General features: G+C 65.9%; 89 protein-coding genes and 4 pseudogenes (1 of these 93 cut by a window edge). 53 read left to right on the top strand and 40 right to left on the bottom strand.

Annotation, left to right across the window (positions count from 1 at the left end; genetic code table 11):
- A protein-coding gene (locus LE197_RS25380) for a formimidoylglutamate deiminase (RefSeq protein ID WP_003114467.1) crosses the window boundary here: on the bottom strand, nucleotides 1–941 show its 5' portion. The gene continues 421 nt to the left of window position 1, outside the view; only the first 941 of its 1,362 coding nucleotides appear in the window; the start codon lies at nucleotides 939–941; its stop codon lies off the left edge, out of view.
- Nucleotides 942–1,041: 100 nt separating this feature from the next.
- On the opposite strand from LE197_RS25380, the gene hutC reads away from it, so the two are divergent.
- The 21 genes and pseudogenes from hutC to LE197_RS25275 all read left to right on the top strand — a co-directional run bounded on the left by hutC (nucleotide 1,042) and on the right by LE197_RS25275 (nucleotide 26,668).
- The gene (hutC, locus tag LE197_RS25375; protein ID WP_003095970.1) at nucleotides 1,042–1,794 is read left to right on the top strand and encodes a histidine utilization repressor; all 753 of its coding nucleotides are present in this window, start codon (nucleotides 1,042–1,044) and stop codon (nucleotides 1,792–1,794) included.
- A complete protein-coding gene (locus LE197_RS25370) occupies nucleotides 1,791–2,381 on the top strand; it encodes a HutD family protein (RefSeq protein ID WP_003121232.1) in 591 nt (196 codons plus the stop codon). Before hutC ends, LE197_RS25370 begins: the two co-directional genes overlap by 4 nt.
- Nucleotides 2,382–2,522: 141 nt before the next feature.
- Nucleotides 2,523–3,545 (top strand): ABC transporter substrate-binding protein, encoded by a 1,023-nt coding sequence (locus tag LE197_RS25365; protein WP_003101766.1) that lies wholly within the window; start codon nucleotides 2,523–2,525, stop codon nucleotides 3,543–3,545.
- A gap of 15 nt (nucleotides 3,546–3,560) precedes the next feature.
- Nucleotides 3,561–4,499, top strand: a pseudogene (locus tag LE197_RS25360) (fatty acid desaturase).
- A gap of 18 nt (nucleotides 4,500–4,517) precedes the next feature.
- Nucleotides 4,518–5,315, top strand: coding sequence for a phosphate/phosphite/phosphonate ABC transporter substrate-binding protein (locus tag LE197_RS25355; protein ID WP_023108846.1), 798 nt, complete (start codon nucleotides 4,518–4,520; stop codon nucleotides 5,313–5,315).
- Nucleotides 5,316–5,640: 325 nt separating this feature from the next.
- Entirely contained in the window at nucleotides 5,641–7,320 is a 1,680-nt protein-coding gene (gene hutU / locus LE197_RS25350) for a urocanate hydratase (protein ID WP_003095958.1), read from the top strand.
- 107 nt (nucleotides 7,321–7,427) lie between these two features.
- Nucleotides 7,428–8,869 (top strand): annotated as a pseudogene (locus tag LE197_RS25345) (purine-cytosine permease family protein).
- A 96-nt stretch (nucleotides 8,870–8,965) separates the two neighbouring features.
- The gene (gene hutH / locus LE197_RS25340) at nucleotides 8,966–10,495 is read left to right on the top strand and encodes a histidine ammonia-lyase (RefSeq protein WP_003114461.1); all 1,530 of its coding nucleotides are present in this window, start codon (nucleotides 8,966–8,968) and stop codon (nucleotides 10,493–10,495) included.
- Between the two features lie 62 nt (nucleotides 10,496–10,557).
- The gene (locus LE197_RS25335) at nucleotides 10,558–11,961 is read left to right on the top strand and encodes an amino acid permease (protein WP_023108845.1); all 1,404 of its coding nucleotides are present in this window, start codon (nucleotides 10,558–10,560) and stop codon (nucleotides 11,959–11,961) included.
- Between the two features lie 117 nt (nucleotides 11,962–12,078).
- Nucleotides 12,079–13,047, top strand: a complete 969-nt coding sequence (locus LE197_RS25330) for an ABC transporter substrate-binding protein (RefSeq protein WP_019682108.1) — start codon at nucleotides 12,079–12,081, stop codon at nucleotides 13,045–13,047.
- A gap of 24 nt (nucleotides 13,048–13,071) precedes the next feature.
- Nucleotides 13,072–13,923 carry an ABC transporter permease gene (locus tag LE197_RS25325; protein ID WP_003095946.1) on the top strand — a complete coding sequence of 284 codons (852 nt, stop codon included), beginning with the start codon at nucleotides 13,072–13,074 and terminating at the stop codon, nucleotides 13,921–13,923.
- The gene (locus tag LE197_RS25320) at nucleotides 13,920–14,750 is read left to right on the top strand and encodes a quaternary amine ABC transporter ATP-binding protein (RefSeq protein WP_003101756.1); all 831 of its coding nucleotides are present in this window, start codon (nucleotides 13,920–13,922) and stop codon (nucleotides 14,748–14,750) included. The genes LE197_RS25325 and LE197_RS25320 overlap by 4 nt, the downstream gene beginning before the upstream one ends.
- A complete protein-coding gene (locus LE197_RS25315) occupies nucleotides 14,747–16,279 on the top strand; it encodes an HAL/PAL/TAL family ammonia-lyase (RefSeq protein WP_003101754.1) in 1,533 nt (510 codons plus the stop codon). The genes LE197_RS25320 and LE197_RS25315 overlap by 4 nt, the downstream gene beginning before the upstream one ends.
- Nucleotides 16,276–17,484 carry an imidazolonepropionase gene (hutI, locus tag LE197_RS25310; RefSeq protein ID WP_003114456.1) on the top strand — a complete coding sequence of 403 codons (1,209 nt, stop codon included), beginning with the start codon at nucleotides 16,276–16,278 and terminating at the stop codon, nucleotides 17,482–17,484. Before LE197_RS25315 ends, hutI begins: the two co-directional genes overlap by 4 nt.
- Nucleotides 17,477–18,277: an N-formylglutamate deformylase gene (gene hutG, locus LE197_RS25305; RefSeq protein WP_003095940.1), complete on the top strand. Its 801-nt coding sequence runs from the start codon at nucleotides 17,477–17,479 to the stop codon at nucleotides 18,275–18,277. The genes hutI and hutG overlap by 8 nt, the downstream gene beginning before the upstream one ends.
- A gap of 270 nt (nucleotides 18,278–18,547) precedes the next feature.
- A complete protein-coding gene (locus LE197_RS25300) occupies nucleotides 18,548–20,920 on the top strand; it encodes a type VI secretion system tip protein VgrG (protein ID WP_023108844.1) in 2,373 nt (790 codons plus the stop codon).
- Nucleotides 20,917–23,154, top strand: coding sequence for a type VI secrection system-dependent phospholipase D effector PldB (gene pldB, locus LE197_RS25295; RefSeq protein ID WP_023108843.1), 2,238 nt, complete (start codon nucleotides 20,917–20,919; stop codon nucleotides 23,152–23,154). The genes LE197_RS25300 and pldB overlap by 4 nt, the downstream gene beginning before the upstream one ends.
- 3 nt (nucleotides 23,155–23,157) lie before the next feature.
- Nucleotides 23,158–24,033, top strand: coding sequence for a tetratricopeptide repeat protein (locus tag LE197_RS25290; RefSeq protein WP_023518169.1), 876 nt, complete (start codon nucleotides 23,158–23,160; stop codon nucleotides 24,031–24,033).
- An 8-nt stretch (nucleotides 24,034–24,041) separates the two neighbouring features.
- Nucleotides 24,042–24,912, top strand: a pseudogene (locus LE197_RS25285) (tetratricopeptide repeat protein).
- Between the two features lie 8 nt (nucleotides 24,913–24,920).
- Nucleotides 24,921–25,790, top strand: a complete 870-nt coding sequence (locus LE197_RS25280; RefSeq protein ID WP_078451383.1) for a tetratricopeptide repeat protein — start codon at nucleotides 24,921–24,923, stop codon at nucleotides 25,788–25,790.
- An 8-nt stretch (nucleotides 25,791–25,798) separates the two neighbouring features.
- A complete protein-coding gene (locus tag LE197_RS25275; RefSeq protein ID WP_073666426.1) occupies nucleotides 25,799–26,668 on the top strand; it encodes a tetratricopeptide repeat protein in 870 nt (289 codons plus the stop codon).
- A 67-nt stretch (nucleotides 26,669–26,735) separates the two neighbouring features.
- Here LE197_RS25275 and LE197_RS25270 read toward each other — a convergent pair whose 3' ends face one another.
- A complete protein-coding gene (locus LE197_RS25270) occupies nucleotides 26,736–27,692 on the bottom strand; it encodes a LysR family transcriptional regulator (RefSeq protein WP_073660767.1) in 957 nt (318 codons plus the stop codon).
- Between the two features lie 64 nt (nucleotides 27,693–27,756).
- Between LE197_RS25270 and LE197_RS25265 the strand changes: the two genes are divergently transcribed.
- From LE197_RS25265 to LE197_RS25255, 3 genes are read left to right on the top strand one after another with little or no spacing between them, the layout of a single operon-like run.
- Entirely contained in the window at nucleotides 27,757–29,007 is a 1,251-nt protein-coding gene (locus tag LE197_RS25265) for a D-amino acid dehydrogenase (RefSeq protein WP_023108838.1), read from the top strand.
- 24 nt (nucleotides 29,008–29,031) lie between these two features.
- On the top strand, nucleotides 29,032–29,382 hold the full coding sequence (locus LE197_RS25260) for a RidA family protein (RefSeq protein ID WP_003095925.1): 351 nt from the start codon (nucleotides 29,032–29,034) through the stop codon (nucleotides 29,380–29,382).
- Between the two features lie 42 nt (nucleotides 29,383–29,424).
- Nucleotides 29,425–30,324, top strand: a complete 900-nt coding sequence (locus LE197_RS25255) for a transporter substrate-binding domain-containing protein (RefSeq protein WP_003095923.1) — start codon at nucleotides 29,425–29,427, stop codon at nucleotides 30,322–30,324.
- Between the two features lie 4 nt (nucleotides 30,325–30,328).
- Here LE197_RS25255 and LE197_RS25250 read toward each other — a convergent pair whose 3' ends face one another.
- Nucleotides 30,329–30,805, bottom strand: coding sequence for an NUDIX domain-containing protein (locus LE197_RS25250; RefSeq protein ID WP_003095920.1), 477 nt, complete (start codon nucleotides 30,803–30,805; stop codon nucleotides 30,329–30,331).
- Nucleotides 30,806–30,986: 181 nt separating this feature from the next.
- Here LE197_RS25250 and pip point away from each other — a divergent pair, with 181 nt between their 5' ends.
- From pip to LE197_RS25215, 7 genes and pseudogenes are all read left to right on the top strand, one after another.
- Entirely contained in the window at nucleotides 30,987–31,958 is a 972-nt protein-coding gene (gene pip, locus LE197_RS25245) for a prolyl aminopeptidase (RefSeq protein ID WP_003095918.1), read from the top strand.
- Nucleotides 31,955–32,392, top strand: a complete 438-nt coding sequence (dtd, locus tag LE197_RS25240; protein ID WP_003103447.1) for a D-aminoacyl-tRNA deacylase — start codon at nucleotides 31,955–31,957, stop codon at nucleotides 32,390–32,392. Before pip ends, dtd begins: the two co-directional genes overlap by 4 nt.
- A gap of 456 nt (nucleotides 32,393–32,848) precedes the next feature.
- Nucleotides 32,849–34,426: a glucan biosynthesis protein G gene (locus LE197_RS25235; protein WP_003095915.1), complete on the top strand. Its 1,578-nt coding sequence runs from the start codon at nucleotides 32,849–32,851 to the stop codon at nucleotides 34,424–34,426.
- Nucleotides 34,419–37,003, top strand: a pseudogene (gene mdoH / locus LE197_RS25230) (glucans biosynthesis glucosyltransferase MdoH). The gene LE197_RS25235 and the pseudogene mdoH overlap by 8 nt, the downstream one beginning before the upstream one ends.
- A gap of 237 nt (nucleotides 37,004–37,240) precedes the next feature.
- Nucleotides 37,241–38,041 (top strand): transporter substrate-binding domain-containing protein, encoded by an 801-nt coding sequence (locus tag LE197_RS25225; RefSeq protein ID WP_003095910.1) that lies wholly within the window; start codon nucleotides 37,241–37,243, stop codon nucleotides 38,039–38,041.
- Nucleotides 38,042–38,106: 65 nt separating this feature from the next.
- The gene (locus tag LE197_RS25220) at nucleotides 38,107–39,069 is read left to right on the top strand and encodes an amino acid ABC transporter permease (protein ID WP_196752245.1); all 963 of its coding nucleotides are present in this window, start codon (nucleotides 38,107–38,109) and stop codon (nucleotides 39,067–39,069) included.
- Nucleotides 39,062–39,796, top strand: coding sequence for an amino acid ABC transporter ATP-binding protein (locus LE197_RS25215; protein ID WP_003095906.1), 735 nt, complete (start codon nucleotides 39,062–39,064; stop codon nucleotides 39,794–39,796). Before LE197_RS25220 ends, LE197_RS25215 begins: the two co-directional genes overlap by 8 nt.
- A gap of 7 nt (nucleotides 39,797–39,803) precedes the next feature.
- Here LE197_RS25215 and LE197_RS25210 read toward each other — a convergent pair whose 3' ends face one another.
- The 11 genes from LE197_RS25210 to ubiE form a co-directional block, all read right to left on the bottom strand.
- Nucleotides 39,804–40,265, bottom strand: a complete 462-nt coding sequence (locus LE197_RS25210; protein ID WP_003095904.1) for a UPF0158 family protein — start codon at nucleotides 40,263–40,265, stop codon at nucleotides 39,804–39,806.
- Between the two features lie 109 nt (nucleotides 40,266–40,374).
- Nucleotides 40,375–42,318 (bottom strand): methyl-accepting chemotaxis protein, encoded by a 1,944-nt coding sequence (locus LE197_RS25205; protein WP_023108837.1) that lies wholly within the window; start codon nucleotides 42,316–42,318, stop codon nucleotides 40,375–40,377.
- Between the two features lie 211 nt (nucleotides 42,319–42,529).
- Nucleotides 42,530–43,237, bottom strand: coding sequence for a 16S rRNA (uracil(1498)-N(3))-methyltransferase (locus LE197_RS25200; RefSeq protein ID WP_003095898.1), 708 nt, complete (start codon nucleotides 43,235–43,237; stop codon nucleotides 42,530–42,532).
- Complete coding sequence (gene tatC, locus LE197_RS25195) at nucleotides 43,234–44,037, bottom strand: twin-arginine translocase subunit TatC (RefSeq protein WP_003095896.1); 804 nt, start codon at nucleotides 44,035–44,037, stop codon at nucleotides 43,234–43,236. Before tatC ends, LE197_RS25200 begins: the two co-directional genes overlap by 4 nt.
- Entirely contained in the window at nucleotides 44,034–44,459 is a 426-nt protein-coding gene (gene tatB, locus LE197_RS25190) for a Sec-independent protein translocase protein TatB (protein ID WP_003116127.1), read from the bottom strand. The genes tatC and tatB overlap by 4 nt, the downstream gene beginning before the upstream one ends.
- Nucleotides 44,460–44,472: 13 nt before the next feature.
- The gene (locus LE197_RS25185) at nucleotides 44,473–44,721 is read right to left on the bottom strand and encodes a twin-arginine translocase TatA/TatE family subunit (RefSeq protein ID WP_003095893.1); all 249 of its coding nucleotides are present in this window, start codon (nucleotides 44,719–44,721) and stop codon (nucleotides 44,473–44,475) included.
- A 25-nt stretch (nucleotides 44,722–44,746) separates the two neighbouring features.
- Nucleotides 44,747–45,082 carry a phosphoribosyl-ATP diphosphatase gene (locus LE197_RS25180; RefSeq protein ID WP_003103458.1) on the bottom strand — a complete coding sequence of 112 codons (336 nt, stop codon included), beginning with the start codon at nucleotides 45,080–45,082 and terminating at the stop codon, nucleotides 44,747–44,749.
- Entirely contained in the window at nucleotides 45,075–45,479 is a 405-nt protein-coding gene (hisI, locus tag LE197_RS25175) for a phosphoribosyl-AMP cyclohydrolase (RefSeq protein WP_003095888.1), read from the bottom strand. The genes LE197_RS25180 and hisI overlap by 8 nt, the downstream gene beginning before the upstream one ends.
- Before the next feature lie 115 nt (nucleotides 45,480–45,594).
- The gene (gene ubiB / locus LE197_RS25170; protein ID WP_003095885.1) at nucleotides 45,595–47,196 is read right to left on the bottom strand and encodes a ubiquinone biosynthesis regulatory protein kinase UbiB; all 1,602 of its coding nucleotides are present in this window, start codon (nucleotides 47,194–47,196) and stop codon (nucleotides 45,595–45,597) included.
- On the bottom strand, nucleotides 47,193–47,819 hold the full coding sequence (locus LE197_RS25165) for an SCP2 domain-containing protein (RefSeq protein WP_003103460.1): 627 nt from the start codon (nucleotides 47,817–47,819) through the stop codon (nucleotides 47,193–47,195). Before LE197_RS25165 ends, ubiB begins: the two co-directional genes overlap by 4 nt.
- A gap of 14 nt (nucleotides 47,820–47,833) precedes the next feature.
- Nucleotides 47,834–48,604: a bifunctional demethylmenaquinone methyltransferase/2-methoxy-6-polyprenyl-1,4-benzoquinol methylase UbiE gene (ubiE, locus tag LE197_RS25160; RefSeq protein WP_003103462.1), complete on the bottom strand. Its 771-nt coding sequence runs from the start codon at nucleotides 48,602–48,604 to the stop codon at nucleotides 47,834–47,836.
- Nucleotides 48,605–48,739: 135 nt separating this feature from the next.
- On the opposite strand from ubiE, the gene LE197_RS25155 reads away from it, so the two are divergent.
- The 3 genes from LE197_RS25155 to LE197_RS25145 all read left to right on the top strand — a co-directional run bounded on the left by LE197_RS25155 (nucleotide 48,740) and on the right by LE197_RS25145 (nucleotide 50,515).
- Nucleotides 48,740–49,015 (top strand): polyhydroxyalkanoic acid system family protein, encoded by a 276-nt coding sequence (locus tag LE197_RS25155; protein ID WP_003095874.1) that lies wholly within the window; start codon nucleotides 48,740–48,742, stop codon nucleotides 49,013–49,015.
- A 143-nt stretch (nucleotides 49,016–49,158) separates the two neighbouring features.
- Nucleotides 49,159–49,575 (top strand): phasin family protein, encoded by a 417-nt coding sequence (locus tag LE197_RS25150; RefSeq protein ID WP_003103463.1) that lies wholly within the window; start codon nucleotides 49,159–49,161, stop codon nucleotides 49,573–49,575.
- 10 nt (nucleotides 49,576–49,585) lie between these two features.
- Nucleotides 49,586–50,515, top strand: coding sequence for a phasin family protein (locus LE197_RS25145; protein WP_003146415.1), 930 nt, complete (start codon nucleotides 49,586–49,588; stop codon nucleotides 50,513–50,515).
- Between the two features lie 43 nt (nucleotides 50,516–50,558).
- Here LE197_RS25145 and LE197_RS25140 read toward each other — a convergent pair whose 3' ends face one another.
- The 10 genes from LE197_RS25140 to LE197_RS25095 all read right to left on the bottom strand — a co-directional run bounded on the left by LE197_RS25140 (nucleotide 50,559) and on the right by LE197_RS25095 (nucleotide 63,777).
- The gene (locus tag LE197_RS25140; RefSeq protein WP_003103292.1) at nucleotides 50,559–51,176 is read right to left on the bottom strand and encodes a TetR/AcrR family transcriptional regulator; all 618 of its coding nucleotides are present in this window, start codon (nucleotides 51,174–51,176) and stop codon (nucleotides 50,559–50,561) included.
- Nucleotides 51,177–51,231: 55 nt separating this feature from the next.
- On the bottom strand, nucleotides 51,232–52,914 hold the full coding sequence (phaC, locus tag LE197_RS25135; RefSeq protein ID WP_003103289.1) for a class II poly(R)-hydroxyalkanoic acid synthase: 1,683 nt from the start codon (nucleotides 52,912–52,914) through the stop codon (nucleotides 51,232–51,234).
- A 303-nt stretch (nucleotides 52,915–53,217) separates the two neighbouring features.
- Nucleotides 53,218–54,075 (bottom strand): poly(3-hydroxyalkanoate) depolymerase, encoded by an 858-nt coding sequence (gene phaZ / locus LE197_RS25130; RefSeq protein WP_003095866.1) that lies wholly within the window; start codon nucleotides 54,073–54,075, stop codon nucleotides 53,218–53,220.
- A 152-nt stretch (nucleotides 54,076–54,227) separates the two neighbouring features.
- On the bottom strand, nucleotides 54,228–55,907 hold the full coding sequence (gene phaC / locus LE197_RS25125; protein ID WP_023108836.1) for a class II poly(R)-hydroxyalkanoic acid synthase: 1,680 nt from the start codon (nucleotides 55,905–55,907) through the stop codon (nucleotides 54,228–54,230).
- Between the two features lie 418 nt (nucleotides 55,908–56,325).
- Nucleotides 56,326–56,697, bottom strand: coding sequence for a gamma-butyrobetaine hydroxylase-like domain-containing protein (locus tag LE197_RS25120; protein WP_003095857.1), 372 nt, complete (start codon nucleotides 56,695–56,697; stop codon nucleotides 56,326–56,328).
- 94 nt (nucleotides 56,698–56,791) lie between these two features.
- The gene (hslU, locus tag LE197_RS25115) at nucleotides 56,792–58,135 is read right to left on the bottom strand and encodes an ATP-dependent protease ATPase subunit HslU (RefSeq protein WP_003095854.1); all 1,344 of its coding nucleotides are present in this window, start codon (nucleotides 58,133–58,135) and stop codon (nucleotides 56,792–56,794) included.
- A 28-nt stretch (nucleotides 58,136–58,163) separates the two neighbouring features.
- The gene (gene hslV / locus LE197_RS25110; protein ID WP_003095852.1) at nucleotides 58,164–58,697 is read right to left on the bottom strand and encodes an ATP-dependent protease subunit HslV; all 534 of its coding nucleotides are present in this window, start codon (nucleotides 58,695–58,697) and stop codon (nucleotides 58,164–58,166) included.
- Between the two features lie 118 nt (nucleotides 58,698–58,815).
- Nucleotides 58,816–59,511, bottom strand: coding sequence for an SPOR domain-containing protein (locus LE197_RS25105; RefSeq protein WP_003095850.1), 696 nt, complete (start codon nucleotides 59,509–59,511; stop codon nucleotides 58,816–58,818).
- Between the two features lie 34 nt (nucleotides 59,512–59,545).
- A complete protein-coding gene (gene argS / locus LE197_RS25100; protein ID WP_003110892.1) occupies nucleotides 59,546–61,309 on the bottom strand; it encodes an arginine--tRNA ligase in 1,764 nt (587 codons plus the stop codon).
- Nucleotides 61,310–61,557: 248 nt separating this feature from the next.
- Nucleotides 61,558–63,777 (bottom strand): primosomal protein N', encoded by a 2,220-nt coding sequence (locus LE197_RS25095; protein ID WP_023108835.1) that lies wholly within the window; start codon nucleotides 63,775–63,777, stop codon nucleotides 61,558–61,560.
- Between the two features lie 175 nt (nucleotides 63,778–63,952).
- Between LE197_RS25095 and rpmE the strand changes: the two genes are divergently transcribed.
- From rpmE to LE197_RS25075, 4 genes are all read left to right on the top strand, one after another.
- Nucleotides 63,953–64,168, top strand: coding sequence for a 50S ribosomal protein L31 (gene rpmE / locus LE197_RS25090; protein ID WP_003095846.1), 216 nt, complete (start codon nucleotides 63,953–63,955; stop codon nucleotides 64,166–64,168).
- 59 nt (nucleotides 64,169–64,227) lie between these two features.
- Complete coding sequence (locus tag LE197_RS25085; RefSeq protein ID WP_003110890.1) at nucleotides 64,228–64,995, top strand: thermonuclease family protein; 768 nt, start codon at nucleotides 64,228–64,230, stop codon at nucleotides 64,993–64,995.
- A complete protein-coding gene (locus tag LE197_RS25080) occupies nucleotides 64,992–66,431 on the top strand; it encodes a M48 family metalloprotease (protein WP_003095844.1) in 1,440 nt (479 codons plus the stop codon). The genes LE197_RS25085 and LE197_RS25080 overlap by 4 nt, the downstream gene beginning before the upstream one ends.
- A gap of 102 nt (nucleotides 66,432–66,533) precedes the next feature.
- Nucleotides 66,534–67,802 carry a malic enzyme gene (locus LE197_RS25075; RefSeq protein WP_003103278.1) on the top strand — a complete coding sequence of 423 codons (1,269 nt, stop codon included), beginning with the start codon at nucleotides 66,534–66,536 and terminating at the stop codon, nucleotides 67,800–67,802.
- Between the two features lie 104 nt (nucleotides 67,803–67,906).
- Here the strand turns inward: LE197_RS25075 and LE197_RS25070 are convergent, their stop codons facing one another.
- A complete protein-coding gene (locus LE197_RS25070; RefSeq protein WP_003095841.1) occupies nucleotides 67,907–70,378 on the bottom strand; it encodes a penicillin-binding protein 1A in 2,472 nt (823 codons plus the stop codon).
- A gap of 184 nt (nucleotides 70,379–70,562) precedes the next feature.
- Here LE197_RS25070 and pilM point away from each other — a divergent pair, with 184 nt between their 5' ends.
- The 11 genes from pilM (at nucleotide 70,563) to hemE (ending at nucleotide 86,280) form a co-directional block, all read left to right on the top strand.
- Nucleotides 70,563–71,627 (top strand): type IV pilus assembly protein PilM, encoded by a 1,065-nt coding sequence (pilM, locus tag LE197_RS25065; RefSeq protein WP_003110888.1) that lies wholly within the window; start codon nucleotides 70,563–70,565, stop codon nucleotides 71,625–71,627.
- On the top strand, nucleotides 71,627–72,223 hold the full coding sequence (gene pilN, locus LE197_RS25060; protein ID WP_003095839.1) for a type 4a pilus biogenesis protein PilN: 597 nt from the start codon (nucleotides 71,627–71,629) through the stop codon (nucleotides 72,221–72,223). The genes pilM and pilN overlap by 1 nt, the downstream gene beginning before the upstream one ends.
- Nucleotides 72,220–72,843 carry a type 4a pilus biogenesis protein PilO gene (gene pilO / locus LE197_RS25055; protein ID WP_003103268.1) on the top strand — a complete coding sequence of 208 codons (624 nt, stop codon included), beginning with the start codon at nucleotides 72,220–72,222 and terminating at the stop codon, nucleotides 72,841–72,843. The genes pilN and pilO overlap by 4 nt, the downstream gene beginning before the upstream one ends.
- Nucleotides 72,840–73,364 (top strand): type 4a pilus biogenesis lipoprotein PilP, encoded by a 525-nt coding sequence (gene pilP / locus LE197_RS25050; protein WP_003095836.1) that lies wholly within the window; start codon nucleotides 72,840–72,842, stop codon nucleotides 73,362–73,364. Before pilO ends, pilP begins: the two co-directional genes overlap by 4 nt.
- Before the next feature lie 53 nt (nucleotides 73,365–73,417).
- On the top strand, nucleotides 73,418–75,562 hold the full coding sequence (gene pilQ, locus LE197_RS25045) for a type 4a pilus secretin PilQ (protein WP_012614629.1): 2,145 nt from the start codon (nucleotides 73,418–73,420) through the stop codon (nucleotides 75,560–75,562).
- A gap of 11 nt (nucleotides 75,563–75,573) precedes the next feature.
- Entirely contained in the window at nucleotides 75,574–76,092 is a 519-nt protein-coding gene (gene aroK, locus LE197_RS25040) for a shikimate kinase AroK (RefSeq protein WP_003095833.1), read from the top strand.
- Nucleotides 76,093–76,141: 49 nt separating this feature from the next.
- Nucleotides 76,142–77,248: a 3-dehydroquinate synthase gene (gene aroB, locus LE197_RS25035; protein WP_019726985.1), complete on the top strand. Its 1,107-nt coding sequence runs from the start codon at nucleotides 76,142–76,144 to the stop codon at nucleotides 77,246–77,248.
- A 6-nt stretch (nucleotides 77,249–77,254) separates the two neighbouring features.
- Entirely contained in the window at nucleotides 77,255–78,904 is a 1,650-nt protein-coding gene (locus LE197_RS25030) for an AAA family ATPase (protein ID WP_003116139.1), read from the top strand.
- A 224-nt stretch (nucleotides 78,905–79,128) separates the two neighbouring features.
- A complete protein-coding gene (gltB, locus tag LE197_RS25025) occupies nucleotides 79,129–83,574 on the top strand; it encodes a glutamate synthase large subunit (protein ID WP_023084644.1) in 4,446 nt (1,481 codons plus the stop codon).
- 28 nt (nucleotides 83,575–83,602) lie between these two features.
- The gene (locus LE197_RS25020; RefSeq protein WP_003095829.1) at nucleotides 83,603–85,036 is read left to right on the top strand and encodes an FAD-dependent oxidoreductase; all 1,434 of its coding nucleotides are present in this window, start codon (nucleotides 83,603–83,605) and stop codon (nucleotides 85,034–85,036) included.
- 176 nt (nucleotides 85,037–85,212) lie between these two features.
- Nucleotides 85,213–86,280 carry a uroporphyrinogen decarboxylase gene (gene hemE / locus LE197_RS25015; protein ID WP_003103698.1) on the top strand — a complete coding sequence of 356 codons (1,068 nt, stop codon included), beginning with the start codon at nucleotides 85,213–85,215 and terminating at the stop codon, nucleotides 86,278–86,280.
- Between the two features lie 121 nt (nucleotides 86,281–86,401).
- Here the strand turns inward: hemE and LE197_RS25010 are convergent, their stop codons facing one another.
- Nucleotides 86,402–87,382, bottom strand: a complete 981-nt coding sequence (locus LE197_RS25010) for a hypothetical protein (protein ID WP_003103696.1) — start codon at nucleotides 87,380–87,382, stop codon at nucleotides 86,402–86,404.
- Nucleotides 87,383–87,455: 73 nt separating this feature from the next.
- Complete coding sequence (locus LE197_RS25005; RefSeq protein WP_003103694.1) at nucleotides 87,456–88,529, bottom strand: AraC family transcriptional regulator; 1,074 nt, start codon at nucleotides 88,527–88,529, stop codon at nucleotides 87,456–87,458.
- A 111-nt stretch (nucleotides 88,530–88,640) separates the two neighbouring features.
- Here LE197_RS25005 and LE197_RS25000 point away from each other — a divergent pair, with 111 nt between their 5' ends.
- Entirely contained in the window at nucleotides 88,641–89,570 is a 930-nt protein-coding gene (locus LE197_RS25000) for an oxidoreductase (protein WP_023108834.1), read from the top strand.
- Nucleotides 89,571–89,597: 27 nt separating this feature from the next.
- Here LE197_RS25000 and LE197_RS24995 read toward each other — a convergent pair whose 3' ends face one another.
- Nucleotides 89,598–90,914, bottom strand: a complete 1,317-nt coding sequence (locus tag LE197_RS24995; protein ID WP_003103690.1) for an MFS transporter — start codon at nucleotides 90,912–90,914, stop codon at nucleotides 89,598–89,600.
- Between the two features lie 175 nt (nucleotides 90,915–91,089).
- On the opposite strand from LE197_RS24995, the gene LE197_RS24990 reads away from it, so the two are divergent.
- Both LE197_RS24990 and LE197_RS24985 read left to right on the top strand, forming a co-directional pair.
- Nucleotides 91,090–91,995, top strand: a complete 906-nt coding sequence (locus LE197_RS24990; RefSeq protein ID WP_003095817.1) for a LysR family transcriptional regulator — start codon at nucleotides 91,090–91,092, stop codon at nucleotides 91,993–91,995.
- 90 nt (nucleotides 91,996–92,085) lie between these two features.
- Complete coding sequence (locus tag LE197_RS24985; RefSeq protein ID WP_023108833.1) at nucleotides 92,086–92,853, top strand: ParA family protein; 768 nt, start codon at nucleotides 92,086–92,088, stop codon at nucleotides 92,851–92,853.
- Between the two features lie 21 nt (nucleotides 92,854–92,874).
- Here the strand turns inward: LE197_RS24985 and LE197_RS24980 are convergent, their stop codons facing one another.
- From LE197_RS24980 to LE197_RS24945, 8 genes are all read right to left on the bottom strand, one after another.
- Entirely contained in the window at nucleotides 92,875–93,690 is an 816-nt protein-coding gene (locus LE197_RS24980) for a universal stress protein (RefSeq protein ID WP_003095811.1), read from the bottom strand.
- A 112-nt stretch (nucleotides 93,691–93,802) separates the two neighbouring features.
- Complete coding sequence (locus LE197_RS24975; protein WP_003116142.1) at nucleotides 93,803–94,255, bottom strand: YiiD C-terminal domain-containing protein; 453 nt, start codon at nucleotides 94,253–94,255, stop codon at nucleotides 93,803–93,805.
- A gap of 90 nt (nucleotides 94,256–94,345) precedes the next feature.
- Complete coding sequence (locus tag LE197_RS24970) at nucleotides 94,346–95,623, bottom strand: bifunctional O-acetylhomoserine aminocarboxypropyltransferase/cysteine synthase (protein WP_016562437.1); 1,278 nt, start codon at nucleotides 95,621–95,623, stop codon at nucleotides 94,346–94,348.
- A 120-nt stretch (nucleotides 95,624–95,743) separates the two neighbouring features.
- Nucleotides 95,744–96,718, bottom strand: coding sequence for a sulfite exporter TauE/SafE family protein (locus LE197_RS24965; protein ID WP_226033716.1), 975 nt, complete (start codon nucleotides 96,716–96,718; stop codon nucleotides 95,744–95,746).
- A gap of 150 nt (nucleotides 96,719–96,868) precedes the next feature.
- Complete coding sequence (selO, locus tag LE197_RS24960; protein ID WP_003116144.1) at nucleotides 96,869–98,329, bottom strand: protein adenylyltransferase SelO; 1,461 nt, start codon at nucleotides 98,327–98,329, stop codon at nucleotides 96,869–96,871.
- A 66-nt stretch (nucleotides 98,330–98,395) separates the two neighbouring features.
- Nucleotides 98,396–101,752 carry a mechanosensitive channel MscK gene (mscK, locus tag LE197_RS24955; protein ID WP_003103675.1) on the bottom strand — a complete coding sequence of 1,119 codons (3,357 nt, stop codon included), beginning with the start codon at nucleotides 101,750–101,752 and terminating at the stop codon, nucleotides 98,396–98,398.
- Between the two features lie 91 nt (nucleotides 101,753–101,843).
- Complete coding sequence (locus tag LE197_RS24950) at nucleotides 101,844–103,586, bottom strand: potassium/proton antiporter (RefSeq protein ID WP_003114562.1); 1,743 nt, start codon at nucleotides 103,584–103,586, stop codon at nucleotides 101,844–101,846.
- A 292-nt stretch (nucleotides 103,587–103,878) separates the two neighbouring features.
- On the bottom strand, nucleotides 103,879–105,681 hold the full coding sequence (locus LE197_RS24945) for an acyl-CoA dehydrogenase (protein ID WP_003114561.1): 1,803 nt from the start codon (nucleotides 105,679–105,681) through the stop codon (nucleotides 103,879–103,881).
- Nucleotides 105,682–105,982: 301 nt separating this feature from the next.
- On the opposite strand from LE197_RS24945, the gene LE197_RS24940 reads away from it, so the two are divergent.
- Nucleotides 105,983–106,819, top strand: coding sequence for a 23S rRNA (adenine(2030)-N(6))-methyltransferase RlmJ (locus tag LE197_RS24940; protein ID WP_003095790.1), 837 nt, complete (start codon nucleotides 105,983–105,985; stop codon nucleotides 106,817–106,819).
- 3 nt (nucleotides 106,820–106,822) lie between these two features.
- On the opposite strand, the gene msrA is transcribed toward LE197_RS24940, so the two are convergent.
- From msrA to aceE, 4 genes are all read right to left on the bottom strand, one after another.
- Nucleotides 106,823–107,470: a peptide-methionine (S)-S-oxide reductase MsrA gene (gene msrA, locus LE197_RS24935; RefSeq protein WP_003095789.1), complete on the bottom strand. Its 648-nt coding sequence runs from the start codon at nucleotides 107,468–107,470 to the stop codon at nucleotides 106,823–106,825.
- 93 nt (nucleotides 107,471–107,563) lie between these two features.
- A complete protein-coding gene (dipA, locus tag LE197_RS24930) occupies nucleotides 107,564–110,263 on the bottom strand; it encodes a phosphodiesterase DipA (RefSeq protein ID WP_023100009.1) in 2,700 nt (899 codons plus the stop codon).
- Nucleotides 110,264–110,680: 417 nt separating this feature from the next.
- Nucleotides 110,681–112,324: a dihydrolipoyllysine-residue acetyltransferase gene (gene aceF, locus LE197_RS24925; protein ID WP_015503765.1), complete on the bottom strand. Its 1,644-nt coding sequence runs from the start codon at nucleotides 112,322–112,324 to the stop codon at nucleotides 110,681–110,683.
- Nucleotides 112,325–112,468: 144 nt separating this feature from the next.
- Nucleotides 112,469–115,117 carry a pyruvate dehydrogenase (acetyl-transferring), homodimeric type gene (gene aceE, locus LE197_RS24920; RefSeq protein WP_023108831.1) on the bottom strand — a complete coding sequence of 883 codons (2,649 nt, stop codon included), beginning with the start codon at nucleotides 115,115–115,117 and terminating at the stop codon, nucleotides 112,469–112,471.
- Between the last annotated feature and the right edge of the window lie 226 nt (nucleotides 115,118–115,343).

The raw sequence follows: 115,343 nt of genomic DNA, 5'->3' as shown, positions 1-115,343 counted from the left end.
CGCCCGCCCTGGGCGAGGAAGTCCGTCGCCGGGAAGATGCCGTCGCCGAGGTTGGCCTCGGTGCTCAGGCACAGGCCGGCCACCGCGCCGCTACGCGCCATCGCCGCCACCTCGGCGGGGTCGGCGTGGGTCGCATGGACCAGGCACCAGCGCTGGTCGACCGCGACGTTCTCGTACAGCCATTGCAACGGCCGGCGTCCGCTCCAGGCCTGGCAGTCGTCGACTTCCTTCTGCTGTTCGGCGATATGGATGTGGACCGGCAGGTCGTCGTGGCCGGCGGCGAGGACCGTGGCGATCTGCTGCGGAGTCACCGCGCGCAGGGAGTGGAAGCACAGGCCCAGGGAGTGGCCTGCCGCCTCCAGCGGCGCGCGCAGGCGCTGGAGCAGTTCCAGGTAGGCCTCGCTGCCATTGATGAAGCGCCGCTGGCCCTCGCTGGCCGGCTGGCCGCCGAAGCCTGCGTGACTGTAAAGCACGGGCAGCAGGGTCAGGCCGATACCTGCGGCGCTGGCGGCGCGGGAGATGCGCAGGGAAAGTTCGGCGGGGTCGGCGTAGGAGCGGCCGTCGAGGTCGTGATGGACGTAGTGGAATTCCGCCACCGCGGTGTAGCCGGCCTTGAGCATCTCGATGTAGAGCTGGCAGGCGATGACCTCGATCTGTTCCGGCGACAGTCGAGCGACCATCCGGTACATCAGCTCGCGCCAGGTCCAGAAACTGTCGTTGGGATTGCCGGCGACTTCGGCGAGCCCGGCCATGGCGCGCTGGAACGCGTGCGAATGGAGGTTGGGCATCCCCGGCAGCACGGCGCCGCCGAGGCGTTCGGCGCCGTCGGCGTTGGCGTCGGGACGAATCTCGGCGAGGACTCCGTCCGCGGAAATCTCGAAACGGACATTTCGCGCCCAGCCTTCCGGCAGCAACGCACGTTCAGCGAAAATTGCGGACATAATCAGCTCACACGCAGTCTGTTTTATTTGTATATACATATACAGACGATTAAGCGGTGCGTAAACTCACTTCATCGACGCCTCGACAAGGAGTCTCTCCGTGACGTCCTCTTCCTCCGATCGTTCCCCGCTGGCCTCGCAACTCGGCGAGGTACCGGCGCCGCTCTACGCGCGGGTCAAGCAGATGATCGTCAGCCAGATCCAGTCGGGCGCCTGGCCGCCGCACCACCGGGTGCCGTCCGAGAGCGAACTGGTCAGCCAGCTCGGCTTCAGTCGCATGACCATCAATCGCGCCCTGCGCGAACTGACCAGCGACGGCCTGCTGGTGCGCATGCAGGGGGTAGGAACCTTCGTCGCCGAGCCCAAGGGCCAGTCGGCGCTGTTCGAGGTGCACAACATCGCCGACGAGATCGCGGCCCGCGGGCATCGCCATCGTTGCCAGGTGATCACCCTCGGCGAGGAGGTCGCCGGCCCCGAGCGCGCCCTGGCACTGGATGTGCGCGAAGGCCAGCGGGTGTTCCACTCGCTGATCGTGCACTACGAGAACGATATCCCGGTGCAGATCGAGGACCGCTACGTGAACGCCGCGGTGGCGCCGGACTACCTCAAGCAGGATTTCACCCGGCAAACGCCCTATGCCTACCTGACCCAGGTGGCGCCGCTCACCGAGGGCGAGCATGTGGTCGAGGCGATCCTCGCCGAGCCGGCCGAGTGCAAGCTGTTGCAGATCGAACGCGGCGAGCCGTGCCTGCTGATCCGCCGCCGCACGTGGTCCGGGCGTGTCGCGGTGACCGCCGCGCGGCTGCTGCACCCGGGTTCCCGCCACCGTCTGGAAGGACGTTTCAGCTCATGAGCGAACTCCGCATCCTGCGCGCCGTCGACTACCCGAGAATGCCGTGGAAGAACGGCGCCGGCTCCACCGAGGAGATCGCCCGCGACGGCGGCGACGGCCTGGACGGCTTCGGCTGGCGCCTGTCGATCGCCGATGTCGGCGAGTCCGGCGGCTTCTCCCGCTTCGCCGGTTACCAGCGGATCATCAGCGTGCTGGAGGGCGGCGGCATGCGCCTGCGGGTGGATGGCGCGGAATCCGCGCCGCTACGCGCCCGGCAGGCCTTCGCTTTTTCCGGCGACAGCGAGGTGCACTGCACCCTGCTCGATGGAGCTATCCGCGACTTCAACCTGATCTATGCGCCCCAGCGCCATCGCGCGCGCCTGCAATGGCTGCGGGTCGAGGGCGAGCTGGACTGGCACGGCACGGCGAGCACGCTGCTGCTGTTCGCCCAGCAGGACGGGGTAGCGATTTCCTTGCAAGGGCAACCTCGCGGGCAACTGGCTGCCCACGACTGCCTGTGCGCCGAGGGGCTGCAGGGCTTGCAGCATTGGCGCCTGACGGCCCACGAGCCGGCGTGGGTCTGTGCGGTGGAACTCGATTCGCTGTGATTCGCCGGCGCCGCCAGGAAAAAGCGTCTACACCGAAAGGGTAGGCGCTTTTGTCTATCCAAAGAATCAAACGTTATTAATCCAATATTTTTAATGCCTATATAGTTCCGCATGCCGTCCGACTCCAACCGGGAGACCCGCATGCCCCCGCTTCGCCAGATCCTCGCCGTCCTCGCCCTGGGCGCCAGCCTCGCCAGCCAGACCGCCGTCGCGGCGGAATGCCCGTACCCGGGCAAAGTGGTGTTCGCCGGGCTGAACTGGGAAAGCGGCATGTTCACCACCGACCTGTTGCGCTACGTACTGGAAAAAGGCTACGGCTGCGAGACCGACGCGCTGCCGGGCAATACCGTGACCATGGAAAACGCCCTGCGCCAGAACGATATCCAGGTCACCGGGGAGCAATGGGCCGGGCGTAGCCCGGTGTGGCGCGCGGCGGAGGAGGCGGGCGAGGTGTTCTCCGTCGGCGAGACGGTGAAGGGCGCCACCGAGGGCTGGTGGGTGCCGGAGTACCTGGTCAAGGGCGACCCGCAACGAGGCATCGAGGCGAAGGCGCCGGAGTTGAGGTCGGTCGCCGACCTGCCGCGCTACAAGGCGCTGTTCCGCGATCCCGAGGAGCCCGCCAAGGGGCGTTTCTACAACTGCCCGACCGGCTGGACCTGCGAGATCGTCAACAGCCAGAAGCTCAAGGCCTACAGGTTGCAGGACAGCTACACGAACTTCCGCACCGGCACCGGCCCGGCGCTGGATGCGGCGATCAGTGCGGCCTTCCGGCGCGGCGAGCCGGTGCTTTTCTACTATTGGTCGCCGACTCCGTTGATGGGCCGTTTCAAGCTGGTGCAACTGGAAGAGCCGCCGTTCAGCGAGAAGGCCTGGGCCACCCTGTCCGATCCGAAGAACCCCGACCCCATCGGTTCCCGCTCGTTGCCGGCGAAGATCACCATTGGTGTTTCCCGCGATTTCCATGACAAGGCGCCGGCGTTGGTCGAGCTGTTCCGCAAGGTCGAGATCCCCTTGCCGCTGTTCAACGAGCTGCTCGCCGACATGGCGCAGAATCATCGCGAGGTCGGCGAGGTGCGTGCGCAGTTTCTTCGCCAGCATCGCGAAATCTGGAGCCACTGGGTGCCGGCCGAAGTCGCCGCGCGCCTCGATACCTCCCTGAAGTAAGCCTCGCCAGCCTTCATGGCGCACTACCTGAGCGGGCGTCAGCGCACCCTGGTGCGGCGGCTCCAGGATACCTTCCAGGCGCGCAGCGAATGGCCGACCTGGCTGCTGATCGCCTGCCTGTACGGCGGTTGGGCACTGCTCGCCAGCCAGTATGAGCGCTGGGGTTGGCCGGTGCTGGCGGGACTGGTGCCGTTCGCCTCCCTCTACATGTCGTTGCAGCATGAGCTGATCCATGGCCACCCGACCCGCTGGCCGAGGTTCAACGCCATGCTCGGCTACCTGCCACTGGCCGTCTGGTATCCCTATCCGCTGTACCGTGACAGCCACTTGCGGCACCACCTCGACGAGCAACTGACCTACCCGGGGCTGGACCCCGAGAGTCGCTACGTCAGTCTGTCCGAGTGGCCGCGCCTGGGCTCCTGGCGGCGGCGCTGGCTCTGCCTGGACAAGACCCTGCTCGGTCGCGCCACCCTCGGCCCGCTGCTGGCCCTGGCGGCGATGGCGCGCCTGGAAGGTTCGCGGTTGCGCCGGGGAGAGGGTGCCGCCTGGCGCCTGTGGGGCCTGCATGCCGTGCTGCTGGGCGGGTTGCTGGCCGGGCTTTGGCGCTGGGCGGGCATCCCGCCCTAGCTGTACCTGCCGGCGGTGGCCTATCCGGCCCTCGGCCTGAGCATGCTGCGCTCTTTCTACGAGCACCGTCCGGCCCGCGAGCCGGCGCAGCGCAGCGTGCTGGTCGAGGCGGGGTGGCCGTGGCGGCTGCTGTTCCTCAACAACAACTTGCATCTGGTCCACCACGATCTGCCGGGCCTGCCCTGGTACCTGCTGCCGCGCGTGTATAGCGCAAGCCGCCGTGCCTACCGGCGACGTAGTGGCGATTTCCACCTGCCCGGCTATGGTCGTCTATGGCGGCGCCACGGTTGGCGGCCAGTGGATGCGCCGGTGCATCCCGAGCATTGAAGGCAGGCGGACGAGAGCATGATCGATACCCTGGTGGTGGCGGCGCTGGACATGTATGTCGAGCCGGACTGCGTCAGGCAGGCCGGCGCAACCTTCATCGGCGAGGTCTGCCGGCGCCTGGGCGTGCGCCGTTACGCGTCGGCCGCCACCGATCTGGCGGTGCAGTGGCGACAGCCTAACCTGTTGTTCGCGCAGACCTGCGGCTATCCGCTGATGACCCAGTTGCGCGGCCAGGTGGCGGTGCTCGCGGTGCCCAGCTACGACTTGCCCGATTGTGCTCCCGGCGAGCATTGCAGCCTGCTCGTCGCCGCCGAAGGACAGGCGCGCCAGCGCCTCGGCGACTTCCGCAATACCCGCCTGGCGCTCAACGACCACGACTCCAACAGCGGCATGAACCTGCTGCGCCATGCGCTGGCGCCGCTGGGGCGAGACTCGGCGTTCTTCGCCGAGGTGCACATCAGCGGCGGCCACCTGCGCAGCCTGGCGATGGTGGCCGCGGGTGAGGTCGAGCTGACCTCGGTGGATGCAGTGACCTTCGGCTACCTGCAACGCCACGCACCGGAGCGCCTGGACGGCCTGCGCGTGCTCGGGCGCAGCGCGCCGAGCCCGGCCTTGCCGCTGATCACCTCGCTGCACTGGAGTGCGGCGCAACGCCGCGAGCTGTTCGAAGCGCTGAACCTGACGCTGATCGAGTGCCCGCACCTGGCCGCGACACTGGCGCTGAAAAGCTTCCTCCCGGCCGGCGAGGAGCATTACCGGATTCTCCTCGACTACGAGCGTCAGGCGCAGGGCTGGGGTTACCCGCAATTGCGCTGAACGGTGTTACCGAAGGCCCCAAACCGGTGCGCGCACGCTTCGATCACGTGCACCCAGGGCCGTTCCGGCAGGCTCCTTCTCCCGGGGGAGAGGCTACCTTCGCTAATTCTTAACTACAGAAAAATCAACGGGTTGAATGAAATTCACGGGAATGTGGAGATATCGCCGGAGGGCGTGGCGGCAGAATTGGCCCTTCCTTTGCTTATACTTGTATGTACAAGCATAGATGTGTTCGGTAGACCCAGCCCGACCTCTGCTTCGTCCCCGAATTCAGGCGCACCCTCGCCGGTCGCCGCCCGTTGAACGCCACGCCCAGGAGCCTGCCGTGACCACCCCGAGCAAATTCCGCGATATTGAAATCCGCGCCCCGCGCGGCACTACGCTGACCGCCAAGAGCTGGCTGACCGAAGCGCCGCTGCGCATGCTGATGAACAACCTCGACCCGGAGGTCGCGGAGAACCCCAGGGAACTGGTGGTTTACGGCGGCATCGGCCGTGCCGCGCGCAACTGGGAGTGCTACGACAGGATCGTCGAGACCCTCAAGCAACTGAACGACGACGAGACCCTGCTGGTACAGTCCGGCAAGCCGGTCGGCGTGTTCAAGACCCACGCCAACGCGCCGCGGGTGCTGATCGCCAACTCCAACCTGGTGCCGCACTGGGCGACCTGGGAACACTTCAACGAACTGGACGCCAAGGGCCTGGCGATGTACGGCCAGATGACCGCCGGTTCGTGGATCTACATCGGCAGCCAGGGCATCGTCCAGGGCACCTACGAAACCTTCGTCGAGGCTGGCCGCCAGCATTACGACGGCAATCTCAAGGGCCGCTGGGTGCTTACCGCCGGCCTTGGCGGCATGGGCGGCGCCCAGCCGCTGGCGGCGACCCTGGCCGGCGCCTGTTCGCTGAACATCGAGTGCCAGCAGAGCCGCATCGACTTCCGCCTGCGCAGTCGCTACGTCGACGAGCAGGCCAAGGACCTGGACGACGCCCTGGCGCGGATCCAGCGCTACACCGCCGAAGGCAAGGCCATCTCCATCGCCCTGCTGGGCAATGCCGCCGAGATCCTTCCGGAACTGGTTCGCCGCGGCGTACGCCCGGACATGGTCACCGACCAGACCAGCGCCCACGATCCACTCAACGGCTACCTGCCGGCCGGCTGGAGCTGGGAAGAGTACCGCGACCGCGCGCAGACCGACCCGGCCGCCGTGGTCAAGGCCGCCAAGCAGTCCATGGCGGTACACGTGCGGGCCATGCTGGCGTTCCAGCAGCAGGGCGTGCCGACCTTCGACTATGGCAACAACATCCGCCAGATGGCCAAGGAAGAGGGGGTGGCCAATGCCTTCGATTTCCCCGGCTTCGTCCCGGCCTACATCCGCCCGCTGTTCTGTCGCGGCATCGGTCCGTTCCGCTGGGCCGCGCTGTCGGGCGACCCGCAGGACATCTACAAGACCGACGCCAAGGTCAAGCAACTGATCCCCGACGATGCCCACCTGCACCGTTGGCTGGACATGGCCCGCGAGCGCATCAGCTTCCAGGGCCTGCCGGCGCGCATCTGCTGGGTTGGCCTGGGGCTGCGCGCCAAGCTCGGCCTGGCCTTCAACGAGATGGTGCGCAGCGGCGAGCTGTCCGCGCCGATCGTCATCGGCCGCGACCACCTCGACTCCGGCTCGGTGGCCAGCCCCAACCGCGAGACCGAGGCCATGCAGGACGGCTCCGACGCGGTGTCCGACTGGCCGCTGCTGAATGCCCTGCTGAATACCGCCAGCGGCGCCACCTGGGTCTCGCTGCACCACGGCGGCGGCGTGGGCATGGGCTTCTCCCAGCACTCCGGGATGGTGATCGTCTGCGACGGCAGCGACGAGGCCGCCGAACGCATCGCCCGCGTGCTGACCAACGACCCGGGGACCGGGGTGATGCGGCACGCCGACGCCGGCTACCAGGTCGCCATCGATTGCGCGAAGGAGCAGGGCCTGAACCTGCCGATGATCACCGCCCAGCGCTGACCTCGGAAACCGCCTCCACGCCGGCGGGGCGTGGGGGCGGTCGCCCACTGTCCCGACCAGGCCACAACAAGAATGGCGGCGCGCGAGCCGCAGCGGAGTACAGCAGCATGACCCAGGGCAGCGACAGCAAGCCACTGATCGAACGGCGCTCGATCGACTACATCCCGGCGAACGAGCGCCACGGCCGCCTCTACAGCCAGTTCACCCTCTGGCTGGGGCTAACCTACAAATCACCGCCATCGTCACCGGCGCCCTCGCCGTGGTCCTCGGCGGCGACGTGTTCTGGTCGCTGGTCGGCCTGCTCATCGGCCAGCTCCTCGGCGGCGCGGTGATGGCCCTGCACGCCGCGCAGGGGCCGCGCCTGGGGCTGCCGCAGATGATTTCCAGCCGGGTGCAGTTCGGCGTCTACGGCGCCTGCATCCCGATCGCCCTGGTGTGCCTGATGTACCTGGGCTTCACCGCCACCGGCACGGTGCTTTCCGGCCAGGCCATCGGCCAGCTCACCGGGCTCAGCGACAGCGCCGGGATCTTCATCTTCGCCGCCTTCATCGTCCTGGTGACGGTGCTCGGCTATCGCGTCATCCACATCATCGGGCGGATCGCCAGCGTCCTCGGCATCATCGCCTTCGCCTACCTGTTCAGCCGCCTGATGCTGCTCAGCGACATCGGCGACCTGCTCGCCATCCGCCATTTCAGCTGGGCCTCGTTCCTCCTCGCGGTGTCGCTGGCGGCGTCCTGGCAGATCGCCTTCGGCCCCTACGTGGCCGACTATTCACGCTACCTGCCGGCGTCCACCTCGTCGTGGAAGACCTTCCTCGCCGTCGGCCTCGGCTCGGTGCTCGGCGCCCAGGCCTCGATGGTCCTCGGGGTGTTCTCCGCAGCCCTGGCCAACGGCCAGTTCGCCGGCCGCGAGGTGGCCTACATCGTCGGCCTGGGCAGCAGCGGGACCGTCGCCGCGCTGCTCTACTTCAGCATCGCCTTCGGCAAGGTGACCATTTCCACGCTGAACTCCTACGGCAGCTTCATGTGCATCGCGACCATCATCAGCAGCGTACGCGGCCAACTGGAGATCACCCGCGTGCAACGCCTGTTTTTCGTCCTCGCGATCGTCGGCGCCTCGACGCTCATCGCGCTGCTCGGCCAGCACTCGTTCCTCGCTGCGTTCAAGTCCTTCATCCTGTTCCTGCTGACCTTCTTCACCCCGTGGAGCGCGGTGAACCTGGTCGACTACTACTTCATCACCCGCGAGCGCTATGACGTGCCCGCGCTGGCCGACCCCGACGGCCGCTACGGTCGCTGGAACCTGCCGGGAATCGCCGTCTATACCCTCGGCGTGCTGGTGCAGATGCCGTTCCTGGCGACCACGCTGTACACCGGACCGATGGTCGAGCACCTCGGCGGCGTGGATATCTCCTGGATCATCGGCTTGCTGGTGCCGGCGGTCCTCTACTACCTGGTGGCGCGGCGCAAGGCCACGCGCCAGGCCCCGGCGCGAATGATCCTGCCGGCCGATCCCGGCGCCTTCGAACGTCCCGCGCACGGGGCCTGAGACGAATTTCCAGGGCGGCGCGGCCGCCTTCAATCCCATGAAACGCCGCCGGCGGACGGCGCTGCCGAGCCCGCCGAACCGAACAAGGAGCCTTCGATGAGCCTGCATCTGAAACCCGGCCAGTTGACCCTGGCCGACCTGCGCCAAGCCTACCTGGCCCCCGTGCGCCTGAGCCTGGATCCCAGCGCCGACGCGCCGATCGCCGCCAGCGTCGCCTGTGTCGAGAACATCATCGCCGAGGGCCGCACCGCCTACGGCATCAACACCGGCTTCGGCCTGCTGGCCTCGACGCGGATTTCCCCGGCCGACCTGGAGAAGCTCCAGCGTTCCATCGTCCTGTCCCATGCCGCCGGCGTCGGCGAGGCGCTGGACGACGCCATGGTGCGGCTGGTCATGCTGCTCAAGGTGAACAGCCTGGCGCGCGGGTTCTCCGGCATCCGCCGCAAGGTGATCGACGCGCTGATCGCGCTGATCAACGCCGAGGTCTATCCGCACATCCCGCTGAAAGGCTCGGTGGGTGCGTCCGGCGACCTGGCGCCGCTGGCGCACATGTCGCTGGTGCTGATCGGCGAAAGCCGGGCGCGCCATCGCGGTGAGTGGCTGCCGGCCGCCGAAGCGCTGGCGGTGGCCGGGCTGGAGCCGCTGACCCTGGCGGCGAAGGAAGGCCTGGCCCTGCTCAATGGCACCCAGGTGTCCACCGCCTACGCGCTGCGCGGGTTGTTCGAGGCCGAGGACCTGTTCGCCGCCGCCACCGTCTGCGGCGGGCTCAGCGTCGAGGCCATGCTCGGTTCGCGGGCGCCGTTCGATGCGCGCATCCATGCCGCGCGTGGCCAGCGTGGGCAGATCGACGTGGCCGCGGCCTATCGCGACCTGCTCACCGCCAGCAGCGAGGTGGCGCGCTCCCATGAGAAGTGCGACAAGGTCCAGGACCCCTATTCGCTGCGTTGCCAGCCGCAGGTGATGGGCGCCTGCCTGACCCAGATGCGCCAGGCCGCCGAGGTGCTGGAGATCGAAGCCAACGCGGTGTCCGACAACCCGCTGGTATTCGCCGCCGAGGGCGACGTGATCTCCGGCGGCAACTTCCACGCCGAACCGGTGGCGATGGCCGCCGACAACCTGGCCCTGGCGTTGGCCGAGATCGGTTCGCTGTCGGAACGGCGCATCTCGCTGATGATGGACATGCACATGTCGCAGTTGCCGCCGTTCCTGGTGGCCAACGGCGGGGTCAACTCCGGCTTCATGATCGCCCAGGTCACCGCCGCCGCGCTGGCCAGCGACAACAAGGCCCTGGCCCACCCGGCCAGCGTCGACAGCCTGCCGACCTCGGCCAACCAGGAAGACCATGTGTCGATGGCGCCGAACGCCGGCAAACGGCTCTGGGCGATGGCCGAGAACGTCCGCGGGATTCTCGCCGTGGAGTGGCTGGGTGCCTGCCAGGGCCTGGACTTCCGCGAGGGCCTGAAGAGTTCGCCGAAGCTGGAGCAGGCTCGCCGCCTGCTGCGCGACAAGGTGCCGTACTACCAGGAGGATCGCTTCTTCGCCCCTGACATCGAGGCAGCCAGCCAGTTGCTCGCCAGCGGTTGCCTGAACGCGCTGCTGCCGGCCCGGCTGTTGCCGAGTCTTTGATACCCGCCCCCGGCCGCTCGGCCGGGGCGCTCCAGCAAGAACAACAACAGGAGAGCCGAGGGATGACGCACGACACGGGGCTTCGGCGCGGACTGAACGCCCGTCATATTCGTTTCATGGCACTGGGGTCGGCGATCGGCACCGGCCTGTTCTACGGTTCCGCATCGGCCATCCAGATGGCCGGGCCGGCGGTGCTGCTGGCCTACCTGATCGCCGGCGCGGCGGTGTACATGGTGATGCGCGCGCTCGGCGAGATGGCGGTGCACGAGCCGGTGTCCGGCTCGTTCGGCCATTACGCCAGCAGCTATCTCGGCCCCCTGGCCGGGTTCGTCACCGGCTGGACCTACGCTTTCGAGATGATCATCGTCTGCCTCGCCGATGTCACCGCGTTCGGTATCTACATGGGGTTCTGGTTTCCCGACGTGCCGCGCTGGATCTGGGTACTGTCCATCGTGCTGTTCATCGGCGGGCTGAACCTCTGCCATGTCAAGGTCTTCGGCGAGCTGGAGTTCTGGCTGTCGCTGGTCAAGGTCGGCGCCATCGTCGCGATGATCCTCGCCGGGCTCGGCATCATGTTCTTCGGCTTCAGCCTGGACGGCGCGGCGACGTCCGCCACCGGCGTGCACAACCTGTGGCAGCACGGCGGCTTCCTGCCCAACGGCTGGGCCGGGCTGGTCGCCTCGCTGTCGGTGGTGGTATTCGCCTTCGGCGGCATCGAGATCATCGGCATCACCGCCGGCGAGGCGCAGGACCCGCAGCGGGTGATCCCGCGGGCGATCAATGCGGTGCCGCTGCGCATCCTGCTGTTCTACGTGCTGACCCTGTTCGTGCTGATGGCGATCTTCCCCTGGCAGCAGATCGGCAGCAACGGCAGTCCCTTCGTGCAGATCTTCGACGGCCTGGGGATCGAGTCGGCCGCGGCGATCCTCAATGTCGTGGTGATCACCGCGGCGATTTCGGCGATCAACAGCGACATCTTCGGCGCCGGTCGCATGCTCTACGGCATGGCCCGCCAGGGCCAGGCGCCGGTCGGCTTCTCGCGGGTGTCGCGGCACGGCGTGCCGTGGATGACCGTGCTGCTGATGGCGGTGGCCCTGCTGCTCGGCGTGGCGCTGAACTACCTGATCCCGCAGAGCGTATTCCTGTTGATCGCTTCCATCGCCACCTTCGCCACCGTGTGGGTCTGGCTGATGATCCTCCTGGCCCAGGTCGGCATGCGCCGGCGCATGGGGCCGCGCCAGGTCGCCGCGCTGAAGTTCCCGGTGCCGCTGTGGCCATTCGCGCCGGCGGCGGCGATCGTCTTCATGCTGTTCATCTTCGTGGTGCTCGGCTATTTCCCGGACACCCGCCCGGCCCTGTGGGTCGGGGCTATCTGGATCGCCTTGCTGGTGATCGCCTACCGGCGCTGGGTCAGGCCGAAGGGCGATGCCGCGCATGGCGTGCTTCAGGCCCAGGGAGGGCTGTGACGGAACCGACGGCGGCCTGAGCCGCCGGCCAATAACAATGATCGAGGCCGTTCCCCCGGGCGCGGCCCGCAGGTTTTCCAACTGCCTTTCCCAATCGTGCATCTGGAGCGTCGAACCATGCGATACAAGAAGTCGATGTTGAGTGTTCTCTGTGCCCTCGGCCTGCTCGCCGCCGCGGCGGGCGCCCAGGCGGAAGGTTGGTGCGAGTCCGGCAAGGCGGTGAAGTTCGCCGGGCTGAACTGGGAGAGCGGGACGCTGCTCACCGAACTGATGCAGTTCGTCCTGGCCAAGGGCTACGGCTGTACCACCGACAGCCTGCCGGGCAACTCGATCACCATGGAGCAGGCGCTGAGCACCAATGACATCCAGGTCTTCGCCGAGGAGTGGATCGGCCGCAGCGACGCCTGGAACAAGGCCGCCGCGGCCGGCAAGGTGGTCGGCGTCGGCGAACCCATCGTCGGCGCGGAGGAGGGCTGGTACGTGCCGCGCTACGTGATCGAGGGCGACCCGCAGCGCAAGCTCGAGGCGAAGGCGCCGAAGCTGCGCTCTATCGCCGACCTGGCGCAGTACGCCGAGGTCTTCCGCGACCCGGAAGAGCCGGGCAAGGGGCGCTTCTACAATTGCCCGGCCGGCTGGACTTGCGAGCTGGAGAACAGCGAGATGCTGAAAAGCTACGGCCTGGAAGAGACGTTCACCAATTTCCGTCCGGGCACCGGCCCGGCACTGGACGCGGCGGTGCTGTCGAGCTATCGGCGCGGCGAGCCTATCCTGTTCTACTACTGGTCGCCGACGCCGCTGATGGGCCGTGCCGACCTGGTGCGCCTGGAGGAAAGGCCCGGCGTCGACAAGCGCATCAGGATCCAGGTCGGCCTGTCGCGGACCTTCCACGACCAGGCGCCGGAGCTGGTGGCGGTGCTGGAGAAGGTCAACCTGCCGGCGGAGCTGCTGAACAGCGACCTGGCGCGGATGGCCAAGGACAGGATCGATGCAGCGCGCCTGGCGCGCGAATTCCTCAAGGAGCACCCCGAGGTCTGGCACGCCTGGGTCGACGAGGACGCGGCGAAGAAGATCGAAGCGGCACTCTGAACCCACGACCGACGAGAGCAGACCATGTTTCCCGAACGCCTGACATTTTCCATCGCCGACTGGGTCAACGCTTGGGTCGACGCCCTGGTGACCAACTACGGCGACCTGTTCCGCAAGATCTCCGACACCCTGCTGTGGGCCATCGTCAACCTCGAAGGGCTACTCCGCGCCACGCCCTGGTGGCTGTTGCTGGCGATCGTCGCGGCGATCGCCTGGCACGCCACCCGGCGCCTGCTGCCGACCCTGGTGATCACCGGCCTGCTGTTCCTGGTCGGCGCCGTCGGCCTCTGGGACAAGCTGATGCAGACCCTCGCGCTGATGCTGGTGGCGACCTTCATCTCGGTGCTGATCGGCATCCCCCTGGGCATCCTCGCCGCGCGCAGCAACCGCCTGCGCGCGGTACTGATGCCGCTGCTGGACATCATGCAGACCATGCCCAGCTTCGTGTACCTGATCCCGGTGCTGATGTTGTTCGGCCTGGGCAAGGTGCCGGCGATCTTCGCCACCGTGATCTATGCCGCGCCGCCGCTGATCCGCCTCACCGACCTGGGCATCCGCCAGGTCGACAGCGAGGTGATGGAGGCGGTCAACGCCTTCGGCGCCAACCGCTGGCAGCAGCTGTTCGGCGTGCAGTTGCCGCTGGCCCTGCCGAGCATCATGGCGGGGATCAACCAGACCACCATGATGGCCCTGTCGATGGTGGTGATCGCTTCGATGATCGGCGCCCGCGGCCTCGGCGAAGACGTACTGGTGGGCATCCAGACGCTGAACGTGGGCAAGGGCCTGGAAGCCGGCCTGGCGATCGTCATCCTCGCGGTGGTGATCGACCGCATCACCCAGGCCTATGGCCGTTCCCGGCACGAGACGAGCAAATGAGCGGTGCGCAGATGAACAAGATCGAAGTGAAGAACGTGTTCAAGATCTTCGGCCCGCGCGCCGATGCCGCGCTGGCCCTTATCCGCCAGGGACGCAGCAAGGGCGAAGTGCTGGCGCAGACCGGCTGCGTGGTCGGCGTCAACGACCTGTCGCTGACCATCGGTGCTGGCGAGATCTTCGTGATCATGGGCCTGTCGGGTTCCGGCAAGTCGACCCTGGTGCGCCATTTCAACCGCCTGATCGACCCCACCAGCGGCGAGATCCTGGTGGATGGCGAGGACATCCTGCGCTACGACATGGAAGCCCTCCGGCAATTCCGCCGGCGCAAGATCAGCATGGTGTTCCAGAGTTTCGGCCTGCTGCCGCACAAGAGCGTGCTCGACAATGTCGCCTACGGCCTGAAGGTTCGCGGCGAAAGCCGGGCGCAGTGCCACGAGCGGGCCCTGCACTGGATCGCCACGGTGGGCCTGAAGGGCTACGAGAAGTCCTATCCGCACCAGCTTTCCGGCGGCATGCGCCAGCGTGTCGGCCTGGCCCGCGCGCTGGCCGCCGACACCGAGATCATTCTCATGGACGAGGCCTTCAGCGCCCTCGACCCGTTGATCCGCGCGGACATGCAGGACCAGTTGCTGGAACTGCAGAAAACCCTGCACAAGACCATCGTCTTCATCACCCACGACCTCGACGAGGCGGTACGCATCGGCAACCGCATCGCGATCCTCAAGGACGGCCAACTGATCCAGGTCGGCACGCCACGGGAAATCCTCCACCAGCCGGCCGACGACTACGTCGACCGCTTCGTCCAGCGGCGGGTGGCGAACCTATGAGCGACCTACCGAGCGTCGTGTTCGGCGACGGCCCGCTGCGTTGGCAGGAACTGGTCGCGGTGGCCCGGCACGGTGCGCGCCTGGAACTGTCGGCGGCGGCCTGGGCACGGATCGACAACGCCCGCGCCATCGTCTGCCGTATCGTCGCCAACGGCGAGCGTGCCTACGGCATCAGTACCGGCCTCGGCGCGCTGTGCGACGTCCTGCTGGAAGGCGAGCAGCTCGCCGAGCTGTCGCGCAACACCTTGCTCAGCCATGCCTGCGGGGTCGGCGAGCCGCTGCGCGACGAACAGACCCGGGCGATCATCTGTGCCGCCGTCGCCAACTACAGCCAGGGCAAGTCCGGGCTCGACCGTTCGCTGGTGGAAGGGCTGCTGGCGCTGCTCAACCACGGGATTACCCCGCAGGTGCCGGCCCAGGGCTCGGTGGGCTACCTGACCCACATGGCGCACGTCGGCATCGCCCTGCTCGGCATCGGCGAGGTCAGCTACCGCGGCAGCGTCGTGCCGGCCGCCGCCGCGTTGGCGGCGGAAGGCCTGGCGACGGTGCGCCTGGGAGCCAAGGACGGGCTCTGCCTGGTCAACGGCACGCCGTGCATGACCGGCCTCGCCTGCCTGGCCCTGGACGACGCGCAGCGCCTGGCGCAGTGGGCCGACGTGATCGGGGCGATGAGCTTCGAGGCCCTGCGCGGCCAACTGGCGGCGTTCGACGCCGAGATCGTTGCGCTCAAGCCGCATCCCGGGATGCAGCGGGTCGCCGCCAATCTGCGGGCCTTGCTGGCTGGCAGCCAGGTGCTGGAGAACGCCCGCGGCATCCGCACCCAGGATGCCCTGAGCATCCGCTCGATACCGCAGATCCATGGCGCCTGCCGTGACCAGTTGGCCCACGCGGCGCGGCAGATAGAGACCGAACTCAACTCGGCCACCGACAACCCGCTGCTGCTGGGTACGCCGGAGGCCTACCGGGTGGTATCCCAGGCCAATCCCCACGGCGAATCGGTGGCGATGGCCGCCGACCTGCTGGCGATCGCCGTGGCCGAGCTGGGCGGGGTCGCCGAGCGGCGCCTGGATCGCCTGGTCAACCCGCTGGTCAGCGGCCTGCCGGCGTTCCTGGTGGGCAAGCCGGGAGTCAACTCGGGGATGATGATCACCCAGTACGTCGCCGCCTCCCTGGCCGGCGAGAATCGCCAGCTGGCGCAGCCGGCGGTGGTCGACAACTTCGTCACCTCGGCGCTCCAGGAGGACCACCTGAGCCTCGGCACCAGTGCCGCGCTCAAGCTTGGCAGGGCCCTGGAGAACCTCCGGCGGATCCTCGCCATCGAGTACCTGCTGGCCGCCCAGGCCTTCGAATTCCTCGCCCCGCAACGCTTCGGCCAGGGCACCGCGGCGGCCTGGGGCATCCTGCGCGAGCGCGTGCCCGCGTACGACACCGACCGCTGGCTGGCTCCCGACATCGCCAGCGCGGCGGCCATCCTCGGCGAGCGGAAGAGTCTCGCCCGGCTGGCCGCGAGCATAGGAGACCTGCAATGAAACGACTCTGGCAGCATTGCCATGCCGCCACCCTCAAGGGCGGCAAGTACTCGATCGTCGAGGACGCCGCCCTGGTCACCGACGGTCCGCTGATCCACTGGATCGGCCCGCGCGCCGAACTGCCGCCCGGCGACTACGCCGAACGCATCGACCTCGGTGGCGCCTGGCTGACCCCGGGGTTGATCGACTGCCACACCCACGCGGTGTTCGGCGGCAACCGCAGCGGCGAATTCGAGCAGCGCCTGGAGGGCGTCAGCTACGCCGAGATCGCCGCCGCCGGCGGCGGTATCGCCAGCACCGTACGCGCCACCCGCGAGGCCAGCGAGGAAGAATTGCTGGCCAGCGCGCGCAAGCGCCTGGAGCCCTTGCTGCGCGACGGCGTGACGGCGCTGGAGATCAAGTCCGGCTACGGCCTCGACCTGGCCAGCGAACGCAAGATGCTGCGGGTCATCCGCCGCCTCGGCGAACGCCTGCCGGCGACCGTGCGCAGCACCTGCCTGGCTGCCCATGCGCTACCGCCGGAATACGCCGGGCGCGCCGACGACTACATCGAGCATATCTGCTCGACGATGCTCCCCGCGCTGGCCGGGGAGGGACTGGTGGACGCGGTGGACGCCTTCTGCGAGCACCTGGCGTTTTCCCCGGCGCAGGTCGAGCGGGTATTCATCGCCGCCCGCGAGCTGGGCCTGCCGGTGAAGCTGCACGCCGAGCAGCTATCCTCGCTGCACGGTTCCAGCCTGGCGGCGCGCTACCGGGCTTTGTCGGCCGACCACCTGGAGTACATGACCGAGGACGACGCCCGCGCCATGGGCGAGGCGGGCACCGTCGCGGTGCTGCTGCCGGGCGCCTTCTACCTGTTGCGCGAGACCCAGCTGCCGCCGATCGATGCCCTGCGCCGGCACGGCGTGGCCATGGCCATTGCCAGCGATCTCAATCCCGGCACCTCGCCGGCGCTGTCGTTGCGCCTGATGCTGAACATGGCCTGTACCCTGTTCCGCCTGACCCCGGAGGAGACGCTGGCCGGTGTCACCCTGCACGCCGCCCGGGCGCTGGGGCTGGAAGCCAGCCACGGCAGCCTGGAGGTCGGCAAGCTGGCCGACTTCGTCGCCTGGGACATCGAGCGTCCGGCGGAGCTGGCCTACTGGCTGGGCGGCGATCTGCCGAAACGCGTCATTCGCCACGCCGAGGAGGTATACCGTGGATGAAGTCCTGAGTTTCAAGCGCGGCCGCGTGCCGCTACTGATCAGCATGCCGCACCCCGGCACGCGCCTGACCCCGGCGGTGGACGCCGGCCTGGTGGAGGAGGCGCGGGCGCTGACCGATACCGACTGGCACATTCCCCGGCTCTACGATTTCGCCGAGGAACTGGGCGCCAGCACCCTGGCTGCCCACTATTCGCGCTATGTGGTCGATCTCAACCGCCCTTCCGACGACAAGCCGCTGTACAGCACCGCCACTACCGGCCTGTATCCGGACACCCTGTTCGACGGCCGGCCGCTCTACCGCGAAGGCATGGCGCCGTCCGCCGAGGAACGCATGCGCTACCTGGCTGAAGTGTGGACGCCCTACCACCGGACCATCGCCGAGGAACTGGCGCGGCTGAAGGCCGAGTTCGGCTACGCGCTGCTCTGGGACGCCCACTCGATCCGTTCCCACGTGCCGCACCTGTTCGACGGCCGACTGCCCGACTTCAATCTCGGCACCAACGCCGGCGCCAGTTGCGATCCAGCGCTGGCGGCCCGCCTGGAGGCGGTCTGCGCTGCCGCCGAAGGCTACAGCCATGTGCTCAACGGGCGCTTCAAGGGCGGCCACATCACCCGCCACTACGGCCAGCCGGAGCAGCACGTCCATGCCGTCCAGCTGGAGCTGGCGCAGTGCACCTACATGGACGAGCAGGCCCCGTTCGCTTACCGCGCGGACCTCGCCGAAGCGACCCGCGCAGTCATCCGCGAACTGCTGGAAAGCCTCCTCGCCTGGGGTCGCGAGCGCTACGCCTGAGGTGCTCGGAGGCGGCGGACGCCTGGCCCGTCCTGGCGGACGTGAATGCCGCGGATGGGGTGGGGCGTCCGCGTCGGCATTCTGGAAATTTTTTGTTACAAATTTATTGAGGTCAGCGTTGATGCGGCCGGGAGGCCGAGTGCGCAAAGAGTTGCACAACTGTTCTCCTCTATCCTCTCGGCCAGCATTTCCATCGCGCGGGCTCAGGCGCGTCGCGCCCGGAACCGAATACGCCAGGAACGCACGGCTGCGTTTCCAAGAGGACAGTGAATGTTCGCCCCCGCCAACCAGACGCACTTCAGCCTTCGCATCGAAAACCTCCGGCACGACTTCCAGGTACTCGCCTTCCGCGGTCGCGAAGCCATCAGCCAGCCCTTTCGCTTCGACCTGGAGCTGGTCAGCGAGCGATCCGATCTGGACCTCGACGCGCTGCTGCACCAGCCGGCCTTCCTGATCCTCTCGCCGAGCGGGCAAGGGGTCCACGGACAGCTCACCAGCATCGCCCAGGGGGACTCCGGCAAGCGCCTGACCGGCTATCGCGCGACCCTGGAGCCGCGCCTGGCCTACCTGGGGCTGTGCAGCGACCAACGCATCTTCCAGCGCCTCAGCGTGCCGGAAATCATCGGTCGGGTGCTGGAGGGCCACGGCATTCTCGCCGACGCCTACCGCTTCCAGCTGGGTCCGACGCCGTACCCGGCCCGCGAATACTGCACGCAGTACGACGAAACCGACCTGGCGTTCCTCAGCAGGCTCTGCGAGGAGGAGGGCATCCATTACCACCATGAGTTTTCTGCCCAGGGCCATGTGCTGGTCTTCGGCGACGACCAGACCTCCTTTCCGCGGCTGCAACGCCCCGTCGCCTACGTGCAGGACGCCGGGCTGGTCGCCGACCAGCCGGTGGTCAAGCGCTTCTGCGTGCGCTTCGACACCCGTGCCAGCCGGGTTACCCGGCGCGACTACGACTTCGAGCAACCCGCGTTGCAGATGCAGGCCGCCCATGGCCCGCAGCTCGTGGCGCAGCAACCGGACCTGGAGGACTACGACTATCCCGGCCGCTTCACCCACCGCGAGCGCGGCAAGCACCTGAGCCGGCGCGCGCTGGAACGGCATCGCGCCGACTACCTACAGGCCAGGGGCGAAAGCGACGAACCGGCGCTGCTCAGCGGACACTTCCTGACGCTGTCCGCGCATCCCCGCGGCGAATGGAACGATCTCTGGCTGCTTACCGAGGTTCTCCACGAAGGGCGGCAGCCGCAGGTACTGGAAGAGTCGATCGACAGCGACGTCGCGCAGGGCCAGGGCGATTTCCGCCAGGGCTATCGCAACCATTTCGTCGCCACTCCCTGGAGCGCGCATTTCCGCCCCCCGCTGGAGCATCCCAGGCCACGCGTGCTGGGCTGCCAGACAGCGGTCGTGACCGGCCCCGCCGGCGAGACCATCCACTGCGACCAATACGGCCGGGTCAAGGTGCAGTTCTTCTGGGATCGCCTCGGCCAGGCCGACGACAACACCAGTTGCTGGTTGCGCGTCGCCTCCAACTGGGCGGGCAAACGCTATGGCGGCGTAGCCATCCCGCGGGTGGGCATGGAAGTCCTGGTGGGTTTCCTGGAGGGCGATCCGGATCAGCCGCTGGTCACCGGTTGCCTCTACCACAGCGAAAACCGGGTGCCCTACGAGCTGCCGCAGAACAAGACCCGCAGCGTTTTCAAGACCGACAGCTACCCCGGCGGCGGCGGTTTCAACGAACTGCGCATCGAGGACCGCAAGGGCCAGGAACAGATCTTCGTCCACGCCCAGCGCGACTGGGACGAGAACATTGAGCACGACCAGAAGACCCGCGTCGGCCATGAGCGCCACGACACGGTCGAGGGCGATAGCTACAGCGAGTTCAGGGCCGAGGAACAGCGCACGGTCCACGCCGACCGCAAGGTCGAACTGAAGGCGGCCGACCACCTCAGCGTCGCCGACGCGTTGCACCTGAGGATCGGCACCGGCCAGTTCGTCGAGGCGGGCGACGAGATCCATTTCAAGGCCGGCGACAAGGTAGTGATCGAGGCAGGCATGGAGTTGACCCTAAAGGGCGGTGGCAGCTTCGCCAGGCTCGACCCGGGCGGTGTCACCCTTGACGGCGCCCAGGTGATGATCAACAGCGGCGGCAGCCCCGGCATCGGTAGCGGCGTTCGCGCGCTGTCGCCGCTGCAACCGCTCGCGGCCGACGCCGCGGCGGCGGGAGGCGCCTTGTTGGGAGCCATCGCCCAGAAGGTCGGCGAAGCGCCGCAGAAACTCCTGCGTTTCGAACTCAGTCCGTTGCCCGGTGTGCCATCGGCGGCCAGGCAACCGTATCGGCTCTACGCCAATGGTGCCTTCAAGGAGGAGGGCATCGCCGACGAAGGCGGCGCAATCAGCTTCGAACCGCTGCCGGGCGAACGCACCTATCGTATCGAGACCGCCAATGGCCACGCCTACGAAGTGGAGATGGTCGACCAGCCGGACGCACTGCAGGCCGACGATCGGCTCGCCCAGCAGGGGTTCCGTGACTACCGGGCGGAAATGCCCCAGCACAAGCCGCGTTCCGCCCCGGACGCCTACCGGCGCGACGCCTCGCGGCCCGGCGCCGCCGACAAGGATGAGCCCACGCCATGAGCGACCTGTACAAACCGCAGACCCTCAAGCTGTACGCGCAACAGGCCGGCAGCGTCCGGCTGACCCTCGACTGGTTCGCCAACAAGGCCTTCTACCCACCGCGCGCGGGTGTGCACATCAAGCCGCTGATCAATGGCCAGGCGGCCTTCGACGCGGTGCATGCGGCGATGGAAGCGGCCCGGCACAGCATCGACATCATCACCTGGGGCTTCGACCCGGCCATGCGCTTCAAGCGCCCCGACGGACCGCGAATCGGCGAATTGCTGCAGACGAAGGGCCGCGAAGGAGTGCAGGCGCGGGTGCTGGTCTGGAGCAACCAGCTCGCCAGGCTCAAGGAAAACACCATCCCCGGGGCCGGCGTCGGCGGTTCCGGCGGCACCTGGGCGGGCTCGGGCGTCGCCAGCGGCAGCGCGGTGGACAACGAGGTGCTGCGACTGGAGCAGCGGCGCCAGCATAACCTCAACCTCATCGCGCGGCAGCAGGAAGCCCTGGAGCGCTCGGAACGGCTGCACCGCGAAGGCAGGCTGCCGAGCTTCGACCCGCGGGGCGCCGCCCACGCGCGGGCGCGCATCGCCGAGCTGGAGGCGGAGAACGCCGAGATCCAGCGCACTCTCGACAGCAGCGAGGCCCAGGGCTACGGCGGCAAGCGCGGTTCCGGCGGCACCCGCCAGGATCCCTGGGGGCAGATATTCACCCGCGACTGGTTCAAGGCGGTACGCGGCGGTGGGTTGCAGAACGTCGAGTTCCGTACCCGCGACTTCGAGCAGACGGCCAGACCGGTGATGAACGGCGAGCAAGTGCGCCTCGTCAATGGGCGACTGCAAAGCCTGATCCACCTGCTGCGCGCCGATGGCATCGACGACCTGGGCATCGGCCAGTTGCTGGTACTCACCCAGTTCGCCAGCCATCACCAGAAGATGGTCCTGGTCGACTATGGCAGCCCGCAGGCCATCGGCTTCGTCATGGGTCACAACATGCACCGCAACTACTGGGACACCAGCGCCCACCTGTTCGACGACCGCGCCGCCGGTCGCGATCCCGGGTTCGGGCCCTGGCAGGATATCTCCATGCAGGTCCAGGGCCCGGTGCTGGCCGACCTCAGCCGCAACTTCAGCGAGGCCTGGGACCTCGAGACGCCGTGGTACAAGCGCTGGTTCTCGACGCCATCGCTGACCGCCGAGCGCGACGCCTTGCCGCTGCCGAAGATCGCCACGCCCGCCAGCAACAGCGTCGCGCAGATTTGCCGGACCCAGCCGCAGGACGACGAGCGCTCGATCCTGGAGCACTATCTCAAGGCCCTGGGCAATGCCACCGACTACGTCTACATGGAAAACCAGTACTTCCGTTATGCCGGCTTCGCCGAGCGCCTGCGGAAGACTGCGCAGGTGCGCAAGGCCCGGGGCGTGCCCGGCGACCTGTACCTGTTCGTCGTGACCAACACCCCCGACTCCAGCGACGCCTCGAAGACCACCTACGACATGATGAAAGGCCTGGGCCAGGAGCAGCTGATGCCGCAAGTGCAGCGCGACCTGGCGCATGACCTGCGGGAAAAGCGCGAGCAGTTGAAGCAGCTCAGGGAAAACCCGCACCCCGATCCCTATGTCCGGCGCGGCCAGGAAAACAACATCGAACGGCTGCAACGCAAGATCGAGGCGCTCGAAGAGAAAGGCGTGACGCCGGAAGTCGAGCAACGCCTCGGCGGTCTCGGCGCGCAGGACATTCCCGAACTGGCGAAGAACACCGGCGAGGACGACAAGCCCTACCAGCTCGCCGACGTGCCCGGCCTCAAGGTGGTCATCGCCACCCTGGCCACCAGCGACCCCGCCCCCGGCAGCCCGCCGCCAGTACGCATGTCCGCCGAAGCCGAGGCCGCCCTCGGGGCGCCGCCGCTGAAGGCGCGCTACAAGCACATCTACGTGCACTCCAAGCTGCTGCTGGTGGACGACCTCTATACCCTGCTCAGCTCGGCCAATATCAATGTCCGCAGCATGCATAGCGACAGCGAATTGGGGATTGCCCAACCCAATCCGGATTTGGCGAGGGCGATGCGGGAGGAGTTGTGGGGGGCACATGCTTATAAGTTGGCCGAAACGACCGAAGAAAACTTCAAGCTGTGGAATCAGAAGATGGATAAGAACTGGAAGCAGCAGCGAAATGGTGAATCTCTAACGACCCATTTATTGCGGTTCTGGGATGTCACCACACCCTATAGTCCCAATTTTACGGTTGACTGAGCGATGCGTATCTCTATTTATCTGTTCACTTTCCTGCTGAGTTTCGGAGTTTCCGTTATGGCCGACAGCAAATCATTCGTCTGCGTTAATGAAAAAGACCATCTTCCTCCGTTGGATTCGCAAGCCGATGCTTGGTACCGCGAAGCAGCCGCCTTGGCCAAGCCCGATACTCTGCGGCCCTGGGGCCGTATCGTCGAGCTTTACAGCAAGGCAGTGGAGCGTGGCCACTGGAAGGCCATGCATAACTTGGCGAACCTCTATCGTACCGGTTGGCCGGGAGGTGTGGAGAAGGACACTCAGAAAGCTCTAGACCTTTACCAGAAAATGATCGATCTGAAGATTCCTCAAGGTTTCTATAATATGGGGGCAATGATCGGTAATCGTGCCGGGGTCAATAATCCTGCAACTGATGGTCTTACTTTTCTTGATAAGGCTGCTAGCCTAGGAAATCCGCCGGCGCTAACCGAACTGGGTAAGCTTTATATTTATGTGGCCAAAAACAGAGAGTTGGGTTTGGCATATACCCAATGTGCTGCGAGTCAGGGTTATGCTCCGGCAAACTATGAGTTGGGGAGTTACTACGAACTCGTTGAACACAACTTTCCAAAAGCAGCAAGATATTATCTTCTTGCTGCCAGTCAAGGAAATGATGATGCTGCCCTCTTCATGTCCGGAGTTTTTGATAAGACCAGTCCCGATGTTGACAGAATGTGGTACTCCCCCGATGAAAAACTACACAAGGAATATTATTCAATCTATAAAAAGCTTGAAGCTGATCCTGATTTACGTTTTCCCAACCTGATGAAGGAGCATCCGTTACCACCTCATCCCACTCAGGGCTACGACGCAGATCGGCCTGACTGGAAACCGGAGCAGTGATGCGGCTGATGGCTATTGGACTTTTGGGCCGTGCTGTGTCTTGCAGCCGTCCCCGTGATGGCCAACAGCAAATCGTTTGTCTGCGTTAATGAAAAAGGCCATCTGCCGCCGTTGGATTCGCAAGCCGATGCTTGGTACCGCGAAGCAGCAGCCTTGGCTAAGCCCGATACTCTGCGGCCCTGGGGCCGTATCGTCGAGCTTTACAGCAAGGCAGTGGAGCGTGGCCACTGGAAGGCCATGCATAACTTGGCGAACCTCTATCGTACCGGTTGGCCGGGAGGTGTGGAGAAGGACACTCAGAAAGCTCTAGACCTTTACCAGAAAATGATCGATCTGAAGATTCCTCAAGGTTTCTATGATATGGGGGCAATGATCGGTAATCGTGCCGGGGTCAAGAATCCTGCAACGGATGGACTTACCTTCCTGGATAAGGCCGCCAGCTTGGGAAATCCGCCGGCATTGACTGAGCTTGGAAAGCTTTATATTTATGTAGCTAAGAAGAAAGATTTGGGTTTGGCGTATACCAATTGCGCTGCCAGTCAGGGTTATTCACCGGCTAATTATGAGTTAGGGGCGTATTATAAGATAGTAGAGCATAACTTCCCCAAGGCGGCGAGCTATTATCTTCTTGCTGCCAGTCAAGGAAATGGTGATGCTGCCTTCTTCATGTCCGGAGTTTTTGATAAGGCTAGTCCCGATGTTGACAGGATGTGGTACTCCCCCGACGAAAGACTACACAAGGAATATTATTCAATCTATAAAAAGCTTGAGGCTGATCCTGATTTACGTTTTCCCAACCTGATGAAGGAGCATCCGTTACCACCCCATCCCACTCAGGGCTACGACGCAGATCGGCCCGACTGGAAACCGGAGCAGTGATGCGGCTGATGGCTATTGGACTTTGGGCCGTGCTCTGTCTTGCAGCCGTTCCCGTGATGGCCAACAGCAAATCGTTTGTCTGCGTTAATGAGAAAGACCATTTGCCGCCGTTGGATTCGCAAGCCGATGCTTGGTACCGCGAAGCAGCAGCCTTGGCCAAGCCAGATACTCTACGGCCCTGGGGCCGTATCGTCGAGCTTTACAGCAAGGCAGTGGAGCGTGGTCACTGGAAGGCCATGCATAACCTGGCGAATCTTTATCGTACAGGGTGGCCTGGTGGGGTAGAGAAGGATACGCAGAAAGCGTTGGACCTTTACCAGAAGATGATCGATCTGGGAGTGCCCCAAGGCTTCTATAACATGGGGGCAATGATTGGCAATCGTGCCGGTGTTAAGAATCCTGCTACCGATGGCCTGACCTTCTTGGACAAGGCCGCCAGTATGGGTAACCCTCCAGCCTTAACTGCGTTAGGTAAGCTTTATATTTATGAAGCGAATCAGGACGAACTAGGACTTCGTTACACGCAATGCGCTGCTGAGCAAGGATATGCTCCCGCTAATTATGAATTGGGTGCGTATTACAAAATAGTTAAGCATAATTATCCTAAGGCGCTGAGCTATTACCAGCTTGCTACTTCTCAAGGGGATGGTGATGCTGCGCTTCTAATGACAGATATATTCGATGAAAAAAGTCGACCAGTTGATAGGATGTGGTATGACGCGGATAAGGAGCTTTATGAGATGTATTACTCTATTTACAAGAAGCTTGAAGTTGATCCAGATCTACGTTTTACCAACTTGATAAAGGATCATCCTCTGCCTCCTCACCCGACCCAGGGCTACGACGCAGATCGGCCCGACTGGAAACCGGAGCAATGATGCGGCTGATGGCTATTGGACTTTGGGCCGTGCTGTGTCTAGCAGCCGTTCCCGTGATGGCCAACAGCAAATCGTTTGTCTGCGTTAATGAAAAAGACCATCTGCCGCCGTTGGATTCGCAAGCCGATGTCTGGTACCGCGAAGCAGCCGCCTTGGCCAAGCCCGATACTCTGCGGCCCTGGGGCCGTATCGTCGAGCTTTACAGCAAGGCAGTGGAGCGTGGCCACTGGAAGGCCATGCATAACTTGGCGAACCTCTATCGTACCGGTTGGCCGGGAGGTGTGGAGAAGGACACTCAGAAAGCTCTAGACCTTTACCAGAAAATGATCGATCTGAAGATTCCTCAAGGTTTCTATAATATGGGGGCAATGATCGGTAATCGTGCCGGGGTCAAGAATCCTGCAACTGACGGACTTACTTTTCTTGATAAGGCTGCTAGCCTAGGAAATCCGCCGGCGCTAACCGAACTAGGTAAGCTTTATATATATGTGGCCAAAAAAAAGGATTTGGGGTTGGCGTATACTAACTGTGCTGCTAGCCAGGGCTATGCGCCGGCTAGTTATGAGCTGGGGGCGTATTACAAGATAGTAGAGCATAATTTCCCAAAAGCATTAGGTTACTATCAGGTGTCAGTCTCTCAGGGGGGCAAGAGCGCGGCTTTCTTCCTCTCGCGCGTCTTTGGAAACAAGACTCCTCCTGCAAGTGCAATGTGGTACGTCCCCGATGAAAAACTGCACAAACTATATGATGGTATTTACGATCGACTTGCCGCTGATCCTGATTTGCGTTTTCCCGACTTGATAAAGGACCATCCTCTGCCACCGCACCCGACCCAGGGCTACGACGCGGACCGCCCAGACTGGAAGCCGGAGCGGTAAGGACGCGAGGCGTGGGCCAGGCCAGAACGACGTCCAAGGTTTCCAGCGGCAGGCCAGGCGGCAAATGCTACATCTGCACGGCCCGCAAACGCTCCTCGGCCTGGCGGGCGAGCATCCGCAGCAGCGGAGCGAGGGTGTGCGGCGGGGTTTCGTCGGCGCGGGTGATGGCGTAGAGGGTGACCGGGAAGGCCGGGCTCAATGGGCGGATCGCGGTGCTGTGCGGGTCGGCGCCGAGGGCGGTGAAGGGATCGACCAGCGCCAGGCCCGCCCCAGCCTCCACCAGGGCGCGGGCGAGGGCGTAGGTCTGCACGGCGATCTTCACCTGCGGCGGTGGCACCACGGCGCTGAGGTAATCCTCCAGGCGGGCGAACAGCGGGTCGGCGGTGGACAGCCCGATCAGCGCTTCGCCGGCCAGCCCGGCCAGGCTCAGCGGCTGCCGGCGTTCCGCTTCGGGCCAGTGTTCGCGCGGCGCCAGGGCCACCAATACGCCGCTGGCGATGGCTTCGCCGCGCAGGCCGGGGTGTTCCGGCTGCTTCAGGCTCAGGGCCAGGTCCAGTTCGCGCATCAGCAGGCCCTGCACCAGTTCGCGCGAATGCAAGGTGGCCAGTTCGCAGCCGCTCTGCGGATAGCGCGCGCTCCATTCGCCGATCGCCCGCGGCAGCAGCGACAGCGCCAGGGCCGGGGTGGCGCCGATGCGCAGGCTGTGGCCCGGCTGGCGCCGCAGGTTCTGCGCCAGGCGCCGCACCGCCTGCAGGCTATCGCTGAGCTTGGCCACTTCGCGCTCCAGTTCCAGCGCTTCCGGAGTCGCCAGCAGCTTGCCGCGCACTCGCAAGAACAGCGGGAAGCCCAGTTGCTGCTCGGCGTGCTGCAGGACTTTGCTCACCGCCGGCTGGGACACATGCAGCAACTGTGCGGCGCCGCTGACCGAGCCAGCCTGGCGGATCGCCTGGAACACTTCGATATGGCGGAGCTTCATCGGCGCGAGCCCATAACCTGGATTTATACCCTGGCCATCTTTATTCATTGTCCTACCGCTGTCATCCGCGCCTATCGTCGAAGCCCTGGAAAACACCTGGATAACGATTGTCATGGCTCAGCGGGTTTGCATCATCGGCGCCGGCGTGGTCGGCCTGGCCACGGCCTACGCCCTGGTTCGCGAAGGATTCGACGTGACCCTGGTGGAAGCGCGCGAGCGGGGCGGGCTGGAAACCAGCTACGCCAATGGCGGGCAGTTGTCCTATCGCTACGTGGCGCCATTGGCCGACAGCGGCGTGCCGGCCCAGGCGCTCGGCTGGCTGCTGCGCAACGATGCGCCGTTGCGCCTGCGGCCGCGCCTTGATCCGGCGCAGTGGCGCTGGCTGCTGGGCTTCCTCGCGGCCTGCCGCGGCTCGCTGAACCGCCGCAATGCCGCGCACCTGCTGCGCCTGGCATTGCTCAGCCAGCGCACCCTGCAGGCCTGGCGCGAGGAGGATGGCCTCGATGGCTTCGACTGGCGGCGCAACGGCAAGCTGGTGGCGTTTCGCCAACCGGCCAGCTTTGCGCGGGCCCGCCAGGGTCTGGCCGATCCTTCGGCGCAATTCGTCCTGACCGCCGCCGAGTGCCGCGCGCTGGAGCCGGCCCTGTCCGCCGCGCCCTTCGTCGGCGGCATCCACACGCCGGACGAGGAGGTCGCCGACTGCCATGCCTTCTGCGTGCAACTTGCCGAGCGCCTGCAGGCTTCCGGACATTGCCGGCAACTGCATGGCCGCAGGGTGACGAAGATCGTCGAGGGCGGCGCGGCGGTGCGTGGCGTCGAGGTCGGCGGCGATCTCATCGAGGCCGATCATGTGGTGCTGGCCGCCGGCTACCGCAGCGCCGAATTGATGCTGCCGGGCCTGCGCCTGCCGCTATACCCGCTCAAGGGCTATAGCCTGACCCTGCCGGTCGGCGCGCAGCACCGTGCGCCGGATACCAGCATCACCGATTACGACCGCAAGATCGTCTACGCGCGGATCGGCGAGCGGCTGCGGATCGCCGCGATGGTCGACATCGTCGGCTTCGACCCCGGCCTCGAGCCCGCGCGCCTGGCACTGCTGCGCCAGCAGGCGCGGGACACGTTCCCGCAGGGCGGCGATTTCGACGCTGCCGTCGAATGGGCCGGCATGCGCCCGGCCACGCCCACCGGGGTACCGCTGGTGGGCAACGGCGGCTACCGCAACCTCTGGCTCAACCTCGGCCACGGCGCGCTCGGCTTCACCCTGGCCTGCGGCAGCGGGCGCCTGCTGGCCGAGCAGATCGGCCGCCGCCCGCCGAGCATCGATACCACTGGCCTGCTGCCGCGCGGCGCGCTGGCTGGCTGATCCCCCCTCGACTGGAGCACTCCCATGGAACCGACCCGTATCGCCACCAACGACCGCCTGTCCGCCGCGGTCTGCTTCGACGCCCTGGTATTTCTTTCCGGCCAGGTGCCGGGCCAGGCCGAGGATATCCATGGCCAGACCCGCGAGGTGCTGGCGAAGATCGACGCGCTGCTGGCCGAGGCCGGGTCGCGCAAGGAGCGTATCCTCAGCGCGACCATCTACCTGAAGGACATCGCCCGCGATTTCGCTGCCCTGAACGAGGTCTGGACCCAGTGGTTGCCGACCGGCCAGGCACCCAGCCGGACCACCGTCCAGGCGGAGCTGGCGCGTCCGTCGGTGCTGGTGGAGATCACCGTGGTGGCGGCCAGGGGCTGACTTACTTTCCATAGCCATAAGAAAAAAGAGGCAGAACCTCCGATGAAAACCCTTGTATCCAGCACCCTCGCACTCTCCCTGTCGCTCGCCATCGGCGCCGCGCAGGCCGAGGAACTCAGCGGCACCCTGAAGAAGGTTGCCGACAACGGCACGATAACCCTGGGTTATCGCGATGCCTCGGTGCCTTTCTCCTACCTTGGCGATAACAGCGGCCAGCCCATGGGCTATTCGGTGGAACTGGCCGGCAAGGTGGTGGAGCGGCTCAAAAGCACCCTCGGCAAGCCGGAACTCAAGGTGAAGTACAACCTGGTCACTTCGCAGACCCGTATCCCTCTGGTGCAGAATGGCACCGTCGACCTGGAGTGCGGCTCCACCGGGGTCACCGCCGAGCGGCAGAAACAGGTGGCGTTCTCCTACGGCTTCATCTACGTCAAGGGCCAGTTGCTGACCCGCAAGGACAGCGGCATCGCCCACTTCGACGACCTCAAGGGCAAGAACGTGGTGACCACCGCCGGCACCACCAACGAGCGCTACCTGAAGAACTACAACGCCGAACACAAGCTGGGGATGAACGTGGTCAGCGCCAAGGACCACGGCGAAGCCTTCCAGATGCTGCAATCGGGTCGCGCGGTGGCCTTCTACATGGACGATGCGCTGCTCTACGGCGAACGCGCCAAGGCGCGCCAGCCGCACGACTGGGTGGTGGTCGGCGAGCCGCAATCGCGGGAGATCTACAGCTGCATGGTGCGCAAGGACGACCCGCAGTTCCTTGCCCTGGTCAACGAGACCCTGGCCGGGCTGTATCGCTCGGGCGAGATACAGGGCATCTACCAGCGCTGGTTCCAGCAGCCGATCCCGCCCAAGGGGTTGAACCTGGAGTTTCCCATGACCGCGGAGCTGAAGGCGATCCTCGAGAACCCCACCAGCGATCCAGTGCAGTGAGCGTCTAGCGTTGCAGGCCGAGGTGGCGGATCGACGGCGTCGGCGCGTCCAGGCGCGACCAGACGTCGTCGGCCAGTTCGGCCGGATAGAACGACGGCAGGCCAGGCAGTTCGTCGCGGGCGATCCAGCCGACCTCGCGGATATCGAACTCGTCGCCGCCCAGGCCCTTCAGGTTGGCCAGGGTCGGCTCGCCACGCCAGGCGTCGATGCGGTAGAACAGCTCCATGTGGAAGCGCCCGGCGGCGGGTTCGGCGAATTCGCGCACGTAGACCAGCGGGCCGACGTCCACCCGCAGGCCGGTCTCCTCGAAAAACTCGCGCCGGACGGTATCCTTCGTCGATTCGTCGCATTCCGACTCGAAGCCGCCGCCGGGCGGAATCCAGTAGATGTCGCCGCCGACCTCGTGGCGGACCAGCAGGATGCGTTGCTCCACCACCAGCAGGCCGGCGGCGCGGATACGGTGTCGCAAGGCCTCGGCCATGCTCGTTCTCCCGGCGCCAGGCGCCGTTGCTTGGATTGATGGTTTCCCCTCTACCGGGGCGGACATGAAAGCCGCTCGGTTTTTTTCCCGGCGCCGAAGTATCATGCGCGGCAGAGCAAAGGACGGGCCCCGCTGTCGACGTTTGCGCCGGGGGCCGAACACATCGCCTCGGGAGCGCATCATGCTAGTTCTGTATCCGGAAATTAAACCCTACGCTCGCCACGAGCTGGCCGTCGACGAACCGCATGTGCTGTATGCCGACGAAAGCGGTTCGCCGGACGGACTGCCGGTCGTCTTCGTCCACGGCGGCCCCGGCTCCGGTTGCGATGCCCTGTCGCGCCGCTTCTTCGATCCCAACCTCTACCGTATCGTCACCTTCGACCAGCGCGGTTGCGGCCGTTCCACGCCCCACGCCAGCCTGGAGAAGAACAGCACCTGGGAGCTGGTGGCGGACATGGAGCGCCTGCGCGAGCACCTGGGTATCGAGAAGTGGGTGCTGTTCGGCGGTTCCTGGGGCTCGACCCTGTCGCTGGCCTACGCGCAGACCCATCCCGAGCGGGTCCATGCGCTGATCCTGCGCGGCATCTTCCTCTGCCGTCCGCAGGACATCCACTGGTTCTACCAGGAAGGCGCCAGCCGCCTGTTCCCCGACTATTGGGAAGACTATGTCGCGCCGATCCCGCCGGAAGAGCGCGGCGACCTGCTGGCGGCCTTCCACAAGCGCCTGACCGGTAGCGACCAGATCGCCCAGATGCACGCCGCCAAGGCTTGGTCGACCTGGGAGGGCCGCACCGCCACGCTGCGCCCCAACCCCATGGTGGTGGACCGCTTCACCGAGCCGGGCAGGGCGCTGTCGATCTCGCGCATCGAGAACCACTTCTTCGTCAACCAGGGCTTCCTCAGGCCCAACCAGTTGCTCGAGGACATGCACCGCATCGCCCATCTGCCTGGCGTGATCGTGCATGGCCGCTACGACGCCATCTGTCCGCTGGACAATGCCTGGGCCCTGCACCAGGCCTGGCCGAACAGCGAACTGCAGATCATCCGCGACGCCGGGCATACCGCCAGCGAGCCGGGGATAGTCGATGCGCTGGTGCGCGCCACCAACGAGATCGGCCGGCGACTGCTCGACCTGCCGCCGGAGGCCGAATGAAGGCATTGCTGCAGCGCGTCGGCGCGGCGCGGGTGGAGGTTGGCGGCGAAATCGTCGGCTCCATCGATCGCGGCCTGCTGGTGCTGGTCGGGGTCGAGCCCGAGGATGGCGAGCGTTGCGCGGCGAAGATGCTGCACAAGCTGCTCAACTACAGGGTGTTCGGCGACGACGAGGGCAAGATGAACCGGTCCTTGCTGGACGTGCAGGGCGGCTTGCTGCTGGTCTCGCAATTCACCCTGGCGGCGAACACCCGCAGCGGACTGCGTCCGAGCTTCTCCAGCGCGGCGCCGCCGGCGCAAGGAGAGGCGGTGTTCGAGCACCTGGTGAAACTGGCGCGGGAGGCCTATCCGCAGGTGGCGACCGGGCGTTTCGGCGCCGACATGCAGGTGCACCTGGTCAACGACGGGCCGGTGACCTTCCTGCTGGAGAGTTGATCGGCGTCGAGGGGATTTTCCCCAAGGTGCTTCAGGGAGGGATGGCGGGGCCGGAACGGTGAATTTTTGTGACAGATACATGGCCTTTTGTCACAACCTCGGTGCATCATCCGCACGCCGATTTCATGCTGTACAGGACAGGCCGGCCGGCATCCCGATGCCGGGCGGGGCGTCCTGCAACCCAATGGACGGGAATCATTCCGCCCGGGCAGGGTCGGAACCTCTGGGGTCGCTAGCCGACGAGCGGCATGCCCCCTGGTCTTCCAGGCCCGGTGCACGTAACCCGAATGACTGGAAACAGGCATTCTTTTTGTCAGATCGCGCCAAATCTGGCTATCTATCGGGTTTGGCAGCGAATGTGGCGAAACCATGTTCGACCGGCACTCCGGTGCCGTCGGAGACCCCTGAACGGTCAGGGCGTCTTCAGTAATTCATGTTCACGGACGAGGGGGCCTCGTGATTTTCCGTTCCGTTTCAAACACCGATTTCCGCGCCCGCGTGCGCACCCTGCTGCTTGCCGGCTCGACCGCGCTGGCATTCGTCGCCGCCCCGGTATGGGCGTTCAGCATCGACGACGTGGCGAGCAAGGCCAAGGACCTGGCCGGCGACAAGTATTCCGCGCCGACCAGCAACCTGCCATCGGAATTCAGCGAAATGAAATTCGCCGATTACCAGCAGATCCGTTTCATCAACGAGCGCGCCTACTGGGGCAAGCTGAAGACGCCGTTCAAGCTGAGCTTCTATCACCAGGGCATGCACTTCGACACGCCGGTGAAGATCAACGAGGTGACCGCTACCACGGTCAAGCCGATCAAGTACGATCGCACCAAGTTCGATTTCGGATCCCTGAAGTTCGACGAGAATGCCACCAAGGATCTCGGCTATGCCGGTTTCCGCGTGCTCTATCCGATCAACAAGGCCGACAAGCAGGACGAGATCGCCACCTTCCTTGGCGCGAGCTACTTCCGCGTGGTCGGCAAGGGCCAGGTCTACGGTCTGTCGGCGCGCGGCCTGGCGATCGATACCGCGCTGCCTTCGGGCGAAGAGTTCCCGCGCTTCCGCGAATTCTGGATCGAGCGGCCGAAGGCGCAGGACAAGCAACTGGTGATCTACGCCCTGCTCGACTCGCCGCGGGCCACCGGCGCCTACCGCTTCGTGCTGCGTCCGGGCAAGGATGCGGTGATGGATGTCCAGGCCCGCGTGTTCCTCCGCGACAAGGTCAGCAAGCTGGGCCTGGCGCCGCTGACCAGCATGTACCTGTTCGGCTCCAACCAGCCGTCCGAGCAGCACAACTTCCGGCCCGAGCTGCATGACTCCAGCGGCCTGCAGATCCATGCCGGCAACGGCGAGTGGCTGTGGCGTCCGCTGAACAATCCGAAGCACCTGTCGGTGAGCACCTTCAGCGTGGAGAACCCGAAAGGCTTCGGCCTGCTCCAGCGCGGCCGCGAGTTCTCCCGCTACGAAGACCTGGATGACCGCTACGACCTGCGTCCGAGTGCCTGGATCGAGCCGAAGGGCGACTGGGGCAAGGGCACCGTGGAACTGGTGGAAATCCCGACCCCGGACGAAACCAACGACAATATCGTCGCGTTCTGGAACCCCGAGACCCAGCCTGAGGTCGGAAAGCCGCTGGACTTCGCCTACCGCCTGCACTGGACCATGGATGAAGACGAGCTGCACGACCCGAAATCCTCCTGGGTCAAGCAGACCATGCGGTCGGTCGGCGACGTGAAGCAGAAGAACCTGATCCGCCAGCAGGACGGCAGCACCGCCCTGGTCGTCGACTTCGAAGGGCCGGCCCTGAAGGACCTGGCGCCGGACGCGCCGGTGACCACCCAGGTCAGCACCGACAGCAACGCCGAGGTGGTGGAGAACAGCCTGCGTTACAACCCGGTCCTGAAAGGCTGGCGCCTGACGCTGCGGATCAAGGTCAAGGATCCGAAGAAGCCGGTGGAAATGCGCGCGGCGCTGGTCGACGAGGCGCAGAAGCCACTGAGCGAAACCTGGAGCTATCAGCTGCCTGCCGATGAATAACCCATCCACTACGAAAGCACCGCTGGCCGACTACCTCGCTCATCTTCCCCTGGCGGAAGAGGAGCGGGAGCGACTTGGCGAGTCCGCTTCCTTCTCCGAGCTGCACGCTCGCCTGGCGGGAGCGGAAGGCGCCGCTGCCGATGCCGGGGCGATCCCGCCCTGGCCTCGGTACGCGCCCGCCTGCAGCTGGGCACCCCTGAGCTGGACGACGCCGAGATGTTCGGCGTCGACGCCCGGGGTCGCACCTTCCTCAAGATTTCCCCGCCGATCCGCCGTACCAAGGTGATTCCCGAGCCCTGGCGCACCAACATCCTGGTGCGCGGCTGGCGTCGGCTGACCGGACGCAGCAACCCGCCCAAGCCCAAGCGTGCCCTGCCGCGGGCCCGCTGGCAGCGGGTCGGCTCGCTGCGCCGGTTCATCCTGCTGTTGTTGATGCTGGCGCAGACCTCGGTCGCCACCTACTACATGAAAGGCATCCTGCCCTACCAGGGCTGGGCCTTCGTCGACCTGGAGGAGCTGGCCCAGCAGAGCCTGCTGGATACCGTCCAGCAGGTGCTGCCCTATGTCATCCAGTTCGGCATCCTGGCGCTCTTCGCGATCCTCTTCTGCTGGGTCTCGGCCGGCTTCTGGACCGCGCTGATGGGCTTCTGGGAGCTGCTCACCGGGCGTGACCGCTACCGGATCTCCGGCAGCAGCGCCGGCAGCGAGCCGATCGCCGCCGACGCCCGCACGGCGATCGTCATGCCGATCTGCAACGAAGACGTGCCGCGGGTATTCGCCGGCCTGCGGGCGACCGTCGAGTCGATGGCCGCCACCGGCGAGATGGAGCGCTTCGACTTCTTCGTCCTCAGCGACACCAACGACCCGGATATCGCCGTCGCCGAGCAGCAGGCCTGGCTCGAGCTGTGCCGCGAGACCAAGGGCTTCGGCAAGATCTTCTACCGTCGCCGCCGGCGTCGGGTGAAGCGCAAGAGCGGCAACATCGACGACTTCTGCCGGCGCTGGGGCGGCGACTACCGCTACATGGTGGTGATGGACGCCGACAGCGTGATGAGCGGCGACTGCCTGGCCAAGCTGGTACGCCTGATGGAGGCCAATCCTGAGGCGGGGATCATCCAGACCGCGCCGAAGGCGTCCGGCATGGACACCCTGTATGCGCGCATGCAGCAGTTCGCCACCCGCGTCTACGGCCCGCTGTTCACCGCCGGCCTGCACTTCTGGCAACTCGGCGAGTCGCACTACTGGGGCCACAACGCGATCATCCGCATGCAGCCCTTCATCGACCACTGCGCCCTGGCGCCGTTGCCGGGCAAGGGCTCGTTCGCCGGCGCGATCCTGTCCCACGACTTCGTCGAGGCTGCGTTGATGCGCCGTGCCGGCTGGGGCGTGTGGATCGCCTACGACCTCGACGGCAGCTACGAAGAACTGCCGCCGAACCTGCTCGACGAACTCAAGCGCGACCGCCGCTGGTGCCACGGCAACCTGATGAACTTCCGCCTGTTCCTGGTCAAGGGCATGCACCCGGTGCACCGCGCGGTGTTCCTCACCGGGGTCATGTCCTACCTGTCGGCGCCGTTGTGGTTCTTCTTCCTGGTGCTTTCCACCGCGCTGCTGGCGGTGCACCAACTGATGGAGCCGCAGTACTTCCTGGAACCGCGGCAGCTGTTCCCGATCTGGCCGCAGTGGCATCCGGAGAAGGCCATCGCGTTGTTCTCCACCACCCTGACCCTGTTGTTCCTGCCCAAGCTGCTCAGCGTAATGCTGATCTGGGCCAAGGGCGCCAAGGGTTTCGGCGGGGTGATCCGGGTGACCCTGAGCATGCTCCTGGAGATGTTCTTCTCGGTGCTGCTGGCGCCGGTGCGCATGCTCTTCCACACCCGCTTCGTGCTGGCCGCCTTCCTCGGCTGGTCGGTGCAGTGGAACTCGCCGCAGCGCGACGACGACGCCACGCCCTGGAGCGAGGCGATCCGCCGGCACGGCATGCAGACCCTGCTGGGTATCGCCTGGACCCTGCTGGTGGCCTGGCTCAACCCGCGCTTCCTGTGGTGGCTGTCGCCGATCGTCGGTTCGCTGATCCTGTCGATCCCGGTATCGGTGATCTCCAGCCGGGTGAAGCTGGGCCTGCGCGCCCGCGACGAAAAGCTGTTCCTGATCCCGGAGGAGTACGACACGCCGCGCGAGCTGCGCGCCACCGACGAGTACACCTACGAGAACCGCTGGCATGCGCTCAAGGATGGCTTCCTCAAGGCCGCCGTCGATCCGTTGCTCAACGCCCTGGCCTGCGCCATGGGCACGGCTCGCCACAACCGTGCGCAAGCCATCGAGACGGTGCGCGGCGAGCGTATCGGCAAGGCCATCGATAAGGGCCCGGAACAGCTCGACGGCACCACGCGCCTGGCTCTGTTGAGTGACCCGGTAGCACTTTCGCGCCTGCATACGCGGGTCTGGGAAGAGGACCGCGACGACTGGCTCGGCCGCTGGCGCAAGGCCGAGGCGGACGACCCCCACGCCGCCAGCGTACCGCTGGCCCAGGTAGTGCCCGGCGACGCCGGCCTGCTGCCCGCCGCCCAGTCCTGATCCCATGCCCCCGGCGGAGCGCCGCCGGGGGCATGGTCTGTTTCTTGCCTGTTTTCCCCGTGCGGCGCTGCTGTTACCCTGCGCCGGCAATCCAGAAAGTCTCGTATCGTTCGCCAGCTGAGGTACTATCGGCCGCCTTTTGCGCAGCCGGTCATGGCCTGCTGCCCGCCCGGGACGGCGACACGACGAGAGCATCCGTTCGACGACTGTGTTTCTAAGACTGCTGGGGATTGGGGAATGAAAAAGTATCTTGCTTCATTGGTTCTGGGCGTCTGCGCCCTGGTGGGCGTGGCTTCGGTCCAGGCGGCCGGCGCGGTGGAGGACGCGGTCAAGCGCGGCACCCTGCGGGTCGGCATGGACCCGACCTACATGCCGTTCGAGATGACCAACAAGCGTGGCCAGATCATCGGCTTCGAAGTCGACCTGCTCAAGGCCATGGCCAAGTCCATGGGCGTCAAGCTGGAGCTGGTCTCCACCAGCTACGACGGCATCATCCCGGCGCTGCTGACCGACAAGTTCGACATGATCGGCTCGGGCATGACCCTGACCCAGGAGCGCAACCTGCGCCTGAACTTCTCCGAGCCCTTCATCGTGGTCGGCCAGACCCTGCTGGTGCGCAAGGAACTGGAAGGCAAGATCAAGTCCTACAAGGACCTGAACGATCCGCAGTACAGCATCACCTCGAAGATCGGCACCACCGGTGAGATCGTTGCCCGCAAGCTGATCAGCAAGGCCAAGTACCACGGCTTCGACAACGAGCCGGAAGCGGTGATGGACGTGGTCAACGGCAAGGCTGACGCCTTCATCTACGACTCGCCCTACAACGTGGTGGCGGTGAGCAAGTTCGGCGCCGGCAAGCTGGTCTACCTCGACCAGCCGTTCACCTACGAGCCGCTGGCGTTCGGCCTGAAGAAAGGCGACTACGACAGCATCAATTTCATCAACAACTTCCTCCATCAGATCCGCGAAGACGGCACCTATCAGCGCATCCACGACAAGTGGTTCAAGAACACCGAGTGGCTGAAGGAAATGGAATGAACCGCTGACGGCCCCCGCGAAGGGGGCCGTCGTACCTGCGCATTCCATCGTTCGAGAGAGTTTCCGTGACCAAGAAGAAACGTTCCGTCTGGCCCTGGCACCTGCTGACCGGGCTGATCCTGCTGGTCCTGGCCTGGGCGCTGTGGTTCTCCACCTCGCTGATTTCCTATGAATGGCGCTGGAACCGCGTTCCGCAGTACTTCGCCTACCAGGCCGAGGAGCCTTTACGGGCCAACGAGATCGGCCGGGTCGCGGCTATCGAGGAACAGGGCAGGGACGCGCGCGTCACGCTGCTTGGCGAGAGCGGCGAGAAGCAGGTCGTGACCGTCGCCCAGGACAGCCTGCAATTCTCCGAAGGCGACGACGTGGCCGAGGGCGACGCGGTCGGGGTGACCCGCCACTGGGCCGCCGGCCCACTGCTCTGGGGCCTGTGGACCACCCTCTGGCTATCGCTGGTGTCCGGTGCCATCGGTCTGGCTATCGGCCTGGTCGCCGGCCTCTGCCGGCTGTCGAAGAACCCGACCCTGCACGACCTGTCGACGATCTACGTCGAGCTGGTGCGCGGCACGCCGTTGCTGGTGCAGATCTTCATCTTCTACTTCTTCATCGGCACCGTGCTCAACCTGTCCCGCGAGTTCGCCGGGGTCGCGGCGCTGGCGCTGTTCACCGGCGCCTACGTGGCCGAGATCATCCGGGCCGGCGTGCAGTCCATCGCCCGCGGACAGAACGAGGCCGCCCGCTCCCTGGGCCTGAACGCCGGCCAGTCGATGCGCTACGTGATCCTGCCGCAGGCCTTCAAGCGCGTGCTGCCGCCGCTGGCCGGGCAGTTCATCAGCCTGGTCAAGGACACCTCGCTGGTCTCGGTGATCGCCATCACCGAACTGACCAAGAGCGGCCGCGAGGCGATCACCACCTCGTTCTCCACCTTCGAGATCTGGTTCTGCGTCGCCGCGTTGTACCTGCTGTTGAACCTGCCCCTTTCGCACATGGCATCCCGACTGGAGCGGAGGCTCGGACAAAGTGATTGAAGTACGCAACCTGCTGAAGGTCTTCGATACCCGCGGCCAGGTAGTGCGCGCGGTGGACGACGTGAGTACCCGCGTGGCCAGGGGCGAGGTACTGGTGGTGATCGGTCCGTCCGGTTCCGGCAAGTCGACCTTCCTGCGCTGCCTGAACGGCCTGGAGGAGTTCGACGAAGGCTCGGTGAGCATCGACGGCGTCGACCTGGCCGACCCGAGGACCGACATCAATGCCTACCGCCGCGAAGTCGGCATGGTGTTCCAGCATTTCAACCTGTTCCCGCACATGACCGTGCTCGAGAACCTCTGCCTGGCCCAACGCGTGGTGCGCAAGCGCGGCAAGGCCGAGCGCGAGGCCAAGGCGCGGGCGCTGCTGGCCAAGGTCGGCATCGGGCAGAAGGCCGACGAATATCCCTCGCGCCTGTCCGGCGGCCAGCAGCAGCGCGTGGCGATCGCTCGGGCGTTGTGCATGGACCCCAAGGTGATGCTGTTCGACGAACCGACCTCGGCGCTCGATCCGGAGATGGTCGGCGAAGTCCTCGACGTCATGAAGACCCTGGCCGTGGAAGGCATGACCATGGTCTGCGTGACCCACGAGATGGGCTTTGCCCGCGAAGTGGCCGACCGCGTGCTGTTCTTCGACCACGGCAAGCTGCTGGAGGACGCGCCGCCGGCGCAGTTCTTCGACAATCCGCAGGACCCGCGGGCCCAGGCCTTCCTCCGCCAGGTCCTCTAGTACCGCGCTAGGCGAACGGCTTGCCCGGCGGCGGCAGGAGCGACGTCGGACTCTGCCGCGCGGCCGGCTGGATATCGTTGTCCTCCAGCCAGTCCAGCGCCCATTCGCGCAGGCGCTCGTTCTGGTAGCGGTACCAGTCCTGCAACAGTTCCGGGTACTCCATCAGAGAGTGCTTGAAGGCCTTGAACGGCTTGCGGCTCTGCAGCGCGTTGGCGAGCGTCGCATAGGCGTGCGGCTCTTCCACCTCGCGGAGGAAATCCTGCATCAGTCCCAGCGACTGGGTGGTGCTCAGCGGGTCGATCAGCAGCAGGCGTTCCGGCTCGTTTTCCAGCAATGCGTCCAGTTCGGGATCGGGCGCCTCGGCGGAGATCAGCAGCACCTTGCCGCTGTACAGGTCGAGGTAGTGGTCGATTCCCGGGGTATCCAGGGCGAAGGCCAGTTCGTCGATATCGATGGTCATCGGGCGCATGGCGTCATCTCCCAAAAGGCGAAAGCCTGATCCTACGCAAAGGTGCCCCTCCTGTCCGCTTTCGATGGACGGGAGGGGCTGCCGATGCAAGGAGGATCCTCTCGGGATGTTACAGGCGGAAGCGTCCCACCTGTGCCTGCAACTGCGTGCCCAGGCGCGCCAGCTCGCCGCTGGAGGCGGCGGTCTGCTCGCTGGCGGCGGCCGACTGCTCGGCGACGTCGCGTACGCTGAGGACGCTGCGGTTGATCTCCTCGGCCACCGTGCTCTGTTGCTCCGCGGCAGTGGCGATCTGCAGGTTCATGTTCTGGATGTCGGAGACGGTGCGGGTGATGCTGTCCAGCGCGGCGCCCGCGCGGCGCGCCAGTTCCACCGTGCTGGCGGTCAGCGAGCGGCTGTTCTCCAGGCGTTCGGCGGCTTCGCCGGCGCCCTGCTGGAGACGCTGGATCAGGCCCTCGATCTCGGCGGTGGACTGCTGGGTGCGCTGGGCCAGGCCGCGGACCTCGTCGGCGACCACCGCGAAGCCGCGTCCGGCGTCGCCGGCGCGTGCCGCTTCGATGGCTGCGTTGAGCGCCAGCAGGTTGGTTTGCTCGGCCACCGACTTGATCACGTCGAGGACGCTGCCGATCTGCTCGCTCTCGTTCTTCAGGCGCGCCATGGCTTCGCTGGAAACGTCCATTTCGCTAGCCAGGCGCTCGATGCGGGTCACCGCCTGGTCGACCACCGCGTCGCCCTGGCGCGCCTCTTCGTCGGCCTGGCGAGCGGCCTGGGAAGCCAGTTCGGCGTTGCGCGCGACGTCCTGCACGGTGGCGGCCATCTCGTGCATGGCGGTGGCGACCTGGTCGGTCTCCACTTTCTGGCTGTTGACCCCGGCGCGGGTCTGCTCGGTGACCGCCGAGAGTTCCTCGGCGGAGCTGGCCAACTGGCTGACGCCGTCGCCGATCCGCCCGACCAGCTCGCGCAGGCTGTCGCCCATGCGCTGCATGACTCGCTGCAACTGGCCCAGTTCGTCGCGGCGCTGGAGGGTCAGGGGATTCTGCGGACGCTTGCCGAGGTCGCCGGCGGCGATGGCCTCGGCCTGCGCGAGGGCTTCGTCCAGCGGCCGGACGATCTGCCGGTTGATCGCCCAGCCGGCGACGCAGCCGAAGGCCAGGGCCAGCGCGGCGATCAGCCAGAGGCTGGCGCGGTCGCGGCTGGCGGTGCTCTCGCGCAATTGGCGACCGGCTTCGGTGAGGGTCCGGCCGGCCCGGGCCATATCCTGGGTGCTGCTTTGCATCGCTTGCTGCGCCTGGCGCGTGCGGATGACGCCGGCACGGAACTGCTCGATCCCGCCACGATAGCCCTGGAGGCTACCCATGGCCTGTTCCAGCGCCGCATCGGCCTCGCCGGGCAACTGGCCACGCAGCGTCGTGGCGGCCTGGCGGAGGGCGTCGAACGCGGCGAACGCGGCCTGCTCGGCCTTGTCGCTGCGTTCGAAGACGTAGCCGCGCACCTGGTAACGCACCATGAGCAACTGTTGGTGCAGGTCGGCCACCGCACGGCTACGTTGCAACGCCTGCGGGTCGCCGGCCTGCTGCGCGAGGCTGGCGTCCATCAGTTCCTCGAGGCGGGCGAAGCTGTCCAGCGCCTGCTGTGCAGTGCCCACCAGCACACCACGGGCGGCGCTGCGTTGCTGATCGGCTGCGGCGAGGTCGTCGAAAGCCTTGCGGTAGGCTTCGATGGCTTCGGTCTGGTGGGCCAGGGCGGCCGGGTCGAGCTCGCTGTCGCGCAGCGCCTGCAGGCGCTGGAGCATCCCGGCCAGGGTCTGGCGGACCTGCTCGGCCTGGCGCGGGTCGCTGCCGGCTTCGAATGCCAGGCGGCCTTGTTCGGCTTGCTGGGTCTGTTCCATCAGGCTGGCGACTTCGGCGAGCTGCTCGCTGAGGGCGGTCTGGTGCGTGAGGGTGCGGTTGCTGCTGATCACCACCAGCAGAAGCAGCGCGAGGAGGACACCGAAACCGACCATCAGCTTGCGGCTGACGTTCAGCTTGGCCAGTTGGAGAACCCACCAATCGTACATCGTCATTACTCCAGGCAGTGCGACACCCTGGGTTGGCAGCCCCATGGCGTGGCGGAACAGGTAATGGCTCAGCGTCGTCGCGTCCGGCGTGCGGGCGCGGAGGGCCGGTACGTGGCCGGCGGGCGAGGTCTTATGGTTGTCGTGCGGAGCCCTGCGCGACAGAGGATGTCGGCCGGGCGGGGAAAACCTTCAGTCTTTTACCGGAGTTTTTTCAGAACAACCGCGCAAGCAGGGCGCTGACCGCGGTTTCCACGCGCAGGATGCGTTCGCCGAGCTGCACCGGATGCAGTCCGGCTTCGCGCAGCTTGTCGACCTCGTAGGGAATCCAGCCGCCTTCCGGGCCGATCGCCAGGGTCACCGGCTTCTCCACCGCGCGCGGACAGGCCGGCCAGGGACCGGGATGGCCGACCAGGCCGAGGCTGCCGGCGGCCAGGGCCGGCAGGCGGTCTTCGACGAAGGGTTTGAAGCGCTTCTCGACGATGATTTCCGGCAGCACCGTATCGCGGGCCTGCTCCAGGCCGAGGACCAGGTTCTCGCGGATCGCCGCCGGGTCGAGGAACGGGGTCTGCCAGAAGCTCTTTTCCACGCGGTAGCTGTTCAGCAGCACCAGCTTCGGTACGCCCATCGCGGCGATGGTCTGCAACACCCGGCGGAGCATCTTCGGTCGCGGCAAGGCCAGCAGCAGGGTGATCGGCAGCTTGGCCGGCGGCGGCTGGTCGAAGCGCACTTCCAGGGTCGCCTCGCTGGCGTCGAGCTTCAGCAGGCGACCTTCGCCCATCCAGCCGCCGAGGCGGCCGACCCGCAGGGTGTCGCCGTTCTCGGCGCGGTGCACTTCGTGCAGGTGCTTGAGGCGGCGATCGTGCAGGACCGCACGATCCGCCGACACGAAGTCGGCGTCGTCGAGGAGCAGCAGGTTCACTGGCGGGTGGCCGGAGGCTGGTCGCCGTCGCTGGCCGGTTGGTCGTCCGGATGCTCGCCGCGCTTGCGTACCAGGCGGCCGAACAGCAGGCCGATCTCGAACAGCAGCCACATCGGCACCGCGAGCATGGTCTGGGAGAAGATGTCCGGCGGGGTCAGGACCATGCCGACCACGAAACAGCCGATGATCACGTACGGGCGGATCTTCTTCAGGTACTCGACGTCGACCACTCCGATCCAGATCAGCAGCACCGTGGCCACCGGGATCTCGAAGGCGACGCCGAAGGCGAAGAACAGAGTCAGGACGAAGTCCAGGTAGCTGTTGATGTCCGTCATCATCGCCACGCCCTCGGGCGTCACGCTGGCGAAGAAGTGGAAGATCATCGGGAACACCAGGAAGTAGGCGAAGGCCATCCCGGCGTAGAACAGGATGATGCTGGACACCAGCAGCGGCAGCGCCACGCGTTTCTCGTGCTTGTACAGGCCGGGCGCGATGAAGCCCCAGACCTGCGCGAGGATCACCGGCATGGCGAGGAACAGCGCCACCACCATGGTCAGCTTGAACGGCGCGAGGAACGGCGAGGCGACGTCGGTGGCGATCATGCTGGTGCCTTCCGGAAGGAAGCGGCGCAACGGCTCGGAGACCAGGGTGTAGATCTTCTGCGAGAAGTAGAACAGGCCGGCGAAGATCAGGAAGATCGCCGCCACGCTGCGCAGCAGGCGCGTACGCAGTTCGGTCAGGTGCGAGACCAGGGGCATTTCCTGGTCGTGCTCGGGCTGCTCGGGTTTATCGGCGCTCATGGATTACGCGGCGTCTCGGACGGTGGCGAAGGGGGAGTGGAGGCAGCGACTGCCGGCGGTGCCGCGGCGTCCGCGGGCGGAACCGCAGGCGTGCTGGTCGGCGGCGGCGTGGGTACGCTCGGCGCCGGGCTCTCGACCGTCGGCGGCTGGGGTTCCTGCGAGGGATTCTGGCCGGTCAGCGGGGCCAGCAGCTTCTGCGCTTCGCGCTCCATCGAGAGGATGTGCTCGTTGTGCAGTTGCCGGCGGATCTCGTCCGCGCCGATTTCCCGTTCCACTTCCTGCTTGATGGTATTGAAACTGCGCTTCAGGCGGCCGATCCACAGGCCGGCGGTACGTGCGGCGCCCGGCAGGCGCTCGGGGCCGAGCACCAGCAGGGCGACCAACCCGACCAGCAACAGTTCGCTGAAGCTGATTCCGAACATCGATGGCTACCCGTCAGTCCTTGCGCGCCGGCTCTTCGACCTTCTGCGCCTGGGCGTCGATGGTGTGCGGCTGGTTCAGCGGTTGGGCCGGCTGGGCGGCGGGCTGGTCCTTCTTGTCGTCTTCCTCGGTGTTCACCGCCTTGCGGAAGCCCTTGATCGCTTCGCCGACGTCGGAACCGAGGTTCTTCAGGCGCTTGGTGCCGAACACCAGTACCACGACGATCAGGATGACGATCCAGTGTTTCCAGTCAAAAATGCCCATGTCGTATTCCTCGCAATGTGTAGGTTCAGGCCGATGGTTGGCGGGCGGCTTTCTCGGCGTGGCCGGAAAGGCCGAAGCGGCGCTCCAGTTCGTCCAGCACGGCTTGCGGATGCTGGCCGAGGGCCGAGAGCATCACCAGCGAGTGGAACCAGAGGTCGGCGGTTTCGTAGATCAGGTCCTGGCAGTCGCCGCTGGCCGCGGCATCCTTGGCGGCGATGATGGTTTCCACCGACTCCTCGCCGACCTTCTCCAGGATCTTGTTCAGGCCCTTGTGGTACAGACTGGCCACATAGGAGCTGTCGGGCGCGGCGTTCTTGCGCTCCTCGAGCACCGCCGCCAGGCGGGTCAGGGTGTCACTCATGGTGGTGTCCTGCGTGTTCGTAGATAGCGTCCGGGTCCTTCAGCACCGGATCGACGGTCTTCCAGGCGCCGTTCTCGAAGACGCGGTAGAAACAGCTTTCCCGGCCGGTATGGCAGGCGATCCCGCCGACCTGCTCGACCATCAGGATGACCACGTCGGCGTCGCAGTCCAGACGCAGTTCGTGCAGCTTCTGCACGTGCCCGGACTCCTCGCCCTTGCGCCACAGCTTGCCACGCGAACGCGACCAATAGATTGCACGGTTCTCGCTGGCGGTCAGGGCCAGCGCCTCGCGGTTCATCCAGGCCATCATCAGCACGCGCCCGGTCTCGTGATCCTGGGCGATCGCAGGGACCAGGCCGTCGGCGTTCCAGTGAATCTCATCCAGCCAGTCTTTCATGGTCTTTCCACGTTCGTTGCCGGTACGTTGCGCGCGTTTCCGGCGGAAATGGGAGTAGTGTGCCAGCCGGGAGCGCGACTGGCTATCGGCGCGGGCCTAGTGGCCGTGCGCGGCGCTAGCGGCGCAGGATCAGGAACACCCCGCCGGCCAGCATCACCCACGCCGGCCAGGCTTCCAACTGCTGACCCAGGCCGACCTCGGCGGCGCCGACCAGCAGCACCGCGCCCACCAGGCGCCCGAGCCAGTCGTGGCGGGAACCTTTCCACTCCGGCGGCGGCGCATTGTGGGCGTGCGGTTGTGACAGGCGTTCGAGGGTATCGCGGGCCATTTGCGACAGGTGCGGCACCTGCTCGACCTGTTGCTGGAAATTGCGCAGCAACTGCTTCGGGCTGACCCGTTCGCGCATCCAGCGCTCCAGGAACGGCTGGGCGGTGGCCCACAGGTCGAGTTCCGGGTAGAGCTGGCGGCCGAGGCCTTCGATGTTCAGCAGGGTCTTCTGCAGCAGCACCAGTTGCGGCTGGATCTCCATGTTGAAACGACGCGCGGTCTGGAACAGGCGCAGCAGGACCTGGCCGAAGGAGATGTCCTTCAGCGGCTTCTCGAAGATCGGTTCGCAGACGGTGCGGATCGCCGCCTCGAAGTCGTTGACCTTGGTTTCCGCCGGGACCCAGCCGGAGTCGATATGCAGTTGGGCGACCTTGCGGTAGTCGCGCTTGAAGAAGGCGATCAGGTTGCGCGCCAGGTAGTCCTGGTCCTCGTCGGTCAGGCTGCCGACGATGCCGCAGTCCACCGCGATGTATTGCGGGCTCCAGGGCGCGCGGGTGCTGACGAAGATGTTGCCGGGGTGCATGTCGGCATGGAAAAAGCTGTCGCGGAACACCTGGGTGAAGAAGATCTCCACGCCGCGCTCGGCCAGTGCCTTGAAGTCGGTGCGCTGGTCGCGCAGGGTTTCCAGGTCGGTCACCGGGATGCCGTAGATGCGCTCCATCACCAGCACCTTGGGCCGGCACCAGTCCCAGTAGACCTGTGGCACGTAGAGCAGCGGCGAGCCTTCGAAGTTGCGTCGCAGCTGCGAGGCGTTGGCCGCCTCGCGGAGCAGGTCGAGTTCGTCGACGATGGTCTTCTCGTAGTCGCTGACCACTTCCACCGGGTGCAGGCGCCGCGCCTCGCTGGAGACCCGCTCGGCGAGGCGGGCGAGGATGAACAGCCAGGCGATGTCGGAGCGGATCACCGGTTCCAGGTTCGGCCGGATCACCTTCACCACCACTTCCTCGCCGCTCTTCAGGCGCGCGGCGTGGACCTGGGCCACCGAGGCGGAGGCCAGCGGTTCGCGTTCGAAGCGGGCGAAGACCTGTTCGATCTTCGCGCCCAGCTGTTCCTCGATGCGCTTGACCGCCAGCTCCGGCGGGAAGGGCGGCACCTTGTCCTGCAGCCAGGCCAGTTCGTTGGCGATGTCGTCGGGCAGCAGGTCGCGGCGGGTGGAGAGAATCTGGCCGAACTTGATGAAGATCGGTCCGAGGTCCTGCAGTGCCAGGCGCAGGCGCGCGCCGCGGGTCAGTTCCAGCTTGCGCCGCGGCAGCCAGCGCCAGGGCAGGGTGGCACCGAGCAGGCGCAGCCACCAGGGCAGCATCGGCAGTTCGAGGATCAGGTCGTCCAGGCGGTAGCGGATGACGACGCGCTGGATGCGCAGGAGGCGGCGGACAGCGAGGAGCTTCATGCGTCGGGCTTGGTCTTTTGGCTGAGGCGTCCGACGCGCGCGTCGAGACGATCGAGGGCCAGCTTCAGCTGGTCCAGTTCGGCGAAGCGTGCTTCGGCTTCGTGCTGGCCGACCAGCGTACGGCTTTCCTCGGCAAGGTAGTCGGCCAGGTTCAGGCGCAGGCTGTGCAGGCTCTGCGCGCTCCAGCGCGAAGCGTCGCGCAGGCCGCTGCCGAGCACCTGGGTGGCGAGCGGGCCGAGCCAGCGCGACAGTTCGTACTCCCAGTCCAGCTCCAGGCTCTGCAGGATGCCGGCCAGTTCCAGCAGGGCCGCGCTGTCGCCGTCCATGCTGACTTCCGGGCTGTGCAGGACGCGGGTCTTGTCGCGCGCCAGGGCCAGGTGCAGGAGGTTGCCGGCCGGCGCACGCAGGGTGCAGTCGACCTCCGCCTCATGCTGCGCGGCGAAGTGCAGGCCGTCGCCGGCGGGCAGGATGAAGATCCGCAGCGGCGGGCTCAGGCAGTCGACCTCGATGACCTTGGCGGAAAGCCTGCGCAGGCGCGGCAGCGCTGTCCCGTCGAGGCGCAGGACGCGATTGATGCCGGTTTCGGCGGCGGCCAGCACGGCCTGGATCAGCAGCGAGCTCATCGGCGCGCCCTCGGTTAAGGCTTGATACCGCGGTGCAGGGCGACGATGCCGCCGGTCATGTTGTGGTAGGTCACGCGGTCGAAGCCGGCTTCCACCATCATCGCCTTCAGGGTTTCCTGGTCGGGGTGCATGCGGATCGACTCGGCCAGGTAGCGATAGCTCTCGGAGTCGTTGGTGACCAGCTTGCCCATCAGCGGCAGCAGGCTGAACGAATAGGCGTCGTAGGCCTTGGACAGCAGGTTGCTGCTCGGCTTGGAGAACTCCAGCACCAGCAGGCGGCCACCGGGCTTGAGCACGCGCAGCATGGAGCGGATCGCTTCGTCCTTGTGGGTGACGTTGCGCAGGCCGAAGGCGATGGTCACGCAGTCGAAGTGGTTGTCCGGGAAGGGCAGCTTCTCGGCGTCCGCCTGGACGAAGCTGACGTTGCCGGAGACGCCCTTGTCGAGCAGCTTGTCGCGGCCGACCTTGAGCATCGAGGCGTTGATGTCGGCCAGCACCACCTCGCCGGTCGGGCCGACCAGGCGCGAGAACTGCCGGGTCAGGTCGCCGGTGCCGCCGGCGATGTCGAGCACGCGGTTCCCGCTGCGCACGCCGGACAGCTCGATGGTGAAGCGCTTCCACAGGCGATGGATGCCACCGGACATCAGGTCGTTCATCAGGTCGTACTTGGCTGCCACCGAGTGAAATACCTCGGCGACCTTCTTCGCCTTCTGGCTTTCCGGAACGTTCTGGTAGCCGAAGTGGGTGGTGGGTTCGGCGTCGGCGCCTTTGCGGGGATCGTTCATGACGTTCTCACCTGGAAAGAATGCCGGGCATTCTAACAGGATGTGGGGAAAGTGCTGTGCCGCCGTCCGACGGCGCGGGTGCGGTGTTTTGTCTGGCCGCGTATAGTTTTCCGATCTGCAATCAGGAGTCGATCCATGTCGCGTATCCACATCGAACGTCCGCACAGCCTGGGGCTGGACGCCGCACGGGCCAAGGCGGAGAAACTGGCCGAACGTCTGGCGAAGGAGCACGGCGTGCAGTGCGAATGGCAGGGCGACGAGCTGACCTTCAAACGCAGTGGCGTCGACGGCAGGATCGCGGTGGGGGCGGACAAGGTCGCGGTGGACGTCAAGCTCGGCCTGATGCTGTCGGCCATGAGCGGCCTGCTCAAGGGCGAGATCGAGAAGGCGCTGGACAAGGCGCTGGCCTGATCCCGCCGGGCGTTCGCCGTCCTGGCGGCGCCCATCTTCCGCTTAGTATGCGGTTTCTAATTTTCCCCGATACCTTGCTCTCACGCTGCCAGCGTTCCGGCGGCGCCTGCGGTTTCTTCAACCCAACGAGCGTGAGGTGCCCCATGGCCAAGATTGCCCTGAAGAAAAAGACCGTTTCCGAATCCACTTCCCTGGTCTCCGAGATCCGCCACTATGCCCGCCAGATCTGGCTTGCCGGCCTGGGTGCGTATTCCCGCCTGGGCACCGAAGGCAGCGACTACTTCAAGGAATTGGTGAAAGCTGGCGAAGCCCTGGAGAAAAAAGGCAAATCGCTGGTCACAAGTCAGGTCGATTCGGCCAATGACAGTGTCAAGACCGGCCTCTCTTCGGTGAAGGGAAAAGTCGAAGACCAGCTCGACAGGATCGAGCAGGCATTCGACAGCCGTGTCGCTAGCACGTTGAACCGGATAGGCATACCTTCCCGGAACGATGTCGAAGCACTCTCTGCTAAGCTGGATGAGCTGAGCGCAGTGCTCGAGCGTGTCGCGAGAACCCAATAAGGAGAGCAGGATGGCTGGCAAGAAGAAGAGCGAAAAAGAGTCCAGTTGGATCGGCGAGATCGAGAAATACTCGCGGCAGATCTGGCTGGCTGGTCTGGGGGCCTACTCGAAGGTCAGCAAGGACGGCAGCAAGCTGTTCGAGACCTTGGTGAAAGACGGCGAGAAGGCTGAAAAAGAAGCGAAGTCCGATGTGGACGCGCAGGTCGGTGCGGCGAAGGCTTCCGCCCGCTCTGCGAAGAGCAAGGTCGACGAGGTTCGGGACCGTGCGCTCGGCAAGTGGAGCGAGCTCGAGGAAGCTTTCGACAAGCGCCTGAACAGCGCCATCTCGCGTCTCGGCGTGCCGAGCCGCAACGAGGTGAAGGAGCTGCACAGCAAGGTCGATACGCTGACCAAGCAGATCGAGAAACTCACCGGCGTCAGCGTCAAGCCGGCGGCGAAGGCAGCGGCCAAGCCTGCGGCGAAACCGGCTGCCAAGCCCGCGGCGAAAACCGCAGCGGCCAAGCCGGCAGCTAAACCGGCAGCCAAGGCCGCCGCCAAGCCTGCGGCGAAACCCGCGGCGAAAAAAACCGCGGCGAAAACCGCGGCCGCCAAGCCGGCAGCCAAGCCCGCCGCCAAACCGACTGCGAAGGCCGCAGCGAAACCGGCGACCAAGCCGGCAGCCAAGGCCGCGGCGAAGCCTGCTGCGAAACCTGCCGCAGCCAAGCCTGCCGCGAAGCCGGCAGCCAAGCCGGCCGCTGCGACCGCCGCCAAGCCCGCGGCGAAACCTGCCGCCAAGCCGGCTGCGAAAAAGCCTGCGGCGAAGAAGCCGGCAGCCAAGCCCGCCGCGGCGAAACCGGCCGCTCCCGCCGCGTCTTCGAGCGCGCCCGCTGCCCCCGCCGCCACACCGGCTGCCAGCGCTCCGGCAGCGAACGCTCCGGCGACGCCGAGCAGCCAGGGCTGAGTCCTGGCGGCAAGGCACACGCCCGGCACTCGCCGGGCGTTTTTCATTCCGGTCCCAGGTAGCGCTGCGCCAGGCTTTCCGCCGAGCGTTGGGCCTCGCTGCGCAGATGCGGGGCGACCAGCATCATGATCTGGTAGACCACCGTGCGCACCTCGCCCTTGCTGCCCAGTACCCGCTGGTAATCCAGGGAGAACAGCAGGGTCAGGGTGATCTGTTCGACCAGTTGCCCGAGTGCCGGCGCGTCGCTGCGCAACTGCCGGTCGGCCTTGAGGCGGGCCAGCAGGGTGGCCAGGGTCCGCTTCAGCGCGCCGAGCCAGGTACGGATGCCGCGAGCCAGCCGTGGCAGGCGCCCGGTCAGGTTGGACAGGTCCTGGAACAGGAAGCGGTAGTGGGCGAGGCGCTCGACGATCAGGTGCAGGAACAGCCAGTAGTCCTCCGCGCCCAGGCGCACCTCCTCGGGCGGATCGAGCAGCGGCGCCAACTCGGCCTGGAACCGCTCGAACAGCGCCATCACCAGCGGTTCCTTGCCATGGAAGTGGTAGTAGAGATTGCCCGGGCTGATGCCCAGTTCGTTGGCGATCTCCAGTGTCGAGACGTTGGGCTCGCCCTGTTCGTTGAACAGCAACAGCGAGCATTCGAGGATTCGGTCGCGTGTCTTCATCCGGACTTCTTCTGGGGATGGAGGTGCCCGGCTCCAGGCGCCCGGGCCGGATCTTTCAGCGTATATGCACGTAGGTGCCCGGGGCCGCTTCGAGGGGCGGATGCGCGGCGCTGCCAAGGTTGAAGTCAGGGTTGCCCAGCTCGCCCGAGCGCTCCTGCAGCCAGCCCAGCCAGACCGGCCACCAGCTGCCCTCTTCGCGCTTGGCGTCGTAGTACCAGGCGCGTGGATCGCTGCTCAGCTTGTCGTTCTCGAAGTAGCAGGCCTTGGGGTTTCCGGGAGGGTTGAGGATGCTCTGGATGTGCCCGCTGTTGGACAGGATGAAGCGGCGCTGGCCGCCCAGCAGGAGGGCCGAGCGATAGACCGCGTCCCAGGGCGTGATGTGGTCGGTGATGCCGGCGACGTGGAAGCTGTCGATCGCCACCTTGCCCAGGTCCACCGCGGTCCCGCTGACTTCCAGCGCGCCCGGGCGGGTCAGCGGGTTGTGCTTGAACAGGTCGAGCAGTTCGCCGTGGAACGCCGCGGGCAGCCGCGTGTTGTCGTTGTTCCAGTAGAGGATGTCGAACGCCGGCGGCTGCCTGCCGAGCAGGTAGTTGTTGACCCAGTAATTCCAGATCAGGTCGTTGGGGCGCATCCAGGCGAACACCTTGGCCATGTCGCGCCCGTCCAGCACGCCATGCTGGTAGGAGCGGCGCTTGCTGCTCTCCAGGGTCTGCTCGTCGGCGAAGAGCATCGCCGGGCTTTCCATCTGGCTGTCGAGCAGGCTGACCAGGTAGGTGACGCTACTGACCTTGCGCAGTTGCCGGCGCACCTGCAGGTGGCCGAGCAAGGCGGCCACGGTGAGCCCGCCGGCGCAGGCGCCGGCCAGGTTCACGCTGCGGCTGCCGGTGATCTCGCGGCTGACCTCGATGGCTTGGTCGAGGGCCTCGACATAGGTGCTCAGGCCCCATTCGCGGTGCTGGGCGTCGGGGTTGCGCCAACTGATGACGAAGACCTGCAGGTTGTTCTTCAGGGCGTACTGGACGAAGCTCTTTTCCGGCGACAGGTCGAAGATGTAGTACTTGTTGATCTGCGGCGGCACGATCAGCAGGGGCTTGGCGTACTGGCGCTCGCCCAGCGGCTTGTACTGGATCAGTTCCAGCACCTCGTTGCGGAACACTACCGCGCCTTGCGTGGTGGCGAGGTTGCGGCCGATCTCGAAGGCGGTCTTGTTCACCTGGCTGGGCATGCCGCCGTTGTGCACCAGGTCTTCGAGCAGGTGGCGGACGCCATTGAGCAGGCTGATCCCGCCGGTATTGAACAGTTCCTTTACCGCCAGTGGATTGATCAGGCTGTTGCTGGGTGCCACGGCGTCGGAGAGCAAGGCGACGAGGAAGCGGGCGCGGGCGCGATCGTCGCAGTCCAGGTTGCTTTCGTCGATCCAGGCGAGCAGTTGCTTCTGCCACGCCAGGTAGGCCTGCAGGGTGCGCCGGTAGAAGGGATTGAGGCGCCAGGATGGATCCTGGAAGCGGGCGTCCTGAGGGTTCGGCTGGTGCAGGGTGTCGCCCAGCAGCACCTTGCCCAACTGGCCTCCGAAGGCGACCAGGTGCCGCGCACTGTGCAGCGGCTGGCGCAGGCCGTGGACGGCCAGGCTGCGGACCGTCGTCAGCAGGTCCTTGCCGCGCAGGCCGACGATGGCGCTCTGCGCACTCATGAACTCGGCGGGCACCGGCACGCTACCCGATTCCTGTTTTTCTCGCATGGACCACACTCCGTCGTAGGACCACAGTCTGGATGCCACGGGCGATAGTCCCCTGGCTCGGAATACTCAGTTATAGCCTGTGAATTCCGTTTCACCCGGGGCAGAACCGCACACCTGCCTGAACAGGGAGGATGCCGCCCGACAGTGGGGCAGCAAGCGCTGTACCACAACGCCGGGAGGGGCGTCGCAGAGCTTGCACTGTCGCGGCGAAGCCAGGCGCCATGCGCCGTTGCGGAACATTGACTATGCACCTGCACCATGACGAAGCAGTGTCTGCTGCCCTGGTGTTGCCCGCGCAGCAGTTCAGCCGGTCTTGGGCAGGAACGGACGAGGGTGCATGACGGCGCGGCGGCGCTCCTCGGCGAGGAACTTCATGATGATCGGCGCCACCGATTCGGCGCGGGTCACCAGGAACAGGTGGCCGTCGTCGATCACGTGCAGTTCGGCGTTGGGAATGCGCCAGGCCAGCACGCGCATGTTGATCAGCGGGATGATCGGGTCGTCGTCGCCGGCCAGCACCAGGGTCGGCTGGCGGATCCTATGCAGCCAGTGGATGCTGGTCCAGCCGAGCCCAGCGAACAATTGCCAGTAGTAGCCCAGCTTGCCCGACGAACGCACCTTGCTGGCATGCGCCATGGCCAGCTTGGGGTCGCGGCGGAAGGCCCCGCCGTAGATGTCCGGTGCGATGTGTACGCCATAGGAGGGCTGGATGTAGCGCCGCGGGCTGGCCATGCGCATCAGTACCTTCGGCTTGCCCGGCACCATCACCGCGCCAGCCGAAGTGGCGGCGAGGATCAGCTTCTTGCAGCGTTCCGGATAGTCGTGGGCGAACTGCTGGGCCAGCGCGCCGCCCCAGGACACGCCGATCGCGTTGACCTGGCCGTAGTCCAGGTAGTCGAGCATCCGCGCCGCCAGCTTGGCCAGGCCGGGAAAGCGGTAGGGCACGCTGGGCGTCGAGGAACCGCCGACGCCGGGAACGTCGAAGGCGATCACCTCCAGTTCCGGGTCGAGCGCCTGGACGAAGGGGAATACCAGTTCCAGGTTGGCGCCTATGCCGTTGAAGATCAGCAGCGGAGTGCTTCCTTCCTTGCCCGGCCGCACTGCGGTGCGGATGGTCTGGCCGTCGAGGTCGATGGTCCGGAAGACGAAGGGCTGGGGCATGCTCGGGGTCCTCGGCGGCGCAGCCGCGGGCTCGGCGATACGGGGCCTGGCCGGCTTCCGCGCGGCGCGGGGCCGCGCCGGAGGCGCTGGCGGGGTTTCGTCGGCGGAGGCCGCGGATCGCTCCTGCGGCAGTTCTTCAGGCTGGTCGCTTTTCATCGTTCATGCACGTAGGTTCCGGGCGCGGCTTCGCCGGGCGGATAGGTCTTGTTGCCCAGGCTGGCGGGCGCCTTGCGGGTCTTGCCGGAGCGTTCGGCCAGCCATTGCTGCCAGTGCAGCCACCACGAATCGGCGTGCTTGCCGGCCTGTTCCAGCCAGGCCTTGGGCTCGGCGGGCAGTTCCGGATTGGTCATGAAGCGTGCCTTGGGGTTGCCCGGTGGGTTGAGGATGCTCTGGATGTGGCCGCTGTTGGAGAGGATGAACTCGCACTTGCCGCCCAGCAGCCTGGCCGACTTGTAGCACGACTCCCAGGGGGTGATGTGGTCGTTCAGACCGGCGACACAGTAGAAGTCGCAAGTCACCTGCTTCAGGTCGATGGGCGTGCCGGAGACCTCCAGGGCGCCGGGGCGGTTCAGCGGGTTGCTCTTGAACAGTTCGACGAACTCGCCGTGCAGCGCGGCGGGCAGGCGCGTGGTGTCGTTGTTCCAGTAGAGGATGTCGAACGCCGGCGGCTGGTTGCCGAGCAGGTAGTTGTTGACCCAGTAGTTCCAGATCAGGTCGTTGGGGCGCATCCAGGCGAACACCTTGGCCATGTCCTTGCCCTCCAGCACGCCGGACTGGTAGGAGCGACGCTTGGCGGCCTCCAGGGTCTTCTCGTCGGCGAACAGCGCGACCTGGGTATTCAGTTCGAAGTCGAGCACGCTGACCAGTTGGGTGAAGGCGTTGACCTTCTTCTCGCCGCTGGCCACGTAGTGGCCGACCAGGGTCGCGGTGGTGATCCCGCCGGAGCAGGCGCCGAGGAGGTTGAGGTCCTTGCTGCCGGTGATCGACAGGACTACCTCGATGGCCTCCTTGAGCGCCTCGATATAGGTGGTCAGGCCCCATTCGCGCTGCGACTTGGTCGGGTTGCGCCAGCTGACGATGAAGGTCTGCACGCCGTTGCGCAGGCAGAAGCGCGCCAGGCTCTTGTCCGGCGACAGGTCGAAGACGTAGAACTTGTTGATCTGCGGCGGCACCACCAGCAGCGGGCGTTCGTGCACCGACTCGGTGATCGGCCGGTACTGGATCAGTTCCAGCACGTCGTTGCGGAACACCACGGCGCCCTCGGTGGTGGCCAGGTTCTTGCCCACCTCGAAGGCGTCCATGTCCACCTGGCTCGGCATCCCGCCGTTGTTCACCAGGTCCTTGGCCAGGTGGCCGAGGCCGTCCAGCAGGCTCTTGCCGCCGGTCTCGAAGAAGCGCTTGACCGCCGCCGGGTTGCTCAGGCTGTTGGTCGGCGACATCGCCTCGGTCAGCAGGTTGATGACGAACTGGCCACGACTGATGTCCTGCGGCGACAGGTCGCTGTGGCTGATCCAGCTGTGCAGCTCCTTGCGCCAGGCCAGGTAGGTCTGCATGTAGCGCTTGTACAGCGGATTCTGGCTCCAGGCCGGATCGGAAAAGCGTCGGTCGTCATCGCCTGGGCGTAGCTCCGACTGGCCGAGCAGGACGTTCTTCAGCTCCAGGCTGAAATGCGCCACGTGCCTGGCGCTGTGCAGCGGCTGGCGCACCGCCTGGAGCAGGACCATGCGCGCGGAGGTGAGCAGGTCCTTGCCCCGGATGCCGATCACCGGATTCAGGTTCAGCGTGTTTTCCGCGGCTTGCTTGGGAAGCTCGTTATTGTTCTTCTGACTCATCGGCAACGCTCCATTGTTCGAGGCGAAACAGGGGACCGCAACGAAACCGGGGACCAGGTGTCCGGCCGGCTACTGCTCGACTACCAGCCCACCCGCACGTTTCAGGGCGGGGCGGACGCACGTCAGGGAAGGGAACCCGGACAAGGGGCTGCACCGTCTTGGTTACGCGAGTTTCCGCTGGCGTGCAAGCTGGCAGAAGCATCGGTGGCCGGCGTGGCTGGCCCGGCGAGCGGCCGACCTGCGGACTAGAGCGTTGCTGCCGTGCAGGGTAGGACATTCGCCGTGGCGACCGCGCCGACCGGATGTCTGGTCTGGCAGTCTGCGGGGCGAATGTTGCAAATGACGTGCCCTCGTTCGGGGCAGCGGGGAAAAATCGCCTGGATGCCGTGTGCCGCGAAGGGGCACTCGGCCCGGCGCTTCAGAGCATCAGCTTGACGACCGACTCGTCGGGGTCGCGCGACTTGCCGGCGCTGGCCAGCTCCGCCAGGTAGTCGGCCCATAGCTGGTCCTTGCGGGTCGCCAGCTCGTACAGGTAGTCCCAGGTGAACAGGCCGCTGTCGTGGCCGTCGTCGAAGCTCAGCTTAAGTGCGTACTGGCCGGCGGGTTCGACGCCGACCAGGCCGACGTTCAGCTTGCCGTACTGCAATACCGGGTTGCCGTGGCCCTGGACCTCGGCCGAGGGCGAATGCACGCGGAGGAACTCGGCAGGCAGGTCGTAGCTATCCTCGCCGTAGCGCAGGGTCAGGGTCTTCGAGGCTTTGTGCAGCTGGATGGCGGAAGGGATACGCATCGCATCGGACTCGCGGAAGGGCGGAGTACAAGGATACCCCGGTTCGGGACCGCGCGGCCCGCCGCCACGGTGTTGGCCGTGGCGGCGGCGGTGGTCAAAGGATGTAGCGGGACAGGTCCTCGTCCTCGGCCAGCTCGCCGAGGTGGCTGTTGACGTAGCCGGCATCGATCAGGATCGGCTTGTCGCTATGCTCGCTGGCCAGGTCGGCGGCGCTGAACGAGACCTCTTCCAGCAGCCGCTCGAGCAGCGTATGCAGGCGGCGGGCACCGATGTTCTCGGTCTTCTCGTTGACCTGCCAGGCGATCTCGGCAAGGCGCTTGATGCCGTCCTCGGCGAACTCGATGGCCAGCCCCTCGGTCTTCAGCAACTCGCGGTACTGCTCGGTGAGCGAGGCATGCGGCTCGGTGAGGATGCGCTCGAAATCGTTCGGACTGAGGGCCTTGAGCTCCACGCGGATCGGCAGGCGGCCCTGCAGCTCGGGAACCAGGTCGCTCGGCTTGCTCAGGTGGAAGGCGCCGGAGGCGATGAACAGGATGTGGTCGGTCTTGACCATGCCCAGCTTGGTGTTCACCGTGCAGCCCTCGATCAGCGGCAGCAGGTCGCGCTGTACGCCCTCGCGGGAGACGTCGGCGCCGCCGGCGTTGGCGCGCTTGGCGATCTTGTCGATCTCGTCGATGAAGACGATGCCGTGCTGCTCGACCGCCTCCAGGGCGCGTGCCTTGAGCTCTTCCTCGTTGACCAGGCGCACCGCCTCTTCGTCGCGGATCAGCTTCAGGGCCTCGGCGACCTTCAGCTTGCGGGTCTTCTTCTTGCCCTTGCTCATGCCGGAGAACAGGTTCTGCAACTGGTTGGTCATCTCCTCCATGCCGGGCGGGGCCATGATCTCCACGCCGGCCGGGTTGTCGGCCACCTCGATGTCGATTTCCTTGTCGTCCAGCTGGCCTTCGCGCAGGCGCTTGCGGAACAGCTGGCGGGTGTTGCTGTCCTCGCGTGCCGGCTCGTCGCCGAAGCCCATGGCGGGACGCGCGGCCGGCAGCAGGGCATCGAGGATGCGCTCTTCGGCGGCGTCCTCGGCGCGATACTTGACCTTCTGGATCTCCTGTTCGCGGAGCATCTTCACCGCGGCGTCGGCGAGATCGCGGATGATCGATTCGACGTCGCGTCCGACATAGCCGACCTCGGTGAACTTGGTCGCCTCGACCTTGATGAACGGCGCGTTCGCCAGGCGCGCCAGGCGGCGGGCGATCTCGGTCTTGCCGACGCCGGTGGGGCCGATCATGAGGATGTTCTTCGGTGTTACCTCGGCGCGCAGCTCGGCCGGCAGTTGCATGCGTCGCCAGCGGTTGCGCAGGGCGATGGCGACGGCGCGCTTGGCGTCGTCCTGGCCGATGATGTGGCGGTTGAGTTCGTGGACGATCTCGCGGGGCGTCATGGACATTCGTTTACTCCAGCGGGGGACGAGCGCTTCAGACGGCGCTGTCCAGCTCCTCGATGGTCAGGTTCTGGTTGGTGAAGACGCAGATCGAGCCGGCGATGTTCAGCGCGGTCTCGGCGACTTCCCGAGCGCTCAGCTCGGCGTTGTGCTGCAGCAGGGCCAGGGCCGCGGCCTGGGCGAAGCCGCCGCCGGAGCCCATGGCGATCAGGCCGTGTTCGGGTTCGACCACGTCGCCGTTGCCGGTGATGATCAGCGAGGCATCCTTGTTGGCGACCGCGAGCATGGCTTCGAGGCGGCTCAGGGAGCGGTCGGTGCGCCAGTCCTTGGCCAGTTCGACGGCGGCGCGGACCAGGTGCCCCTGGTGTTTCTCCAGTTGCTGCTCGAAGCGCTCGAACAGGGTGAAGGCATCGGCGGTGGCGCCGGCGAAACCGGCCAGTACCTGACCGTGATACAGGCGCCGGACCTTCTTGGCGTTGCCTTTCATCACGGTGTTGCCCAGGGAAACCTGGCCGTCGCCGCCCATGACGACTTTGCCGTTGCGGCGGACAGATACGATGGTGGTCAAGGGGGAAATCTCCACACTGCGGGGCCGAATGCCCGGAATGCTGGGAGATATAGGGGCGATCCGCGGCTTTTCAACCGCACGCACCGCCGTGCGTCGGAACGCACGGCGTGGCCCGCGTTCAGCGGGCCTTGCGTTGCTGTAACAGCAGGTTGCTGAAGCCGTTGGAGGACAGTGTCTTCTGCGCCTGGGACAACTGGTCGCGGCTGTTGAACGGGCCGACCATCACCCGGTACCAGGTCTCGTCGCGGACGTTGCCGGCCTCGACGTTCACCGACTGCCCGAGCAGGATGATCTGCGCGCGCACGCGGTCGGCGTCGGACTGCTTGCGGAACGAGCCGGCCTGCAGGAAGAACTGCGTGCTGGCGGCGACCACCGCTTTCGGCAGCGGCGGTGGCACCTGCCCGGCGAGTGCGGCCTTGGCCCGCGCTTCGTCGGCCTTGGCCAGTTCGGCGGGGGTGGGCGGCGGCGGGGCCTTCTCCGGTACCGCTTCCGGCGGCACCACGACCTCGGACTCCGGCAGCAGGGTGTAGAACTCGTACTTCGGCTTGGCCTGGGCCGGCGTCTGCGTTTGCGCGGGCTGCTGGGCCTGGCCGTTCTGCTGCGGCTGCTTGCCCTGCACGGCGGCCGGGCGCTGGGCGTCCGGGCGTTCGCGCTGGACGTCCTTGCGCCCGGGTTCGAGCTTCATCAGGAACATGATGAAGCCGCCGATGGCCAGGCCGGCGACCAGCCAGACCCAGCCGGGAACGCCGTTCTTCGCGGCGGGCGCCTGGTAGCGGCTGGCGCCGCGCTTGGGGGCGGGTTTCTTCTTTGCCATGGGGGTTCCCGGACTCCTGTTCGGGCGGGTTCGATTACATGCGTTCCAGAGTCTTCAGACCGAGCAGCTCCAGGCCCTGTTCCAGGGTACGGCCGGTCAGCGCGGCGAGACGCAGGCGGCTGTCCTTCTGCGCCGGGTCCTCGGCGGTGAGGATCGGGCAATGCTCGTAGAAGCTGGAGAACAGCCCGGCCAACTCGTACAGGTAGGCGCAGAGCAGGTGCGGCACGCCCTTGAGCGCGACGTTGTTGATCAGGTCGCCGAACTGCGCCAGCTGTGCGGCCAGGGCCAGCTCCTGGGGCTGCTCGAGGACGATCTTCCCGCCCAGTTGCTCGCGGCCCTGGCCGAGCTTGCGGAAGACGCTGGCCACGCGGGTGCAGGCGTAGAGCAGGTAGGGTGCGGTGTTGCCTTCGAAGCTCAGCATCAGTTCGAAGTTGAAGCTGTAGTCGCTGGTGCGGTGCTTGGACAGGTCGGCGTACTTCACCGAGTCGATCCCCACCACCCGGCCGATCTCGCGCAGTTGGACCTCGTCGAACGGCTCCTCGCCACGCTCGGCGCGCTGCTCGTTGCGTTCCTTGACCAGCGCATAGGCGCGGCTCTCGGCCTCTTCCAGCAGGTCGATCAGCTTCACCGTACCGCCGTCGCGGGTCTTGAACGGACGGCCGTCGGCGCCGTTCATGGTGCCGAAGCCCATGTGCTCCAGCTCCATGCCGGCCGGAACGAAACCGGCGCGCCGCGCCACTTCGAAGACCTGCTGGAAGTGCAGGGCCTGGCGCTGGTCGACGAAGTACAGCACGCGGTCGGCGTGCAGCACGTTGTGCCGATAACGCATGGCGGCGAGGTCGGTGGTGGCGTAGAGGTAGCCGCCGCCGGCCTTCTGCACGATCACCGGGAGCGGATTGCCCTCGGCGTTCTTGAACTCTTCGAGGAAGACGCACAACGCGCCGTTGTCTTCGGTGAGCAGGCCCTTGGCGGTCAGGTCGGCGACCACCTGGGCGAGGTCGTCGTTGTAGGCGCTCTCGCCCATGACGTCGGCCATGCTCAGCTTCACGCCGAGACGGTCGTAGACCTTCTGGCAGTGCGACAGGGAAATCTCGTTGAAGCGGGTCCACAGGCGCAGGCAGTCGGGGTCGCCGGCCTGCAGCTTGACTACCAGTTCGCGGGCGCGGTCGGCGAATTCGGGAGACTCGTCGAAGCGTTTCTTCGCCGCGCGGTAGAAGACCTCCAGGTCGTGCAGCTCGGCCTCGGCGTCGACCGGTTGCTCTTCCAGGTAGGCGAGCAGCATGCCGAACTGGGTGCCCCAGTCGCCGACATGGTTCTGCCGGATCACCGTGTCGCCGAGGAACTCGAGGACGCGCGCGACGGCGTCGCCGATGATGGTCGAACGCAGGTGGCCGACGTGCATCTCCTTGGCCAGGTTCGGCGAGGACAGGTCGATCACCACGCGCTGCGCCGGGCCTGCCTTGCGCACGCCGAGACGTTCGTCGGCGAGGGCGCGGTCGAGGCTGGCGGCGAGCCAGACGTGATCCTGGAAGAAGTTGAGGAAGCCGGGGCCGGCGATCTCCACCTTGGCCAGTTGCTCGTGGGCGGGGATTGCCTCGACCAGCCTGGCGGCCAGGTCGCGCGGCTTCATCCCGGCCGGCTTGGCCAGCATCATGGCGATGTTGCTGGCGAAATCGCCGTGGCTACGGTCCTTGGTGTTCTCCACCTGGATGTCCGGGGTCAGGCCGGCGGGCAGGGTGCCGTCCGCGGTCAGTTGGTCGAGGGCTTGCTGGATCAGCTGGCGAATCGTGTCTTTCATCGTTCTCTCCGTGCTCGCGGGCAGAGGGGCGGCGCGCGACGGTCGGGCAGGGGAAGGGCCGGCGGATGCGGCGCTCCGAAGTTCACTCCCCGCGATGTGCGCGGGGTGGCCGGTCGAGGCTCAGAACCGCGCATTATCCGTGGGCGGACAGGCGTTGCCAACCGTTGCGGCGATTAGCCGACAGTTTGCGCCGGACATCGCGGATTCCGGCTGACCCCAGTCAAGCGGGGCGTCTTCCTGGAAGGCGCTCAGAACAGGTCGATCGGATCGATATCGAGCGACCAGCGCACCTGGCGCCCGCCGGGCAACTGTTCGAGGCTCTGCAGCCAGGGTGTCAGCAGGCGATGCAGCGGCGCCCGGCTCATGCACTGCAGCAGCAGTTGCGCGCGGTGCTTGCCGGCACGCCGCTCCATGGGCGCGGGCACCGGCCCGAGCAGTTCCACCTCCGGTCCGCCCATCTGCTCGAGCAATTGCTCGGCGGCACTGCAGGCGCTGTCGAGGAAGGCTTCCGCCTGGCCCGGCTTGTGCGCTTCGGCGCGCAGCAGGGCGAGGTGGGCGAAGGGCGGCAGGCCGGCGGCGCGGCGTTCGCTGAGGGCCTGTTCGGCAAAGGCGAAGTAGCCGTCCTCGGTGAGCTGGACCAGCAGCGGGTGATCGGCCAGGTGGGTCTGGATCAGTACCCGCCCGGGCTCCTCGGCGCGTCCTGCGCGGCCGGCGACCTGGACGATCTGCTGGGCCATGCGTTCGCTGGCGCGGAAGTCGGCGGAAAACAGGCCGCCATCGGCATCGAGGATCGCCACCAGGGTGACCCGTGGGAAGTGGTGCCCCTTGGCGAGCATCTGGGTGCCGACCAGGATGCATGGCTCACCGCTGTTGATGGTGGCGAAGAGGTCGCGCATGGCGTGCTTGCGCGAGGTGCTGTCGCGGTCGATGCGCAGCACCGGATGGTTCGGGAAGAGAATCCGCAGGCGTTCCTCGGCGCGCTCGGTGCCGGCGCCTAGCGGACGCAGGTCGAGCTTGCCGCACTGCGGGCAGTTCATCGGCGGCCGCTGGCGGTGGTCGCAGTGGTGGCAGCGCAACTCGCCGCTGCCCTGGTGCACGGTCATCCGCGCGTCGCAGCGCGGGCATTGGCTGATCCAGCCGCAGTCGTGGCAAAGCAGGGTCGGAGCGAAGCCGCGGCGATTGAGGAATACCAGGACCTGCTGGCCGGCCGCCAGGGTATCGCCGATGGCCTGTTGCAGCGGACGGGAAAGGCCGGCGTCGAGCGGCATGCTCTTCACGTCGAGGCGGATGAACTTCGGCGGGTGCGCGCCACCGGCGCGCTGGGTCAGGCGCAGCAGGCCGTAGCGGCCGGCCTGGGCGTTGTGCAGGCTTTCCAGGGCGGGCGTGGCCGAACCGAGCAGGATCGGCACATTCTCCAGGCGCGCGCGTACCAGTGCCAGGTCGCGGGCGTGGTAGCGCAGGCCGTCCTGCTGTTTATAGGAGGCGTCGTGTTCCTCGTCGACGATGATCAGTCCCGGCCGCTTCAGCGGCGTGAACAGTGCCGAGCGGGTGCCGATGACGATGTCGGCCTCGCCATCCCGGGCGGCGAGCCAGGCATCGAGGCGCTCGCGGTCGGTCAGGGCCGAATGCAGCAGGGCGATGCGCGCGTTGAAGCGGCGTTCGAAACGCGCCAGGGTCTGCGGGCCCAGGTTGATCTCGGGAATCAGCACCAGGGCCTGGCGGCCTGCGGCCAGGGTTTCGCGGATCAGTTGCAGGTAGACCTCGGTCTTGCCGCTGCCGGTGACCCCGGCCAGCAGGAAGCAATGGAAACCGCCGTGGCTGGCGCGAACCGCCTCGAAGGCGGCGCGCTGCTCGGGGTTCAGCGGCAACTCCGCCTGGGCCAGCCAGCCGCCTTCGCGCGGCGGGGTGCTGTGGCGCCGCACCTCCAGTTCGACCAGGCCTTTTTCCTTGAGCAGGTCGAGGCTGTCCTTGTTTATTTCCAGTTGGTTCAGCAACTCATGGGAAACCCCGTGCGGATGCTGCTTGAGAATCGCCAGGGCCTGGCGCTGGCGCGGCGCCCGGGCCAGGCGCGGATCGTCGAGGCTGGATTGCGCGGTGGCATGCCAGAAGCGCTGCTGGCGCGCCTCGGCCGGCTCGCCCTGGCGCAACAGGTTGGGCAGCGCCCAGGACAGGGTGTCGCCGAGGCTGTGCTGGTAGTACTGGGCGGTCCAGCGACAGAGTTCGAGCAGGTGCGCCGGCATCGGCGGCTTGGTGTCGAGTACCCTGAGGGCAGGCTTGAGCTTGTCTTCGGGTACTTCGGAACGGTCCGTCACCTCTATCAGAACGCCAACCAGCTCCCGGCGCCCGAACGGCAGCAGCAGGCGAATCCCCGGCTGTAGGGCGCTGCGCGGGATGCCGCGGGGCGCGCGGTAATCGAACAGGCGGCGGAGTGGTGAAGGCAGGGCTAGGCGTAGGATCAGGTCTGACACTCAGCGGCTTCCGGGGATGAAGGAAACGAGGACTGGGCCGGCGATGTTAGCAGACGACCGGCGGGCGGGGTCGCTTGCATAGATGAATCGGTCTGGTATGATCCACGCCCTTAATTACGTGCGGTGCCTGGTAAACGCGCTGGGTGGCGGCACACAACGCCTCGAGGATTGAATCATGAAAGCGGACATCCATCCGACTTACGAAGCTATCGAAGCTACCTGCAGCTGCGGTAACGTCATCAAGACCCGTTCCACCCTGTGCAAGCCGATCCACCTGGACGTGTGCTCCGAATGCCACCCGTTCTACACCGGCAAGCAGAAGGTGCTGGACACCGGCGGCCGTATCGACCGCTTCAAGCAGCGTTTCGGCGTATTCGGCGCCACCAAGTAAGCCGCTTGCCGCGAACGCGCGCAATGCTACTTGTCGCTGTACCGAGAAAGGCGTCCCTGGTGGGCGCCTTTTTCATGTCCGTGGTTTCCGCCTTCGCCGGTGCGGCGGAGGCCTGCCGGCCTACCGGTGCCTTGCAGAACGTCGAGGTGGCGCGGGTGGTGGACGGCGATACCGTGCGCCTGCGCGATGGCCGCAGCGTGCGGCTGATCGGTATCAATGCACCTGAACTGGCGCACAACGGCCGCACCACCGAGCCCTTCGCCGAAGCCGCGAAGCAGCGGCTGCAGGCGCTGGTATCGGCCAGCGACGGGCGTCTCGCCCTGCAGCCGGGCCGCCAGCCCCGCGATCACTACGGGCGGACCCTGGCGCACCTGTTCGATGCCAGCGGCGCCAACCTCGAGGCGCGCCTGCTCGGCGAGGGCCTGGGCTACCTGGTGGCGGTCGCGCCGAACACCGAGCTGACGGCCTGTCAGCAAGCGGCGGAACGTGCCGCGCGTTCGGCTAATCTGGGTGTATGGAAGCGTTCGCCGGTGCTTTCGCTCGATCGACTGGCGCAGAGCGGCTTCGCCGTGGTCCGCGGGCGGGTGCTCGAGGTCGAACGCAACCGGGGCGGTATCTGGCTGGAGATGGACGGTCCGCTGGTCCTGCGGATCGAGCCGAAGGTGCTCAAGGCGTTCGATGCGAAACGGGTGATGCAGATGGCGGGACGTTCGCTGGAAGTGCGTGGCTGGGTGGTCGATCGTTCCCGCCGTGGCGCTGTGCCGGCCGGCAAGGCGCGCTGGCAGATGTCGGTGACCGATCCGGCGATGCTGGAATGGTTGCCATGAAGACCGCCTGGCTCCTGCTGCTGTTGCTGGGAGTCGGCGCTCTGGGCGGCTGCGCGGTGAACCCGGCCACCGGCAAGAGCGATTTCGTGATGATGAGCGAGCAGCAGGAACTCGGCATGGGCGCTCGCTACAACCAGGAAATCCTCAAGCAGTTCCCCCGCTACAACGATGAAAAGCTCCAGGCCTACGTGCAACGGGTAGGCGAGCGGGTCGCCCGCAGCAGCCACCGCAGCAACCTGCAATATCATTTCACCGTCATCGATTCGCCGGACATCAACGCCTTCGCCCTGCCGGGCGGCTACATCTATATCCATCGCGGACTGATCGCCTACCTTGGCTCCGAGGCCGAACTGGCCGCGGTGCTCGGTCATGAGGTCGGCCATGTCACGGCGCGCCACAGCGTGCGCCAGCAGAGCCAGGCCAGCGCCTGGAACATCCTTGGCCAGGCGGTGGCGATCGGCACCGGGGTCGGCGCCGCCGGCGACCTGGCCAACGTGCTCGGCACGGCCTTCGTCCGCGGCTACGGGCGTGACATGGAACTGGAGGCCGATGGTCTCGGCGCCCAGTACCTGGCCCGCGCCGGCTACGATCCGACGGCGATGATCCAGGTGGTGCGGGTGCTGAAGAACCAGGAGGACTTCGCTCGCGAAGAGGCCGCGCGTAATGGCCAGGCGGTACAGGCCGGCGGCTACCACGGGTTGTTCGATACCCATCCGGACAACGACCGGCGCCTGCAGGAAGTGGTCGGCCCGGCCCGGCAGCTGGCCAACGGACAGCAGGAAGTGGGGCGCGAGGTCTTTCTTCGCCATCTGGAAGGCATGCCGTTCGGCGACTCGGCATCGGCCGGGGTGCGTCGCGGGCAGAACTTCTACCATGCCGAGCTGGACTTCACCCTGAGCTATCCGGCGGGCTGGAAGATCCTCAACCAGCCCAGCGCCCTGCTTGGCTATCCGGCGGACGAGCAGTCGTTCATCGGTATGAAGCTGGTGCCCCATGATTCCCGCCTGACGCCCGCGGAGTTCCTGCGCAAGAACGCCGGACAACGGCTGGCCCAGGAAGAGTCGCTGAAGCAGGCAGGACTGAACGGCTACACGGCGGTGGTGCCAGGCAACCCAGCGCGACGGGTTGCTGTGATCTACCAGGGCGACCGCGCCTACCTGTTCGTCGGCGTGGTCAAGGTCGGTTCCCTGGAGACCCAGGACGACCGCTTCCTCAGCGTGATCCGCAGCTTCCGTCCGCTGCGCGACAAGGAGCGGGCCCTGGCGCAGCCGCGACGCCTGCATCTGGTGCAGGTCAAGGCGGGGCAGACGCTGGAGCAATTGGCGGCTGGCGGCGAGGGGTCATTGAGTGACTCCGTGGCTCGTCTGCGTCTGCTGAATGACCTTTATCCGAGCGGTGAACCCCGTCCGGGCGATTGGCTTAAAGTCGTACGCTAGAGGTCTTGACAGCCGGGTCCTGACGATCTTGTGGGGCGTCGTCTTCTTGCGTATGCTCGGTCGCCCCGTCTGTCCAACAAGCAATAAAGCGGAAGTGCCCAAATGTCCGATCTTAAAACCGCTGCCCTCGAATATCACGCACAACCCCGTCCGGGAAAACTGAGTGTCGAGCTGACCAAACCCACCGCTACCGCCCGGGACCTGTCCCTGGCCTACAGCCCGGGTGTCGCCGAGCCGGTGCGTGAAATCGCCCGCGATGCCGAGCTGGCCTACCAGTACACCGGCAAGGGCAACCTGGTGGCAGTGATTTCCGACGGCACCGCGATTCTCGGCCTGGGTAACCTCGGCCCGCTGGCCTCCAAGCCGGTGATGGAAGGCAAGGGTGTGCTGTTCAAGCGCTTCGCCGGCATCGACGTGTTCGACATCGAGGTCGACGCCGAGAGCCCGCAGGCTTTCATCGATACCGTCAAGCGTATTTCCATCACCTTCGGCGGTATCAACCTCGAGGACATCAAGGCTCCCGAGTGTTTCGAGATCGAGCGCGCGCTGATCGAACAGTGCGACATCCCGGTGTTCCACGATGACCAGCACGGCACCGCCATCGTGACCGCGGCGGGCATGCTCAACGCGCTGGAACTGGCCGGCAAGAAGCTGGAAGAAGCGAAGATCGTCTGCCTCGGCGCCGGCGCTGCCGCCATCTCCTGCATGAAGCTGCTGGTGAGCATGGGCGCCAAGGTCGAGAACATCTACATGATCGACCGCAAGGGCGTGATCCACGCCGGTCGCGACGACCTGAACCAGTACAAGTCGGTGTTTGCCACCGAGACCGACAAGCGCACCCTGGCCGACGCCCTGGAGGGCGCCGACGTGTTCGTCGGCCTGTCCGGCGCCAACCTGCTGGAGCCGGAAGACCTCAAGCGCATGGCGCCGAACCCGATCGTGTTCGCCTGCTCGAACCCGGACCCGGAGATCAAGCCGGAACTGGCCCATGCCACCCGTAACGACGTGATCATGGCTACCGGTCGTTCCGACTATCCGAACCAGGTCAACAACGTGCTCGGTTTCCCCTTCATCTTCCGTGGTGCCCTGGACGTACGTGCCACGCGCATCAACGAAGAGATGAAGATCGCCGCCGCCCTGGCCCTGCGCGACCTGGCCAAGCAGCCGGTTCCGGAGGACGTCTGCGCCGCCTATGGTGTGGACAAGCTGGAATTCGGCCGCGAGTACATCATTCCGAAGCCGATGGACAAGCGCCTGATCACCGTGGTCTCCGATGCCGTGGCCAAGGCTGCCATCGAGACCGGCGTGGCTACCCTGCCGTATCCGAAGAACTATCCGCTGAAATCGGTGGACGACGTCTTCAACGGCTGATCGATCGATCCGCCGGATAAAAAGAAACCCCGCCTTGGCGGGGTTTCTTTTTGCCTGCGCCTCGCGCTCCCGTCGTCGCCAACGAAGCGCAGGCGCCGGCCGGTTCAGAACAGGTCGATCGGCGCGCCTTCGTCATCCGGCAGCGGGCTGCCAGGGAAGCTGCCTGGCGGCAGTTCATTGACCGAGGGCGGGGTATCCTCGTTCTTGAACATCTCGAAATAGGCGCCGGGAGTGCCCGGCGCGGCCGAACGGCCGGTCACCGGGTCGATGCGCAGGCTGACGATGCCTGGCGGCTCGGCCATGGTGTGCATCGGCTTGTCCTTGAGGGCGAAGCCCATGTACCTGATCCAGATCGGCAGCGCGACGGTACCGCCGTACTCGCGGCGACCCAGGGTCTCCGGCTGGTCGAAGCCGACCCAGACGCTGGTCACGTAGTCGGAGTTGTAGCCGGAGAACCAGCCATCCTTGGAATCGTTGGTGGTGCCGGTCTTGCCGGCCAGGTCGGTGCGCTTCAGCGCCAGGGCGCGACGCCCGGTACCGCGCTTGATCACGTCCTGCAGCATGCTGGTCATGATATAGGCGGTACGGGCATCGATGATCCGCTCGGCCGGGGTCGGCTCGAAGGTGGTCTGGGCCTTGGCGGCGACTTGCTGGGCTTCGATCGAACCTTCGCCTTCGGCGCTCTCCGGATGCTCGGGGTCACCAGGATTCCCGGCGTCTTCCGCATCCGGCGCAGCGACCTGTTCTTCCACCGGCACGCGGGGCGGATTGGCCTGGTACAGCACCTGTCCGTCGCGGCTCTCGATGCGTTCGATGACGTACGGATTGACCTTGTAGCCGCCGTTGGCGAATACGCTCCAGGCGCCGGCGATTTCCATCGGTGTGACTGTCGCGGTACCCAGGGCCAGGGAGAAGTTGCGCGGCAGTTCGTCGCGCTGGAAGCCGAACTTGGTGATGTAGCTGATCGCCCGCTCGATGCCCAGGCCCTGCAGGACGCGGATCGAGACCATGTTGCGGGACTTGTACAGGGCTTCGCGCAGCGGGATCGGGCCGAGGAAGGTGTTGGTGTCGTTCTTCGGTCGCCAGACCTTGTCCAGGTACTCGTCGACGAACACGATCGGCGCATCGTTGACCAGGCTGGCGGCGGTGAAACCGTTGTCCAGGGCCGCGCTGTAGATGAACGGCTTGAAACTGGAGCCCGGCTGGCGCTTGGCCTGGATCGCGCGGTTGTAGTTGCTCTGCTCGAAGGAGAAGCCGCCGACCAGCGAGCGGATCGCCCCGTCCTTCGGGTCGAGGGAGATCAGCGCGCTCTGTGCGGCGGGAATCTGTACGAAGCGCAGGGTGCCGTCTTCCTGGCGCTGCACGCGGATCTGGTCGCCGGCCTGGGCCACGTCGGCGGGCTGGCGCGGCATCGGGCCCATGCTGTTGTTGCTGAGGAAGGGGCGTGCCCATTTCATGCTGTCCCAGGTCACGGCTTCTTCCTTGCCGTCGCGGGTCATCACCATGATCCCGCTCTTTTCCACCTGGGTGACGATCGCCGGCTCCAGGCCGCCGATGCTGCGCTGCTGGCCCAGGTGCTTGAGCCAGGCGTCGCGGGTCTGGCCCGGCAGGCGGGTCTCCGGGCCGCGGTAGCCGTGGCGCTGGTCATAGTCGATGAGGCCGTCGCGGACCGATTGGCTGGCGGCGTTCTGCAGGTCGCTGCGGACCGTGGTGATGACCTTGTAGCCCTCGGTATAGGCCTCGCTGCCGTAGCGGCCGACCATCTCGGCACGGGCCATCTCGGCGATGTAGGGCGCATTCAGTTCGGGGGTCTGCACGTGGTAGGAGGCGTTGATCGGCTCCTCGACGGCGGCCTGGTAGCGTTGCTGGTCGATGAAGCCGAGCTTGAGCATGCGCTCGAGGATCCAGTTGCGCCGCTCCGTACTGCGGGTCGGGTTGACCAGCGGGTTGTAGCGCGAGGGCGCTTTCGGCAGGCCGGCGATCATCGCCATCTCGGCCAGGCTCAAGTCTTTGATCGGCTTGCCGTAATAGACCTGTGCGGCAGCCTCGATGCCATAGGCACGGTTGCCCAGGTAGATCTTGTTGACGTAGAGCTCGAGGATCTCGTCCTTGGTCAGCTGTCGCTCGATCTGCAGGGCCAGGAGGATTTCATTGATCTTTCGCGAGAAGCTTCTTTCATTGGTAAGGAAGTAGTTCTTCGCTACCTGCATGGTGATGGTGCTGCCGCCAGTCTGGATGTGACCGCTTTTCAATAATTGCGCGGCGGCGCGCATTAGGCTTTTCACATCGACGCCATAATGGTTGGCGAAATTGTCGTCCTCGGCGGACAGCAGGGCATGGATGAAGTCCTGCGGGATGTCGGCGAAGCGGATCGGCGTCCGGCGCATCTCGCCGAACTCGGAGATGAGCTTGCCGTCCTCGCTGTAGACCTTGAGGGGGATCTGCAGCTGGACGTTACGCAGAGCTTCCACCGAGGGCAGGCTGGGACTCAGATAGAGATAGGCGCCGCTGAAACTGAGCAGCACTCCACAAATCAGGGTGACGCAAGTCCACCACAGGAACTTCAGCAGGCGCATGGGTAGATTCGGATTTCCAGGAAAAAGAAAGAGTTAAGCGAATAGGACAGGAAAAAGGCAAAAGCTGTTCACATTATAAGCAATTTTTCTGTGACCTAGCCATTTGCCTGGCCTTCGGCTCTGGTATCTAATGTGAAAAAAGAAGAATCGTTCGTAAGTATTGAACGCTAATAGGGAATTGGTCGTGCTAGGGCTCATAAAGAAGAAAGCGAACACCTTGCTGGGGATCGACATCAGCTCGACCTCGGTAAAGCTCCTTGAGTTGAGCCGCTCCGGAGGCCGCTACAAAGTGGAGGCCTATGCCGTCGAGCCGCTTCCGCCGAATGCAGTCGTGGAAAAGAACATCGTCGAGCTGGAAGGGGTCGGCCAGGCGTTGTCACGGGTGCTGGTCAAGGCGAAAACCAACCTGAAGTCGGCCGTGGTCGCCGTCGCCGGTTCGGCGGTGATCACCAAGACCATCGAGATGGAGGCCGGGCTTTCCGAGGATGAACTGGAAAACCAGCTGAAGATCGAGGCCGACCAGTACATCCCCTATCCGCTGGAGGAAGTCGCCATCGACTTCGAGGTCCAGGGACTCTCCGCGCGCAATCCCGAGCGCGTGGACGTACTCCTGGCCGCCTGTCGGAAAGAGAACGTCGAGGTTCGCGAAGCGGCCCTGGCGCTGGCCGGCCTGACCGCCAAGGTGGTCGACGTCGAGGCCTACGCGCTGGAGCGCTCCTATGCGCTGCTGAGCAGCCAGCTGGGTGCCGACACCGACCAGTTGACCGTGGCGGTAGTGGACATCGGCGCGACCATGACCACCCTGAGCGTCCTGCACAACGGACGCACCATCTATACCCGCGAACAGCTGTTCGGCGGTCGCCAGCTCACCGAGGAGATCCAGCGGCGTTACGGACTCTCGGTGGAGGAAGCCGGTCTCGCCAAGAAGCAGGGCGGTCTTCCGGATGACTACGACAGCGAAGTTCTGCGTCCGTTCAAGGACGCCGTGGTGCAGCAGGTTTCCCGCTCGCTGCAGTTCTTCTTCGCCGCCGGACAGTTCAACGACGTCGACTACATCGTCCTGGCGGGCGGTACGGCGTCTATCCAGGATCTCGATCGGTTGATCCAACAGAAGATCGGCACCCCGACCCTGGTCGCCAACCCGTTCGCCGACATGGCGCTGAACGGCAAGGTGAATGCCGGCGCCCTAGCCAGCGACGCTCCGGCGTTGATGATCGCCTGCGGCCTGGCGTTGAGGAGTTTCGACTGATGGCACGGATCAACCTTCTACCCTGGCGCGAAGAGCTGCGCGAGCAGCGCAAGCAGCAGTTCCTGGTGATTCTTGGCGGCGTCCTGGTGGCATCGGCTGCGCTGGTATTCCTTGGCGACCAGTACTTCACCGCGGCCATCGAGAACCAGAACGCCCGCAACGACTTCCTGCGCAAGGAAATCGTCGTACTCGACGCCCGGATCAAGGAAATCAGCGAACTGAAGTCGCGGCGCCAGCAATTGCTCGAGCGGATGAAGATCATCCAGGACCTGCAGGGCAACCGTCCCATCATCGGACGGGTGTTCGACCAGCTCGTGCGGACCTTGCCCGACGGCGTGTATTTCACCGACCTGAAGATGACCGGCAAGAACATCGCCATCGCCGGCGCGGCCGAGTCCAACAACCGCGTTTCCAATCTCATGCGCAACATGGACGCGTCCGAGTGGCTGACCGCCCCGACCCTGAACGAGGTCAAGGCGGTGACCCAGGGCGCGGTGGACCAGGCCAACGTGTTCCAACTGACCGTGCAGCAGACGCAGCCCGGCGAGGAAGACGCCAAGGCGAAGCATGGGGTTGCGCAAGGAGCCAAGAAATGAGTCTGGCCAGTTCCCTGGAAAGTCTGCGCAAGATCGATATCAACGATCTCGACCTGAACAACATCGGTTCCTGGCCGGCGGCGGTCAAGGTCATCGTCTGCGTGCTGCTGACCGCGGCGGTCCTGGCGCTGGGCTACAACTTCCATCTGAGTGACATGCAGGCTCAGCTCGAACAGCAGGCCGCGGAAGAGGAGACGCTCAAGCAGCAGTTCTCCACCAAGGCCTTCCAGGCCGCGAACCTGGAAGCCTACAAGGCACAGATGAAGGAGATGGAAGAGTCCTTTGGCGCCTTGCTGCGGCAGTTGCCCAGCGACACCGAGGTACCCGGGCTGCTCGAGGACATCACTCGTACCGGCCTGGGCAGCGGCCTGGAGTTCGAGGAAATCAAGCTGCTTCCCGAGGTTGCCCAGCAGTTCTACATCGAGCTGCCGATCCAGATCAGCGTGGTCGGCGGCTACCACGACTTGGCGACCTTCGTCAGCGGCGTGTCCAGCCTGCCGCGGATCGTCACCCTGCATGACTTCGAGATCAAGCCGGTCGCGCCCGGCAGCACGTCCAAGCTGCGCATGAGCATCCTGGCCAAGACCTATCGCTACAACGACAAGGGGCTGAAGAAATGAGAGCCCGCCTGATTCTGAGCAGCCTGCTGCTCGCCAGCCTGGCCGGATGCGGCGGCGGTTCCGATTTCGCCGATCTGCAGTCCTACATGGACGAGGTTCGCGCCCGGCCCAAGGGCACCATCGAGCCGTTGCCGAAGTTCCAGCCGTACGAGGCCTTCACCTATAGCGCCGCGTCGCTACGCAGCCCGTTCCAGCCGCCGGTGAAGATCGACCTGACCGTGCGGCAGAAGGGCAACAAGGTGATCAAGCCCGACGAGACGCGGGTCAAGCAGTTCCTGGAAGGCTTCAACATCGAGACCTTCGAGATGGTCGGCACCCTGTCCAACGCCCAGGGCACCTTCGCCCTGGTGAAGGGCGCGGGTGGCGTGCACCGGGTGAGGGTCGGGGACTACCTGGGGCGCAACGACGGCAAGGTCGTCGGCATCAGCGAAGGAAAAATAGACGTGATCGAAATCGTTCCTGACGGAGAGGGGAACTGGCTGGAGCGTCCGCGCAGCCTGACTCTCAAGGAACGCTCCTGAGGGCGGGGAAAAACATGCATAACCAACAGCAGTCTGTACAACGGAGTCGGACGATGAACAGTGGCCTCTCGCGCCTCGGGATCGCTTTGCTGGCCGCCATGTTCGCGCCGGCATTGCTCGCCGCGGACCTGGAGAAACTCGACGTGGCGGCATTGCCTGGCGACCGGGTCGAGCTAAAGCTGCAGTTCGACGAGCCCGTCGCCGCGCCGCGTGGCTATACCATCGAGCAGCCGGCGCGAATCGCCCTCGATCTGCCGGGGGTACAGAACAAGCTCGGCACCAAGAACCGCGAGCTGAGCGTGGGCAATACGCGCAGCGTCACGGTGGTCGAGGCGAAGGATCGCACACGGTTGATCATCAACCTGACCACGTTGTCGTCCTACACCACCCGGGTGGAAGGCAACAACCTCTTCGTGGTGGTCGGCAATTCGCCGGCCGGCGCCAGCGTCGCTTCCACCGCTCCGGTCAAGGCTAGCCCGGCTCCGGCCAGCTATGCCCAGCCGATCAAACCCAAGCCGTACGTGCCGGCGGGTCGTGCCATCCGCAACATCGATTTCCAGCGTGGCGAAAAGGGCGAGGGCAACGTGGTCATCGACCTGTCCGACCCGACCTTGAGCCCGGATATCCAGGAGCAGGGCGGCAAGATCCGCCTGGACTTCGCCAAGACCCAGCTGCCGGATGCGCTGCGGGTTCGCCTGGACGTCAAGGACTTCGCCACGCCGGTGCAGTTCGTCAACGCCAGCGCGCAATCCGACCGTACCAGCATCACCATCGAGCCGAGCGGGCTCTACGACTACCTGGTCTACCAGACCGACAATCGCCTGACCGTCAGCATCAAGCCGATGACCACGGAAGATGCCGAGCGGCGCAAGAAGGACAATTTCGCCTATACCGGCGAGAAACTGTCGCTGAACTTCCAGGACATCGACGTGCGTTCGGTACTGCAACTGATCGCCGACTTCACCGACCTGAATCTGGTGGCCTCGGATACCGTGCAGGGCAATATCACCCTGCGCCTGCAGAACGTGCCGTGGGACCAGGCGCTGGACCTGGTACTGAAGACCAAGGGCCTGGACAAGCGCAAGCTCGGCAACGTACTGCTGGTGGCCCCGGCCGACGAGATCGCCGCCCGTGAGCGCCAGGAGCTGGAAGCGCAGAAGCAGATCGCCGAGTTGGCGCCACTGCGCCGGGAACTGATCCAGGTGAACTACGCCAAGGCCGCGGACATCGCCAAGCTGTTCCAGTCGGTGACCAGCGATGGTGGCCAGGAAGGCAAGGAAGGCGGGCGCGGCTCGATCACCGTCGACGACCGCACCAACAGCATCATCGCCTATCAGCCCCAGGAGCGACTGGACGAACTGCGGCGGATCGTTTCGCAGCTGGATATTCCGGTGCGCCAGGTGATGATCGAGGCACGCATCGTCGAGGCCAACGTCGGTTACGACAAGAGTCTCGGTGTGCGCTGGGGCGGCGCTTATCACAAGGGCAACTGGAGAGGCTACGGCAAGGACGGCAATATCGGGATCAAGGACGAGGACGGCATGAACTGCGGCCCGATCGCCGGCAACTGTACTTTCCCCACCACGGGAACCAGCAAGTCGCCGTCGCCGTTCGTCGACATCGGCGCCAAGGATGCCACCTCCGGAATCGGCATCGGCTTCATCACCGACAACATCATCCTCGACCTGCAACTGTCGGCGATGGAAAAGACCGGCAACGGCGAGATCGTCTCCCAGCCCAAGGTCGTGACCTCGGACAAGGAAACCGCGAAGATCCTCAAGGGCCAGGAAGTACCCTACCAGGAGGCCAGCTCCAGTGGCGCTACCAGCACCTCGTTCAAGGAGGCCGCGCTGTCCCTCGAGGTGACCCCGCAGATCACCCCGGACAACCGGATCATCGTCGAAGTGAAGGTGACCAAGGATGCGCCGGACTTCGATCGCGCACTGAACGGCGTACCGCCGATCAACAAGAACGAGGTGAACGCCAAGATCCTGGTCAACGACGGCGAGACCATCGTCATCGGCGGCGTGTTCAGCAACACCCAGAGCAAGTCGGTGGACAAGGTGCCGTTCCTCGGCGACCTGCCTTACCTGGGGCGGCTGTTCCGGCGCGATACGGTCTCGGACGTGAAAAACGAACTTCTGGTTTTCCTGACACCGCGGATCATGAATAATCAGGCCATCGCAATCGGTCGCTGATATCGAACAACGTGGTCAACCTGATCCTCGTCGGCCCGATGGGTGCTGGAAAGAGCACCATCGGGCGCCTGCTCGCCAAGGAGCTGCATCTCGCGTTCAAGGACTCCGACAAGGAGATCGAACAGCGGTGCGGCGCGAATATCCCATGGATCTTCGATGTCGAGGGCGAGGTCGGTTTCCGCGAGCGCGAGCAGGCCATGCTCACCGAACTCTGCGCCGCCGACGGCATGGTGATCGCCACCGGCGGCGGGGCGGTGATGCGCGACGGTAACCGCCAGGTGCTGCGCGCCGGTGGCCGGGTTGTGTACCTGCATGCCTCGGTCGAGCACCAGATCGCGCGCACGGCGCGGGACCGCAACCGCCCCTTGTTGCAGAAGCCCAACCCGGGACAGATCCTCCGCGACCTGATGGCGCTGCGCGATCCGCTCTACCGCGAAATCGCCGATGTGGTGGTGGAGACCGACGAAAGGCCGCCGCGCCTGGTCGTCCAGGAAATTCTCGAACGCCTGCGCAAGTTGCCGCCCCGCTGAGGCGCGGCGAATTGCGTTATCCTATTGCCCTTTCCTGTCTGGGGGCCTCATGCGCACACTTCACGTCGATCTAGGCGAGCGTAGCTATCCCATTTACATCGGTGAAAACCTGCTGGGCGACGCCCGCTGGTTCGCGCCGCATATCGTCGGTCGCCGGGTCGCGGTGATCAGCAACGAAACGGTCGCTCCTCTCTATCTGGAAACCCTGCTCAAGGCACTGCAAGGCCATGAGGTCACCCCTGTGGTGCTGCCCGACGGCGAGGCCTACAAGCAGTGGGAAACCCTGCAACTGATCTTCGATGCCCTGCTGAAGGAGCGGCATGACCGCAAGACTACCCTGATCGCCCTGGGCGGCGGCGTCATCGGTGACATGGCCGGTTTCGCCGCGGCCTGCTACCAGCGTGGGGTCAACTTCATCCAGGTGCCGACCACCCTGTTGTCCCAGGTCGACTCCTCGGTGGGCGGCAAGACCGGGATCAACCATCCGTTGGGCAAGAATATGATCGGTGCGTTCTACCAGCCCCAGGCGGTGGTCATCGACACCGCGTCGCTGAAGACGCTGCCGTCCCGCGAGCTGTCCGCCGGGCTGGCGGAGGTGATCAAGTACGGTTTCATTTGCGACGAACCGTTCATCACCTGGCTGGAAGCGCACATGGATGCCTTGCTGGCACTGGAGCCGACCGTTGTCACCGAGGCCATCGAGCGCTCTTGCGCGGCGAAGGCCCGCGTGGTGGGCGCCGACGAGCGCGAGTCGGGCGTGCGTGCCACGCTGAATCTCGGCCATACCTTCGGTCATGCGATCGAGACCCAGCAGGGTTACGGCGTCTGGCTGCACGGCGAAGCGGTAGGGGCGGGAACCGTGATGGCACTCGAGATGTCGCATCGGTTGGGCTGGCTGAGCGCCGCCGAGCGCGATCGCGGTACCCGCCTGCTGCGCCGGGCTGGCCTGCCCGTGGTACCGCCGGCCGAGATGACGGCGGAAGATTTTATGGAACACATGGCCGTCGACAAGAAAGTGCTCGATGGCCGCCTGCGTCTGGTTTTGCTGCAAGGACTGGGGAATGCCGTGGTCACCGGCGATTTTCCCCGTGAGATCTTGGACGCGACCCTGCGCACCGACTATCGGGCCTTGGCCGACCAGCTTGGAGATGAATGAGGTCCCATGACCAGCTTGCATGCCGATGAGGCCTTCCTGGGCCACTACCAATTCAGTCACGACCCGTTCGCGCCGCGCGTTCCGGGTTTCAAGTTCTTCCCGGCGCAGCGCAAGCCGGTGCTCGGCCAGTTGCACCATCTGGCCCGCTACAGCCAGCTCCTGCTGCTGGTCACCGGGCCCCTGGGCAGCGGCAAGACCCTGCTGCGCCAGGCGCTGGTGGCCAGCACCAACAAGGATGCGGTCCTCAGCGTGGTGATCTCGGCGCGCACCGCCGCCGACGAGACTTCGTTGCTGCGCCAGGTGGCGCAGGGCCTGAGCATCAACCAGGCGAGCCTGGAGGCGATCCTGACCAAGGTGGCGCAGCTGGCGATCACCGGGCAGGACGTCTACCTGATGGTGGACGATGCCGAACAGCTCCAGGACAGCGCGCTGGAAGTGCTGTTGCTGCTGGCTTCCGGCACCAACGAGGGACGCCTGCATGTATTCCTGTTCGGTGAGCCGTCGTTGCTGCCGCGCCTGGAGGTGTTTTCCGAGGGTGAGGAGCGCTTCCATGCCATCGAATTGCAGCCATACAGCGAAGAGGAAACCCGCGACTACCTGGCCCAGCGTCTCGAGGGCGCCGGGCAGGGCATCGAGCTGATTTCCAATGACCTGCTGGTGGACATCCACGAGCAGTCGGAAGGCTGGCCGGGAGCGATCAACCAGGTCGCCCGCGATGCCCTGATCGAAGCGATGCTGGCCAATCGTGGCGCAGCGCGCAAGGCAACCGGAGGGTCTTTCAACTTGCCCAAGAAGCATCTGGTGATTCTTGCGGTCGTGGCCATCGGCGTGATCGCCGCCTGGTTCATGCAAGGCAAGAGCAAGCCGGAGGCGCCGCAGACCGCCTCTACCGAATTGTCCATGAATGGTGGTACGCCGGCCCAGGCCCAGCAGCCGGGCAGCGGCCCGGCCGTGGAGTTCAACGGCTCCAGCCAGCCGTTGCCGCTACCGTTGGTCGGCGAGTCGCAGCCGGTCATTCGCGAGCCGCTGGCCCAGGCCGCCGGGCAAGGTGGCGACGACGAAGGCGGCCTGCCGTCCGCCGCGGTGCCGCCTACCGTTTCCAGCTCGGCTCCTCCGGTGACGCCGCTGGCCAACAACGGCGTCACGCCGATGCATCCGGTGCCGCCGGCGCCGACCGAACCGACCGCGCCTGCGGCGACCCCGACTCCGGCGCAGACCCCGGCACCGGCCGCGCCGGTCGCCAGCGCCCCGGCCAGCAAGCCGGCCCCGGCTCCGGCCAAGCCGGCGGCGAGCAAGCCGGCCACCACCGCCGCGGCGAAGCCGGCCCCGGCTCCGGCCGCCAAGCCGGCCAGCGGTGGCGGTGCGGGAAGTCAGTGGTATCGCAACCAGTCTGGTGGTAACTTCGCCCTGCAGATCCTCGGTACCGGCTCCGAAGCCAATGCCCAGGCGTTCATTCGCCAGCAGGGCGGCGGCGATTTCCGCTACTTCAAGAAAACCCTGCAAGGCAAGCCGTTCTACGTCGTCACCTATGGCAGCTTCCCGAACCGTGCCGCCGCCCTGGCCGCAGTGAAAAAACTGCCGTCCAAGGTGCAGGCCGGCAAGCCGTGGCCGCGTACCTTCGCCAGCATCCAGCAGGAGATCGGCCAGGCGCATTGATCCGACCTGCCGTCGCCTCTTGACGAAACTCGCTTGTCGTTAGCATGACCGGCGGGTTTCGTCTTTCATTTTGGCGACATTGAATTTCATTTTCTCGCCGCAAAATTTGTGAGGCCTTGTGCACCTATGTACAATGGCCTCCCTTTGCCTGTCGAAAACTCGCCGCATGAGCGGGTGACAGGCGAAGTAGATGACTAAAAAAGTTTTGCCGGTGAGAGTTCCTTATGAAAGCAGGTCTGTACCATCCTGAAACGTTCAAGGATAACTGCGGATTTGGCCTGATCGCCCATATGCAGGGCGAGCCGAGCCATCAACTTCTGCAAACCGCAATCGAAGCACTGACCTGCATGACCCACCGCGGTGGGATCAATGCCGATGGCAAGACCGGGGACGGCTGCGGGCTGCTGATCCAGAAGCCCGACCTGTTCCTGCGTGCCGTCGCCAGGGAAGCCTTTTCTGTCGACCTGCCCGAGCAATACGCGGTGGGCATGGTGTTCTTCAACCAGGACCCGGTGAAAGCCGAGGCGGCACGCGAGAACATGAATCGCGAGATCGTCGCCGCCGGACTGGAGTTGGTCGGCTGGCGCAAGGTGCCGATCGATACCAGCGTTCTCGGCCGCCTGGCGCTGGAGCGCCTGCCGCAGATCGAACAGGTGTTCATCGGCGGCGCCGGCCTGAGCGACCAGGACTTCGCCATCAAGCTGTTCAGCGCACGGCGCCGCTCGTCGGTGGCCAACGCCGCCGACAGCGACCACTACATCTGCAGCTTTTCGCACAAGACCATCATCTACAAGGGCCTGATGATGCCGGCCGACCTGGCCGCCTTCTATCCGGACCTTGGCGACGAGCGCCTGCAGACCGCGATCTGCGTATTCCACCAGCGCTTCTCCACCAACACCCTGCCGAAATGGCCGCTGGCGCAGCCGTTCCGCTTCCTCGCCCACAACGGTGAGATCAACACCATCACCGGCAACCGCAACTGGGCCCAGGCGCGGCGGACCAAGTTCACCAACGAACTGATCCCCGACCTGGAAGAGCTCGGCCCGCTGGTGAACCGCGTCGGCTCCGACTCGTCGAGCATGGACAACATGCTCGAACTGATGGTCACCGGCGGCATGGACCTGTTCCGCGGCCTGCGCATGATCATCCCGCCGGCCTGGCAGAACGTCGAAACCATGGACGCCGACCTGCGCGCGTTCTACGAGTACAACTCGCTGCACATGGAGCCCTGGGATGGCCCCGCCGGCGTCGTGCTGACCGATGGTCGCTATGCCGTCTGCCTGCTCGACCGCAATGGCCTGCGCCCGTCGCGCTGGGTCACCACGAAGAACGGCTACATCACCCTGGCTTCGGAAATCGGCGTCTGGGACTACAAGCCCGAGGACGTCATCGCCAAGGGTCGCGTCGGCCCGGGGCAGATCCTCGCGGTGGACACCGAGACCGGCCAGGTCCTGCACAGCGACGACATCGACAACCGCCTGAAGTCGCGCCATCCCTACAAGCAGTGGCTGCGGCAGAATGCCCTGCGCATCCAGGCGACCCTGGACGACGACCATGGCGTGGCCAGCTACGACGCCGACCAGCTCAAGCAATTCATGAAGATGTTCCAGGTCACCTTCGAGGAGCGTGACCAGGTGCTGCGTCCGCTCGGCGAGCAGGGCCAGGAAGCGGTGGGCTCCATGGGCGACGATACGCCGATGGCGGTCCTCTCCCGGCGCATCCGCTCTCCGTACGATTACTTCCGCCAGCAATTCGCCCAGGTCACCAACCCGCCGATCGACCCGCTGCGCGAAGCCATCGTGATGTCCCTGGAAACCTGCCTGGGCGTCGAGCAGAACATCTTCGAGGAAGCCCCGCACCATGCCAACCAGGCGATCCTCACCACTCCGGTGATCTCGCCGGCGAAGTGGCGGACCATCATGACCCTGGACCGCCCGGGCTTCGACCGCCACTTCATCGACCTCAACTACGACGAGTCGATGGGCCTGGAGGCCGCGGTGCGCAACATCGCCGACCAGGCCGAGGAGGCCGTGCGCGGCGGCAAGGTGCTGCTGATCCTCAGCGACCGCCATATCGCTCCCGGCAAACTGCCGGTGCATGCTGCCCTGGCCGTCGGTGCGGTGCATCACCGCCTGGTGCAGACCGGGCTGCGCTGCGACTCCAACATCCTGGTGGAGACCGCCACCGCCCGCGATCCGCACCATTTCGCGGTGCTGATCGGCTTCGGCGCCTCGGCGGTCTATCCGTTCCTCGCCTACGAGGTGCTGGCCGACCTGATCCGCACCGGTGAAGTGCTGGGCGACCTCTACGAGGTGTTCAAGTACTACCGCAAGGGGATCTCCAAGGGCCTGATGAAGATTCTCTCGAAGATGGGCATCTCCACCGTCGCGTCCTACCGTGGCGCGCAGCTGTTCGAGGCGGTGGGCCTGTCCGACGAGGTCACCGACCTGTGCTTCACCGGAGTCGCCAGCCGCATCCAGGGCGCGCGCTTCGTCGATATCGAGAACGAGCAGAAGCTCCTGGCCGCCGAGGCCTGGAGCAACCGCAAGCCGATCCAGCAGGGCGGCTTGCTGAAGTTCGTCTATGGCGGCGAATACCACGCCTACAACCCGGATGTGGTGAATACCCTGCAGGCTGCCGTGCAGCAGGGCGACTACGAGAAGTTCAAGGAATACACCGCGCTGGTGGACCAGCGCCCAGTGTCGATGATCCGCGACCTGTTGCAGGTGAAGACCGCCGCGCAGCCGCTGGCGCTCGACGAGGTGGAGCCGCTGGAAGCCATCTTCAAGCGCTTCGATGCCGCCGGGATTTCCCTTGGCGCGCTGTCGCCGGAGGCCCACGAGGCGCTGGCCGAGGCGATGAACACCCTGGGCGGTCGCTCCAACTCCGGCGAGGGCGGCGAGGACCCGGCGCGCTACGGCACGCTGAAGAGTTCGAAGATCAAGCAGGTGGCTACCGGCCGCTTCGGCGTGACCCCGGAATACCTGGTCAACGCCGAGGTCCTGCAGATCAAGGTGGCCCAGGGCGCCAAGCCCGGCGAGGGCGGCCAGTTGCCGGGCGGCAAGGTCAACGGCCTGATCGCCCGCCTGCGCTATGCGGTGCCCGGCGTGACCCTGATCTCGCCGCCGCCGCACCACGACATCTACTCCATCGAAGACCTGGCGCAGCTGATCTTCGACCTCAAGCAGGTCAACCCGCAGGCGCTGGTATCGGTGAAGCTGGTATCCGAGCCGGGCGTCGGCACCATCGCCGCCGGCGTGGCCAAGGCCTATGCGGACCTGATCACCATCTCCGGCTACGACGGCGGTACCGGCGCCTCGCCGATCACCTCGATCAAGTACGCCGGCTCGCCCTGGGAACTGGGCCTGGCGGAAACCCACCAGACCCTGCGCGGCAACGACCTGCGCGGCAAGGTCCGGGTGCAGACCGATGGCGGCCTGAAGACCGGCCTGGACGTGATCAAGGCGGCCATTCTCGGCGCCGAGAGCTTCGGCTTCGGCACCGCGCCGATGATCGCCCTGGGCTGCAAGTACCTGCGCATCTGCCATCTGAACAACTGCGCCACCGGCGTGGCGACGCAGAACGACAAGTTGCGCAAGGACCACTTCATCGGCACCACCGCGATGGTGATCAACTTCTTCACCTTCATCGCCACGGAAACCCGCGAGTGGCTGGCGCGCCTCGGCGTGCGCAGCCTGGGCGAGCTGATCGGCCGCACCGACCTGCTGGAGATCCTCCCCGGCGAGACCGCCAAGCAGCAGAACCTGGATCTCGCTCCGTTGCTGGGCAGTGAGCTGATCCCGGCCGACAAGCCGCAGTTCTGCGAGGTGGAGAAAAACCCGCCGTTCGACCAGGGCCTGCTGGCCGAGAAGATGGTCGAGCTGTCGAAGGCCGCCATCGAAGGCCTGAGCGGCGGCGAGTACGAGCTGGACATCTGCAACTGCGACCGATCCATCGGCGCGCGGGTATCCGGCGAGATCGCCCGCCTGCACGGCAACCAGGGCATGGCCAAGGCACCGGTGGTGTTCCGTTTCAAGGGCACCGCGGGACAGAGCTTCGGCGTGTGGAACGCCGGTGGCCTGCACCTGTACCTGGAAGGCGACGCCAACGACTACGTAGGCAAGGGCATGACCGGCGGCAAGCTGGTGATCACCCCGCCCAAGGGCAGTCCGTTCAAGACCCAGGAATCGGCCATCGTCGGCAACACCTGCCTGTACGGCGCCACCGGCGGCAAGCTGTTCGCCGCCGGAACCGCCGGCGAGCGCTTCGCCGTGCGCAACTCCGGTTCCCATGCGGTGGTGGAAGGTACCGGCGACCACTGCTGCGAATACATGACCGGCGGTTTCGTCTGCGTGCTGGGCAAGACCGGCTACAACTTCGGCTCCGGCATGACCGGGGGCTTCGCCTACGTCCTCGACATGGACAACACTTTCGTCGACCGCGTGAACCACGAGCTGGTGGAAATCCAGCGGATCAGCGGCGAGGCGATGGAGGCCTATCGCAGCCACCTGCGCAAGGTCCTGGTTGAGTACGTGAACGAAACGGCAAGCGAGTGGGGCGCGAACATCCTGGAAAACCTGGATGACTACCTGCGTCGGTTCTGGCTGGTGAAACCGAAGGCGGCCAGCCTCGGTTCGCTGCTGACCAGCACCCGTGCCAACCCGCAATAAGCGCCCGAAGTTGTGATGAGGTTTCGATATGTCTGAACGTCTGAATTCCGACCGCCTGAACAACGACTTCCAGTTCATCGAAGTCGGGCGCAAGGACCCGAAGAAGAAGCTGCTGCGCCAGCGCAAGCGCGAGTTCGTGGAGATCCACGACCTGTTCAAGCCGCAGCAGGCCGCCGACCAGGCCCACCGCTGCCTGGGCTGCGGCAACCCGTACTGCGAGTGGAAATGCCCGGTGCACAACTTCATCCCTAACTGGCTGAAGCTGGTTTCCGAAGGCAACATCCTGGCCGCCGCCGAACTGTCGCACCAGACCAACACCCTGCCGGAAGTCTGCGGCCGGGTCTGCCCGCAGGATCGCCTCTGCGAGGGCGCCTGCACCCTCAACGACGGTTTTGGCGCGGTGACCATCGGCTCGGTGGAGAAGTACATCACCGATACGGCCTTCGCCATGGGCTGGCGTCCGGACCTGTCCAAGGTCAAGCCGACCGGCAGGCGCGTCGCGGTGATCGGCGCCGGCCCGGCCGGCCTCGGCTGCGCCGACGTGCTGGTGCGCAACGGCGTGACCCCGGTGGTGTTCGACCGCAACCCGGAGATCGGCGGCCTGCTGACCTTCGGCATTCCCGAGTTCAAGCTGGAGAAGCACGTCCTCAGCCGTCGCCGCGAGGTGTTCACCGGCATGGGCATCGAGTTTCGCCTGAACACCGAGATCGGCAAGGACGTGACCATGGAGCAGTTGCTCGATGAGTACGATGCCGTGTTCATGGGGATGGGCACCTACACCTACATGAAGGGCGGTTTCCCCGGCGAGGACCTGCCGGGCGTACACGACGCCCTGGACTTCCTGATCGCCAACGTGAACCGTAACCTCGGCTTCGAGAAGTCGGCCGAGGACTTCGTCGACATGAAGGGCAAGCGCGTGGTGGTCCTGGGCGGCGGCGACACCGCGATGGACTGCAACCGCACTTCGATCCGCCAGGGCGCCAAGTCGGTGACCTGTGCCTATCGCCGTGACGAAGAAAACATGCCGGGCTCGCGCAAGGAAGTGAAGAACGCCAAGGAAGAGGGCGTGAAGTTCCTCTTCAACCGCCAGCCCATCGCCATCGTCGGCGAGGACCGGGTGGAAGGCGTGAAGGTGGTCGAGACCCGTCTCGGCGAGCCGGACGCCCGCGGCCGCCGCAGCCCCGAACCGATCCCCGGTTCCGAGGAGATCATCCCGGCGGAAGCCGTGCTGATCGCCTTCGGCTTCCGGCCGAGTCCGGCGCCGTGGTTCGAGCGCTTCGAGATCGCCACCGACAGCCAGGGCCGCGTGGTGGCTCCGGCGCAGGCGCAGTTCAAGCACCAGACCAGCAACCCGAAGATCTTCGCCGGTGGCGACATGGTCCGTGGTTCCGACCTGGTGGTGACGGCGATCTTCGAAGGACGTACCGCGGCCGAAGGCATCCTCGACTACCTTGGCGTCTGACCCGCGGCGCCACCGGCGCTGCGACAAATCACCGCGATAGACAAAAGGCACGGCCCCCGCCGTGCCTTTTGTTTTGTGCTTTGCGACAATAGCGGCCCTTTTCGCCCGCCGGCCTGTGGATAACCCCCTTCCGCACGCGCCCGCGTGAAGCCAGCAGCCTTTGATCGGATGCCGTTATGACTGCCCTGAAGAACGACCGCTTCCTCCGCGCCCTGCTCAAGCAGCCCGTCGATGTCACCCCCGTCTGGATGATGCGCCAGGCCGGTCGTTACCTGCCGGAATACCGTGCCACCCGTGCCAAGGCCGGCGATTTCATGAGCCTGTGCATGAACCCGGAGCTGGCCTGCGAAGTGACCCTGCAGCCGCTGGACCGTTACCCGCAGCTGGACGCCGCGATCCTCTTCTCCGATATCCTGACCATTCCCGATGCCATGGGCCAGGGCCTGTACTTCGAGACCGGCGAAGGCCCGCGCTTCCGCAAGGTGGTCTCGTCGCTGGCCGACATCGAGGCGCTGCCGGTTCCCGATCCGGAACAGGACCTGGGCTATGTTATGGATGCCGTGCGCACCATCCGCCGCGAGCTGAACGGCCGCGTACCGCTGATCGGCTTCTCCGGCAGCCCCTGGACCCTCGCCACCTACATGGTCGAGGGCGGCTCGAGCAAGGACTTCCGCAAGTCCAAGGCGATGCTCTACGACAACCCTCAGGCCATGCACGCTCTGCTGGACAAGCTGGCGCAATCGGTGACCAGCTACCTCAACGGGCAGATCCACGCCGGCGCCCAGGCGGTGCAGATCTTCGACTCATGGGGCGGCAGCTTGTCGGCGGCGGCCTACCAGGAGTTCTCCCTGACCTACATGCGCAAGATCGTCGATGGATTGATCCGCGAGCACGACGGACGCCGGGTGCCGGTGATCCTCTTCACCAAGGGAGGCGGCCTGTGGCTGGAGTCGATGGCCGAGGTCGGCGCCGAGGCGCTGGGCCTGGACTGGACCTGCGACATCGGCAGCGCCCGGGCCCGTGTCGGTGAGCGCGTAGCCCTGCAAGGCAACATGGATCCCTCGGTGCTCTACGCCAATCCGGCGGCGATCCGCGCCGAAGTCGCGCGGATCCTGGCGGCCTACGGCAAGGGTACGGGGCATGTGTTCAATCTTGGCCACGGCATCACCCCGGAAGTCGACCCGGCCCATGCCGGCGCCTTCTTCGAGGCGGTGCACGAGCTGTCGGCGCAGTACCACGGCTGAGCCGGAACGAAAGAAGGGGAGCCGAGGCTCCCCTTTTTTCATGCGCGGGCCGACGGCCCTCCGGCGCGTTGGCTGGCGGGGTCGCGCCGGTGGCGTACCCGCCCTACGCAACCCGCCCGGCTCAACTGCTTACCTTGCCGGTGCGGTCGTTGATCACGAACAGCTTGCCGTTGGCGTCGCGCACGAGGATTTCCGCGCCCGGCTGGCCATCCATGTCGGCCACCGAATCGATGCTGTAGTTGACGTCGCCGATGCGGTAGTCGCTGCTGGCGCCGCTGGCGTGGTGGATGACCCGCACCTTGCCCTGCATCACCACGATCAGCTCGTTGCCCGGCTTGCCGTCGGTGTCCGCGGTGCCGCCATAGAGTGCCCAGGCGCTGGCGCCGATGTTGTATTCCTTGCGGGAACTGGCGTTGCTGATCACGTAGATGCCGGTGCTGGTGCGGCCGATGATCTCCGCGCCGGGCTGGCCGTCGAGGTCGGCGATCTGTGCGAGCGCGTGGTAGCCGCTGAAGGTGAAGTCCTTGGCGCCACTGGTGCGCGGGTCGATGACCTTGACGCCGTTGCCCATGTTCAGCACCAGTTCCTTGCCCGGCGCGCCGTCCACGTCGGCGACGTCGAACAGGCCCCAGGTGCCGTTGTAGCTGAAGGTGGCGTCGCGTTGCGTACGGGTGCGATCGAATACGGTGCGCACGCCGTTGCCGATGCTGAGGATGACTTCGTCGCCGGCGACGTTGTCGACGTCGGTGGCGCGCATGATCGCCCAGGAGACGTTGCCTACCGGGTACTTGCGCTGGGTGGTGCTGGCGTGGGAAACGATCACCAGGTCGGGACCGGCCTTGACCAGGATTTCCGCGCCGGGCTGGCCGTCGGTATCGGTGGCGCCGAAGACCGACCAGACCACGTTGCCGAAGCTGTAGTTGCGGGTGCTGCCGCCTTCCACCACCTGCAGGTTGGCGCCGTCGCGGTAGACCGCGGCGAGCTGGCCGTTGCCCCGCAGGTCCCAGGTTCCTACCAGAACGCCGGCCGCCTGGGCTGCGCTGGCGCAGAGGGAGAACAGTGCCGTGCCGAGCAGGCAGGCGCGCTTGATCGCTGGTTTCATAAAGTCCCTTTCATATCGCTGTCGAGGCCGGCCGGATGCCGGCCGCAGCAGCATAGAACAGCGCTTGCTGCGCTCAAGGGAAACGCGAGGGATTTGTCGAGCGCTTGGCATTTGTTCGTGAAACTGGTTGCCCGCCCAGCAGGCGGGCGCGGGTGTCGCTCGGCGGCTCGCCGGTCCAGCGCTTGAAGGCGCGGGTGAAGTTGGTTGGATCGCTGTAACCCAGGTACAGGGCGATACGCTGCAACGACACCTCGGGACGCCGCAGCAATCGCAAGGCCTGGCGCTGGCGAGCCTGACCGAGCAACTGGCGAAAGCTGGTGCCGGCGTCATGCAGATGCCGCTTGAGGCTGCGGCTGGACAGGTGCAGGCGCGCGGCTACTTCCTCCAGGTTGGGGAAGCGCTGTTCCTGGCGTTCCAGCTCCAGCCGCACGCGGGCGCAGATGTCCCGGCGGCCGGCATCGAGCAGCGCCAGTTCGCGCTCGCAGTGTTCGCGGGCGCGGCGCAACGCAGCCGGATCGGCCATCGGTAGCGAGCGGGCGAGCAGGATGGCGGGGAACACCAGCTGGACGTGGGCCTGGTCGTAGCGGCACTGCGGCAGCGGCACAGGCACGGCAGGTTCGGGGTAGTCGAAGTCGAGCCTGCCGACCAGGGCCGGTTCGCCGAGCAGCCAGGCGCCGGAGCGATACAGGCCGATCAGCAGGGCTTCGCTGAAGTACCGGTGCAGCGCCGGCGGGAGCGCAGGGCCTGGCAGCAGGCGCAGGATCACCTGCTCGTCCTCGCGCAGCAGGCTGATTTCGACGTTGCCCTGCAGCAGCGGCATGTAGCGCAGCGCCAGGCACAAGGCATCGCCGAGCGTCGCCGAGGCCATCATCGCGTAGCCCAGGCTGCCATGGGCGGTGGGAGGCGTGCGCAAGGCGAGCTGTGCGCCGAGGCCGGGGTCGCCGCTCAGCGCGAGCGCCGTGGCGGCGATCGCCTGGTACTGCTGCGATGTGACGCGTGCTTCCGGCTCTTCCAGTCGCAGCGTCGACAGACCGATTTCCCGCAGCAGCGCACGTCCGTCCAGGCCGCGTTCCTCCAGCAGGCCGAGCAGCAGGCGCGGATAGGCAGCGGTGATGGTCGGTGCGTCGGAGTCCGTGCGGCGGCTCATGCTGGCGTGTCCTGGCCCGAAATGATCGGCAGTCTGGCGCGAGCGCGTCTGCCGCTGCATTGGCTGGTGCCGCGATACTGCCCGGCAACGCAGTCAAGCGGAGAACGAGCGATGCATCCCTGGGCACGACGCAACATTCCACAACTGGCCGGGCGCCTGGCGCTGGTCACCGGCGCCAACAGCGGCCTGGGTTGGCAGGCGGCGCGCACGCTGGCCGGCAAAGGGGCGACCGTGGTGATGGCCTGCCGCAATCGCGAACAGGCGGAGCGGGCGCGGCGGGCGATCCTCGACGAGTATCCCCAGGCACGCCTGGAGCTGACCGATCTCGACCTGGCCGACCTCGCCTCGATCCGCGCCTGCGCCGCCGGTTTCCGTCAGCGCCACGAACGCCTCGATCTCTTGTTCAACAACGCCGGAGTGATGTTCCTGCCCCTGCGGCGTACCCGCGACGGTTTCGAGATGCAGATGGGCACCAATCACCTCGGCCACTTCGCCCTTACGGGACTGCTGCTGGAGTCGTTGCTGGCCGCTCCACGGCCCAGGGTGGTGGGCATGACCAGCGGTTTCAACCAGTTCGGCCGGCTGCCGCTCGACGACCTCAACGCCGAGCGCGGCTACAACCGCTATCTCGCCTATTGCCACAGCAAGCAGGCCAATCTGCTGTTCAGCCTGGAGTTGCAGCGCCGCGCCGGCCAGCGGGGCGTGCTTCTGCAGAGCCTGGCGGCGCATCCGGGCTACGCGGCGACCAACCTGCAGTACGCGGCGCCGGCGATGTCCGGTTCGCGCCTGGGACGCTGGGCGATGAAGATGGCCAACGGAGCGTTCGCGCAATCGGCGGAGATGGGAGCGCTGCCGGCACTTTCCGCGCTGACCGAACAGCGTTGGTATGGCGGCGCCTATGTCGGCCCGGATCGCTGGCTGGAAACCCGCGGTTATCCGGCGGCGGCGCGGATTCCGCGGAATGCGCGCGACCTGGGGCTGGCCGCGCGGCTGTGGGCGCTATCGGAAGAACTGACCGGAGTACGCTTCTGGTCGGAGTGAAGGCGCCGGGAGACCGGCGCATCGAACTCAGTGGGCGGCCTGCGCCAGGGTGTTGCCAGGCAGGGCCGGCAGGCGCGCCAGGTGCAGCGAGACCAATACCGCGACCACCAGCAGCGAGCCGATGAACAGCCCGATGCCGTTCCAGCCGTAGTAATGCCAGAACACCCCGCCGAGGGTGCCGGCCAGGCTTGAGCCGACGTAGTAGCTGAACAGGTAGAGCGACGAGGCCTGGCCCTTGGCGCGCAGGGCGCGGCGCCCGATCCAACTGCTCGCCACCGAGTGCGCGCCGAAGAAGCCGAAGGTGAATAGCAGCAGGCCGGCGAGCATCAGCGGGATCGGCTCGAACAGGGTCAGCAGCAGGCCGCCGAGCATCAGCAGGATGACCGCCCAGAGCACCTTGCGTCGCCCCAGCTTGTCGGCCAGCGAACCGACCCAGGCCGAGCTGTAGATGCCCGAGAGGTAAACCACCGAGAGCACGCCGACCACCGCCTGGCTCATGTGGTAGGGCTCGGCCAGCAGGCGGTAGCCGATGTAGTTGAACAGGGTGACGAAGCTGCCCATCAGCAGGAAACCGATCAGGAACAGCCAGGGCAGTCCGGCGTCGCGGAAGTGCAAGCGGTAGCCGTTGAGCAGGGTCGCCGGTTTCAGCGGTGCCGGCCGGAAGTGTTTCGATTCGGGCAGCACGCGCCAGAACACCAGCGCGGCGACCAGGGCCAGGCCGCCGAGGACCGCCAGTGCGGCATGCCAGGAGATGAAATCGACCAGGACGCCGCTGATCAGGCGTCCGCTCATCCCGCCGATGGCGTTGCCGCCGATGTACAGGCCCATCGACAGGCCGATGTGCTGCGGATGGATCTCTTCGCTGAGATAGGTCATCGCCACCGCGGCCAGGCCGCTCAAGGACAGCCCGACCAGCGCGCGCATCAGCAGCACGCCATGCCAGGTGGGCATCACCGCGCTGCCGAGGGTGAACAGCGCGGCGGCCAGCAGCGAGACGACCATCACCGGCTTGCGACCGATCGCGTCGGAGATCGGGCCGGTGACCAGCAGGCCAAGGGCGAGCATGGCGGTGGCGACGGACAATGCCAGGCTGCTTTCCGCGGCGCTGATGGAAAACGCCTTGGACAGCACCGGCATCATCGGCTGGATGCAGTAGAGCAGGGCAAAGGTGGCGAAACCGCCGGAGAACAGCGCCAGCGAGGTGCGCATGAACTGCGGGGTGCCTTTCTCGATATAGCGTTCGACTTCGGTGGCGGCTTCCAGCACCTCGTTGGCTGCTTCGCGGGCCGCCTCGATTAACGCGGGTTCTTCTTCGGCCTGTGGCCGGACTTGCGGATTGCTCACGGGGCACCTCTGGGGTCGGTGGCGAGCAGGCACAACGAGGCCGCGCCACCTGGATTTCAGGGACAAGGGGTCGTTGTTGGAGGTTATGTGGCAAAGGATATAGATAGGTTTATATGATTTCCAATATATTGATCGACACGATTGATATGTAAAAAGACCTAATTGGAGGGGCCGCGTGGAACTCAGGCACCTGCGCTATTTCATCGCCGTCGCCGAGGAGCTGCACTTCGGCCGCGCCGCCGAGCGCCTGGGGATCTCCCAGCCGCCGTTGAGCCAGCAGATCCAGGCGCTGGAGGAGGAAATCGGTGCGCGCCTGTTCGAGCGCACCAACCGCCGCGTCGAACTCACCGACGCCGGCCGGCTGTTCCTCGACGAGTCCCGCCAGGTGCTGGCCCAGGTAGACAAGGCGGTGTTGCTGGCGCGTCGGGCCCACCTGGGGGAACTGGGCGAGCTGAAGATCGGTTTCACTTCCTCGGCACCCTTCACCTCGACCATACCCAGCAGCATCCATGCCTTCCGCAAGGCCTATCCGGACGTACACCTCGACCTGCAGGAAATGAGCAGCCGCCAGGTACTCAAGGCGCTGCTCGAGGAAAGCCTGCAGGTGGGCGTGATCCGCCCGCTGGCGCTGCCGGATGCGGTGCATTGGGTGGAGTTGTTCCGCGAACCGCTGGTGGCGGTGCTGCGGGCCGACCATCCGCTGGCGGCCGGCAGCGAGGATGGCCTGGCCATCGCCGCCCTGGCCGAGGAGCCCTTCGTGTTCTTCCCGCGCAGCTACGGCACCGGGCTCTACGACCAGGTCATCGCCCTGACCCGACAGGCCGGCTTCAGCCCGCGCATCGCCCAGGAGGCCAGCGAGGCGATGACCATCATCGGCCTGGTCTCGGCCGGACTGGGGGTGTCGATCCTGCCGGCGTCGTTCCGCCGCACCCGGGTCGACGGCGTGGTCTACCGCACCCTGAGCGATCCCGAGGCGACGACTGCGGTATGGCTGGTCCGTCGGCAGAACGAGGGCTCGCCGCTGGCGCTGTCCTTCATCGACCTGGTGACCCGTGAGGCGGCCAGCCTGCGCCGGCGCTGAACCGCTCTACGTCAGGACCGAGACGGCGCTCGCGCTTGCCCGCGGCTTTGCCTATCATCCGGGATCAGGCTCGGCTCACGGAGATTTCCCATGCGGCGCGTGGTGTTCAATCAGAAAGGCGGGGTAGGCAAGTCCAGCATCGCCTGCAACCTGGCGGCGGTCAGCGCGGCGGAGGGCTATCGCACCCTGCTGGTGGACCTGGACGCCCAGGCCAACTCCACGCACTACCTGACCGGACTGACCGGCGAGGACCTGCCGGTGGGGATCGCCGACTTCTTCAAGCAGACCTTGTCTTCCGGGCCCTTCAGCAAGAAGGGCAGGGTCGAGATCTACGAGACGCCGTTCGACAACCTGCACATCGTCACCTCCAGCCCCGAACTGGCCGACCTGCAGCCGAAGCTGGAGTCGAAGCACAAGATCAACAAGCTGCGCAAATTGCTGGACGAACTGGACGAAGACTACGACCGGATCTACCTGGATACCCCGCCGGCACTGAATTTCTACACGGTATCTGCGCTGATCGCTGCCGATCGCTGCCTGATCCCCTTCGATTGCGACAGCTTCTCCCGCCAGGCGCTGTATGGCCTTCTCCAGGAGATCGAGGAACTGCGCGACGACCACAACGAAGACCTGCAGGTCGAGGGCATCGTGGTCAACCAGTTCCAGCCGCGCGCCAGCCTGCCGCAGCAACTGCTCGACGAGCTGGTGGCGGAGGAACTGCCGGTGCTGCCGGTGTACCTGATGATCTCGGTGAAGATGCGCGAGTCGCACCAGGCTTGCACCCCGCTGATCTTCCTCGAACCGCGGCACAAGTTGACCCAGCAGTTCGTCGAGTTGCACGGGCTGCTCGAAAGCTGAGCAGCCTCTGCGGCAGCGCTTCTACGAGGTAACCAGGACGTCACAGCTCGGCTGGCGCAGGTAACGTTGCGCCAGGTTGCCGAGCAGCGCCTGCATCAGCGCGTTGCGGCTGTGCCGGCCGAGGGCGAGCAGCTCCGGCTGGCGCTGCTTCAACGCGGCGTCCAGACTGTACGGCAGCACGCCGGGAACCACTTCGTGGCTCAGCTGCGGCCCGACGCCCGGCAGGCGCTCCTGCTCGTCGCTCAGCAATTGTTCGATCAGCCCGGCCTGGGTGGCCAGGTGCGCGGCATTCTGCCTGGGCAGGCCGAGCACGCCGTCGTCGGGGGACTCGAACACGTGCAGGGCGTGCAGGTCGGCTTCCACCGGCAGCAGGCGGTAGGCCTGGCGCAGCGCGGTACAGGCGCACTGGGAAAAGTCCAGGGCGCTGAGCGCCTGGCGGTAGGGTTCGTCCGCCTCGCGCACGGCGAGCAGCACCGGCACCCGGCTGCGCCGCACCACCTGGTCGAGGGTGGTGTTGCCGAAGCGTTCGAAGGTCTTCTGGTGGTGTGCGCCCATCAGCAACAGGTCCGGTTCGAGCGCCCGGGTCTGCTGCAGGATGCCGTCGATCGGCTGGCCCCTGAACAGGTGGATGGCGCTGTCCTCGTCGAGGCCGGCCTCCTTGCGCTTGAGCTGCAGCATGGCGCTGACGGTCTTCACCGCCGACGCCGATAGCCCCGGGTCGTACACGTGCAGCAGGCTGACCCGCGCATCGTGCTGGCGGGCCAGTTGGGCGGCGCGGGCGAGGGCGACGTCGGCTTCCGGGGTGAGGTCGTGGGCGACCAGGAGGTGGCGGATCATGGCGGACTCCGTGGGATGGCTACGCTGGCTTCTCCACTGTCGCGCCGCAGCTCGCTACGGACCTTGATCCATGGCAGAAAAAACCTTCGCCGGGCCCTGCGAAATCTGCCAGTCAGGGCCGCGCGTGGCTGCGTAGCTGGTACAGCGCGGTGCTTTCCGCCACCACCTCCCCCTGCTCGTCGGTGAGTTGCAGTTCGAGGCTGTATTCGGCCTTGCCGCGCTCCCCGGCCTCGGTTTCCAGTTGGCGGATGCGCTCGGCATCCAGGCGTGCCTCGACGCGTATGTCGCCCTTGGCCGGGCGGCGGAAGCGCAAGGTCATCTCCTTGACGATGGGATAGAAGCGGGCGCTGTCGAAGCTGGTCAGGAACAGCGCGCCACCGGGAATTTCGGCGAGGGTGAAGAGCGCCCCTGCGTACATGCTGCCGATGTGGTTCTCGTTGCCGGCGCCCGGCATGCGCAGGCGCACGTAGCCGGGTTCGAGGACTTCCGCCCTGAGTCCGCTGCGCTGGACGAAGGCGATCTTTTCTTCGGTCAGGTGCCTGGCGAGTTCGGTGGGCAGTGGCATGGCGCTCTCCATGTCGGGGATCCCAGCCAGACTAGCCGGCCGGCCAGGCCGGGCAAGGACCGAAACGCTCGCCCGGACTGACCGATCCGCTCAGCGTGCGGCGGCGGCCAGGGCCTGGTCGAGGTCGGCGAGGATGTCGTCGATGTGCTCGATGCCGATCGACAGCCGCACCATGTCGTCGGAGACTCCGGCGCGGGCCAGTTCCTCCGCGTTCAACTGGCGGTGGGTGGTGCTCGCCGGGTGGCAGGCCAGGGACTTGGCGTCGCCGATGTTGACCAGCCGCACCACCAGCCTCAAGGCGTCGATGAAGCGCGCGCCGGCGGCGCTGCCGCCCTGGATGCCGAAGGACAGGATCGCCGCCGGGCGGCCCCCCAGGTAGCGCCGGGCCAGGGCGTGCTCGGGGTTGTCGGCGAGGCCGGCGTATTTCACCCAGGCCACCTGCGGATGTTGTTGCAGGTAGCGGGCTACGGCGAGGGCGTTGTCGCAGTGGCGCTCCATGCGCAGCGCCAGGGTCTCCAGGCCTTGGAGGATGAGGAAGGCGTTGAACGGCGAGAGCGCCGCGCCCATGTTGCGCAGCGGTACCACCCGGCAGCGGCCGATGAAGGCGGCGGGTCCGAAGGCCTCGGTGTAGGTGACGCCGTGGTAGGACGGATCGGGCGTGTTCAGCAGCGGGAAGCGCGACTTGTTCGCCGCCCAGTCGAATTTGCCGGAGTCGACCACGATCCCGCCGATGCTGGTGCCGTGGCCGCCCATGTACTTGGTCAGCGAGTGCACGATGATGTCGGCACCGTGCTCGAACGGCCGGCAGAGCACCGGGGTGGCTACCGTGTTGTCGACGATCAGCGGTACGCCGTGGCGGTGAGCGGCGTCGGCCAGTGCCTGCAGGTCGATGATGTTGCCCGCCGGGTTGCCGATGGTTTCGCAGAACACGGCCTTGGTCCGCTCGTCGATCAGCGCTTCCAGGGCGGCGATGTCGTCGTGGGCGGCGAAGCGCGCCTGGATGCCGATGCGTGGCAGGGTGTGGGCCAGCAGGTTGTAGGTGCCGCCGTAGAGCTTGGCCACCGAGACGATGTTGTCGCCGGCCTCGGCGACGGTCTGGATCGCGTAGGTGATAGCCGCCATCCCCGAGGCCACCGCCAGCGCCCCGACCCCGCCTTCCAGCGCCGCGACGCGCTGTTCCAGTACATCGTTGGTGGGGTTCATGATCCGTGTGTAGATGTTGCCCGGTACCTTCAGGTCGAACAGGTCGGCGCCATGCTGGGTGTCGTCGAAAGCGTAGGAGGTGGTCTGGTAGATCGGCACCGCCACCGCGCGGGTGGTCGGGTCAGGGCTGTAGCCGGCGTGGACGGCCAGGGTTTCCAGTTTCATGCAGCGTTCCTTCGGGCAGATTGGAAGGACGCAGCATGGGAAAGCGCGCCGGGCGGGTCAATGCGCCCGGGCAAGGAAAAGCGTGCCTGGTTAGACCGTTGTGTTCGCCGCTTATGCCTGTCAGCGCAGGCCGATGTAGATGTTGTAGGCGCTGATCAGGGTGATCAGGGTGCCGACGATGACCAGCAGGGTGCGCGGCGAAAGCTTCTTGCACAGCAGGGCGGCGAACGGCGCGGCGAACAGGCCGCCGAAGACCAGTCCGGCGACCATCTTCCAGGTGTCCGGCTGGCCGGCGAGGAGGATGAAGGAGGTGGCGCTGGCGATGGTCAGGAAGAACTCGGCGAAGTTCACCGAGCCGATGGTGGTGCGCGGGTCGCTACCCGAGCCGATCAGGCTGCTGGTGACCACCGGGCCCCAGCCGCCGCCGCCGGCGGCATCGACGAAGCCGCCGAAGAGTGCCAGCTTGGCCACGTGGCGCGGTGCCCGGCGCGTGATCACGTGGCGGTAGGCCTTGCTCAGGATGTACAGGCCCATCAGCAGCAGGTAGGCGGAGATGAAGGGCTTGAGCTGGTGGCCGTCGAAGCGGGTGATCAGCACGGCGCCGAGCACCGCGCCGATCATTCTCGGCAGCAGCAGGCGGAGGAAGAGTGACTTGTTGACGTTGCCGAGCTTGACGTGGGAAATCCCGGAAAAGCCGGTGGTGAACACTTCGGCGATGTGCACGCTGGCGCTGGCGGCGGCCGGCGTGGCGCCAGCGCTGAGCAGGAAGGTGGTGGCAGTAATGCCGTAGGCCATGCCCAGCGCACCGTCGATCACCTGGGCGAAGAAGCCCACCGCCACCGCGCTCCAGAAACCTCGGCTGGTCAGGGCCTGCTCGATGATCTCGAAGCCGCTGCTGCCGCCGTTGTCGAAGAACAGGCGCCAGGCCAGGAAGGCGAGCAGGCCGACCAGGATCAGCACCGCCGCCCACATGGCGGCGCGCAGTACCGGGTGGTCGTCCGGATGGGTGACGAAATCTTCGACAGGAGGCAGACCTAGCGCCTGGTGTTCGGTGTTGATCGAACTCTGGCTGAGATCGAGGTCGCGTATCTTCATGCGGCAAGGCGCCTGACAGGAGGTGGTAGAACAGGCTGGAATAAGTGTGGCGGCGAAGATAATCGGCTTTTCTTAGTGCGTCTAAGAAGTTTTCCGAAGGTATTTATTCCATTGCGGCATTATCGGCCGCCGTTCTGTCAGGGCATCCCGTCAGGAGGAGCAACTGATTTCCAGGTGCCGCCCCCAGTCCGGCGGGCGCCGAGTGAAGCGCTCCATGCCCGGCTGTTCCTCGAACGGGCGACTCAGTACCTGGTGCAGCAAGCGGACTTCCGTGTAGTCGCCCTGCTCGGCCGCTTCGATGGCCTGCTGTGCCAGGTAGTTGCGCAGCACATAGAGCGGATTGACCGCGTGCATGCGCCGGCGCCGCGACTCCTGGTCTCCGCCTTCTTCCTCGACGCGCCGGCGGTAGGCCTCGGCCCAGCGGTCGAAGGCCTCGCGGTCGACGAAGTCGTCGCGCAGGCTGGCCAGCGCCCGCTCCGGAGTTTCTTCGCCGAGTCGGCGGAAGAACAGCGAGTAATCCACCGCGCTGCCCTGCATGCGCTGCAACAGTTCCTGGACCAGGGCCTGGTCGTTCTCCGCGGCGACGCCCAGGCCCAGGCGCCGGCGCATCAGGTCGAGGTAGTGGGCCTGGTAGAGGGGCAGGAACAGGTCGAGGCTGGCGCGCAGTTCGTCCACTTCCACCAGTGGCGTCAGCGCCTGGGCCAGGGCGGCCAGGTTCCAATGGGCGATCGGTACCTGGTTGCTGAAGGAGTAGCGGCCGGCGTCGTCGGAGTGGTTGCAGATGTGATTGGCGTCGAAATCGTCGAGGAAGGCGTAGGGCCCGTAGTCGAAGGTAATGCCGAGGATCGACATGTTGTCGGTGTTCATCACCCCGTGGCAGAAGCCATAGGCCTGCCAGCGGGCGATGAGTTCGGCGTTGCGCTCGACGACCTGGCGGAACATCGCCGCGTATGGCCGCTCGGCTGCATTGCAGTCGGCGAAGTGGTGTTCCAGAACGAACGCCGCCAACTGTTTCAACTGGTCGTGCTGGCGGGTGTAGTAGAAGTATTCGAAGTGACCGAAGCGCACGTGGCTGGGCGCCAGGCGCAGCAGCGTCGCCGCGCTTTCCTTCTTCTCGCGCCAGACCGGCGTGCTCGAACCGATCACGCAGAGCGCCCGGCTGCTGGGAATGCCCAGTGCCGGAAGGGCTTCGGAGGCGAGGAACTCGCGGATCGACGAGCGCAGCACGGCGCGCCCGTCGCCCATCCGCGAGTAGGGGGTCTGGCCGGCGCCCTTGAGGTGCAGGTCCCAGTGCTCGCCGGCCTGGTTGATCACCTCGCCGAGCAGCAGGCCGCGGCCGTCGCCCAGGCGTGGGTTATAGGAGCCGAACTGGTGGCCGGAATACACCATCGCCCGCGGCTCGGCCTCCGACCACAGTTTGTGCCCGCCGAACAGTTCGGCGAACAGCGCTTCGTCGCTGGTTTCCGCTGGCAGGTCGAGCAGCGCCAGGGCGGCGGGGCTGGCTACCACCAGGCGCGGCTCGGCGATGGGGTCGGGCAGGACTTCGGTGGAGAAGGCGTCGCCCAGGCGGGCGAAGCGGTTGTCGAAGTCGAGGTCGTCGAGTGATTTCAAGAGAGGCCTCCGGCAATTCCCGAGCATTGTGCTGGGAATTGCCGGAGGGCGTCCAGGCCCGGAGGTTCAGCGGGTCGGTTCGGCGGGACCGTCCTGGCCCTTGAGCGCGGGCGGATTGCCGACGCCGCTGTGCTGCGGCTCGCCGACGAACAGCTGGACCTGCTGGCCCTGGAGGTTCTTGACGAACACATCGACCTGGTTGAAAGCCATGTCGATCTTGTGTTCGCGGAAGCTGGTGGCGATCTTCGTCAGGATCTCGTCGGTAGAGGGGTTGCGGTCGCCCAGTTCGCGGACGTGGAAGCGCAGCTCGTAGTCGAAGGTACTGGCGCTGATGGTCAGGAAGTACAGCAGCGGCTCCGGGTCGCGCAGTACCCGCGGGTTTTCCTTGACCGCCTGCATCATCAGCTTGCGCGCCAGCGGCAGGTCGGTCTCGTAGGCCAGGCCGATCTTGATGGTGACCCGGGTCACGGTATCGCTCAGCGACCAGTTCACCAGTTGCCCGGTGATGAAGGTCTGGTTCGGGACGATGATCTCCTTGCGGTCGAAATCGGTGATGGTGGTGGCGCGGATGCGGATCCGGCTGACCGTGCCGGACAGGTTGCCGATGGTCACCACGTCGCCGATTCGTACCGGACGCTCGAAGAGGATGATCAGGCCGGAGACGAAGTTGGAGAAGATCGCCTGCAGGCCGAAACCGAGGCCTACCGAGAGCGCCGCCACCAGCCATTGCAGCTTGTCCCAGCTGACCCCGAGGGTGGACAGGGCGCTGACGATGCCGATGCCGCTGATGGCGTAGGAAAGCAGGGTGGTGGTGGCGTAGGCGCTGCCCTGGGCCAGGGTCAGGCGCTGCAGTACCAGGACTTCCAGCAGGCCGGGCAGGTTGCGCGCCAGGGCCACGGTGACCACCGCGATGGCCAGCGCCGCGAGGAAGTCGCGCAGGCTGATCGGCACGCTGGTGGCCGCTTCGCCGGTGCCGGCGGTGTACTGGTACAGGGTGACGTTGTCGAGGTAGGAGATCACGCTGATCAGGTCGGCCCAGACCCAGTACAGGCAGACGATGAAGCCGATCAGCAGAGCCAGGCGGATCAGCCGCAGCGATTGCTGGTTGATCTGCTCGATGCCGAGGGTCGGCTCCTCGACGTTGGTCTCGCCGTCGACGCCTTCCTTCGCCGCGTTCTGCCGTTTCGCCAGGGCCCGGGCGTAGGCCAGGCGCCGGGCCGCCACGCCCAGGCCGCGGACGAAGGCGGCTTCGATGACGAACCAGAGCAGCAGCAGGTAAAGGGTATCGATGAGACGGTCGGTGAGCTTCAGCGAGGTGTAGTAGTAGCCGAAGCAGACCGCGACGAAGAGCACCAGCGGCAGCGCGGTGAAGAGGATGCCGACGATCATCTTGATCAGCGACGGACGCTCGTCACCGGGGCTGCTGAACAGCAGGCGGCTGAGCAGCCAGGCCATGGCCGCGTAGCCGAGCAGGACCACGGCGATGCCGATCACGTCGTCGGCCAGACTCGCCGGCTGGTGCTCGGCCACCGTCACCACGCCGACCAGCGCCAGGACCACAACGCCGAGGCGGACCAGGTGCCGGTCGAGGAAGCCGACCTGTTCGCGGCTCCAGTGGAAATGCCGCTCGGCAATGCCGCCCGGGGTGAGGATGCGATGGGCGGTGTAGAACAGCAGCCAGACCTGGGCCATTTCCAGCAGGGCGCTGCCGAGGGTGGCGTTCTGGCCGCGGGCGTCCAGCAGCAGGGCCAGCCCGGCGACGGCGAAGGTCAGGGTGCCGGGCAGGGCGAGGAGGATGGTGATCAGGATCGCCAGCGGGGTATGCAGTTGGCTGTCGCGCTTGAAGTGGCCGATGTCGTCGTTCAGCTCCGCCAGCTTGTCGTACAGGTAGCGGCGTTTCCACAGCAGCGCGGCGATCAGCAGGAACAGCGGCAGGAACAGCAGCGGCCGATCGACCAGGCCTTCGCCCAGTTCACGCACCCCGGAGCCCCAGGGGATCTCGGTGAGCTGGTTCTTCAGCAGGGTCGGGGTCATCTTGAACCAGGACAGGTCGAGCGGCTGGTTGCTGGGAATCCAGAACATCTGCTCGTCGAGGGTGGTGCGCAGGCTCTCGCTGGTGGAAAGCAACTGTTTCTGGTTCAACTGCAAGGTGATCGCTTCGTTGAGCAGCGCGTTGAGTTCGTGGTTGAGCCGTTCGAGCAACTCGGAACGGGTTGCCAACAGGGTGTCGAGATCCTTGCGCAGTTCCGGCGTGACCTGCTCGCTGGGCTGCTGGGCGAGCAGGTCGTCCAGGTATTGCTGCGGGGTCGCCAGCTTGTCGCGTTCCTGGTTCAGTTCGAACTGGCCGAGGCGCAGGTCGGCGATCTCGTCGGCCAGGCTCTGGTCGGCCTTGATCTTGGGCAGCGCCTGTTTCTGCTTGTAGAGGATGCGCGACAGCAGCAGGCTGCCGCGCAGGACGTTGATCTGTTCCTCGAGGGCCTGGTTGGACTGGGTCAGGTTGTCCAGTTGCTGCTTGGTCTCGAGGTTGCGCCGGGTGAGCACGTTGAGGCGGTCGGTGGCACGCAGGAGGTAGTCGGAGAGACGCAGGTTCTTGGCGTTCTCCTGGCTCAGCAGGCTGTCGGTGCCGGCCCCCTGGGCGCCTTCCTTGGACAGCTCGGCGACGGTCTTTTCCGACTGCTCGCGGCGCTTCTCGCTGATCAGCGCCTGCAGGTCGAGGGTTTCCTTTTCCAGGCGCGAGATCTTCTCGGTGAGCAGATCGTGCTGGCTCTTGCCGAGGTCCTGCAGCAGGTTGTTGCCGGCCAGCTCCTGGCGCAACAGCTGGCTCTGCACGGTCAATGCGGCCTGCTCGGCGAGCAGCTCGCCGCGACGGTCGGCGTTGATCGTCTTGCCGCTTTCCTTGCCGGCCTTGAGCAGCGAGCCGATTTCCAGGATCCGTGCCTGCATGCTGCTGATGCCGGCCTGGGCTCGTTCCGGACGGGTCTCGGCGGTGATCGACAGGCTGTTGGCCTCGCCCAGGGCTTTCTGCCACTCGGCCTGCTGGGTGGTGCGGTCGTTGAGCAGCATTTCCAGGCGGGCCGCGCTCTCGCCGCTGTAGCGTTCGCTGACCGGACGTTCTTTGGTCTTCTTCAGGCGCTCCAGTTCGCGCTGGTTTTCCTCGATCTGCCGGGGCGCGTCGCTCAGGCGCTTTTTCAGGTCCTCCAGGCTCTGCAGCGCTTCGTCGCGCGCGGCGAGGAACTTGAGGGTCTGTTCGAGGCTGGCCTTTGCGACCTTCTGGTCGGCTTCGGCGAGCTTGCGCTCGGCCAGCTTGTCGAGGCTTTGCTGGACGGCCTCGGCCGAGGGCGGCTCGGACTGGGCGAGGAGCGGCGGACTGGCAAGGCAGAGGCCGAGGAAAAGAATAGCGATCAGGGAGCGAAGGGCAGGCATGGTCGAGAAGAGACTCGAAGAAGGGTGAATGCAGGTTAGTGGTGGCTCCGAGGCGCCGCAAGGCGCCTCGGAACGGGAATTCGACAGGAAATCAGAGGAAAAGTCCGGGCCCTGGGCGGCCTTCCGGAAACTTCACGCCGACCTTGCGGATACGGTTGCCTTCCAGGGCGGCCACGGTCCAGGTCAGGCCGTTCCACTCCACCTGGTCGCCGATCACCGCTTCGCCGCCGATCTCGTGGGCGATGAAGCGGCCCAGCGCTTGCTCGCCGTCGATGCCGTCGAGCTTCAGGCCGTAGAGCGAGGCCACCGCCGACAGCTGGGCATCGCCTTCCAGCACGAAGTCGCCGAAGAAGCGCGCGCCGAGGCCCCGGTCGGGCGCCTGGCTGAACAGCTTGCCGAGGGCCGGCAGGTCGTGTTCGTGGCCGATCACGCAGAGAATGTCGTCGGCCTCGAGGATGGTGCTGCCCGACGGGTGGAGCAGTTCGGTGCCGCGGAACAGCGCGGCGATCCGGGTCCCGCCGGGCATCTTCAGCTCGCGCAGGGCGGCGCCGATGCACCACTTTTCCTTGTTCAGGTGGTAGACGAACAGCTCCCACTCGCTGGTCGGGTGGATCTCCAGGCCGGCGCGGGATATCGGTGCCGGGTCCGGCGGCACCACCACCCGCAGCAGCCTGGCCGCCCAGGGCAGGCTGGTGCCCTGCACCAGCAGCGAGACCAGGACGATGAAGAAGGCTACGTTGAAGAACAGCTGGGCGTTCGGCAGGCCGGCCATCAGCGGGAACACCGCGAGGATGATCGGCACCGCGCCGCGCAGGCCGACCCAGGCGATGAAGGCTTTCTCGCGGTCGTGGAAGGCGCGGAATGGGATCAGTCCGATCAGTACCGACAGCGGTCGTGCCACCAGGATCATCCACAGCGCCAGGGCCAGTGCCGGCAGGGCGATCGGCCACAGGTCGTGGGGGGTGACCAGCAGGCCGAGGACCAGGAACATGCCGATCTGCGCCAGCCAGGCCATGCCGTCGAGCATGTGCAGGATGCCGTGGCGGCTGCGGATCGGGCGGTTGCCGAGGAGCAGGCCGCACAGGTAGATGGCGAGGATGCCGCTGCCGCCGACGGCGTTGGCCAGGGCGAACACCAGCAGGCCGCCGCTGATCACCAGCAACGGGTAGAGGCCGCCGGCCAGGTGCATGCGGTTGATCAGTTGCAGCAGCAACCAGCCGCCGCCAAGACCGAGCAGGGCGCCGAGACCGAACTGCTGCACCAGGTGCAGGGCGAAGCCCCAGCTGAGGCCGGTCTGGCCGCTGGCGAGCATCTCGATCAGGGTCACGGTGAGGAACACCGCCATCGGGTCGTTGCTGCCCGATTCGATTTCCAGGGTCGCGGTGACCCGCTCGTTGAGACCTTTGCCGCCGAGCAGGGAGAACACCGCGGCGGCATCGGTGGAGCCGACGATGGCGCCGATCAGCAGGCCTTCCATCCAGTGCAGGTCGAACAGCCAGGCTGCCGCGATGCCGGTCAGGCCGGTGGTCACCAGCACGCCCAGGGTGGCCAGCGACAATGCCGGCCAGAGCGCCACGCGGAAGCTGGAGACGCGGGTGCGCAGGCCGCCGTCGAGGAGGATCACGGCGAGCGCCAGGTTGCCCACCAGGTAGGCCATCGGATAGTTGTCGAAGACGATGCCGCCGACCCCGTCGTTGCCGGCGATCATGCCGACGGCGAGGAAGATCACCAGGATCGGGATGCCCAGGCGGGAGGACAGCGAGCTGACGAGGATGCTCATGCCGACCAGCACCGCCCCGATCAGGAAGAAATTATTGACGGTGACGGCGTCCAAGGTCGGCCTCCTCGCGGCGGGACAGGGGGAAGGCGACGCTACGGGTCGGTTTTACGTAGGGGAATTACGTAGACAGGATGCAGGCCGCATGCCAAGTGATTCTAACCTGCGGATTTGGCGGACTGTAAAGGGGCGGCTGCGGTTTTTTTCGAAGGAATTCCAAGGCTTTCGCGTTGTCCGGGCGAGTGCGCGCGGACTCGCCGGCGTGGCCGCCAGGCAACGGCAACCCGGCGTCCATGCCCGGACATAAAAAAGCCCCGGACGTGACCGGGGCGGGAAAGGGCAGGCAGGATCAGAACCATTCTTCCTGCATGCTCGAACACACGTCGTCGCGGGCCTCCAGCAGCGCCAGTTCGTGGTGGCAGCCAGGCACTTCCCAGGTCAGGAAGTAGCGTGCGGCCTGCAACTTGCCGCGATAGAAGTCGGCGTCGGCGCAGTCGCCGCGAGCCAGCCCTTCCTCGGCGCGGATCGCCTGCTCCAGCCAGCGCCAGCCGATCACCGCATGGCCGAACACTTTCAGGTACAGCGCCGAGTTGGCCAGGCCCTGGTTGACCTGGCCCTGCATCAGGTCGCCGAGCAGTGCCAGGGTCACCTCGGACAGCCGCGCCACCAGCCGTTCCAGCGGCTGGCGCAGGGCGACCAGGGATGGGTGGGCTTCGGCGCGCCGGCAGGCATCCTGGATCAGGCGGGTCAGCTGGCGCAGGCCGGCGCCATTGTTCTGCCCGACCTTGCGTCCCAGCAGGTCGAGGGACTGGATGCCGTGGGTGCCTTCGTGGATCGGGTTCAGGCGATTGTCGCGGTAGTACTGTTCCACCGGGTATTCGCGGGTGTAGCCGTGGCCGCCGAGGATCTGGATCGCCAGCTCGTTGGCCTTCAGGCAGAACTCCGAGGGCCAGGACTTGACGATCGGGGTCAGCAGGTCGAGCAGGTCGTGGGCCTGGCGGCGCTGTTCGTCGTCTTCCAGGGTCTGGCTGTCGTCGAACAGGCGCGCGGCGTACAGGCCCAGGTCGAAGGCGCCTTCGACATAGGCCTTCTGGGTCAGCAGCATGCGCCGCACGTCGGCGTGGCGGATGATCGCCACCTGTGGCGCGCTCGGGTCCTTGCCGTCCGGCAGGCGGCCCTGCGGGCGTTCGCGGGCGTACTCCAGCGAATAGAGGTAACCGGCATAGCCAAGCATCACCGCGCCCATGCCGACGCCGATGCGCGCCTCGTTCATCATCTGGAACATGTAGGCCAGGCCGTGGTGCGGCTTGCCCACCAGGTAGCCGACGCAGGCGCCGTTGTCGCCGAAGTTCAGCGCGGTGGAGGTGGTGCCGCGATAACCCATCTTGTGGAACAGGCCGGCGAGGATCACGTCGTTGCGCGGCCCGAGGCTGCCGTCGGCGTTGACCAGGAACTTCGGCACGATGAACAGCGAGATGCCTTTCACCCCCGGCGGTGCATCCGGCAGCTTGGCCAGGACCATATGCACGATGTTCTCGGAGAGCGGGTGGTCGCCGCCGGAGATGAAGATCTTGTTGCCCTTGATCCGATAGCTGCCGTCGGCGGCCGGTTCGGCGCGGGTGCGGATGTCGGAGAGGGAGGAGCCGGCGTGCGGTTCGGTGAGGGCCATGGTGCCGAAGAAGCGGCCCTCGATCATCGGTTGCAGGAAGCGCTGCTTCTGCTCCTCGCTGCCGAAGCTCTCGATCAGGTTGGCGGCACCCATGGTCAGGAACGGATAGGCCGAGCTACCGACGTTGGCCGCCTGGAAGTGGGCGAAGCAGGCCTGCGACAGCAGGGTCGGCAACTGCATGCCGCCTTGCTCGAAGCTGCGGGTGGCGTTGAGGAAGCCGGCGTCGAGGAAGGCATCCACTGCCGGCTTCACTTCCGGAATCAGCGTGGCTGAGCCATTCTCATAGAGCGGCTCGTGTTCGTCGCCCTTGCGGTTGTGCGGGGCGAACAGCTTTTCCGCCAGGCTCCGCGCGGTGCCGAGGGCGGCATCGAAGGTTTCGCGGCTATGTTCGGCGAAGCGCGGGCGCTGGGTCAGGGCTTCGGCATCGAGGACTTCGTACAGCTCGAACGCCAGGTTGCGGGAACTGAGCAGGGTTTCGGACATGACGACCTCGGCGAAAGGGGATCGTGGGGCGGCGCGGCGAAGGCATCGACCGTCGCAGGCGGTGCCAGGGTGCCAGCGAGTCTAGGCTGGTGAATGAAGGTCGCCAACCAACATCGATATGCGTGATACAAGGGCCAAACCTGCGACGGCGAGACCGCTGCCGAAGCCTCGGGAGGCTGGTAGAATCCGCGCCCCTCGCCCATGGGCGAGGGCCTGTGCCGACGCGGGGTCGGCGCGAATCCGCCGGGGCCGGGCGGTCCGGCTAGCAGCGCTGCCTGGCGCTGTCCAAGGAGCAGTCATCATGAACTATCGTCACGCTTACCACGCCGGCAACCATGCCGATGTCTTCAAGCACCTGGTGCTGGCGCGGATCTTCGCCCTGCTGGGGCGCAAGGACACGCCGTACGCCTACCTGGACAGCCATTCCGGGGTCGGCCTCTACGACCTGCAGGGTGACGAGGCCAGCCGCACCGGCGAGTGGGAGCAGGGCATCGCCCGCCTGTGGGAGCGCGAAGGCCTGCCCGAGCAACTGGACGATTACCTGGACGTGATCCGTCACCTGAATCCGGACGGCTCCCTGCGCTACTACCCGGGCTCGCCGGAACTGGCGCGGCGCCTGACCCGCGCCCAGGACCGCGTGCTGCTCAACGAACTGCATCCCGAGGACGGCCGCCTGCTCAAGGCCAACATGGCTGGCGAACGGCGGGTCGCCGTGCACCAGGGCGACGGTTGGCTGCTGCCGCGGGCGTTCCTGCCGGCGCCGGAAAAGCGCGCGGTGCTGCTGATCGATCCGCCGTTCGAGCAGGCCGACGAATTGCAGCGTTGTGTCGCTGCGCTCGACGAGGCGATCGGGCGGATGCGCCAGACGGTGGTGGTGATCTGGTATCCGATCAAGGACGAGCGCCAGCTCAAGCGTTTCTACCAGGCCCTGGAACGTAGCGTCGCGCCGAAGCTGCTGCGTGCCGAGCTGCACGTGCATCCGATCGACGACGCCGAGCGTTTCAACGGCTCCGGGCTGGCCATCGTCAATCCGCCGTGGCCGCTGGAGGACGAACTGCGCGACCTGCTGCCCTGGCTGGCCGAGGTCATGGCCCAGAGCCAGGGCGGCTGGCGTCTCGACTGGCTGGTGGCGGAATAGTCGTCAGGCCGGCAGGCACACCCCGGTGCCGCCCAGGCCGCAGTAGCCGTTGGGGTTCTTCGCCAGGTACTGCTGGTGGTAGGCCTCGGCGTAGTAGAAGGGCGGGACGTCGGCGATCTCGGTGGTGATGCGGTCGTAGCCGGCTTTCGCCAGTTCGGCCTGGAAGCTCTCCCGGCTGGCCATGGCCGCGGCCTTCTGGGCCGCGTCGAAGGTGTAGATCACCGAGCGGTACTGGGTGCCGATGTCGCCGCCCTGGCGCATGCCCTGGGTCGGGTCGTGGGCTTCCCAGAAAACCTTGAGCAGCTGTTCGAAGCTGGTCTCCTGCGGGTTGTAGACCACCAGCACGACCTCGCTGTGGCCGGTCAGGCCGGAGCAGACTTCGTCGTAGGTCGGGTTCGGCGTGTAGCCGCCGGCATAACCCACCGCGGTCACCCAGACACCCGGTTGCTGCCAGAGGCGACGCTCGGCGCCCCAGAAGCAGCCCATGCCGAACAGCACCTGTTGCAGGCCGGCGGGGAACGGCGCGGTCAGCGGGCGGCCGTTGACGAAGTGCGCTTCGGGCACCGGCATGGCGCTTTCGCGACCCGGCAGGGCCTGGTCCGGCGTGGGCAGCTCGCTTTTCTTGGTGAGGATTTCAGAACGCAGAACCATGGCTCTCGTCTCCTGCTCAGGGGGTAGGCGAATGACTCGCGGATGAGCACAGAGAGTACAGCCTTTCCGCGCCGGCGGGGGAGGCCTGGGCGATCAGTGCAGGGTGCGGCAGGGATAGCGCAGCAGACTGGTATTGAGCAGGTCGCTGGGGATCGGCCGGTCGAACAGGTAGCCCTGGCCGATGTCGCAGCGGTTGCGCCGGAGGAAGGCCAGTTGCTCGGCGCTCTCCACGCCTTCGGCGACTACCTTGAGCTTGAGGTTGTGGGCCATGGCGATCACCGCCGAGGTGATTTCCATGTCGTCCTGGCTGTCCGGAATGTCCTTGATGAAGCTGCGGTCGATCTTGATCACGTCGATGGGGAATTTCTTCAGGTAGCTCAGCGACGAGTAGCCGGTGCCGAAGTCGTCCATCGCCAGAGTCAGGCCGAGGCTCTTCAGGCGTTCGAGTTGCTGGCGGGTATCGTCGGTGGCGTCCAGCAGCAGGCTTTCGGTGAGCTCCAGTTCCAGCTGGCTGGCCGGGATGTTCTCTTCGTGGAGGATCGCCGCGATCGAGCCGACCAGGTCCGGGTCGGTGAACTGCTTGGGCGACAGGTTGATGGCGATCTGCAGCTCGCCCAACCCGGCCTCGGCCAGCTCGCGGGCCTGGCGACAGGCTTCGCGGATCACCCACTTGCCGATCGGCACGATCAGCCCGGTTTCCTCGGCCACGCTGATGAAGCGGTCCGGGCGGATCATGCCTTTTTCCGGATGCTGCCAGCGCAGCAGGGCTTCCAGGCCGAGCAACTGGCCGCTGCGCAGGCACAGCTTGGGCTGGTAGTGCACCGCCAGTTCGTTCTGCGCCAGGGCGCGGCGCAGGTTGCTCTCGACGAACAGCTTGTAGCTGGCCTCGGCGGTCAGCGCCTCGGTGAACACCTGGACCTGGTGCTTGCCGTTGGCCTTGGCCTTGTGCAGCGCCAGGCCTGCGTATTTCATCAGGGTCTGCGGGTCGCAGCCGTGCTGCGGGGCACTGGCCAGGCCGATGGAGCCGGTGATGTTGATCAACTGGTTGTCGACGAACAGCGGCTTGTCGAGCATGTGCAGGACCTGCGCGGCAATGCTTTCGCCCTTTTCCACCGCGGTGTCGTCGAGCAGCACGGCGAACTCGTTGCTGGCGAAGCGCGCCAGGGTGGCGCCGTCGCCGAGGCAACTGCGCAAGCGCCGGGCCAGGCTGACCAGCAGCTTGTCGCCGGTCTGGTGGCCGAGGCTGTCATTGATCCGCTTGAAGTTGTCGATGTCCACCAGCAGCAGGCTGAGCGGGCGGTCGCCGCTGCTTTCCAGGCGTTCCTCGAGGGCGCCGATGAAATAGTGCCGGTTGGCCAGGCCGGTGAGGTTGTCGCGGTAGGCGAGTTTCTCGATGTGCTGCTGGGCCAGCTTGTTCTGCGTGATGTCTTCGTAGATGCCGATGTAGTGGGTCAGCTCGCCGAGATCGTCGTAGACCTTCGACAGCGACAACTGGCCCCAGTAAGGCTCGTGGTTCTTGCGGCGGCTGCGGAACTCGCCCTGCCAGCTGTTCTGCTGGGTCAGCGCGGAACGCGCGTCGAACAGCAGCTCGCTGAGGTTCTCCAGCGCCGGAAGCTCGGACAGGCGTCGGTTACGCACTTCGTCGGCGCTGTACTGGGTGATCGAGGTGAAGCTCGGATTGACGTATTCCACCACGCCGTCGCGGTCGATCAGCAGGAAGGCGCTGGCGCTCTGTTCCACCGCGCGCTGGAACAAGTGCAGGGCGCTGGAGACATTGCGTCGCTCGTGGTTCATCAGGACCTGCGCGTACTGGTCGGCGAGTTCCCCGGCGAAGGCGATCTCGTCGCTCTGCCACATGCGGTTCTCGCCGGCGTGTTCCAGGCACAGCACGCCGACCACCTCGCCGCCGATGCGGATGGTGGCGTCGAGCAGGGCGTTGACGCCCAGCGGCTTCAGGTAGTCCTTGTAGAGTTCCTGGGTGCGTGGGTCGCGTTGGGCGTTGTGGGCGTCGATGGCGCGCCCGCTGTGTACCGCCTCGAGGTAGGCGGGGTAGCGGCTGGCGTCGATGCTCTGGGGCTTCTCGTACTGGTCGAGGTCGCGGCGGTAGACGGTCACCGCTTCCAGGCGCTGGTCGTCGAGCAGGCGCCAGATGCCGGCGCGCGCGGTGCCGTAGGCTTCGCAGGCGGCCTGGGTGATCAGTTGCGCGGCCTCCAGCAGCGGGTCGCTGGACAGGTAGCGATGGCGGGCCAGGCGGACGATCAGGTTCTGCTGGGTGCGCGAGCGCAGCAGGTGTTGCAGGTGGTCGTCCTGGGAGCGCTGGTAGAGGTCCAGGGACGCCTTCAGGCGCAGGTTCTGCGATTCCAGGTCGAGCAACTGTTCGCTGCGCTCGGCGCTCTCCGGTCGCTCCTCGACCATCAGGTAGCCGTGCAGCAACTGGCGGCCATGCTGCTGAAAGGCTTCGCCGAACTCCAGCATGGTCAGCACGCCGTTGGGTGTGTGCAGCTTGTAGCTCACCTGGTAGTGCGGGCGCTTCACCAGTTGCTGCTGGATCTGCTCGTGCAGGCGGTGGCGGGCCTCGGGTTCCATCAGGCTGGCGTAAGGCGCATCGAGCAGTGCGCAGAGGGTAGTCGCCGGCAGCCCGAGCTGGCGCTCGCAGGCAGGATCGAGGAACAGCAGTGCCCAGCTCGGCTCGTTCAGCCGCTCGAAACGCAGCAGCCCGAGCCGCGACGGCACGGGTAGCTGCGTGACAACCTCGGCCGCCGAACGGCTGGCGGCATCGGGATGACTTTTCATGCGAGGCTGATTCCAGGTACTGAGCGAGGGGGAGGCCTCGACCCGTTTCGATGGGGTGCAGGCAAAGGGTGCATTATGCCGATTGGTCTGACAAGTAACTCTGTATCGGCCCGGCAGGGCCCAAGTTAAGCGTATCCGGGAAAAAACCGCTGGACGGTCGGAGGTCTGCGGCGCCGCTGGAAAAGCCCTGTTTTTCGTAGGGTTGGCTTCGCCGGGAGGGTTGGCGTCGAGCGCCTGTCATCGTGCGCGCCGAACTCGCGCCTGCGGGTCCTGTGGCATTCGCTGGCGGTACGACGGGTCGCAGTTTCGCCGAGCCGTCAGGCGGGCAAAAAAAGCCCCACCATCCGGTGGGGCCGAGAGACGAGCGTGGCATGCTCGCGAGAGGGGCTGGCCGCTCCGTGGGGAGCGGCGCAGGTATTACAGGAGCAGGGTGCGGATGTCCGCCAGCAGTTCGCCCAGGCGCTTGGTGAAGCGCGCCGCGGCGGCGCCGTTGATCACGCGATGGTCGTAGGACAGCGACAGCGGCAGCATCAGGCGCGGCTGGAAGGCCTTGCCGTCCCATACCGGCTGCATGGTCGCCTTGGACACACCGAGGATCGCCACTTCCGGCGCGTTGACGATCGGCGTGAAGCCGGTGCCGCCGATGTGGCCGAGACTGGAGATGGTGAAGCAGGCGCCCTGCATGGCATCGGCCGAGAGCTTCTTGTTGCGGGCCTTGTCGGCCAGCTCGGCGGCCTCGGCGGCCAGTTGCAGGAGGCTCTTCCGGTCGACATCGCGGATCACCGGGACCAGCAGGCCGTCCGGAGTGTCCACGGCGAAGCCGATGTGTACGTACTTCTTGCGAATCAGCGCCTTGCCGCTGGGGGCCAGCGAACTGTTGAAGTCCGGCAGTTCCTTGAGCAGGTGGGCGCAGGCCTTGAGCAGGATCGGCAGTACGGTCAGCTTGACCCCGGCCTTCTCCGCCGCGGCCTTCTGGGCAACGCGGAAGGCTTCCATGTCGGTGATGTCCGACTGGTCGAACTGGGTCACGTGCGGCACGTTCAGCCAGCTGCGATGCAGGTTGGCGGCGCCGACCTGCATCAGGCGGGTCATCGCCACTTCTTCCACTTCGCCGAACTTGCTGAAGTCGACTTCCGGGATCGGCGGGATGCCGGCTCCGCCGGTGGCGCCGGCACCGCCGGACTTGGCGCGCTGCAGTTGCTCCTTGACGAAGACCTGGACGTCTTCCTTGAGGATGCGGCCCTTGGGACCGCTGGCTTTCACTTCGCTCAGCTCGACGCCGAACTCGCGCGCCAGCATGCGCACCGCCGGGCCGGCGTGGACCTTGGCGCCATCGCGGCTGGGTGCGCCGACCGGAGCCGGGGTATCGGCCTTGGCTGGCGCAGGGGCCGCCGCGGCGGGCTTCTGCTCGGCGGCGGGCGCCGCGGACTGGGCCGGAGCGGCTGCCGGTTGCTCTTCGGCTGCCGGAGCGGCGCCTTCCACCTTCAGCTTGAGGATCAGGTCGCCGGTGCCGACTTCGTCACCGACCTTGATCGAGACGCTTTCCACCACGCCGGAGGCCGGCGAGGGGATCTCCATGCTGGCTTTGTCGGATTCCAGGGTGATCAGCGACTGGTCGGCCTCGACCGTGTCGCCGGCCTTGACCATCACTTCGATGACGTTGGCCTTGCCGGCCGAGCCGATGTCCGGGACCTTGATGTCCTGGACACTGGCTGCGGCGGGGGCGGCCGGCTTGCTCTCGCTCGGGGCGGGAGCAGGCGCTTCGGCTTTCGGCGCTTCCGGTTGGGCGGGCGCTGCCTCGGCCTTGGCTTCGGCAGGCTGTTCGCCGCCTTCCACTTCCAGCTCGAGGATTTCGTCACCTTCTTTCAAGGTGTCGCCGACCTTCGCCTTGATGCTTTTCACTACCCCGGCCTTGGGACTGGGGATTTCCATGCTGGCCTTGTCGGATTCCAGGGTCAGCAGGCTCTGATCGGCCTCGACCTTGTCGCCGGGCTTGACCAGCAGCTCGATGACTTCACCCTCACCGTTGCCGATGTCGGGTACGCGAATGAGTTCGCTCACATTCCTCTCCTTTTACGTGCCACCACCGCTGTGCGGCGCGCAAAACAAAGACTTTTGGTCCTTGGTTCGTTGTGAGCCGGCGCCGCTCGTTGGCGGCGCCGGCGTGCTCGAAACCCCTCGCTGCCGAGGGGAGTATGGAGCGAATTAGCAATCCAGCGGGTTGCGCTTCTCCGGATCGATACCGTACTTGACGATGGCCTCGGCCACCACTTTCGGCTCGATATCGCCGCGATCGGCCAGCGCTTCGAGCGCGGCCAGCACCACCCAGTGACGATCCACTTCGAAGAAGTTGCGCAGCTTCTTGCGGCTGTCGCTGCGGCCGAAGCCGTCGGTGCCGAGCACCTTGTACTCCTTGGAGGGAACCCACTGGCGGATCTGCTCGGCGTAGAGCTTCATGTAGTCGGTGGAGGCGATCACCGGGCCGCGACGGCCGCCCAGGCACTCCTCGACGTAGCTCTGCTTCGGCTTCTGGCCCGGATGCAGGCGGTTCCAGCGCTCGACGGCAAGGCCGTCGCGACGCAGCTCGTTGAAGCTCGGCACGCTCCAGACGTCGGCGCCGATACCGAAGTCGTTGCGCAGCAGCTTGGCCGCTTCCTCGACTTCGCGCAGGATGGTGCCGGAGCCCAGCAGTTGCACGTGGTGAGCGGCTTCCTTCTTGTCCTCCTCAAGGAGGTACATGCCCTTGATGATGCCTTCCTCTGCGCCCTTCGGCATGGCCGGCTGGACGTAGTTCTCGTTCATCACGGTGATGTAGTAGAAGATGTCCTGCTGCTCTTCGATCATCTGCCGCGAGCCTTCGCGGATGATCACCGCCAGTTCGTAGGCGTAGGTCGGATCGTAGGTGCGGCAGTTCGGGATGGTCGAGGCCAGCAGGTGGCTGTGGCCGTCCTCGTGCTGCAGGCCTTCGCCGTTCAGCGTGGTGCGACCGGCGGTGCCGCCGATCAGGAAGCCGTGCGCGCGGCTGTCGCCGGCGGCCCAGGCCAGGTCGCCGATGCGCTGGAAGCCGAACATCGAATAGAAGATGTAGAACGGCAGCATCGGCTGGTTGTGGGTGCTGTAGGAGGTACCGGCGGCAATCCAGCTGGACATGGCGCCGGCCTCGTTGATGCCTTCCTCGAGGATCTGGCCCTTCTTGTCCTCGCGGTAGAACATCACCTGGTCCTTGTCCACCGGCTCGTAGAGCTGGCCGACCGAGGAATAGATGCCGAGCTGGCGGAACATGCCTTCCATGCCGAAGGTACGGGCCTCGTCCGGGACGATCGGGACGATGCGCGGGCCGAGTTCCTTGTCCTTGACCAACTGCGAGATGATCCGCACGAAGGCCATGGTGGTGGAGATCTCGCGATCGCCGGAGCCGTCGAGCATGGCCTTCAGGGTTTCCAGCGGCGGAACCGGCACGCTCATGCTCTTCTGCCGGCGCACCGGCATGAAGCCGCCCAGCGCGGCGCGGCGCTCGGCCAGGTACTTGGCCTCGGCGCTGCCTTCTTCAGGCTTGTAGAACGGCAGCTTCTCCAGGTCGGCGTCCTTGACCGGGATGTCGAACTTGTCGCGGAACGCGCGCAGGCTGTCGACGTCGACCTTCTTCACGTTGTGCGCGATGTTCTTCGCTTCGCCGCTGCCGGTGCCGTAGCCCTTGATGGTCTTGGCCAGGATGACGGTCGGCTGGCCCTTGTGGTTGACCGCCTGGTGGTAGGCCGCATAGACCTTGTAGGGGTCGTGGCCGCCGCGGTTGAGCTTCCAGATTTCCTCGTCGGAAAGGTCCTTGACCATTTCCAGCAGTTCCGGACGCGCGCCGAAGAAGTGCTCGCGCACGTAGGCGCCGTCTTTCGCCTTGTAGTTCTGGTATTCGCCGTCGATGACCTCGTCCATGCGCTGCTGCAGCAGGCCGGCGGTGTCCTTGGCGAACAGCGGGTCCCAGAAGCGACCCCAGATGACCTTGTTGACGTTCCACTCGGCGCCGCGGAACACGCCTTCCAGTTCCTGGATGATCTTGGCGTTGCCGCGGACCGGGCCGTCGAGGCGCTGCAGGTTGCAGTTGATGACGAAGATCAGGTTGTCGAGTTTCTCGCGGCCGGCCAGGGAGATCGCGCCGAGGGATTCCGGCTCGTCGCACTCGCCGTCGCCCATGAAGCACCAGACCTTCTGCTTGCCGGCGGGGATGAAGCCGCGGCTTTCCAGGTACTTCATGAAGCGTGCCTGGTAGATCGCCTGGATCGGGCCAAGGCCCATGGATACGGTGGGGAACTGCCAGAAGTCTGGCATCAGCCAGGGGTGCGGATAGGAGGACAGGCCGTTGCCGTCCACTTCCTGGCGGAAGTTCTCCAGTTGTTCCTCGCTGATGCGGCCTTCGAGGAAGGCCCGGGCGTAGACGCCGGGGGACGCGTGGCCCTGGAAGAACACCAGGTCGCCGCCGTGTTCGTCGGTGGGAGCCTGGAAGAAATAGTTGAAGCCGATGTCGTAGAGGGTCGCCGAGGAGGCGAAGGTGGAGATGTGGCCGCCCAGGTCCGGGTCGTGCTTGTTCGCCCGCATCACCATCGCCAGGGCGTTCCAGCGCACCAGGGAGCGGATCCGGCGTTCCATGAACAGGTCGCCGGGCATGCGTGCTTCGTGGGTTACCGGAATGGTGTTGCGATAGGGCGTGGTGATCGCGTAGGGCAGTTGGGTGCCGCTACGGCTGGCCAGCTCGCCCATGCGGGTCATCAGGTAATGAGCGCGGTCTTCACCTTCGCGGTCGAGTACGGACTCCAGGGCGTCCAGCCATTCCTGGGTTTCGACGGGATCGAGGTCTTGCATGGCTTGCTCCAGGGCGGAAAGGCTTCCAGAATCGGATGCCATAGGTGAGCGGCCGGCCTCGTGGGCGACCGCAGCTAATTCTTGGATGTTCTCCGGGGGTGTACCCGGCGACTTGTAGTTTTACTACAGATCAGTCTGAGAAACAGCCCTCTGGATACAATTTTTAGTAGTAAAACTACATTTCGATTGTCGCTGTCAGGCTATAAGGCCCGATGTAGAGCCTTTT

The sequence above is a fragment of the Pseudomonas sp. PS1(2021) genome (assembly GCF_020405165.1).
Classification (GTDB): domain Bacteria; phylum Pseudomonadota; class Gammaproteobacteria; order Pseudomonadales; family Pseudomonadaceae; genus Pseudomonas; species Pseudomonas aeruginosa.
The sequence above is the reverse complement of the archived record's forward strand: the minus strand, read 5'-3'. Positions and strand labels throughout refer to the sequence as shown.

Excerpts from the sequence above, each read along its gene's own strand:
- pilN (WP_003095839.1), top strand. The coding sequence starts at position 71,627 with ATGGCACGGATCAACCTTCTACCCTGGCGCGAAGAGCTGCGCGAGCAG.
- rpmE (WP_003095846.1), top strand. The coding sequence starts at position 63,953 with ATGAAAGCGGACATCCATCCGACTTACGAAGCTATCGAAGCTACCTGC.
- LE197_RS25180 (WP_003103458.1), bottom strand. The coding sequence starts at position 45,082 with ATGAGTGACACCCTGACCCGCCTGGCGGCGGTGCTCGAGGAGCGCAAG.
- LE197_RS24945 (WP_003114561.1), bottom strand. The coding sequence starts at position 105,681 with ATGTCCGAAACCCTGCTCAGTTCCCGCAACCTGGCGTTCGAGCTGTAC.
- LE197_RS24980 (WP_003095811.1), bottom strand. The coding sequence starts at position 93,690 with ATGATCCGCCACCTCCTGGTCGCCCACGACCTCACCCCGGAAGCCGAC.
- dipA (WP_023100009.1), bottom strand. The coding sequence starts at position 110,263 with ATGAAAAGTCATCCCGATGCCGCCAGCCGTTCGGCGGCCGAGGTTGTC.
- phaZ (WP_003095866.1), bottom strand. The coding sequence starts at position 54,075 with ATGCCCCAGCCCTTCGTCTTCCGGACCATCGACCTCGACGGCCAGACC.
- LE197_RS24965 (WP_226033716.1), bottom strand. The coding sequence starts at position 96,718 with ATGAAGATACGCGACCTCGATCTCAGCCAGAGTTCGATCAACACCGAA.
- LE197_RS25260 (WP_003095925.1), top strand. The coding sequence starts at position 29,032 with ATGGAACCGACCCGTATCGCCACCAACGACCGCCTGTCCGCCGCGGTC.
- hslU (WP_003095854.1), bottom strand. The coding sequence starts at position 58,135 with ATGTCCATGACGCCCCGCGAGATCGTCCACGAACTCAACCGCCACATC.
- tatC (WP_003095896.1), bottom strand. The coding sequence starts at position 44,037 with ATGAGCGCCGATAAACCCGAGCAGCCCGAGCACGACCAGGAAATGCCC.
- argS (WP_003110892.1), bottom strand. The coding sequence starts at position 61,309 with ATGAAAGACACGATTCGCCAGCTGATCCAGCAAGCCCTCGACCAACTG.
- aroB (WP_019726985.1), top strand. The coding sequence starts at position 76,142 with ATGCGCACACTTCACGTCGATCTAGGCGAGCGTAGCTATCCCATTTAC.
- LE197_RS25005 (WP_003103694.1), bottom strand. The coding sequence starts at position 88,529 with ATGAGCCGCCGCACGGACTCCGACGCACCGACCATCACCGCTGCCTAT.
- LE197_RS24970 (WP_016562437.1), bottom strand. The coding sequence starts at position 95,623 with ATGAAACTGGAAACCCTGGCCGTCCACGCCGGCTACAGCCCTGACCCG.
- LE197_RS25070 (WP_003095841.1), bottom strand. The coding sequence starts at position 70,378 with ATGCGCCTGCTGAAGTTCCTGTGGTGGACTTGCGTCACCCTGATTTGT.
- LE197_RS25270 (WP_073660767.1), bottom strand. The coding sequence starts at position 27,692 with ATGAATAAAGATGGCCAGGGTATAAATCCAGGTTATGGGCTCGCGCCG.
- pilP (WP_003095836.1), top strand. The coding sequence starts at position 72,840 with ATGAGAGCCCGCCTGATTCTGAGCAGCCTGCTGCTCGCCAGCCTGGCC.
- LE197_RS25080 (WP_003095844.1), top strand. The coding sequence starts at position 64,992 with ATGAAGACCGCCTGGCTCCTGCTGCTGTTGCTGGGAGTCGGCGCTCTG.
- LE197_RS25355 (WP_023108846.1), top strand. The coding sequence starts at position 4,518 with ATGATCGATACCCTGGTGGTGGCGGCGCTGGACATGTATGTCGAGCCG.
- LE197_RS25010 (WP_003103696.1), bottom strand. The coding sequence starts at position 87,382 with ATGAAACCAGCGATCAAGCGCGCCTGCCTGCTCGGCACGGCACTGTTC.
- dtd (WP_003103447.1), top strand. The coding sequence starts at position 31,955 with ATGAAGGCATTGCTGCAGCGCGTCGGCGCGGCGCGGGTGGAGGTTGGC.
- LE197_RS25370 (WP_003121232.1), top strand. The coding sequence starts at position 1,791 with ATGAGCGAACTCCGCATCCTGCGCGCCGTCGACTACCCGAGAATGCCG.
- LE197_RS25205 (WP_023108837.1), bottom strand. The coding sequence starts at position 42,318 with ATGTACGATTGGTGGGTTCTCCAACTGGCCAAGCTGAACGTCAGCCGC.
- LE197_RS25075 (WP_003103278.1), top strand. The coding sequence starts at position 66,534 with ATGTCCGATCTTAAAACCGCTGCCCTCGAATATCACGCACAACCCCGT.
- LE197_RS25330 (WP_019682108.1), top strand. The coding sequence starts at position 12,079 with ATGCGATACAAGAAGTCGATGTTGAGTGTTCTCTGTGCCCTCGGCCTG.
- LE197_RS25275 (WP_073666426.1), top strand. The coding sequence starts at position 25,799 with ATGGCTATTGGACTTTGGGCCGTGCTGTGTCTAGCAGCCGTTCCCGTG.
- hutH (WP_003114461.1), top strand. The coding sequence starts at position 8,966 with ATGAGCCTGCATCTGAAACCCGGCCAGTTGACCCTGGCCGACCTGCGC.
- pilQ (WP_012614629.1), top strand. The coding sequence starts at position 73,418 with ATGAACAGTGGCCTCTCGCGCCTCGGGATCGCTTTGCTGGCCGCCATG.
- ubiB (WP_003095885.1), bottom strand. The coding sequence starts at position 47,196 with ATGAAGCTCCTCGCTGTCCGCCGCCTCCTGCGCATCCAGCGCGTCGTC.
- msrA (WP_003095789.1), bottom strand. The coding sequence starts at position 107,470 with ATGGTTCTGCGTTCTGAAATCCTCACCAAGAAAAGCGAGCTGCCCACG.
- phaC (WP_003103289.1), bottom strand. The coding sequence starts at position 52,914 with ATGCGAGAAAAACAGGAATCGGGTAGCGTGCCGGTGCCCGCCGAGTTC.
- aceE (WP_023108831.1), bottom strand. The coding sequence starts at position 115,117 with ATGCAAGACCTCGATCCCGTCGAAACCCAGGAATGGCTGGACGCCCTG.
- LE197_RS25145 (WP_003146415.1), top strand. The coding sequence starts at position 49,586 with ATGGCTGGCAAGAAGAAGAGCGAAAAAGAGTCCAGTTGGATCGGCGAG.
- pldB (WP_023108843.1), top strand. The coding sequence starts at position 20,917 with ATGAGCGACCTGTACAAACCGCAGACCCTCAAGCTGTACGCGCAACAG.
- LE197_RS25185 (WP_003095893.1), bottom strand. The coding sequence starts at position 44,721 with ATGGGCATTTTTGACTGGAAACACTGGATCGTCATCCTGATCGTCGTG.
- hisI (WP_003095888.1), bottom strand. The coding sequence starts at position 45,479 with ATGAAAGACTGGCTGGATGAGATTCACTGGAACGCCGACGGCCTGGTC.
- LE197_RS25150 (WP_003103463.1), top strand. The coding sequence starts at position 49,159 with ATGGCCAAGATTGCCCTGAAGAAAAAGACCGTTTCCGAATCCACTTCC.
- LE197_RS25325 (WP_003095946.1), top strand. The coding sequence starts at position 13,072 with ATGTTTCCCGAACGCCTGACATTTTCCATCGCCGACTGGGTCAACGCT.
- phaC (WP_023108836.1), bottom strand. The coding sequence starts at position 55,907 with ATGAGTCAGAAGAACAATAACGAGCTTCCCAAGCAAGCCGCGGAAAAC.
- LE197_RS25290 (WP_023518169.1), top strand. The coding sequence starts at position 23,158 with ATGCGTATCTCTATTTATCTGTTCACTTTCCTGCTGAGTTTCGGAGTT.
- LE197_RS25315 (WP_003101754.1), top strand. The coding sequence starts at position 14,747 with ATGAGCGACCTACCGAGCGTCGTGTTCGGCGACGGCCCGCTGCGTTGG.
- LE197_RS25365 (WP_003101766.1), top strand. The coding sequence starts at position 2,523 with ATGCCCCCGCTTCGCCAGATCCTCGCCGTCCTCGCCCTGGGCGCCAGC.
- ubiE (WP_003103462.1), bottom strand. The coding sequence starts at position 48,604 with ATGAACGATCCCCGCAAAGGCGCCGACGCCGAACCCACCACCCACTTC.
- LE197_RS25165 (WP_003103460.1), bottom strand. The coding sequence starts at position 47,819 with ATGAGCTCGCTGCTGATCCAGGCCGTGCTGGCCGCCGCCGAAACCGGC.
- LE197_RS25250 (WP_003095920.1), bottom strand. The coding sequence starts at position 30,805 with ATGGCCGAGGCCTTGCGACACCGTATCCGCGCCGCCGGCCTGCTGGTG.
- LE197_RS25255 (WP_003095923.1), top strand. The coding sequence starts at position 29,425 with ATGAAAACCCTTGTATCCAGCACCCTCGCACTCTCCCTGTCGCTCGCC.
- hutI (WP_003114456.1), top strand. The coding sequence starts at position 16,276 with ATGAAACGACTCTGGCAGCATTGCCATGCCGCCACCCTCAAGGGCGGC.
- LE197_RS24985 (WP_023108833.1), top strand. The coding sequence starts at position 92,086 with ATGCGGCGCGTGGTGTTCAATCAGAAAGGCGGGGTAGGCAAGTCCAGC.
- pilO (WP_003103268.1), top strand. The coding sequence starts at position 72,220 with ATGAGTCTGGCCAGTTCCCTGGAAAGTCTGCGCAAGATCGATATCAAC.
- LE197_RS25020 (WP_003095829.1), top strand. The coding sequence starts at position 83,603 with ATGTCTGAACGTCTGAATTCCGACCGCCTGAACAACGACTTCCAGTTC.
- gltB (WP_023084644.1), top strand. The coding sequence starts at position 79,129 with ATGAAAGCAGGTCTGTACCATCCTGAAACGTTCAAGGATAACTGCGGA.
- mscK (WP_003103675.1), bottom strand. The coding sequence starts at position 101,752 with ATGCCTGCCCTTCGCTCCCTGATCGCTATTCTTTTCCTCGGCCTCTGC.
- hemE (WP_003103698.1), top strand. The coding sequence starts at position 85,213 with ATGACTGCCCTGAAGAACGACCGCTTCCTCCGCGCCCTGCTCAAGCAG.
- LE197_RS25140 (WP_003103292.1), bottom strand. The coding sequence starts at position 51,176 with ATGAAGACACGCGACCGAATCCTCGAATGCTCGCTGTTGCTGTTCAAC.
- LE197_RS25155 (WP_003095874.1), top strand. The coding sequence starts at position 48,740 with ATGTCGCGTATCCACATCGAACGTCCGCACAGCCTGGGGCTGGACGCC.
- LE197_RS25120 (WP_003095857.1), bottom strand. The coding sequence starts at position 56,697 with ATGCGTATCCCTTCCGCCATCCAGCTGCACAAAGCCTCGAAGACCCTG.
- LE197_RS25300 (WP_023108844.1), top strand. The coding sequence starts at position 18,548 with ATGTTCGCCCCCGCCAACCAGACGCACTTCAGCCTTCGCATCGAAAAC.
- LE197_RS25335 (WP_023108845.1), top strand. The coding sequence starts at position 10,558 with ATGACGCACGACACGGGGCTTCGGCGCGGACTGAACGCCCGTCATATT.
- LE197_RS24940 (WP_003095790.1), top strand. The coding sequence starts at position 105,983 with ATGAACTATCGTCACGCTTACCACGCCGGCAACCATGCCGATGTCTTC.
- LE197_RS25225 (WP_003095910.1), top strand. The coding sequence starts at position 37,241 with ATGAAAAAGTATCTTGCTTCATTGGTTCTGGGCGTCTGCGCCCTGGTG.
- LE197_RS25000 (WP_023108834.1), top strand. The coding sequence starts at position 88,641 with ATGCATCCCTGGGCACGACGCAACATTCCACAACTGGCCGGGCGCCTG.
- pip (WP_003095918.1), top strand. The coding sequence starts at position 30,987 with ATGCTAGTTCTGTATCCGGAAATTAAACCCTACGCTCGCCACGAGCTG.
- LE197_RS25280 (WP_078451383.1), top strand. The coding sequence starts at position 24,921 with ATGGCTATTGGACTTTGGGCCGTGCTCTGTCTTGCAGCCGTTCCCGTG.
- tatB (WP_003116127.1), bottom strand. The coding sequence starts at position 44,459 with ATGTTCGGAATCAGCTTCAGCGAACTGTTGCTGGTCGGGTTGGTCGCC.
- LE197_RS25210 (WP_003095904.1), bottom strand. The coding sequence starts at position 40,265 with ATGCGCCCGATGACCATCGATATCGACGAACTGGCCTTCGCCCTGGAT.
- LE197_RS25320 (WP_003101756.1), top strand. The coding sequence starts at position 13,920 with ATGAGCGGTGCGCAGATGAACAAGATCGAAGTGAAGAACGTGTTCAAG.
- LE197_RS25105 (WP_003095850.1), bottom strand. The coding sequence starts at position 59,511 with ATGGCAAAGAAGAAACCCGCCCCCAAGCGCGGCGCCAGCCGCTACCAG.
- LE197_RS25030 (WP_003116139.1), top strand. The coding sequence starts at position 77,255 with ATGACCAGCTTGCATGCCGATGAGGCCTTCCTGGGCCACTACCAATTC.
- LE197_RS24975 (WP_003116142.1), bottom strand. The coding sequence starts at position 94,255 with ATGCCACTGCCCACCGAACTCGCCAGGCACCTGACCGAAGAAAAGATC.
- LE197_RS25265 (WP_023108838.1), top strand. The coding sequence starts at position 27,757 with ATGGCTCAGCGGGTTTGCATCATCGGCGCCGGCGTGGTCGGCCTGGCC.